83 protein-coding genes, 2 tRNA genes and 1 riboswitch (1 of these 86 only partly in view) are annotated in these 87,294 nt (G+C 69.9%); of the genes, 35 read left to right on the forward strand and 50 right to left on the reverse strand.

Going from position 1 to position 87,294, the window contains the following annotated elements; translation table 11 throughout:
- Window positions 1-200 carry the final stretch of an SbcC/MukB-like Walker B domain-containing protein gene (locus VGO20_RS07920; RefSeq protein WP_327501771.1) on the forward strand. The gene continues 3,310 nt to the left of window position 1, outside the view, so the window shows 200 of its 3,510 coding nt (coding positions 3,311-3,510); its start codon lies off the left edge, out of view; it ends in the stop codon at window positions 198-200.
- Between the two features lie 13 nt (window positions 201-213).
- On the opposite strand, the gene VGO20_RS07925 is transcribed toward VGO20_RS07920, so the two are convergent.
- The 3 genes from VGO20_RS07925 to VGO20_RS07935 all read right to left on the reverse strand — a co-directional run bounded on the left by VGO20_RS07925 (window position 214) and on the right by VGO20_RS07935 (window position 713).
- Window positions 214-290 (reverse strand) — tRNA-Arg (locus tag VGO20_RS07925).
- Window positions 291-311: 21 nt separating this feature from the next.
- A complete protein-coding gene (locus tag VGO20_RS07930; RefSeq protein ID WP_327501772.1) occupies window positions 312-605 on the reverse strand; it encodes an ETC complex I subunit in 294 nt (97 codons plus the stop codon).
- A gap of 31 nt (window positions 606-636) precedes the next feature.
- Window positions 637-713, reverse strand: a tRNA-Pro gene (locus tag VGO20_RS07935).
- Between the two features lie 198 nt (window positions 714-911).
- Here VGO20_RS07935 and VGO20_RS07940 point away from each other — a divergent pair.
- Window positions 912-1,040 (forward strand): hypothetical protein, encoded by a 129-nt coding sequence (locus VGO20_RS07940; RefSeq protein WP_327501773.1) that lies wholly within the window; start codon window positions 912-914, stop codon window positions 1,038-1,040.
- A 93-nt stretch (window positions 1,041-1,133) separates the two neighbouring features.
- On the opposite strand, the gene VGO20_RS07945 is transcribed toward VGO20_RS07940, so the two are convergent.
- A complete protein-coding gene (locus tag VGO20_RS07945; protein ID WP_327501774.1) occupies window positions 1,134-1,322 on the reverse strand; it encodes a hypothetical protein in 189 nt (62 codons plus the stop codon).
- Between the two features lie 185 nt (window positions 1,323-1,507).
- On the opposite strand from VGO20_RS07945, the gene VGO20_RS07950 reads away from it, so the two are divergent.
- Both VGO20_RS07950 and VGO20_RS07955 read left to right on the forward strand, forming a co-directional pair.
- Window positions 1,508-1,804, forward strand: coding sequence for a tyrosine-type recombinase/integrase (locus VGO20_RS07950; RefSeq protein ID WP_327501775.1), 297 nt, complete (start codon window positions 1,508-1,510; stop codon window positions 1,802-1,804).
- A gap of 258 nt (window positions 1,805-2,062) precedes the next feature.
- Window positions 2,063-2,731 carry a class I SAM-dependent methyltransferase gene (locus VGO20_RS07955; protein ID WP_327501776.1) on the forward strand — a complete coding sequence of 223 codons (669 nt, stop codon included), beginning with the start codon at window positions 2,063-2,065 and terminating at the stop codon, window positions 2,729-2,731.
- Here the strand turns inward: VGO20_RS07955 and VGO20_RS07960 are convergent.
- Entirely contained in the window at window positions 2,728-3,195 is a 468-nt protein-coding gene (locus VGO20_RS07960; protein ID WP_327501777.1) for a DUF192 domain-containing protein, read from the reverse strand. The two genes, VGO20_RS07955 and VGO20_RS07960, sit on opposite strands and share 4 nt — an antisense overlap.
- 42 nt (window positions 3,196-3,237) lie before the next feature.
- The gene (locus tag VGO20_RS07965; RefSeq protein WP_327501778.1) at window positions 3,238-4,359 is read right to left on the reverse strand and encodes an acetoin utilization protein AcuC; all 1,122 of its coding nucleotides are present in this window, start codon (window positions 4,357-4,359) and stop codon (window positions 3,238-3,240) included.
- A gap of 93 nt (window positions 4,360-4,452) precedes the next feature.
- A riboswitch (TPP riboswitch) is annotated at window positions 4,453-4,560 on the forward strand.
- Between VGO20_RS07965 and VGO20_RS07970 the strand changes: the two genes are divergently transcribed.
- The 3 genes from VGO20_RS07970 (at window position 4,553) to VGO20_RS07980 (ending at window position 7,036) form a co-directional block, all read left to right on the forward strand.
- Window positions 4,553-5,314 (forward strand): ABC transporter ATP-binding protein, encoded by a 762-nt coding sequence (locus VGO20_RS07970; RefSeq protein WP_327501779.1) that lies wholly within the window; start codon window positions 4,553-4,555, stop codon window positions 5,312-5,314. (Overlaps the previous riboswitch by 8 nt.)
- Window positions 5,311-6,072, forward strand: coding sequence for an ABC transporter permease (locus tag VGO20_RS07975; protein WP_327501780.1), 762 nt, complete (start codon window positions 5,311-5,313; stop codon window positions 6,070-6,072). The genes VGO20_RS07970 and VGO20_RS07975 overlap by 4 nt, the downstream gene beginning before the upstream one ends.
- 10 nt (window positions 6,073-6,082) lie before the next feature.
- Window positions 6,083-7,036 carry an ABC transporter substrate-binding protein gene (locus VGO20_RS07980; protein ID WP_327501857.1) on the forward strand — a complete coding sequence of 318 codons (954 nt, stop codon included), beginning with the start codon at window positions 6,083-6,085 and terminating at the stop codon, window positions 7,034-7,036.
- 29 nt (window positions 7,037-7,065) lie between these two features.
- Here the strand turns inward: VGO20_RS07980 and VGO20_RS07985 are convergent, their stop codons facing one another.
- The 3 genes from VGO20_RS07985 to VGO20_RS07995 all read right to left on the reverse strand — a co-directional run bounded on the left by VGO20_RS07985 (window position 7,066) and on the right by VGO20_RS07995 (window position 10,569).
- Window positions 7,066-7,443, reverse strand: a complete 378-nt coding sequence (locus VGO20_RS07985; RefSeq protein ID WP_327501781.1) for a DUF1850 domain-containing protein — start codon at window positions 7,441-7,443, stop codon at window positions 7,066-7,068.
- On the reverse strand, window positions 7,444-9,543 hold the full coding sequence (locus tag VGO20_RS07990; RefSeq protein ID WP_327501782.1) for a TRAP transporter permease: 2,100 nt from the start codon (window positions 9,541-9,543) through the stop codon (window positions 7,444-7,446).
- An 84-nt stretch (window positions 9,544-9,627) separates the two neighbouring features.
- Window positions 9,628-10,569 carry a TAXI family TRAP transporter solute-binding subunit gene (locus tag VGO20_RS07995; protein WP_327501783.1) on the reverse strand — a complete coding sequence of 314 codons (942 nt, stop codon included), beginning with the start codon at window positions 10,567-10,569 and terminating at the stop codon, window positions 9,628-9,630.
- A 147-nt stretch (window positions 10,570-10,716) separates the two neighbouring features.
- Here VGO20_RS07995 and VGO20_RS08000 point away from each other — a divergent pair, with 147 nt between their 5' ends.
- From VGO20_RS08000 to VGO20_RS08040, 9 genes are all read left to right on the forward strand, one after another.
- Window positions 10,717-11,487 carry an SRPBCC family protein gene (locus VGO20_RS08000; protein WP_327501784.1) on the forward strand — a complete coding sequence of 257 codons (771 nt, stop codon included), beginning with the start codon at window positions 10,717-10,719 and terminating at the stop codon, window positions 11,485-11,487.
- Window positions 11,488-11,633: 146 nt separating this feature from the next.
- Complete coding sequence (locus tag VGO20_RS08005) at window positions 11,634-12,122, forward strand: (2Fe-2S)-binding protein (RefSeq protein WP_327501785.1); 489 nt, start codon at window positions 11,634-11,636, stop codon at window positions 12,120-12,122.
- Window positions 12,123-12,150: 28 nt separating this feature from the next.
- Window positions 12,151-14,541: a xanthine dehydrogenase family protein molybdopterin-binding subunit gene (locus tag VGO20_RS08010; RefSeq protein ID WP_327501786.1), complete on the forward strand. Its 2,391-nt coding sequence runs from the start codon at window positions 12,151-12,153 to the stop codon at window positions 14,539-14,541.
- A 14-nt stretch (window positions 14,542-14,555) separates the two neighbouring features.
- Window positions 14,556-15,350, forward strand: coding sequence for an FAD binding domain-containing protein (locus VGO20_RS08015; RefSeq protein ID WP_327501787.1), 795 nt, complete (start codon window positions 14,556-14,558; stop codon window positions 15,348-15,350).
- A 143-nt stretch (window positions 15,351-15,493) separates the two neighbouring features.
- Window positions 15,494-16,429: an AAA family ATPase gene (locus VGO20_RS08020; RefSeq protein WP_327501788.1), complete on the forward strand. Its 936-nt coding sequence runs from the start codon at window positions 15,494-15,496 to the stop codon at window positions 16,427-16,429.
- A gap of 8 nt (window positions 16,430-16,437) precedes the next feature.
- Window positions 16,438-17,685, forward strand: a complete 1,248-nt coding sequence (locus VGO20_RS08025; protein WP_327501789.1) for a vWA domain-containing protein — start codon at window positions 16,438-16,440, stop codon at window positions 17,683-17,685.
- Entirely contained in the window at window positions 17,682-18,002 is a 321-nt protein-coding gene (locus VGO20_RS08030; RefSeq protein WP_327501790.1) for an XdhC family protein, read from the forward strand. Before VGO20_RS08025 ends, VGO20_RS08030 begins: the two co-directional genes overlap by 4 nt.
- A complete protein-coding gene (locus VGO20_RS08035) occupies window positions 17,999-18,715 on the forward strand; it encodes an XdhC family protein (protein WP_327501791.1) in 717 nt (238 codons plus the stop codon). Before VGO20_RS08030 ends, VGO20_RS08035 begins: the two co-directional genes overlap by 4 nt.
- A gap of 1 nt (window position 18,716) precedes the next feature.
- On the forward strand, window positions 18,717-20,342 hold the full coding sequence (locus tag VGO20_RS08040) for a molybdopterin-binding/glycosyltransferase family 2 protein (RefSeq protein WP_327501792.1): 1,626 nt from the start codon (window positions 18,717-18,719) through the stop codon (window positions 20,340-20,342).
- A 5-nt stretch (window positions 20,343-20,347) separates the two neighbouring features.
- Here VGO20_RS08040 and VGO20_RS08045 read toward each other — a convergent pair whose 3' ends face one another.
- The 5 genes from VGO20_RS08045 to VGO20_RS08065 all read right to left on the reverse strand — a co-directional run bounded on the left by VGO20_RS08045 (window position 20,348) and on the right by VGO20_RS08065 (window position 25,598).
- Entirely contained in the window at window positions 20,348-21,133 is a 786-nt protein-coding gene (locus tag VGO20_RS08045) for an alpha/beta hydrolase (RefSeq protein ID WP_327501793.1), read from the reverse strand.
- 64 nt (window positions 21,134-21,197) lie between these two features.
- Window positions 21,198-22,463: an SLC13 family permease gene (locus VGO20_RS08050; RefSeq protein WP_327501794.1), complete on the reverse strand. Its 1,266-nt coding sequence runs from the start codon at window positions 22,461-22,463 to the stop codon at window positions 21,198-21,200.
- 5 nt (window positions 22,464-22,468) lie between these two features.
- Window positions 22,469-23,197 (reverse strand): type 1 glutamine amidotransferase, encoded by a 729-nt coding sequence (locus VGO20_RS08055; RefSeq protein ID WP_327501795.1) that lies wholly within the window; start codon window positions 23,195-23,197, stop codon window positions 22,469-22,471.
- A 79-nt stretch (window positions 23,198-23,276) separates the two neighbouring features.
- Complete coding sequence (locus tag VGO20_RS08060; RefSeq protein ID WP_327501796.1) at window positions 23,277-24,752, reverse strand: M81 family metallopeptidase; 1,476 nt, start codon at window positions 24,750-24,752, stop codon at window positions 23,277-23,279.
- 18 nt (window positions 24,753-24,770) lie between these two features.
- A complete protein-coding gene (locus VGO20_RS08065; protein ID WP_327501797.1) occupies window positions 24,771-25,598 on the reverse strand; it encodes an NAD(P)-dependent oxidoreductase in 828 nt (275 codons plus the stop codon).
- A gap of 207 nt (window positions 25,599-25,805) precedes the next feature.
- Here VGO20_RS08065 and VGO20_RS08070 point away from each other — a divergent pair, with 207 nt between their 5' ends.
- Window positions 25,806-27,326, forward strand: coding sequence for a bifunctional metallophosphatase/5'-nucleotidase (locus tag VGO20_RS08070; RefSeq protein WP_327501798.1), 1,521 nt, complete (start codon window positions 25,806-25,808; stop codon window positions 27,324-27,326).
- 28 nt (window positions 27,327-27,354) lie between these two features.
- Here the strand turns inward: VGO20_RS08070 and VGO20_RS08075 are convergent, their stop codons facing one another.
- Entirely contained in the window at window positions 27,355-29,169 is a 1,815-nt protein-coding gene (locus VGO20_RS08075; RefSeq protein WP_327501799.1) for an ABC transporter ATP-binding protein, read from the reverse strand.
- A 184-nt stretch (window positions 29,170-29,353) separates the two neighbouring features.
- Between VGO20_RS08075 and VGO20_RS08080 the strand changes: the two genes are divergently transcribed.
- Together VGO20_RS08080 and VGO20_RS08085 are read left to right on the forward strand one after the other, a co-directional pair.
- The gene (locus VGO20_RS08080; RefSeq protein ID WP_327501800.1) at window positions 29,354-30,319 is read left to right on the forward strand and encodes a patatin-like phospholipase family protein; all 966 of its coding nucleotides are present in this window, start codon (window positions 29,354-29,356) and stop codon (window positions 30,317-30,319) included.
- An 80-nt stretch (window positions 30,320-30,399) separates the two neighbouring features.
- Window positions 30,400-30,870 (forward strand): RT0821/Lpp0805 family surface protein, encoded by a 471-nt coding sequence (locus VGO20_RS08085; RefSeq protein WP_327501801.1) that lies wholly within the window; start codon window positions 30,400-30,402, stop codon window positions 30,868-30,870.
- Window positions 30,871-31,098: 228 nt separating this feature from the next.
- Here the strand turns inward: VGO20_RS08085 and VGO20_RS08090 are convergent, their stop codons facing one another.
- The 5 genes from VGO20_RS08090 to VGO20_RS08110 all read right to left on the reverse strand — a co-directional run bounded on the left by VGO20_RS08090 (window position 31,099) and on the right by VGO20_RS08110 (window position 36,028).
- Window positions 31,099-32,385 (reverse strand): TRAP transporter large permease, encoded by a 1,287-nt coding sequence (locus VGO20_RS08090; protein WP_327501802.1) that lies wholly within the window; start codon window positions 32,383-32,385, stop codon window positions 31,099-31,101.
- Entirely contained in the window at window positions 32,382-32,879 is a 498-nt protein-coding gene (locus VGO20_RS08095; RefSeq protein ID WP_327501803.1) for a TRAP transporter small permease, read from the reverse strand. Before VGO20_RS08095 ends, VGO20_RS08090 begins: the two co-directional genes overlap by 4 nt.
- Before the next feature lie 58 nt (window positions 32,880-32,937).
- A complete protein-coding gene (locus tag VGO20_RS08100) occupies window positions 32,938-33,954 on the reverse strand; it encodes a DctP family TRAP transporter solute-binding subunit (RefSeq protein ID WP_327501804.1) in 1,017 nt (338 codons plus the stop codon).
- A gap of 101 nt (window positions 33,955-34,055) precedes the next feature.
- On the reverse strand, window positions 34,056-35,039 hold the full coding sequence (locus VGO20_RS08105) for an alpha-ketoacid dehydrogenase subunit beta (protein ID WP_327501805.1): 984 nt from the start codon (window positions 35,037-35,039) through the stop codon (window positions 34,056-34,058).
- Entirely contained in the window at window positions 35,027-36,028 is a 1,002-nt protein-coding gene (locus VGO20_RS08110) for a thiamine pyrophosphate-dependent dehydrogenase E1 component subunit alpha (RefSeq protein WP_327501806.1), read from the reverse strand. The genes VGO20_RS08105 and VGO20_RS08110 overlap by 13 nt, the downstream gene beginning before the upstream one ends.
- A gap of 161 nt (window positions 36,029-36,189) precedes the next feature.
- Between VGO20_RS08110 and VGO20_RS08115 the strand changes: the two genes are divergently transcribed.
- From VGO20_RS08115 to VGO20_RS08130, 4 genes are read left to right on the forward strand one after another with little or no spacing between them, the layout of a single operon-like run.
- Entirely contained in the window at window positions 36,190-37,011 is an 822-nt protein-coding gene (locus VGO20_RS08115) for a hypothetical protein (protein ID WP_327501807.1), read from the forward strand.
- Window positions 37,008-38,759 carry a thiamine pyrophosphate-binding protein gene (locus tag VGO20_RS08120; RefSeq protein WP_327501808.1) on the forward strand — a complete coding sequence of 584 codons (1,752 nt, stop codon included), beginning with the start codon at window positions 37,008-37,010 and terminating at the stop codon, window positions 38,757-38,759. The genes VGO20_RS08115 and VGO20_RS08120 overlap by 4 nt, the downstream gene beginning before the upstream one ends.
- Entirely contained in the window at window positions 38,759-39,574 is an 816-nt protein-coding gene (locus VGO20_RS08125) for an IclR family transcriptional regulator (protein ID WP_327501809.1), read from the forward strand. Before VGO20_RS08120 ends, VGO20_RS08125 begins: the two co-directional genes overlap by 1 nt.
- A gap of 28 nt (window positions 39,575-39,602) precedes the next feature.
- Window positions 39,603-41,039, forward strand: coding sequence for an amidase (locus VGO20_RS08130; protein ID WP_327501810.1), 1,437 nt, complete (start codon window positions 39,603-39,605; stop codon window positions 41,037-41,039).
- On the opposite strand, the gene VGO20_RS08135 is transcribed toward VGO20_RS08130, so the two are convergent.
- Entirely contained in the window at window positions 41,014-41,301 is a 288-nt protein-coding gene (locus VGO20_RS08135; protein ID WP_327501811.1) for a DUF1488 family protein, read from the reverse strand. The two genes, VGO20_RS08130 and VGO20_RS08135, sit on opposite strands and share 26 nt — an antisense overlap.
- 391 nt (window positions 41,302-41,692) lie before the next feature.
- Window positions 41,693-42,157, reverse strand: a complete 465-nt coding sequence (locus VGO20_RS08140; RefSeq protein ID WP_327501812.1) for an Lrp/AsnC family transcriptional regulator — start codon at window positions 42,155-42,157, stop codon at window positions 41,693-41,695.
- 128 nt (window positions 42,158-42,285) lie between these two features.
- On the opposite strand from VGO20_RS08140, the gene VGO20_RS08145 reads away from it, so the two are divergent.
- A complete protein-coding gene (locus VGO20_RS08145; protein ID WP_327501813.1) occupies window positions 42,286-42,528 on the forward strand; it encodes a DUF6356 family protein in 243 nt (80 codons plus the stop codon).
- 12 nt (window positions 42,529-42,540) lie between these two features.
- Here the strand turns inward: VGO20_RS08145 and eno are convergent, their stop codons facing one another.
- The 6 genes from eno to tpiA all read right to left on the reverse strand — a co-directional run bounded on the left by eno (window position 42,541) and on the right by tpiA (window position 48,213).
- Window positions 42,541-43,818 (reverse strand): phosphopyruvate hydratase, encoded by a 1,278-nt coding sequence (gene eno / locus VGO20_RS08150; protein ID WP_327501814.1) that lies wholly within the window; start codon window positions 43,816-43,818, stop codon window positions 42,541-42,543.
- 96 nt (window positions 43,819-43,914) lie between these two features.
- Window positions 43,915-44,451: a DinB family protein gene (locus VGO20_RS08155; RefSeq protein WP_327501815.1), complete on the reverse strand. Its 537-nt coding sequence runs from the start codon at window positions 44,449-44,451 to the stop codon at window positions 43,915-43,917.
- Window positions 44,448-45,290 carry a 3-deoxy-8-phosphooctulonate synthase gene (gene kdsA, locus VGO20_RS08160; protein ID WP_327501816.1) on the reverse strand — a complete coding sequence of 281 codons (843 nt, stop codon included), beginning with the start codon at window positions 45,288-45,290 and terminating at the stop codon, window positions 44,448-44,450. The genes VGO20_RS08155 and kdsA overlap by 4 nt, the downstream gene beginning before the upstream one ends.
- A 13-nt stretch (window positions 45,291-45,303) precedes the next feature.
- Window positions 45,304-46,932 carry a CTP synthase gene (locus tag VGO20_RS08165; protein WP_327501817.1) on the reverse strand — a complete coding sequence of 543 codons (1,629 nt, stop codon included), beginning with the start codon at window positions 46,930-46,932 and terminating at the stop codon, window positions 45,304-45,306.
- Between the two features lie 117 nt (window positions 46,933-47,049).
- Window positions 47,050-47,367, reverse strand: a complete 318-nt coding sequence (gene secG, locus VGO20_RS08170) for a preprotein translocase subunit SecG (RefSeq protein WP_327501818.1) — start codon at window positions 47,365-47,367, stop codon at window positions 47,050-47,052.
- A gap of 93 nt (window positions 47,368-47,460) precedes the next feature.
- Window positions 47,461-48,213 carry a triose-phosphate isomerase gene (gene tpiA / locus VGO20_RS08175; protein WP_327501819.1) on the reverse strand — a complete coding sequence of 251 codons (753 nt, stop codon included), beginning with the start codon at window positions 48,211-48,213 and terminating at the stop codon, window positions 47,461-47,463.
- A gap of 170 nt (window positions 48,214-48,383) precedes the next feature.
- On the opposite strand from tpiA, the gene VGO20_RS08180 reads away from it, so the two are divergent.
- A complete protein-coding gene (locus VGO20_RS08180) occupies window positions 48,384-50,261 on the forward strand; it encodes a SurA N-terminal domain-containing protein (protein WP_327501820.1) in 1,878 nt (625 codons plus the stop codon).
- Window positions 50,262-50,267: 6 nt separating this feature from the next.
- Window positions 50,268-51,779 carry an anthranilate synthase component I gene (trpE, locus tag VGO20_RS08185; protein WP_327501821.1) on the forward strand — a complete coding sequence of 504 codons (1,512 nt, stop codon included), beginning with the start codon at window positions 50,268-50,270 and terminating at the stop codon, window positions 51,777-51,779.
- 22 nt (window positions 51,780-51,801) lie between these two features.
- Here the strand turns inward: trpE and VGO20_RS08190 are convergent, their stop codons facing one another.
- Window positions 51,802-52,950 carry a divergent polysaccharide deacetylase family protein gene (locus tag VGO20_RS08190; RefSeq protein WP_327501822.1) on the reverse strand — a complete coding sequence of 383 codons (1,149 nt, stop codon included), beginning with the start codon at window positions 52,948-52,950 and terminating at the stop codon, window positions 51,802-51,804.
- Window positions 52,951-53,169: 219 nt separating this feature from the next.
- Between VGO20_RS08190 and VGO20_RS08195 the strand changes: the two genes are divergently transcribed.
- The 6 genes from VGO20_RS08195 to lexA all read left to right on the forward strand — a co-directional run bounded on the left by VGO20_RS08195 (window position 53,170) and on the right by lexA (window position 58,129).
- On the forward strand, window positions 53,170-53,760 hold the full coding sequence (locus VGO20_RS08195; protein ID WP_327501823.1) for an anthranilate synthase component II: 591 nt from the start codon (window positions 53,170-53,172) through the stop codon (window positions 53,758-53,760).
- Window positions 53,757-54,794 (forward strand): anthranilate phosphoribosyltransferase, encoded by a 1,038-nt coding sequence (gene trpD / locus VGO20_RS08200; RefSeq protein ID WP_327501824.1) that lies wholly within the window; start codon window positions 53,757-53,759, stop codon window positions 54,792-54,794. The genes VGO20_RS08195 and trpD overlap by 4 nt, the downstream gene beginning before the upstream one ends.
- Window positions 54,791-55,591 (forward strand): indole-3-glycerol phosphate synthase TrpC, encoded by an 801-nt coding sequence (gene trpC, locus VGO20_RS08205; protein ID WP_327501825.1) that lies wholly within the window; start codon window positions 54,791-54,793, stop codon window positions 55,589-55,591. The genes trpD and trpC overlap by 4 nt, the downstream gene beginning before the upstream one ends.
- Before the next feature lie 4 nt (window positions 55,592-55,595).
- The gene (moaC, locus tag VGO20_RS08210; protein WP_327501826.1) at window positions 55,596-56,078 is read left to right on the forward strand and encodes a cyclic pyranopterin monophosphate synthase MoaC; all 483 of its coding nucleotides are present in this window, start codon (window positions 55,596-55,598) and stop codon (window positions 56,076-56,078) included.
- Entirely contained in the window at window positions 56,075-57,289 is a 1,215-nt protein-coding gene (locus tag VGO20_RS08215) for a molybdopterin molybdotransferase MoeA (RefSeq protein WP_327501827.1), read from the forward strand. The genes moaC and VGO20_RS08215 overlap by 4 nt, the downstream gene beginning before the upstream one ends.
- Before the next feature lie 132 nt (window positions 57,290-57,421).
- Window positions 57,422-58,129 carry a transcriptional repressor LexA gene (gene lexA / locus VGO20_RS08220; RefSeq protein WP_327501828.1) on the forward strand — a complete coding sequence of 236 codons (708 nt, stop codon included), beginning with the start codon at window positions 57,422-57,424 and terminating at the stop codon, window positions 58,127-58,129.
- 71 nt (window positions 58,130-58,200) lie between these two features.
- On the opposite strand, the gene VGO20_RS08225 is transcribed toward lexA, so the two are convergent.
- Window positions 58,201-60,294, reverse strand: a complete 2,094-nt coding sequence (locus VGO20_RS08225) for a ComEC/Rec2 family competence protein (RefSeq protein WP_327501829.1) — start codon at window positions 60,292-60,294, stop codon at window positions 58,201-58,203.
- Window positions 60,295-60,396: 102 nt separating this feature from the next.
- Here VGO20_RS08225 and gltX point away from each other — a divergent pair, with 102 nt between their 5' ends.
- Complete coding sequence (gene gltX, locus VGO20_RS08230) at window positions 60,397-61,803, forward strand: glutamate--tRNA ligase (protein WP_327501830.1); 1,407 nt, start codon at window positions 60,397-60,399, stop codon at window positions 61,801-61,803.
- A 101-nt stretch (window positions 61,804-61,904) separates the two neighbouring features.
- The gene (gltA, locus tag VGO20_RS08235) at window positions 61,905-63,203 is read left to right on the forward strand and encodes a citrate synthase (RefSeq protein WP_327501831.1); all 1,299 of its coding nucleotides are present in this window, start codon (window positions 61,905-61,907) and stop codon (window positions 63,201-63,203) included.
- Between the two features lie 248 nt (window positions 63,204-63,451).
- Here the strand turns inward: gltA and gloA are convergent, their stop codons facing one another.
- The 20 genes from gloA to dnaE form a co-directional block, all read right to left on the reverse strand.
- Window positions 63,452-63,865: a lactoylglutathione lyase gene (gene gloA, locus VGO20_RS08240; protein WP_327501832.1), complete on the reverse strand. Its 414-nt coding sequence runs from the start codon at window positions 63,863-63,865 to the stop codon at window positions 63,452-63,454.
- Entirely contained in the window at window positions 63,862-65,061 is a 1,200-nt protein-coding gene (gene lpxB, locus VGO20_RS08245) for a lipid-A-disaccharide synthase (RefSeq protein ID WP_327501833.1), read from the reverse strand. Before lpxB ends, gloA begins: the two co-directional genes overlap by 4 nt.
- Before the next feature lies 1 nt (window position 65,062).
- Window positions 65,063-65,881 carry an LpxI family protein gene (locus VGO20_RS08250; protein ID WP_327501834.1) on the reverse strand — a complete coding sequence of 273 codons (819 nt, stop codon included), beginning with the start codon at window positions 65,879-65,881 and terminating at the stop codon, window positions 65,063-65,065.
- Window positions 65,871-66,674, reverse strand: coding sequence for an acyl-ACP--UDP-N-acetylglucosamine O-acyltransferase (gene lpxA / locus VGO20_RS08255; protein WP_327501835.1), 804 nt, complete (start codon window positions 66,672-66,674; stop codon window positions 65,871-65,873). Before lpxA ends, VGO20_RS08250 begins: the two co-directional genes overlap by 11 nt.
- 6 nt (window positions 66,675-66,680) lie before the next feature.
- A complete protein-coding gene (fabZ, locus tag VGO20_RS08260) occupies window positions 66,681-67,148 on the reverse strand; it encodes a 3-hydroxyacyl-ACP dehydratase FabZ (RefSeq protein WP_327501836.1) in 468 nt (155 codons plus the stop codon).
- A gap of 2 nt (window positions 67,149-67,150) precedes the next feature.
- A complete protein-coding gene (lpxD, locus tag VGO20_RS08265; protein ID WP_327501837.1) occupies window positions 67,151-68,191 on the reverse strand; it encodes a UDP-3-O-(3-hydroxymyristoyl)glucosamine N-acyltransferase in 1,041 nt (346 codons plus the stop codon).
- Between the two features lie 16 nt (window positions 68,192-68,207).
- Window positions 68,208-68,771: an OmpH/Skp family outer membrane protein gene (locus VGO20_RS08270; RefSeq protein ID WP_327501838.1), complete on the reverse strand. Its 564-nt coding sequence runs from the start codon at window positions 68,769-68,771 to the stop codon at window positions 68,208-68,210.
- Between the two features lie 11 nt (window positions 68,772-68,782).
- Window positions 68,783-71,035 (reverse strand): outer membrane protein assembly factor BamA, encoded by a 2,253-nt coding sequence (gene bamA / locus VGO20_RS08275; protein ID WP_414639785.1) that lies wholly within the window; start codon window positions 71,033-71,035, stop codon window positions 68,783-68,785.
- 96 nt (window positions 71,036-71,131) lie between these two features.
- Entirely contained in the window at window positions 71,132-72,256 is a 1,125-nt protein-coding gene (gene rseP, locus VGO20_RS08280; protein ID WP_327501840.1) for an RIP metalloprotease RseP, read from the reverse strand.
- A gap of 30 nt (window positions 72,257-72,286) precedes the next feature.
- Window positions 72,287-73,471, reverse strand: coding sequence for a 1-deoxy-D-xylulose-5-phosphate reductoisomerase (locus VGO20_RS08285; RefSeq protein ID WP_327501841.1), 1,185 nt, complete (start codon window positions 73,469-73,471; stop codon window positions 72,287-72,289).
- Window positions 73,462-74,322: a phosphatidate cytidylyltransferase gene (locus VGO20_RS08290; RefSeq protein WP_327501842.1), complete on the reverse strand. Its 861-nt coding sequence runs from the start codon at window positions 74,320-74,322 to the stop codon at window positions 73,462-73,464. The genes VGO20_RS08285 and VGO20_RS08290 overlap by 10 nt, the downstream gene beginning before the upstream one ends.
- Window positions 74,264-74,998, reverse strand: a complete 735-nt coding sequence (locus tag VGO20_RS08295; protein ID WP_327501843.1) for an isoprenyl transferase — start codon at window positions 74,996-74,998, stop codon at window positions 74,264-74,266. Before VGO20_RS08295 ends, VGO20_RS08290 begins: the two co-directional genes overlap by 59 nt.
- Window positions 74,999-75,005: 7 nt before the next feature.
- Window positions 75,006-75,527, reverse strand: coding sequence for a ribosome recycling factor (gene frr / locus VGO20_RS08300; protein ID WP_414639786.1), 522 nt, complete (start codon window positions 75,525-75,527; stop codon window positions 75,006-75,008).
- A 38-nt stretch (window positions 75,528-75,565) separates the two neighbouring features.
- The gene (gene pyrH, locus VGO20_RS08305; protein ID WP_327501845.1) at window positions 75,566-76,291 is read right to left on the reverse strand and encodes a UMP kinase; all 726 of its coding nucleotides are present in this window, start codon (window positions 76,289-76,291) and stop codon (window positions 75,566-75,568) included.
- Window positions 76,292-76,357: 66 nt separating this feature from the next.
- Window positions 76,358-77,284, reverse strand: a complete 927-nt coding sequence (gene tsf, locus VGO20_RS08310; protein ID WP_327501846.1) for a translation elongation factor Ts — start codon at window positions 77,282-77,284, stop codon at window positions 76,358-76,360.
- A 93-nt stretch (window positions 77,285-77,377) separates the two neighbouring features.
- Window positions 77,378-78,172, reverse strand: a complete 795-nt coding sequence (rpsB, locus tag VGO20_RS08315) for a 30S ribosomal protein S2 (RefSeq protein WP_327501847.1) — start codon at window positions 78,170-78,172, stop codon at window positions 77,378-77,380.
- Between the two features lie 225 nt (window positions 78,173-78,397).
- Window positions 78,398-79,966 carry a methyl-accepting chemotaxis protein gene (locus VGO20_RS08320; protein ID WP_327501848.1) on the reverse strand — a complete coding sequence of 523 codons (1,569 nt, stop codon included), beginning with the start codon at window positions 79,964-79,966 and terminating at the stop codon, window positions 78,398-78,400.
- Between the two features lie 315 nt (window positions 79,967-80,281).
- Window positions 80,282-80,962 (reverse strand): HAD family hydrolase, encoded by a 681-nt coding sequence (locus tag VGO20_RS08325; protein WP_327501849.1) that lies wholly within the window; start codon window positions 80,960-80,962, stop codon window positions 80,282-80,284.
- Between the two features lie 117 nt (window positions 80,963-81,079).
- A complete protein-coding gene (locus VGO20_RS08330) occupies window positions 81,080-81,850 on the reverse strand; it encodes an AfsA-related hotdog domain-containing protein (protein ID WP_327501850.1) in 771 nt (256 codons plus the stop codon).
- A 633-nt stretch (window positions 81,851-82,483) separates the two neighbouring features.
- Window positions 82,484-85,957, reverse strand: a complete 3,474-nt coding sequence (gene dnaE / locus VGO20_RS08335) for a DNA polymerase III subunit alpha (RefSeq protein WP_327501851.1) — start codon at window positions 85,955-85,957, stop codon at window positions 82,484-82,486.
- 158 nt (window positions 85,958-86,115) lie between these two features.
- Between dnaE and VGO20_RS08340 the strand changes: the two genes are divergently transcribed.
- Window positions 86,116-87,294, forward strand: a 1,179-nt coding sequence (locus tag VGO20_RS08340) for a hypothetical protein (protein WP_327501852.1), incomplete at its 3' end; no start/stop codon positions are given.

Consider the following 87,294-nt stretch of genomic DNA (forward strand, 5'->3'; position numbering starts at 1 on the left):
GGTTCATGCAGCGCAACATGGACAGCATCGTGAAGGTGTCCCGCCCCTCGCATTACGACATGCGGATCGGCGTCACCTATCCCGGCCCGGCGCTGCGCGCCGCCCTGGACGCGGGCGACCCGGAGGAATGGCCGCGCGAGACCATCGAGCGGTTGATGCGGCAGATGCAGGAGCGCCCGGTCACCGAGGCGGCCGAGTGAGATGGGGGTGAGATGGCGACCCCAGCAGGGCTCGAACCTGCAACCTAGCGCTTAGAAGGCGCTTGCTCTGTCCAGTTGAGCTATGGGGCCACGCCGCCCGGCGGCGCCGGGTCAGCCAACGCGGTCGGGACGGAAATTATCGGCGTAGTTGCGCGGACGGACCCGGCGTTCGCGCGGCTGCGAGATGGAATGGGACCAGCCGTTGCGCTCCGCGAAGGCGATCGCCTCTTCCTTGGTGTCGAACTGGAGGCGGATCTGGTTGAGCGTGTCGCCCGAGCTGATCCAGCCCATCAGCGGCTCCGGTCGGCGCGGCGTCTCGATCTCGCCTTCGAGGATCCAACGGCCGGCCTTCGCCCGCCCGGACTGCATCGCCGTCTTGCTCGGCTGGTAGATCCGGACTTCCATGGTTCTCTTCTCCACGCCTCACTTGGTCGTCTGGTCGGGGCGCCCGGATTCGAACCGGGGGCCTCCAGTACCCAAAACTGGCGCGCTACCAGACTGCGCTACGCCCCGAACTGTACGAGAGGCCAGGGAATACAACGCTATTGCCGGCCTGGTCAACGTCTATCGGCGGGTCGGGGTATAGGATGGAATGGGACAGATCGGGATCGTTGTGGCACAGATCTGACACACTGATCCACGGCTTCCCCTTTCATCCGTTCCGGCTCCGTTCATGGCTCATGAAAGGGGTTGGACACGGAAATACCAGCGATGATCGAGGCGCTCCGGAAGGAGGGCTTCGTGGTGCAGAGTCGCATCCCGGAGGGGCGGCTGCAGGCGGTCGGAAAGCTGCCGGCCGGGGGTACAGCGACAAGGACATCGGGCGTCGCCTCGATCTGAGCGAGCCGTCGGTGAAGCTCGTCGTCAAGACGCTGCTCCGGCAGGCCGGTGTCCACAACCGGACCCAAGAGGTCCTGGACCGCTTCCCCGAACTCAAAGCGGCGAAGCGGCCGGCGGCGTCTCGGGGCTGGTCGGCGTCGGGCTCGAACTGCTGCTCGAAGGCGGTGGCGAGGTCGGGAACCGCGGCACCGAGTGCGTCGGGCCCAGGACCATCCCCGGCGGCAGCGGACGGCCGCTGATCGCCAGGAGCAGTTCGTAGTTCGAGAGGGTCCGGTCCCGCATAGCCGCCTCGTTGGATCGTCCTGAAGATTGACTTTGCGGTACGGAACCCGTTTCCCGCAAGCATGTCTCTCACCGCCTTGAAGAACCGCTGCATGATCTGGAACCCGCGCGCGACGAGGCCTTTCGCTCCGTACTTTCCGTGTGCCTGCTCGCGGTGCCAGTACTCTCGCTACCGCGGTGAGCCCATGAAGGAGATCAAACGGGCGTTCGCCACCGGCCGGAAGCGGATCGGAATGCCGGAGCTGCGCTTCCACGATCTCCGGCACACGGTGGCGAGCTGGCTCCTGAACGAGGGCTACACGCTCAAGATGGTTCAGACGATCCTGGGCGGTACGCAGATCACCACCACTGCGCGCTACGCGCACCTGGAGAAGGGCGCTACGGCCGAGGCGATGAGCCGCTCGCTCGGCAAGCTCGCCCGGCGGCGCCCGGACGCGGCGGAAAAGGAAGAAGTTCGCCAGAAGGTAAAAGGGATCGCCTGACAAAGTTCCGGCACAAACCGCGCCATGTGGTGCGGCGGACCGGAGCAAAGGTTTTGAATTCGCTAGGGATTTTGAAGTTTAGCAGGGGTGCGGGAGATTATGCCCAAAACCAACACTACCAGACTGCGCTACGCCCCGAACTGTACGAGAGGCCAGGGAATACAACGCTTTCGCCTGCCCGGTCAACGTCTATCGGCAGGTCGGAACAAGGGGTGGAATGGGGTATTAAGGAAGCGACAGACACCAGGAGATCCCCTCATGTCGCGGCGTACCATAACGATGACCGACCGCTTGCACGACTACCTGGTCGCCCAGTCGGTCCGCGAGCATCCCGTGCAGGCCAGGCTGCGCGAGGCGACCGCGGCGCTCGGCGGGCCGGCGGGCATGCAGATCTCGCCCGAGCAGGGCGCCCTTATGCGCCTTCTGGTCGAGCTGACGGGGGCCCGCAGGGTCCTGGAGGTCGGCACCTTCACCGGGTACTCCGCCCTCTCCTGCGCCCTCTCGCTGCCAGAGGACGGCCGGGTCGTCGCCTGCGACCTGAGCGAGGAATGGACCGCGATCGCGCTCGCCCACTGGGCAGAGGCAGGGGTCGCCGACAAGGTGGAGCTGCGCCTCGGCCCGGCGCTCGACACCCTGGACCGGCTGCTGGCGGAAGGGGCGGCGGACAGCTTCGACATGATGTTCATCGATGCCGACAAGCCGAACTACGAGGGCTACTACGAAGCCGGGCTGAAGCTCGTCCGGCCGGGCGGGCTGATCCTGGCCGACAATACCCTGTGGGGCGGCTCCGTCGCCGATCCCGAGGACACCCGCGAGAGCACCCTGGCCCTGCGCGCCTTCAACGCCAGGCTTCGCGACGACGACCGGATCTCGCTGAGCCTGGTCCCGATCGGCGACGGCCTGACCTTCGCGCTTCGCCGGCGCTAATCCGCCGGAAACGCCGGATGGACGACGCGGTCGCCGACCCGGATGCCGAGCCGCGACGCGATGCCGCCGTTCAGCTCCAGCACGGCCCGCACCGGCTCCGGGGCGGCGATCGTCCGCAGCGAGCGGGGTTCCGCGTTCTCGTGGATGCCGGCGATGCGGCCGGTCCGGTCGATGAAGAGCATGTCGAGCGGGATGTAGGTGTTCTTCATCCACATCGTCGCGACCCGGTCCTCCTCGTGGACGAACAGCATCCCGGCGTCGGGCGCCATCTCGGTCCGGTACATCAGCCCCTGCGCCATCTGCTTCGGGGTTTCGGCCATCTCCACGGTGAAGCGGTACTCGCCCCCCGCCGCCGTGCGGATCGTGAGCGGCTCGGTACGGAAGGTCTCGGTGGCCGATGCCGGAACCGCGAACAGCCCCAGCAGCGCCAGGGCGGCCAGCGCCCCCTTGATGCGCGCGATCATGGGAACGTGGCTAACCGAACCGGCCGCCGCTTGTAAAGCCCCTCACGCCGGCGCCGGCCAGCCCCGGCGGACGGCGGCGACCACGGAGCGGATCTCGGGGCGCACTGGGCCGTAGTTGGGCGGGTCCGCCATGGCGGTAAACCAGCGCTCGGGCAGGGGATGGCCGCGCCGCCGCGTCCAGCTGAACCCCCTCAGGATCTCGGCCGCCTCGGGCGTCGGCGCCTGGTCGGGATCGATCCCGTTGACGACGGCCCAGACACCGGCCCAGCAGCGCCCGACCGACCAGGGATTGTAGCCCCCTCCCCCGAGCACCAGGCGCCGCGGCGCCAGCGGCAGCAGGGCGGCCACCGCGTCCCACAGCGCGCGGTTCGACAGGTCGAGCAGGCTCAGCGGGTCGTCGGCCAGCGCGTCGGCGCCGCACTGGATCACGATGGCGCCGGGTTCGAACGCCTCGCCGAGCGGGACCAGCGCATGCTCGACGACATAGGCGAGCTCGCAGTCGTTGAAGCCCGCCGGCACCGGGAGGTTGCGGGCCATGCCCCCGGCCCTGTCCTCCACCAGCCCGGTGCGCGGCCAGCGCCCCGCCTCGTGCACGGACACGGTGAGGACACGGTCGTCGTCGTGGAAGGCGTCCTGGACGCCGTCGCCGTGATGGGCGTCGAGATCGACGTACAGCACCCGCTCCATGCCCAGGTCGAGCAGCCGCAGGATCGCCAGGACCGGATCGTTGAAGTAGCAGAACCCGCTCGCCCGGTCCGGCCGGCCGTGATGGGTGCCACCGGCGGGGCTGTACACCGTCCGCCCCTCCGCCACCAGGGCCGCCCCCAGCAGGGAGGCGCCGGCGGCGGTCGCCGGCCTGCGGAACACTTCCGGGAAGATCGGATTGCCCATGCGGCCGATGGCGTAGCGCTCGCACAGCTCCGCCGGCAGGCGCTGCTCCACCTCGGCACGCCGGACCGCGTCGACGTAGTCGGGCGCATGGAAGCGGCACAGCTCCGCCGGCGTCGCGACCGGGCTGTCGATATAGACCTCCGGCGTCAGCCAGCCCATGGCGCGCGCGAGGTCGATCGCCGCCGATACCCGCGGGATCGCCAGCGGGTGCTTGCTGCCGTAGCTGGACGACCGGTAGATCTCGCTGCCGATGAAAAGGGGGGAGCCGGACATCACGGCACATCAGCTAGTTCTCTCCGGGCTCCGCGTCAACGACCGCCGCCCAAGGTGCTTGCCAGGGGGCGGAAAGGATGCGATATGCGGGGTCGCATCACTGGGGGGAGCCGGCTGTCGGCTGAGAGGTCCCGAAACGGGGACGACCCCTGGAACCTGATCCGGATCATACCGGCGAAGGGATCAGTGACCCATGCTCGACGGCCCGGGGGCCAGGCCCCCTTCCCTTCCGCTTTCCGTGACGCTGTCCGGCGCCAGGCTGACCTATGCCGGCCGGCCGGTCTTCGACGGTCTCGACTTCACGATCGAGGGCGGGCTGACGACCTGCCTGCTCGGCCCCAGCGGCGTCGGCAAGAGCACGCTCCTCCGCCTCGTCGCCGGGCTTGCCGCTCCCGAGCCGCCGACCGCGATCGCGGCCGGTGACGGCCGCCCGCTGGCGGGCCGGGTCGCGTGGATGGCGCAGCAGGACCTGCTGATGCCCTGGCTGCGGGTCGAGGACAACCTCCTGCTCGGCGCCCGCCTGCGCGGCCTGCCCGTGACGCCGGCCCTGCGCGCGCGGGCCGCGGAGCTGCTCACGCTGGTCGGGCTGGCGCACCGGGCATCCGACCTGCCGGCGACGCTGTCGGGCGGGATGCGCCAGCGCGTCGCCCTGGCGCGGACCTTGATGGAGGACCGGCCGGTCGTGCTGATGGACGAGCCGTTCTCGGCCCTCGACGCGCTGACGCGGCTGCGGCTCCAGGACCTCGCCGCCCCGCTGCTCGCCGGGCGCACCGTCCTGCTCGTGACCCATGACCCGCTCGAGGCACTGCGGCTCGGCCACCGCGTCCACGTCATGACCGGCCAGCCGGCGACGATCGGGCCGGCGCTGCTTCCGGCCGGCGCGCCGCCGCGCCGTGCGGACGACCCGGCGCTGCTGGCGCTCCAGGCCGAACTCCTGGGGCGGCTCGCGATATGAGGTTCGTCCGCGCCACCGTCACGCTCGCGGCGATCCTCGTCGCCTGGCACGCCGTCGTCCTCGTCTCGGGGCTGCCCCACTTCATCCTGCCCTCGCCGTTGCGCGTCGGCGCGATGCTGGCCGACCGCGCCTCCCTGATCGCGACGCATGCCGCCTACACCCTGGCCGAGATCCTGCTCGGCCTGGCGCTCGGCACGCTGCTCGGCTGCACGACCGCGCTGACCTTGGCGGCGTTCCGCCCGGCGCGGCGCTGGCTGCTGCCGCTGCTCGTCGTCAGCCAGGCCGTGCCGGTCTTCGCGCTGGCGCCGATCCTGGTGCTCTGGTTCGGCTACGGGATGGCGTCCAAGATCGTGATGGCGACGCTGGTGATCTATTTCCCGGTCACCTCCGCCTTCTACGACGGGCTGCGGCGGACCGACCCGGGCTGGCTGGACCTCGCCCGGACCATGGACGGCCCGCGCTGGCGCGTGCTGTGGCACGTCCGCCTGCCGGCGGCCCTGCCCGCCTTCGCCTCGGGCCTGCGCGTGGCGGCGGCCGTGGCGCCGATCGGCGCGGTGGTCGGCGAATGGGTCGGCTCGTCCGTCGGCCTCGGCTTCCTGATGCTCCACGCCAACGCCCGCATGCAGACGGACCTGATGTTCGCCGCCCTGGCCGTGCTCGCCGCCATGGCGGTCACCCTCTACGTCGCGGTCGACTTCGTCCTGCGGCGCCTGCTGCCCTGGCAGCCCGAAACCCTTCTTACCGACGAGGGAGAATGACACCGTGAGAATGCTGAAGCTCGCCGCCGCCGTCCTCGGCATCGGCCTCCTGGGCGCCGCCCCCGGCCCCGCCCTCGCGCAGGACGGGACCGAGAAGCTGACGGTCCTGCTGGACTGGTTCGTGAACCCCGACCATGCGCCGCTCTACGTCGCCCTGGAGAAGGGCTATTTCCGGGACGCCGGACTGGAGGTCGAGTTCATACAGCCCGCCGATCCGGCCGACCCGCCGAAGCTGGTCGCCGCCGGTCGCGGCGACGTCGCGATCTCCTACCAGCCCGAGCTGCACCTCCAGGCCGACGCCGGGCTGCCGCTGACGCGGATCGGCACCCTGGTGGCGACCCCGCTCAACTCCGTGATCGTGCGCGGCGACGGGCCCATCCGGACGCTGGCCGACCTGAAGGGCCGGAAGGTCGGCTACTCGGTGACAGGGTTCGAGGACGCGCTCCTGACCGCGATGCTGGAGACGGCCGGCCTCGGCCGCGACGACGTCGAGCTGGTCAACGTCAACTTCGCGCTCTCCGCCTCGCTGATGAGCGGCCAGGTCGACGCCGTGATCGGCGGCTACCGGAACTTCGAGCTGAACCAGATGGAGCTGGAAGGCCATCCCGGCCGCGCCTTCTACCCCGAGGAGCACGGCGTCCCGCCCTATGACGAGCTGGTGATCCTCGCCAATTCCGAGCGCCTCGACGATCCGCGCCTGGTGCGCTTCCTGGACGCGGTCGAGCGCGGCGTCCTCTACCTCGTCAACAATCCCGAGGACAGCTGGGAGCTGTTCCGCAAGGGCCGCCCGGACGTCGACAACGAGCTGAACCGCAAGGCTTGGGACGACACCCTGCCCCGCTTCGCGCACAGCCCCTCGGCGCTGGACGAGAAGCGCTACGAGCGCTTCGCGCGCTTCCTGCAGGAACGCGGCCTGATCAAGGAGGTCCCGCCGCTGGAGAGCTACGCGGTCCAGCTCCGCTGAACAGCCCGTCCCCGACCCGCTGACCCGATCTAGGGACAAGGGAACAGCGCGACCGGTCGGTCGGGCGTTCCCGTCAGCGCCGCGAGCGGCGTGCAGGCGCCGGCCGCGCACAGCTCATAGTCGGACGTGAAGGTGGAGTTGGCCAGGACCACGCGCTCCAGCGGGGCGAGGTCGGGGCGGTAGCGCCACCAGCCCCCCTCCAGAACCGCGCCGTCCGGGACCTCCATCCCGGCGCCGTGGCCGCGGATGGCCGCCTCCTCCAGCACCAGGCCGCCATCCGCGACGGCCCAGGCCTCGCGCCAAGCGATCTTCTCGACGGAGTGGGTCCAGGACAGCTCGAAGCGGTCGGCCGGCACGCTGGCAAGCAGCGTGCCGGCGACCGCCGCGATGCACAGCGCCGCCGGCACTCAGGCGGTCCCGGCCACCGTCCGGCGCACCCTCCAGACGTGGAACACCAGGAACGAGCCGCACAGCAGGAAGCCGATCTCGTCCGTGATCGGCAGCGCCACGACCATCATGAAGGCGCCGGCCGTGGCCCACAGACGCTCGTACCAGCTCAGCGGCGCGAACAGGAAGCCGATCGATCCCGCCCCCCACAGCCCCACCGACAGCAGGGCCTTGATGACGATGTAGCCGATCGCGACCGGGTCGTCGGACTGCAGCATCAGGGCCGGCGAGTAGACGGCCATGAACGGGACGACGAAGCCGGCGATGGCGATGCGAAGGCACTGGATGCCGATGCGCAGGCCGGGGGCGCGGGCGATCGGCGCCGCGGCGAACGCCGCCAGCGCCACCGGCGGGGTCAGGTCGGCCATGATCCCGAAATAGAACACGAACATGTGGCTGACGATCAGCGGCACGCCCAGTTCCAGCAGCGCCGGGCCGACCAGGGACGAGGTGATGATGTAGTTGGGGATGGTCGGGATGCCCATGCCCAGGATCAGGCACGTCACCATGGTCAGCACGAGGCTGAGGAACAGGCTCCCCTCGCCGACCGACACGATCACGCGCACGAAGTTGCTGCCGAGCCCGGTCAGGGTCATCGTGCCGATGATGACGCCGACCAGCGCGCAGGCCACGCCGACGGCGAGCGCGTTCTTCGCCCCCTCGGCGAGGCTGTCGACCGCGAGCACGAGCGTCTCGCGGCCGCCGCGGTGCAGCAGGTTCAAGGCGACCAGCCCCGCCACAATCGTGAACACGACCTGGATGCCGTAGTCGAGGAACAGCGAGGTCAGCGCGCCGAGCGCGATCCAGAACAGGATGCGGGCCGCCATGGGGCCGATGCGGGCAGTCAGCGCGCTGGCCAGGATCAGCACGACCGTCAGCGCGAGGCCGACCGTCCCGGCGAAGAGCGGCGTGTACCCCGTGAACAGCAGGTAGACCAGGATCGCGAGCGGGATGATCAGGTGCCACTTCGCCTTCAGCGCCGCGAACGCGTTCGGCAGTTCCGAGCGCGGCAGCCCCAGCAGGTTCAGGCGGCCGGCCTCGAGATGCACCATCCAGAGGACCGTCGCGAAATAGAGCAGCGCCGGGATCAGTGCCGCGCGCACCACCTCGACATAGGGGACGTTGATCGTCTCGGCCATGATGAAGGCGACGGCACCCATCACCGGCGGCATGATCTGGCCGCCCATGCTCGCCGTCGCCTCGACCGCGCCCGCGAAGGCCGGGCGGTAGCCGAACTGCTTCATCAGCGGGATCGTGAACTGGCCGGTCGTGACGACGTTCGCGACGCCGGACCCGTTGATCGTGCCCATCATCGCCGACGAGACGACGGCCACCTTGCCCGGCCCGCCGCGGGTATGGCCGACGCTCCCGAGCGCGATGTCGTTGAACAGGCCGATCATGCCGGCGCGCTCGAGGAAGCTGCCGAACAGGATGAACAGGAAGATGTAGGTCGACGAGACGTAGATCGGGGTGCCGAAGATCCCCTCGGTGCCGAGGAACATGTGGTCGGCGACCTGGTCGAAGCCGAAACCCCGGTGGTCGAGCGGCGACGGCAGGTACTCGCCGAACAGCGCATAGCCCAGGAACAGCCCGCAGATCGCCGGCAGGGCGAAGCCCATGATCCGCCGGGCCGCCTCGAAGACGAGCACGACCATGATGCTGCCGACGACGAGGTCGGTCAGGTTGGGCCAGCCCGCGCGCAGGAGGATGTCGACCTCGAAGATCCAGTGGTAGGTGGCGAGCGCGAAGGCGAGGGCCCCGAGCAGCCAGTCCCGCGCCGCGGCCGCGCGGCCGGGCTGGCGGGCGGCCGACAGCGCAAAGGTCAGCAGCAGCAGGAAGCCGACATGGATCGAGCGGACGACGAGGCTCGACAGCGGCGTGAACGCGGCGGTCCAGATCTGGAACACCGAGAAGGCCACCGCGATCGCGAAGAGGATCTTGCCGACCGGGAGTGCCCGGTCCGGCAGCGATCCGTGCAGCGGCCCATGTTCGCCGGCGATCTCTGGCTGGGCGGCCGGCTGGGAGGCCGGCTGTGAAGGTGGAACGGGGCTTGCCGCCATGCGGCTGGTCTCCAGAAAGGCAGACGGCGGCCGGGCGCGCGTGGCCCGGCCGCCGGTCGGGGTCGTCCGGTCAGGACCGTCCGGTCAGTTCAGGACGCCCTTCTCGCGGTAGTACCGCTCGGCGCCGGGGTGCAGCGGGATCGGCATGCCCTCGGTCGCCTTCGACAGGTCGATGGCCTGCGCCGCGGCGTGGGCCGCGGTCATGTCGTCGAGGTTCTCGAAGATCTGCTTGGTCAGCTGGTAGCCCAGCTCCTCGTCGACGCCCTCATGCGTCGCGAGGAAGTTGACGACGGCCGCGGTCGGCACGTCCTTGTCCTGGCCGTCATAGGTGCCGGCCGGGATGACGGTGGGGACGTAGACCGGGTCGCCGATCTGCGAGACCACGTCCTCGGGGATCGCCACCACGACGATGTCGTTGGTCGCGGCGAGGTCGCGGATCGAGGCCACGCCGAGGCCCGCGGACTGCAGCGTCGCGTCGATCTGCCGGTTCTTCACCAGCTCGACCGATTCGGCGAAGGGCAGGTACTCTACCTTCTCGAGGTCGTCGTAGCTGAGGCCGGCCGCGGCGAGCACCGCGCGCGCGTTCAGCTCCGTCCCCGACCGGGGCGCGCCGACCGACACGCGCTTGCCCTTGAGGTCGGCCAGCGTCTCGATGCCGCTGTCGGCACGGGCGACGACCTGGATGTAGTTGGGATAGACCGCGGCGATGCCGCGCAGCTTGTCCAGCTTCTCGCGGAAGCCGACCTCCGTGTTGCCCTCCCACGCATGGCTCAGCGAGTCGCCCAGCGTGAACGCAACTTCGCCGCGTCCCGCCTGCAGGAGGTTGAGGTTCTCCACCGACGCCTTGGTCGACTGGACCGAGGTGCGGACCTCGGGGATGTTCTCAGCATAGATCTTCGACAGCGCGACGCCGAGGGGGTAGTAGACGCCGCTCGTGCCGCCGGTCAGAATATTCACGAACTGCTCCGCCTTGGCGGGCGCGGTCATGGCAAGCGCCACGGCTGCGGCGGCGAGCAACTTCTTCATGGGGTTTCCTCCCGTTTGTTCTTGACCTTCTCGGGCCGAGCCCGAGAGGTTAATGCGCATTCGCGGGATTTGCCATAGGGTTGGACGACACGGCGTCGCGCGGGCGGCGGTCGGGGATCGGCAACCGGAATTCGGAGGAGCGACGCCATGGACATGACTGGCGAGTATCGGATCGGGGCGCCACGCGAGACGGTATGGGCGGCACTCAACGATCCCGAGGTGCTGCGCCAGTGCATCCCCGGCTGCGAGGAGCTGGAGAAGCTGTCCGACACCGAGTACGCGGCGAAGGTCGTGGCCAAGGTGGGGCCGGTCAAGGCGAAGTTCGCGGGCAAGGTGGCGCTGTCCGACCTGGACCCGCCCAACGGCTACACGATCTCCGGCGAAGGCAGCGGCGGCGCGGCCGGCTTCGGCAAGGGCGGGGCTCGCGTCCGGCTGGCCGAGGACGGGCCCGCCACCACGGTCCTCGCCTACGAGGCGCATGCCACGGTCGGCGGCAAGCTCGCCCAGATCGGCTCGCGACTGGTCGATGCGACCGCGCGCAAGATGGCCGACGATTTCTTCGCCCGGTTCACCGAGGTGGTCGGCCGGCCGGCGGCGGTGGTTGCCGACGTCCCGCCGCCCGACCCCGTGCCCGAGCCGGTGCCGGGCGCCGAGCCCGTGCCCGCCGCGATGCCCCCTCACCGGGACGAGGACGCGGCCGTCGCCGCCGCCGAGCCGGTGCCCGCGGCGGCCGCGCCGATGACGGCGCCGGGCCCCACCACCCAGACCGGCGGGGGACCTGCCCCCCAGACCAGCGGGGGCCCCGCCCCCCAGACCAGCGGCGGACCCGCCACCCGGCCCGGCCAGGGCCTGCGGCCGGCGGTATGGATCGGCGCCCTCATCGTGCTGGTCGTTGTTCTGCTGCTGTTCTTCAACTGAAGCGATCGGATATCCCCCGGAGCCGCTTGACCTGCCTCCTTCCCTTTCTTAGCCTCATGCTAAAGAAAACGCCGGGCGCAGCGCGCGGTTGAGCGCCATAGCCCCCGGCGACGCAGTCATCCAGCCTGCATGAGGGAGGTCACGCGATGCCAACCGTTTCCATGACGGTGAACGGCAAGTCCGTCACCGGGGAGGTCGAGGGCCGTACGCTCCTCGTCCAGTTCCTCCGAGAGAACTTGCATCTCACCGGCACCCATGTCGGCTGCGACACGAGCCAGTGCGGGGCCTGCGTCGTCCATGTCGACGGCGCCTCGGTGAAGAGCTGCACGATCTTCGCCCTCCAGGCCGACGGGGCCTCCGTCACGACCATCGAGGGGCTGGCAGCACCCGACGGCACGCTGCACCCGATGCAGGCCGCCTTCCGCGAGCACCACGGCCTCCAGTGCGGCTTCTGCACGCCGGGCATGGTGATGTCCGCGGTCGACCTCGCGCGGCGCGACCCGGACCTCACCGAGCGCTCCGTGCGCGAAGGGCTCGAGGGGAACATCTGCCGCTGCACGGGCTACCACAACATCGTGAAGGCCGTGCTCGCAGGTGCGGAAGCGATGAAGGTCACGGCCGAGGCCGCCGAATAACGGGCCCGTTCCTGGGGAGAGAGACGTCATGGCTAATCCCAACGGCATCGGCGCCGCCGTCAGGCGCCGCGAGGACTTCAGGTTCCTTACCGGCCAGGGCACCTATACCGACGACATCGACCGGCCGGGCCAGACCTACGCCTACATCCTGCGCTCGCCGCACGCCCATGCCCGCATCCGCGGCATCGACCTGTCCGGGGTTTCGGACGCCCCGGGCGTCGTGGCCATCTATACCGGCCAGGACATGGCCGCCGACGGCGTCAAGAGCCTGCCGTGCGGCTGGCTGATCCACTCCCGGGACGGCAGCCCGATGAAGGAGCCGGCGCACATGCCGCTGGCGGTCGACAAGGTCCGCCACGTCGGCGATTCCGTCGCCGTCGTGATCGCCCGCACCCGCGGGCAGGCGCAGGACGCCGCCGAGCGGATCGTGGTCGACTACGAGGAACTGCCCGCCGTCATCGACATGAACGCGACCCTGGCGCCCGGCGCCACCAGCGTCCATGACGACGTCCCCGGCAACCTCTGCTACGACTGGCACCTCGGCGACGAGGCCGCCGTCGACGCCGCCTTCGCGAAGGCGGCGCACGTGACCAAGCTGGACCTCGTGAACCAGCGGCTCGTCCCGAACGCGATGGAGCCGCGCGTCGCGATCGGCGAGTACGACCGGGCGACCGGGGAGCACACGCTCTACACGACCAGCCAGAACCCCCACGTGATCCGGCTGCTGATGGGCGCCTTCGTGCTGGGCATCCCCGAGCACAAGCTGCGCGTCGTCGCCCCCGACGTGGGCGGCGGCTTCGGCTCGAAGATCTTCCACTACGCCGAGGAGGCGATCGTCACCTGGGCGTCGCGCAGGGCGGGCGTCCCGGTGAAATGGACCTCCGACCGCTCGGAAGCCTTCCTCACCGACGCGCACGGCCGCGACCACCTGACCCATGCCGAGCTGGCGCTCGACGCCGACGGCACCTTCCTGGGCCTGCGCGTGCGCACCACCGCGAACATGGGCGCCTATCTCTCCACCTTCTCGACGTCAATCCCGACATATCTCTACGCGACGCTGCTGGCGGGCCAGTACCGGACGCCGGCGATCTATGCCGAGGTCAAGGCGGTGTTCACGACCACCACGCCGGTCGACGCCTATCGCGGCGCGGGGCGGCCCGAGGCCTGCTACGTGATCGAACGGCTGGTCGACAACGCGGCGCGCGAGCTCGGCATCGACAAGGCCGAGATCCGCCGGCGCAACTTCATCCCGGCCGATGCCTTCCCCTACGCGACCCCCGTCGCCCTCACCTACGACACCGGACGCTTCGACATCTGCCTCGACGAGGCGCTGAAGATGATCGACTACGACGGTTTCCCGGCGCGGCGCGCCGAGGCGAAGGCCAGGGGCAAGCTGCGGGGCATCGGCCTGTCGAGCTACATCGAGGCATGCGGCATCGCGCCGTCCAACGTCGCAGGCGCGCTGGGTGCGCGCGCCGGCCTCTACGAGTCCGCCGAGGTCCGCTTCCATCCCACCGGCTCGGTGACGGTGTTCACCGGCAGCCACAGCCACGGCCAGAGCCACGAGACCACCTTCGCCCAGATCGTCGCCGACAAGTTCGGCATCCCGATCGAGACCGTGGAGATCGTGCACGGCGACACCGCGAAGGTGCCGTTCGGCATGGGCTCCTACGGCTCGCGCTCGCTCGCGGTCGGCGGCTCGGCGATCGTCAAGGCGATCGACAAGGTCGTCAACAAGGCGAAGAAGATCGCCGCCCACATGCTGGAGGCGGCCGAGACCGACATCGAGTTCAGCGACGGCCGCTTCACGGTCGCCGGCACGGACAAGAGCCTCGGCATCGGGGACATCGCGCTCTCCGCCTACGTCCCGCACAACTTCCCGCTCGACGAGCTGGAGCCCGGGCTCGACGAGCAGGCCTTCTACGACCCGAAGAACTTCACCTACCCCAACGGGACGCAGGTCTGCGAGGTGGAGATCGACCCCGATACCGGCACGACGCGGATCGTCAACTTCGTCGCGGCCGACGACTTCGGGCGCGTCATCAACCCGATGGTCGTCGAGGGGCAGGTCCATGGCGGCATCGTCCAGGGCATCGGCCAGGCGCTGTTCGAGCACGCGGTCTACGACCCCGAGAGCGGGCAGCTCCTGACCGGCTCCTACATGGACTACTGCATGCCGCGGGCCGACGACCTGCCGAGCCTGCAGGTCACCTACCACGAGGAGGCGCCCTGCACCCACAACCCGCTCGGCGTCAAGGGATGCGGCGAGGCCGGGACGATCGGCGGCGCGGCCGCGGTGATGAACGCGGTCGTCGACGCGCTGGCGGAGTTCGGCGTCGGCCACATCGACATGCCCGCGACGCCGGAGAAGGTCTGGCGGGTGATCCAGGCGGGCAAGATGCCCATGGCCGCCGAATAGGAGAGGACCTCACGATGTACGGTTTCGACTACCATCGTCCGGGCTCCGTCGCCGACGCGGCGGCGCTGCTGGCCAAGACCGAGGACGCGAAGCTCCTCGCCGGCGGCCAGACCCTGATCCCGACCCTGAAACAGCGGCTGGCGCAGCCCTCGGACCTCGTCGACCTCGGCCGCATCCCGGAGCTGAAGGGCATCCGCGAGGAGGCCGGCGGCCTCACCATCGGGGCCATGACGACCCATGCCGAGGTCGCGTCCAGCCCAGTGGTCGCCGGAGTGATCCCGGCGCTCGCCCAGCTCGCGGGGCTGATCGGCGACCGCCAGGTGCGCAGCCGCGGCACGCTCGGCGGGTCGATCTGCAACAACGACCCGGCCGCCGACTATCCGGCCGGCCTGGTCGGCCTCGGCGCCACCGTCCGGACCAGCCGGCGCGAGATCGCGGCGGAGGACTTCTTCACCGGCATGTTCGAGACGGCGCTGGAGCCGGACGAGATCGTCGTCGCGGTGCATTTCCCGAAGCCGGACCGGGCGGGATACGCCAAGTTCCGCAACCCCGCCAGCCGCTACGCCATGGTCGGCGTCTTCGTCGCCCAGCGTGGCGCCGAGGTCCGCGTCGCGGTGACCGGCGCCGGGCCGAGCGTGTTCCGGGCCGGCGCGATGGAGGACGCGCTCGCCAAGGGCTTCGACCCGGCGGCGCTCGACGGCGCCACGGTCGATGCGGACGGGCTCAACGGCGACATCCACGCCAGCGCCGAGTACCGCGCCCATCTCGTCGGCGTGATGGCGAAGCGCGCGGTCGCGGCCTGCGGCTGACCGCCGCCGATGGACCGAGGGGGCGGAGGCGCAGGTCTCCGCCCCTTTTCCATGCCCGCTTCCGCACCGGTCCGAATGCGCTATTGTCCCTGGAGGTGGTCTTCTGATGCGATGGACCGTTCCCGGCCGAGAATGAGCTCTCGATGACAGACGACAAGCACGCCCTGCCCGTTCCCGACAGCGTCGATGCCGTCCTGGACCTGCTGCGCCACGGCGACTACCTCGCCGAACGCTCGCTCGCCACCGCGCTCTTCCTGGCGCTCAGGCTGCGGCGGCCGCTGTTCCTGGAAGGCGAGGCCGGCGTCGGCAAGACCGAGATCGCGAAGGTCCTCGGCCGCACGCTCGGCCGCCGCCTGGTGCGGCTCCAGTGCTACGAAGGCCTGGACGTCGGGTCGGCGGTCTACGAATGGAACTACGCGCGCCAGATGATCGAGATCCGCCTCGCCGAGGCGAGCGGGCAGCGCGACCGCGACACGCTGGGCCAGGACGTGTTCTCCGAGCGGTTCCTGATCCGCCGGCCGCTGCTCCAGGCCCTGGAGAGCCACCCCGAAGGGCCGCCGGTGCTGCTGATCGACGAGCTGGACCGCACCGACGAGCCGTTCGAGGCGTATCTCCTGGAGGTGCTGTCGGATTTCCAGGTCACGATCCCGGAGATCGGGACGATCGCCGCCGCCGAGCCGCCGCTCGTGATCATCACCTCCAACCGCACCCGCGAGATCCACGACGCGCTGAAGCGGCGCTGCTTCTACCACTGGGTCGACTATCCCGACGCGGCGCGGGAGATGGAGATCCTGCGGGTGAAGGTTCCGGGTGCCGACGAACGCCTGACGGCGCAGGTCGTCGGCTTCATCCAGCAGCTCCGGGGCATGGACCTGTTCAAGGTCCCGGGCGTGGCCGAGACCCTGGACTGGGCGCAGGCGCTGGTGGAGCTCGACCGCCTGGAGCTCGACCCCGAGACGATCAACGACACGCTCGGCACGATCCTGAAATACCAGGACGACATCGCCCGCATCCAGGGCAGCGAAGCCGGCCGGATCCTCGCCCAGGTGAAGTCCGAGCTGGCGACGACCGGGATCTGAGGCCGGCCATGGTCCGGGACGCGCGCGACCTCGCCGTCGAGCCGGGAGGGCGCCTCACCCTCAACATCATGCATTTCGCCCGCGCGCTCCGGGCCGCGGGCCTGCCGGTCGGTCCCGGCAAGGTGCTCCAGGCGGTCGAGGCGGTCGAGACGGTCGGCCTCGCCAGCCGCAGGGACTTCTACTGGGCGCTGCATTCGGTCTTCGTCAACCGGCGCGACCAGCACGAGCTCTTCAACCAGGCATTCCACGTGTTCTGGCGCAATCCGGAACTCCTCAAGCGCATGATGGCGCTGCTCCTGCCGGCCTTGCGCGCGGAGCTGAAGCGGTCGGGGCCGGAGCTGTCCCCCCGCCTGGCCGAGGCGCTGCAGCCGCGCCGGGCGGATGCCGATCACGGCCGCGGCCGCGAGGAGGAGAAGCGGGAGATCGAGATCGACGCCACCATGACATGGTCGCAGCGCGAGCTGCTCCAGGTCATGGACTTCGAGAAGATGGGCACGGCCGAGACGGCCGCGGCCAAGGCCGCGATGAAGCGGATGCGGCTGCCGCTGATGACGGTGGCAACGCGGCGCTACGCGCCCAGCCCGGCGGGGCGCAGCGCCGACATGCGCGCGACGCTGCGGCGCACCCTGCGCTCCGGCGGCGCCTCGATCGACCTCGCGCGCCGCCGCCGCCGCGTGCGCCATCCGCCGCTGGTCGTGCTCTGCGACATCAGCGGCTCGATGAGCCGGTATTCCCGGATGCTGCTGCACTTCCTGCACGCGCTGACCAACGACCGGGACCGCGTCCACACCTTCCTGTTCGGAACGCGCCTCACCAACGTGACGCGCCATCTGCGCCACAAGGACGTCGACGTGGCGCTCGAGAAGGTGGCCGGCGCCGTCGAGGACTGGTCGGGCGGCACCCGGATCGGCCAGACGATCGAGCGCTTCAACCGCGACTGGTCGCGCCGCGTGCTCGGCCAGGGCGCGGTGGTCCTGCTGATCACCGACGGCCTGGACCGGGACGCGGGGCTCGGGCTCGATGCCCAGATGGAACGCCTGCACAAGAGCTGCCGGCGCCTGATCTGGCTCAACCCCCTCTTGCGCTACGAGGGCTTCCAGCCGAAATCCTCCGGCATCCGGGCGATCATGCCCCATGTCGACGAGTTCCGGCCGGTGCACAACCTCCAGAGCCTGGAGGATCTGGCCCGCGCCCTGACCCATGTCGGGCCGCGCCGCCAGGACGGCATGAGACGATGGACCGAGGAGATGTCATGAACGGCGAAGCCGACATTCTCGCCCGCGCGGCGGAACTGCGCGGTTCGGGCCGCAGGGTGGCGCTCGCCACCGTGGTCCGGACCTGGGGGTCCTCGCCGCGCCCGGTCGGCAGCCAGCTTCTCGTCGACGAGGAGGGCGCCATGCTCGGGTCCGTCTCCGGCGGCTGCATCGAAGGTGCCGTCGTCCACGAGGCGATGAAGGTGATGGAGGACGGGGAGCCCCGCATGCTGTCCTTCGGCGTCAGCGACGAGCAGGCCTGGGAGGTCGGGCTCGCCTGCGGCGGCCAGGTGCAGGTCTATGTGGAGACGGTCGAATGAAGGCCGACATCCTCCGCCGGCTCGTCGACGCGCGGGCCGCCAAGCGTCCCGCCGCGCTGGTGACCGATCTCGGCACCGGCATGCAGTCGATCGTGCTGGACGACGGCGTCCACGGCGCGTTCGGCATGACCGACGAGGAGCTTGCCCTGGTCCGGCGCCACCTCGCCCTCGACCGCAGCGCCATCGTGGAGCAGGACGAGCGCTCCTGGTTCGTCCATGCGTTCAACCCGCCGCTGCGCCTCGCCATCGTCGGCGCGGTCCACATCGCCCAGGCCTTGGCCCCCGTCGCCGCACTTTCCGGCTACGACGTCGTGATCGTCGACCCGCGGCGCGCGTTCGCGACCGAGACCCGGTTTCCCGGCGTCGCCCTCAGCGACGACTGGCCGGACGACGGGCTGCGCGCGATCGGCATCGACCGCCGGACGGCAGTCGTGACCTTGACCCACGACCCCAAGCTCGACGACCCCGCACTCCAGGTGGCGTTGCGCTCGCCGGCATTCTACGTCGGTTCGCTCGGCAGCCGGCGGACGCATGCCAAGCGCGTCGCAAGGCTGCGCGAGGCCGGGTTCTCCGAGGCGGAGATCGCCCGGATACGCGCGCCGGTCGGGCTCGACATCGGCGCCGTGTCCCCGGCGGAGATCGCGGTCGCGATCATGGCCGAGATCACGGCCACCTTGCGGGCGTCGACCGGGGACGGCGCGGAGGACGGTTGAGATGCGGTTCGGCCCGATCCCACTGGAGCACGCGCAAGGCGCTATCCTCGCGCATTCCTTGCGGACGGGCGCCCTGACGTTCAGGAAAGGCCGGAAGCTGGCGGCCGCGGACGTCGCGGCACTGGCCGCCGAAGGGATCGCGGAGGTCACGGCGGCCCTCCTCGATCCCGACGACGTCGGCGAGGACGAGGCGGCCACGAGGCTCGCGGCCGACCTGCTCGGCCCGGGGCTGCGGGCCAGCGCCGCCTTCACGGGCCGCGTCAACCTGTTCGCCGAACGGCCCGGCGTCCTCGTCCTCGACCGCGAGCGGCTGGACCGGTTCAACCGGATCGACGAGGCGATCACGGTCGCGACGCTCCCGCCCTTCGCGGCCGTCGAGCCCCGCCAGATGGTCGCCACGGTGAAAATCATCCCCTTCGCCGTCCCGAACGGGGCCGTGGAGCGGGCCGCCGCCCTGGCGCGGGGCGGCGAACCGGCGCTTCGGATCGCCGGCTACCGCCCGGTTCGGGCGGCCCTGGTCCAGACCCGGCTCGCCGGGACGAAGGAGAGCGTGCTCGACCGCACGGTCGCGGTCACCCGCGACCGGCTGCAGGCGCTCGGCGGCACGCTGGAGGCCGAGCGGCGCTGCCGCCACGACGAGGCGGCGCTCGCGGCCGAGATCGGGTCCCTGCGGGGGACGGGCGTGGAGATCCTGCTGATCGCCGGCGCGTCGGCCATCACCGACCGGCAGGACGTGCTCCCCGCCGCGATAGAGCGGGCGGGTGGGCGGGTCGACCATTTCGGCATGCCCGTCGACCCCGGCAACCTCCTCCTCCTCGCCCATCTCGGCGAGGTGCCGGTCCTGGGGCTGCCGGGCTGCGCCCGGTCGCCGAAGCTGAACGGCTTCGACTGGGTGCTCCAGCGCCTCGCCGCCGGGGTCCCGGTCGGCCGCGACGAAGTCATGGCGATGGGGGTCGGCGGCCTGCTGGCGGAGATCCCGAGCCGGCCTTTGCCCCGCGCCTCCGGCGGGCTCGGCCTCGTGGAGGCGCCGCGGGCGCCGCGGATCGCGGCGATCGTGCTCGCCGCGGGCCAGTCGCGGCGGATGGGCACCAACAAGCTGGTCGAGGAGGTCGGCGGCATGCCGATGGTCGCCCGCGTCGTCGACGCGGTGCTGGCCTCGGCCGCGGCCCCCGTCGTCGTCGTGACCGGCCACCAGCAGCAGGCGGTGGCGGCGGCACTCGCGGGACGGCCGGTCACCCTCGTGCACAACCCCGCCCATGGCGAAGGGCTCAGCACGTCGCTCAAGGCCGGGATCGTCGCCCTGCCCGACGACGTCGACGGCGCGCTCGTGTGCCTCGGCGACATGCCCGGCGTCGCGCCGTCGGCCCTGGACCGGCTGATCGCCGCCTATGCGCCGGCCGAGGGCCGCGCGATCTGCGTGCCGACCTTCGGCGGCAAGCGGGGCAACCCCGTCCTGTGGGACCGCCGCTTCTTCGCGGAGATGATGGAGATCGCCGGCGACGTCGGCGCGCGCCACCTGGTCGGGGCGCATGCCGACCAGGTTGCCGAGGTCGAGATCGGCGACGACGGGGTGCTGGTCGACGTCGACACCCCCGAGGCGCTGGCGGCGCTTCGGGCCGGGAACTGAGCGGCCTAAGCCAGTTCCTCCAGGAAGCGTCTCACGATCTCGAAGGCGCCGTGGTCGTACACGTCGTTGTGCCCGGCGGCCGGCAGCCAGGCCGCCCGCTTCGGCTCGGCCGCGGCCTCGAACAGCCGGCGGCCGAAGCGGATCGGAATGATCCGGTCCCGCTCGCCGTGGACGATCAGCAGCGGCGCCCGGATGCGCCCGATCTTCGCCAGGCTGTCGAAGCGGTCGTGCATCAGCAGCCGCACCGGCGCCCAGGGAAAGCGCATCGCGCCGACATCGGGTACGGACGTGTACGGCGCTTCCAGGACGACGCCGGCCACCCGCCGCTCGACCGCCATCTGCACCGCGACCCCCGTGCCGAGCGATTCGCCGTAGACCACGACCGGCGCTTCTCCCAGCCGGTCCAGGAAGGCCCGCGCGTCGGCATAGAGCCCGTCCTCGCTCGGCCGCCCGGGGTTGCCGCCATAGCCGCGATATCCCGCCAGCAGGACGCCGAAGCCCGCATCGATGAGATGGCGCGCCTTGAACCCACGCAGGCCGAGATGCCCGGCATTGCCGTGAAACAGGACGACCGTCGGCAGGCCGGCGCCCGACGGGGGACGATGCCAGCCCGTCAGGTCGAGCCCGTCCACGGTGCGCACGACGATCGGCGCCATGTCGGGGACGTTCCAGGCCTCCGGCCGGGCCTGCGCGCGGTCGGGGAAGAACAGCAGCTTGCGTTGCGCCGCATAGAGCAGGCCGAGCAGGCCGCCATATCCCACCGCCGTCCCGGCCGCCAGCAATGCCACCACGCCTTCCTCCGCCGATCTTCCGTCATGCCGCATACGAAACACGCGAGCGCCCGTCGCCGCCGCATCACCGCCAGGCGAGCGGACCGAGCAGCGAGAACCATGCCAGGCTGGCCCCGAGGGAGGCCAGCGCCATCGGGATGCCGCAGCGGGCATGCGTCCGGAAGTCCAGCACTACGCCGGACCGCCGGGCGCGCTCCGAGACGATCAGGTTCGCGAGGCTGCCGATCAGCAGCAGGTTGCCGGCATGGGTGGAGAGCACGGCCAGCGCCTGCAGCGCCGCCTCCCCCGGCGCCGGCCAGACCGAAAGCAGCAGCATCACCGCAGGCACGTTGCCGACGGTGTTGCTCGCCAGCAGCGAGAAGCCGGCGAGCGGGCCGAGCGCCGCGAGGTCCACGCGGCCCAGCGCGATCCAGGCCGCGGCCCCGGCGCCGTAGGCGCTTGCCGACATGGCGCCAGTCACGACGAACAGGCTCGCGAACAGGACGATGAGGCTCCAGTCGACGCCGGCCATCAGGCTCCGGGTCTCGTGCCGCCGGCTCACGAACAGCAGCGCCGCCACGCCGGCCACCGCGACCTCGTGCGGGAGCGGGCTCGCGAAGAGCGCGACCAGCAGCATGGTGGCGGCCAGCGCCTTCGCGAGCGCCGGCCGGTCGACGGCCGGTGGATGGACCGTCGGCGGATCGGCCACGGAGTTGGTGGCCGCCGCCTGCCGGCGGAACGCGCCGTGCCAGACGAAGGCGACCGTCGCGAAGACGCAAGCCATGCCCATCAACGCGGGCGGCCCGCAGACGAGAAGGAAGCGCCAGAAATCGAGCGCACCGGCCTGCGCGATCAGGATGTTCTGTGGATTGCCGATGATCGTCGCCGCCGAGCCGGCGTTGCTGGCCCCGGCGAGCGCGATCAGGTACGGCCGGGGATCGAGCCCCCGCGCGGTCAGGCCGGCGCACAGCAGCGGCGTCATCGCGAAGGCGACGACGTCGTTGGCGACCACCGCCGACAGCCCGCCCGCGACCGCGACGACGAGCGCCAGCAGCACCAGCGGCGAGCCCCGGTACCCGGCGATGCGGGCGGCGCACCACCCGTAGGCGCCCGCGATCTCGAACTGGGTGGAAAGGACCATCAGCCCGAACAGCATGACCAGCGTCGGCAGGTCGATGAAGCCGGCCGCCTGCCGGCTCGTGACGGCCCCGCATGCCAGCAGGACGACGGCGCCGATGAAGGCCATGCCCGTGCGGTCGATCCGGAACCGGGGCACCCGGCCGGCCGCCATGGCGAGATACGTCGCGACGAAGACGACGGGGAGCAGCCAGCCCGCCGCGGCATCGGGCATGGAGGTCAGTCTCCGTTCCGTCGTTCCCGCTCGACCGCGCACAGCCGCAACCAGCGGCCGGCGATCGTCGCGGCGAGTTCGGCGGCCGCCGGCTCGCGACCGGTGAATTCCTCGCCGAGACGCCCGGCCAGCCGAACGCCGCCGGGAGGAAGCACGCCGGCGGCGGCATCGATCCAGCCGCGCACGATGCCCTCGGTCACCTCGGGATGGAACTGCACGCCGTAAAGGACGTCCTCCGCCACGAAGGCCTGGTTCCGGCACGCCTCTCCGGTCGCCAGCAGCAAGGCGCCCGCCGGCAGGTCGAAGGTGTCGTAGTGCCATTGGAAGACGCGCGGCGGCGCGCCGATGCCGCCGAAGACCGGATCGGCGGCCGCGGTGCCGGTGGGCGCCACCGTCTCGAAGCCGAACTCGGGGACGCGGAGCGGATAAACGCGATTGCCGAGCGCGCGGGCGATGAGCTGCGCCCCCAGGCACACGCCAAGCACCGGTCGCCGCTGGTCCCGGCACTGGCGGATCAGGTCCAGCAGATGCGGCAGCCAGGGACTGCTCGCATCGTCGGTGGCGCTCTGCGCCCCGCCGAGCACGACGGCGCCGGCATAGCCCGACATCGTGGCCGGCAGGTCGGCGGCCGCGGCCGGGGTCACCGTGACCAAGTCGGCTCCTGCCGCGGCCAAGGCCTCTCCGATGAGGCCCGCCGGCGCCCTGAAGCTGTTCTCGACGACCAGAATGCGCATGCCCGCCCCCGCACGGATCTTCCGATCGCGGATGTTCACGATCCGGCGGGACTGCGCCAGCGGGGAGTGTGCAACCCGGCTATGCGGTCGTCCGGGGGTCGAGCGGGAAGATCGGCCGGCGCAGCTTCTTGAAGTCGAGGGCGCCGTAGTCGGAGGTCGTGACCCCTTCGCCCGCGCATTCGACGACGTGACGGGCGATCGGCCAGAAGCCGGCCCGCCAATGCACGCGCGACTTCAGCATCACGTACTGGCACATCGTCGGGTCGATGCCGAGGCTCAGCAGGCATCCGACGTCCCAGGGCTCGTGATGCCGCTCGATCACGACGATCTCGATCCCGCCGGTGTCGAGCACGACGGTCCGGCCCATCCCGACCCGGACGCCGGTGTACATGGGGCCGCGGATCGTGTACTCGCCGTCGGAGACCACCCGCACGGTGCCGCTCACGCGCAAGGGCTTCGGTTCCAGGCCCAGCTTGGGCATGGCGAGCTTGCCGCCGAGATCGATGGTCACCCGGCTGCCGACGCCCGCGTCGATCATCGTCGCAACCGCGGCGGGATCGTGGATCGCGAACGCGACGGCGTTCCGCAGGCCCTGGCGCAGCATCTCCCCGAGGACGAGCGTGACGTCCTGGGTTCCTCCCGATCCGCAGTTGTCGGAGTGGTCGAGCATCAGGACGGGACCGTCGGCCAGCCGCTTGGCCCTGGCCACGGCCTTGGCCGCCGGCTCGGGATGGTAGACGAACTCGGCCCGCCGGGCCCAGGCCTGGTCGAGAAGGCCCTCGCAGCCGTCCCGCGCCAGCGCCTCGTCGCCGTCGGAGACCGTGACCACGCTCAGGCCGGCATCGCGGATGTCGGCGTGCGGGAAGCCGCCGAACACGCTGGCGGCCAGAAGGCCGCCGCGCTCCAGCCGCCGGGCCTCGGCGACGAGGTCGCGCATCGGCGCATCGTCCGTGCCTTGGCGCATCACATGCGGCAGCATCGGGCGGTTGCCCCAGGTCATCACCGGGGCACGTTGCCCCTCCAGCATGGAGAAGATGATGCCGCCGACCCGCTCACCGGTCTCGAACATGTCGACATGGGGATAGGTCTTGAAGCCCGCGATCGCCGTGGAGTTGCGGACCATCGCGTCCGTCACGTTGGCGTGAAGGTCGAGCGCCACGCCCACCGGGACGTCCGGGGCGATCCGCCGCAGCGCGGCGAGAAGCTCGCCCTCCCCGTCCTGGTGCGTTTCGGTGACCATCGCGCCATGCAGGTCGAGCAGCACGGCGTCGCAGCCGCCGGCGACCGCCTCCAGGATCGGCTCGGTCAGGCGGCGGTAGGCGTCGTCCTCGACCGGTCCGCTCGGCCAGGCTTCCGCCGCCACCGGCGTCACGATCTCCGCGCCCGCCCGGTGCGCCATGTCGATGAAGGCGCCCATGGGGGTCGCCGTGCCGCGATAGGCCTCGTAGGCGGCCGCCCCGAACGCCGGCCCGCCGTTGCCGAAGCGGGACAGGGGCGTCGGGACCGGTGAGAAGGTATTCGTTTCGTGCTTCAGAAGTGCGATGACGACGCGCATTGTTCCTCCTGGACGGCGTCAGGCCGGCTGACGCGCATCCAGGGTCGCCTGTACTTTCGCCGCGATCAAGGCACCGATTCGGATTTCGGGCAGGAGGGCGAGCCCGTCGACCCTTTCGGCGTCGAGGTCGAGCACCGCTCCCCCCAGCCGGCCGCTGCGCAGGGCGGCATTGACCGCCGCGGCATCGACGATCGCCGAATGCGAGGCGTTGACGAGGACCGCGCCGCCCCGCATCTGCGTGATCGTCTCCCAGTCGATCAGTTCGTGCGTCTCCTCCGTCAGGGGGAGATGGACGCTGATCGCGTCCGCCTCGTCGAGCAGGCGGTAGAGCGGCATCGGCTCGACCTGCGTGTCGCGCCACGCCGGTGCTTCCCTGTCGAGCAACGGGTCGTAGGCCGCCACCCTCATGCAGAGCATCTGGGCGCGTCTCGCGACCTCGCGCGCGATGGGGCCGAAGCCGACCAGGCCCAGCAGCCTGCCGTCCGCCGTGCCGTGCACGCGGGCGAGGAGGTCGGATACGGTGCCAGCGGCCTGCCCGGCACGGTCGCTGTCCCGGACATGGGGGGCGGTATGGACCTCGATCCCACGGGCGCGGCACGCATCGGAGTCGACGCGCCCGAGATCGGTTCCGAGGCAACCGATCACCTGAAGCCGCGGAGCCGCGGCGAGCAGTTCGGCATCGATGATCGTACGATCCCCGACGATGAGGGCACGCGCCTCCGCCAGCGCGAATCCCAGCGCATCCAGGTCGAACGCGAGCCGGCGATCGTAACGGATTTCATAACGCAGTCCGAGTTCCCGGACGACGCAGTCCTCCATGGGTTCGGCAATGATGATGTCTGTCACGGCAACCACCGCGGTTGTTCGTATCGAAGTTTAACGGGAAACGTCCCGTTTTGGTTCTTTTCCCGACCATGTCCATTCAGACTAACCCGGCCGGGACCGGTGACAAGCTCCCATTCGCGAAGCGCCCCCTCCGGTCCGACCTGTGCCAGAATTAATACACTCAGGATGCCGGGTACGGCCGGCATCGCGGATCGAAGGGACGCCGACATGCCGTCACGATTGCCGAACGCCCGCATGGCAGCCGCCGCCACGCTCCTCGCCTTCTCCGTCGCCGCCGCCGCGCCGGCAACGGCCGAGCCGGTCACGCTGACCTTCCTCCACGTCAACGATCTCGACCGCATGGAGGAGGACGAGGGCCGAGGCGGCCTCGCGCGGCTCGTATCGGCGATACGCCGGGAAGCGGCCGACGCGCCCGGCGCGATCTTCACCCATGCCGGAGACGCGATCTCCCCCTCCCTGCTGTCCGGCTTCGATCAGGGCGCGCACATGATCGACCTGCTCGACGAAGCCGGCCTCGACGTCATGACCCTGGGCAACCACGAGTTCGACTTCGGCCCGGAGGTCGCGGTCGAGCGGATCGCACAGGCGCCGTTCCCGATCGTCGCGTCCAACGTCGCCCGCGGCGGAGCCCCGCTGCCGGGCACGGTGCCGCATCTCGTCCTCGAACGGGCCGGCTTCAAGGTCGGCTTCTACGGGCTGACGACGCCGACGACGACCCAGCTCTCCAGCCCCGGCGACGTCGAGTTCCGCCCGCTGGTGGAGACCGGCCTCGCAGCCGCCGCGGAGTTGCGCTCCCAGGGCGCCGACCTGGTCGTGGCGCTCGCCCATACCGGGTTCGACGAGGATCTGGCGCTCGTTCGGGCCGGAGCCGCGGACGTGGTCTTGAGCGGGCACGACCACATCCTGGCAAGCTATTACGACGGCAGGAGCATCCTCGTGGAGTCCGCGTCCCAGGCCGACTTCCTCACGGTCCTGGAGGTCGCGATCGAACGGGTCGAGGCAAGCGACGGCACGCGGCGCGTCGCCTGGACCCCGACGGTCCGCACGGTTTCCACGGCCGAGGTCGAACCCGACCCGCAGATGGAGGCCAGCATCGCCGCCTACCAGGAAAGGCTGAGCGAAGAACTCGACGTGCCGGTCGGGACCCTCGCCTCCGCGATGGACAGCCGCCGGGCGGCCGTGAGGGGCGGCGAGGCTGCGATCGGCAACCTGATCGCGGACGCGATGCGCGAGGGCGTCGGCGCCGACGTCGCGATCACTAATGGCGGCGGCATCCGCGCCGACAGGCTCTACGACGCCGGCACGACGCTGACCCGGCGCGACGTCCTGATGGAACTCCCGTTCGGCAACCGGACCGTCAAGCTCGAGGTGACCGGCGCCCAGATCCTGGCCGCCCTGGAGAACGGCGTCAGCCAGGTCGCCGAGGGCGGCGGGCGCTTCCCCCAGGTCTCCGGTCTCACCGTCACCTACGATCCCGCGGCCCAGCCCGGCGCGCGCGTCCGCAACGTGACGGTGGGCGGCGCGGAACTCGTCCCGGGGCAGACCTACACCCTGGCCACGAACGACTTCATGGCGAACGGCGGAGACGGCTACGTGATGTTCCGCGATGCCCGCCGGCTGATCGACGCGGCCGCGGGTTCGCTGATGGCGAGCCAGGTCATGGACCACGTCCAGGCCATGGGCAGCGTGGCGCCGCGAGTGGAAGGCCGGATCACCGCCGCGCAATAGCGCGCGGCCGCAGCGGGGCCGACACGGGTCAGCCCAGGGTCCCGCTGCCCAGCGCCCGGCTGTGCGTCCCGTCGTCGGTCCCGTCCTGGAGGCTGTACAGCCGGGCGTAGACGCCGCGCCGCCGGAGCAGATCGGCATGCGTCCCGGACTCGACCACCCGTCCCCCCTCGACCACGCAGATCCGGTCCGCATCGATGATCGTCGACAGCCGGTGGGCGATCACGAGCGTGGTCCGGCCCTCCTGCAGGCGGGCGAGCGCGGACTGCACGAGGCGTTCCGATTCGGTGTCCAGCGCGGAGGTCGCCTCGTCGAGGAGCAGGATCGGCGCGTTGCGGAGCATCGCGCGCGCGATCGCGATGCGCTGGCGCTGGCCGCCGGAGAGCTTCACGCCGAACTCGCCGACCACGGTGTCGTAGCCGTCGGGCAGATCGGTGATGAACTCGTGCGCCGCAGCGGCCCTCGCCGCGGCGAGGACTTCCTCCTCGGTGGCGCCGATCCGGCCATAGGCGATGTTGGCCCTGATCGTGTCGTCGAACAACGCGACCTCCTGGCTGACCAGCGCGATGCGCGAACGCAGGCTGGCAAGCGTCACGTCGCGCACGTCGATCCCGCCGATCGACACCGAACCGCCGTCCACGTCGTAGAAGCGGGGGATCAGGTTCAGGATCGTCGACTTGCCCGCGCCCGAAGATCCGACGAGCGCGACCTTCGCGCCGGCCGGCACCAGCAGGTCCACCCCGAGCAGCGCGCTCTTGCCGCCGGCATAGGAGAAGCTGACACCCTCGAAGCGGATGTCGTGACGCTCCGGCGCCAGGACGCGCGCCCCGGGCGAATCGACGATGGCGGGACGGGTGTCGAGCACGCCCAGCACGCGCTCGGCGGCGGCGAGACCGGCCTGGAGCTGCCCGTTCAGCTTGCCCAGGCGCTTCATCGGCTCGTAGGCGAGCAGGAACGCCGTAATGAACGAGAACAGGGCGCCCGCGGTCCGCTCGCCGGCGATGACCTGGTAGCCGCCGTACAAGATCACCGTGACGATGGCCACGCCGCTCAGGATCTCGGTCACCGGGGTGGAGACCGCCTGGACGCGGAAGCCTTTGTGGGTCAGTTGGAAGAGCCGGTCGATGATTCCCGCCGCGCGGGTCTTCTCGTACTCCTCCATGCCGTAGGCCTTGACGTGCCGGATGCCCTGGAACGTCTGGTTCAGCACCGATGAGAAATGACCCAGCTCCGCCTGGGTGCTGAACGACACCCGGCGCAGCCGCCGGCCGATGCGGGCGACGAACAAGGCCGCCACGGGGAATACCACGAAGGCGGCGGCCGCCAGCATCCAGTCCTGGTAGAACATGACCGCGACCAGGACCAGGAGGGTGAGGATGCTCTTGAACATCCCCGTCATCACCTCCGCCACCGCGTAGCGCATCACGTTGACGTCGTTGATCAGCTTCGAGACGAGCTGGCCGGCGGCATTGGCGTGGAAGAAGGAGAGGTCGGCATGCAGCAGGTGGGAGTAGAGCCGCCTCTGCACGTCGGCCACGATCGCCTGCCCGGCATGGTTCATCTGGACGCTGTGGCCGTAGGTCGCGATTCCGCGCAGGGTGAAGGTGACGAGAACGGCCGCCGCCACGGGCAGCAGCATCGACTGGTCGCGCCGCTGGAACACGTCGTCGATCACGGGCTCCATCAGCTTGGCCAGCGCCCCCGTGGTCCCCGCCGCCACCACCATCCAGAACAGCGCCGCCGCGAGGCGCCAGCGCTGCGGTTTCATGAACGTCCCGGCCAGCCGCCTGACGAGCGGCCAAGTCGGCGTGTGTCGGCGCGCAAGGGGCTCGTTGGAGGCAGGCACGTCTTCTCGTTTCGATAGGATCGGGTCGGGCGGATCGCGGCCGGAGCTCAGCGCGCCAACATTGCACGCATTCGCGCCCATGCGCCAGTGACCAGCCGGATCGTCGCGGCGATACAGGATCTCCGGTGCCGAAGCACCGGAACCGTCGTAAGATGGGGTATGGTTCCCGTTTGGTCCAGGCGCGATGCACGAACTGGCTACTCCCCTCGGCTCCCATGTCCGTCCTCGCATCGGCCTGGCGCTCGGTGCCGGCGTCGCGCGCGGCTGGGCCCATATCGGCGTGCTGCGAAGCCTGGCCGAGCACGGCATCGTCCCCGACGTCGTCACCGGCTGCTCGATCGGCGCGCTGGTCGGCGGGGTCTATCTCGCCGGGCATCTCGACACGCTGGACGCATGGGCGCGCAGCCTCAACAAGCTGCGGATGATGGGCTATCTCGACCTCAAGGTCCGCTCGGGCGGCCTCATCGGCGGCCAGAGGCTGGTCGCGGAGCTCCGGCGCCACCTCGGCGACGTCCGGGTGGAGGACCTGAAGGCCCCCTTCGTCGCGATCGCGACCGACTTGATCACCGGCCACGAGGTGTGGCTGCGCGAGGGAAGCCTCGTCGATGCCTTGAAGACGTCGATAGCCTTGCCGGGGATCTTCCCTCCCGTGCGCGCCGGCCATCGCTGGCTGGTCGACGGCGCGCTCGTCAACCCGGTGCCGGTGTCGGCATGCCGCGCGCTCGGCGCCGACATCGTGATCGCGGTCAACCTCAACGGCGACGTCATCGGGAAGGTCCGCAAGCCCGGTGCGGGCCCGCCAACCGCCGACGGCGTCGATCTGGAGGCGATCTTGAACGCAGCCGGCCCGGCCAGTCCCCCCTCCCGGCTGGACTTCCTGACCCGGCGCCTGTTTCAACAGGAATACGACGGGCCGAGCCTGGTCGGCGTCATGGTCTCTTCGCTGGGCATCATCCAGGACCGGATCAGCCGGTCCCGCCTCGCGGGTGAGCCGCCGGACGTGCATGTCGTGCCCCGGATCGGGCACATCGGGCTGCTGGATTTCGACCGCTCGCAGGAAGCCATCGCCGAAGGGGCTGCCGCGATACACAGGGCCCTGCCCGAACTCAACGACGTGATCGCCGTCTACGCGCAACAGCATGCGCGCTGACGGCTCCCGCGGAACTCGAAGCGACATGGCTGGTTGAGGTTACCGACCGAATTCGCGTCGACCACCTCAGGGAGTAAGCCATGCCCATCCGTAAGATCGCCATCTGTTCCGCCCTCGCCCTCTCGCTCGGAGCCTGCGCCCAGGACGGCACCGGCGGCATCGACAGCGGCACCATCGGCACCATCGGCGGCGCCGCCGGCGGCGCGCTGCTCGGCTCCCAGATCGGCAGCGGGACCGGGCAGCTCGCGGCCACGGCGGCAGGCACGCTGATCGGCGCCCTCGCCGGCCGCGAGATCGCGGGACGGCTGGCGCCCGCCGAACAGCGCCAGGCAGTGGCGGCGGAACGCACGGCCCTGACCCGCAACGAGGAGATCGCCTGGTCCAACCCGGAGAGCGGGCGCCGCGGCGTCATCGAACCGGTCCGGACCTACGAGCAGAACGGCCGGCTCTGCCGCGAATACGTCCACACCGTCTATATCGGCGGGCAGGCGGAGATGGCCCGCGGCACCGCTTGCCAGCAGCCCGACGGTACCTGGCAGATCGTCGCCTGACCACGACGCGGCATAGCGGATGAAAAAGGGGGCAGCGGTAAACCGCTGCCCCTTGCCGTTTGGCCCCGGCAACTCGAAACGCCGTCCCGGCCGCGCCGATGCCCCCACCGGGCGACCGTCATCCCGTTCACGTAAACAGGCATTCGCCCCGGACGGAAGACAAAAGCCGAGCCGGCGTCCAGCTTTGCGGGCCCTGTGCTCGCGGCGTCACATCCTGCCGACCGGCATTCACAGGTATCCGAGGCGCCTCGGCAGCCACAGCGCCAGTTCGGGAAAGATCACGACGAGCGCCAGCGCGCCGACCATCGACAGCACCAGCCAGGCGATCCAGCCCGTCATGTGCTCCATCGGCACGCCCGCGATCCGGCTCGTGACCATCAGGTTGACCGCCATCGGAGGAGTGAACTGGCCGATGGCGAGGTTCATCGTCAGCACGACGCCGAACCAGACCGGGTCCCAGCCGAACGCCGCCACGAGCGGCTCGAGCAGAGGCAGCAGGATCAGGAAGACCGAGATCGCGTCCAGGAGCATGCCGACCCCGAGGAGCGCGACGTTCAGCAGCAGCAGGACGACGATCTCGTTTCCCGTAAAGGAGAGGATGCCGTCGGCCACGGCGTCGAAGGCGCCGAGCGTGCTGCCCGCCCAGGCGAAGACGCCGGCGAGCGCGATCACGATCAGGATCACCGCCGACATCTCGGCGGATTCCGCAAGCACGTCGCCGATCTTGCGGAAGGTCAGCGTGCGCAGCACCACGGTTCCGATCAGCAGGCCGTAGAATACCGCGACCACCGCGGCTTCCGTCGGCGTGAAGACGCCGAGGCGCAGGCCGCCCAGGATGATCACCGGAGCCAGCAAGCCCCAGATGGCGTCGCGCAGGCTCCTCCAGAACGGCGGACGCGGGCCCGCGCCGGCGAGGCCGAAGCCGTGGCGGCGCGACAGGATGACGACCGGGATCAGGATGGACAGGCCGGCGAGCAGGCCCGGGATCAGGCCCGCGGCGAACAGCGCCGGCACCGAAGCCTGCGGAACCAGCACGCTGTAGATGATGAACGCGACCGAGGGCGGGATCAGGATGGCGGTCGCGGCGGCGGCCGCGATGACGCTGGCCGAGAACGCGGCCGGGTACCCGGCCTTGCGCATGCTCGGGATCATCACGGTCGCGACGGCCGCGGCATCGGCCGGACCCGAGCCGGAAATGCCGCCCATCACCATGCAGACCAGGACCGCGACGACCGCCAGGCCGCCGTTGCGGTCGCCGACGATGGACGAGGCGAAGGTGACGATCTGGCGCGCCACCCCGGCCCGCTCGAAGATCAGGCCGGCGAGGATGAAGACCGGGATCGCCAGCAGCGGGTACTTCGCGACGCCGGCATAGATGTTCGTCGGAACGGCCATGATGCCGAGATCCGCGGCGAGGATCGCGAGCGTGCCGGAAAGACCGAGCGCGACGGCGATCGGCGTGCCCACCAGCAACAGGAGGAGGAAGCCACCGAAAAGCAGCGCGATCGGGCTCATGGCGCGTTCCCCCGGGCCGCGGCGATGGTCCGCATCAGCGCGCGGATCGTGATGACGATCGAAAGGATCGGCAGCCACACCGTGTAGAGCCACACCGGGACGCCGAGGCCGGGCGACGTTTCCTCGAACCGCCAGTTGTCGTAGGCGAACTGCCCGCCGTACCAGCTCAGGAGACCGAACATCACGGCCGCGACGCCCCAGCAGAGCACGCCCGCGACGCGCCGGCGACCGGGGGCGAGTTTATCGACCAGGACAGTGATCCGGATGTGGCGGTCGGTTGCGATCGCCGCCGACGTCCCCAGGAAGGTCATCACCACCAGCAGGAAGACCGAATACTCCTCGGTGAAGGCGAAGGAGTATGCCGTCAGGTAGCGTGCGACGACGTTCGCAAAAGTGATGGCGCACAGTACCGCCATGGCTGCGGCGGCGAGCGCGCGCTCCGGGACGACGCCGCCCCGTTCCACGGGCGCGTCCTCCTCGCGGTCGACAGTCATTTTCGTGACCCGGACTTTGGAGCGCGGGGAGGGCGGCCGCCCTCCCCGCCAGGCGCACTCAGCGTGCGGCGATGCTGTCTTCGGCCTGCTTGACCAGCTCGGGCCCGATACGCTCCGCCCACGCGTCGTAGACCGCACGGGTGGCGTTGCGGAACGCCTCCTTCTCCTCGTCCGACAGGCGGGTGACCGTCACGCCGTTGGCCTCGATGTCCTTCAGGAGGTTCTCATCGCCGTCGGCCAGACCCTTGCGCGCGAGGGCCACCTGCTCCTCCGCCGCCTGCAGCGCAGCCTCGCGGACCGCCTGCTGGTCCTCGGGCGTCCAGGACTCCCAGACCTCCTGGTTGACCACGAAGATCAGCGGGTCGGCCACGTAGCCCCAGAGCGTGACGTGATCCTGCCCAACGGTATGCAGCTTGGCGACCGTGAAGATCGACAGCGGATTCTCCTGCCCGTCGACCGCGCCGGTCGACAGGGCCGGCTGGGCGTCGGCCCAGCTCATCTGGGTCGGGTTGGCGCCCAGCGCCGTGAAGGTGTCGTTGAACAGCGGCGAGCCGACCACGCGCATCTTCAGGCCGCGCATGTCCTCCGGCGTCCGGATCGCCCTGCTGGAGTTGGAAACCTCGCGGAAGCCGTTCTCGCCCCAGGCGAGCGGCACCACGTCCTTTTCCGCCAGCAGCTCGAACAGGCTCTCGCCCACCGGCCCCTTCGTCAGCGCGTCGATCGCCGCATAGTCCGGCATCAGGAAGGGCAGCGAGAACAGGTTCAGTTCCTTGACCTGCGGCGACCAGTTGATGGTCGATCCGACCGCGAGGTCGATGACGCCCTGGCGCAGGGCCGTGAACTCCCGCGTCTGGTCGCCGTTCACCAGCGATACGCCGGGATACATCTTCACGTTGATGCGCCCGTCCGTCTTCTCGCGGATCAGCTCGGCCCAGCGCTCGCCGCCCTCGCCCCACGGGAAGGGCTTCCCGACGACCGTCGACAGCCGGTACTCGTCCTTGTACTCCGCGGCGACGGCGGGCAGTGCCAGCGCGGCCATGGCCAGACCGGCCAGCAGGCTCTTGACTCTCAACATCGGTCTTTCCTCCCTTTGTGTTTGGTTTGGCGCCGGACCACCTTCAGGTGCAGTCCGACGGTCGAGTCATTCTTTGCATGCTCGCGTTGCACCGCATCCTATCAGGCGGCTGCGGCGCGAGCCAACTCGAAGCAGGCCTGCGCGATCCGCGCGGGTTCGATCCGGTAGACGTCCTCCAGCGGCTTGGAATAGGCGACGGGAATGCGGGGCCCGCCGAGCCGGCGGACCGGCGCGCGCAGGCGGCCGTGGAGTTCCTCCGCCACGGTGGCCGCGATCTCCCCGCCGAAGCCGGCGGCCTTGACCGCCTCGTGCACGACGAGCAGCCGGCCCGTCCTGGCGACCGAGTCGAGCACGCGCCCGCGGTCCCACGGCCAGATCGTCCGCAGGTCGATCACCTCGACCTCGACGCCCTGGCGCGCCACTTCCTCCGCCGCCACGAGCGAGTCGTGAACGGTCGCGGACCATGTCACGAGGGTGACGTCGCGCCCCGGGCGGATGACGGAGGCGACGCCGAGCGGGACGACGTGGTCGCCGTCGGGCACCGCCCCGCGCAGCCCCCAGAGGTTCTTGTTCTCCATGTGCACGACCGGGTCGTCGCAGCGGATCGCCGCCGTCAGGAGGCCGAGATTGTCGGCCGGTGTCGCCGGCGCCGTAACCACCAGGCCGGGGATGTGGGCGTACCACGCCTCGAGCGACTGGCTGTGCTGGGCGGCCGACGACCGCCAGAGGCCGATCGGCTCGCGCACGACGAGCGGCACGCGGCCCTGGCCGCCGAACATGTACCGGTTCTTCGCGGCCTGGTTGACCAGCTCGTCGATCGCGCACAGCGCGAAATCCGAGAAACGCATCTCGACGACCGGGCGGGTGCCGACGAGGGCCGCACCGACCGCGGCCCCCATGATGCATGCCTCCGAGATCGGCGTGTCCACGATCCGCTCGGGGCCGAACTCCTCCTGCAGGCCGCGGTACTGGCCGAAGACGCCACCGCGTCCGATGTCCTCGCCGACCGCCCATACCAGCGGGTCCCGGCGCATTTCGTCGCGGAGCGCGCGTATGGCGGCTTCCAGATAGCTCAGTTCGCCCATGCGGCGCCTCCGTTGTCCTGCACGTCGTCGAAAGCGGCGGCCGGCAACGGCCAGGGCGCCGCCTCCGCCGAGGCGGAAGCCGCCGCGATCAGCGCCTCCTCCTCCGCCTCCAGGCGTTCGATCTCCGCGGCGCCGACGCCCAGCGCGAGCAGCCGGTCCCGCGCGCGGCGCAGGGGATCGCGCGTCCAGCGCTCCTCGACCTCCCGGGGATCGCGGTAGGGGGCCGCGTCATGCACGGTGTGGCCCTTGAGCCGATAGGTCTCGCACAGCAGGAAGCGTGGCCCGCCCCCTCCCCGCACTTCGGCGATCAGCGACGCCGCCGCCTCGTCGACCGCCTCCACGTCGTTGCCGTCGACCACGGTCGTCGGCACGCCGAGGGCCTCCGCGCGGGCGGCTATGCCCGGGCCGCCGCTCATGCTGGTGGTGCGCGTCGTCGCCGCCCACCCGTTGTCCTCGCACACGAAAAGGACCGGCAGGCCGAAGGCGGCGGCCCAGTTCAGCCCCTCGTAGAAAGGGCCCCGGTTGGTCGCGCCGTCGCCGAAGAAGCCGACCGCGATCGCGTCCGAGCCCCGCAGCCGCAGCCCCTGCGCGGCGCCCACGATGATCGGTATCCCGGCCCCTACCACCCCGTTGGCGCCCAGCATGCCCACGGAGAAGTCGGCGATGTGCATGGAACCGCCCTTTCCCCCGCAGCAGCCGGTCGCGCGGCCGTACAGTTCGGCCATCATGGTCTCGGCCGCCGCTCCCTTCGCCAGGGTGTGGCCGTGCCCGCGATGCGTGCTGGCGATCACGTCGTCCCGGCGCAGGTTGGAGCAGACGCCCGTCGGCGCCGCCTCCTGCCCGATCGACAGATGGACGGCGCCGGTCACCTTTCCTTCCTTGTGCGCTGCTTCGCACGCCAACTCGAACGCCCTGATCCGGACCATCGTCCGATAGAGGTCCAGAAGACGTGGCGCGGAGTTCTCCCGGTTCGTTTGCGAGGCAACCATGATCCCTCCAGGTCCACATGGCGGACTATCAATGCTGGCGAAGGAGCGTACAAAGTGCAACTTGCCTTGTCAAATGCCTGCGTCTCTGCCTAATCTCGGAATGGATGAAAAATGCGTTCCACATTATGGACCCGAATAAAGGGATACTCATCGAAGACTCCGTGACCCGTCTCGGCGACGGGCACCGGGGCCGCGTCCTGATCGCCGGCTCGCATGGCGGCGTGTACGCCGCCTATCTCGCGGCGTGCGCGGGCGTGCGCGGCGTCGTCCTCAACGACGCGGGGGTCGGGCTGGACGGTGCCGGCATCGCGGGACTGGACTATCTCCAGGCGCTCGGGATACCCGCCGCCACGGTGTCGACCCATACGGCACGGATCGGCGACGGTGCGGACGCCGCGGCCCGGGGGATCGTGAGCCACGTCAACCCGCAGGCCCTCGCGCTGGGCTGCCGTCCGGGGCAGCCGGCCCTGTCCTGCGCCGAGGCCATGAGCCGGGCGGCGCCCGGCCCGGCGCCCCGCCCGCCGGCCATCGACGAGGGACGGTACAGGATCGGATCGGTCGCGGGGGGCGTGGAAGTCTGGGCGCTCGATTCCGCCAGCCTGGTCCTGCCGGAGGACGCCGGGCGCGTGCTCGTGATCGGCTCCCACGGCGGCGCGCCGGGCGGGCGGGCCGAGACGGCGCTGAAGACCGACGCGCTGGCCGCCGTGTTCCACGACGCCGGGGTCGGCGCCGACCGGGCAGGATTGAGCCGCCTGCCCTTCCTGGACCGCCGCGGCATCCCCGCGGCCACCGTGTCGGCCGCCAGCGCCCGGATCGGCGACGGCCGGTCGCTGTGGCGGACCGGGATACTGTCACACGTGAACGAGACGGCCGCCGCGCTGGGTGCTCGGCCGGGAACCACCGCAACGACATTCGCGGACGCCGTCGCTTCGGCGCGGACCGCGACCGGGCCGCGCGCCCGAAACGAGGAGGAGACATCATGACCGAGGAACGGCCGAACGACCCCGTTACCGGAATGAGCGGCGGCCAGGCCCTGGCCAGGATGCTGCAGGCGCACGACTGCGGGCCCATCTTCGGCATGGGCGGCTTCCAGCTCCTGCCCTTCTACGAGGCGGCGCGGGCGCTGGGGCTGCGCCATCATCTCATCAACGACGAGCGTTGCGGCACCTTCGCCGCCGATGCCTATGCGCGCGTGTCCGGACGCCCCGGCGTCGTCGACGCGACGCTCGGCCCGGGGGCGACGAACCTCGTCACCGGCATGGTCGAATCGCTGAACGCGGGCGTCCCGCTGGTGGTCCTGGCCGGCGACACGCACCGCGACCATTCCTGGAAGAACATGACCCAGGAATGCCGCCAGACCGAGATCCTGCGGCCGGCGGCCAAGGAACTGATCCGGATCGAGACGCCGAAGCGGATTCCCGAACTCGTGCGCAGGGCCTTCGCGGTCGCCACCTCCGGCCGGCCCGGACCGGTGGTGCTGGACATACCCGAGGACGTCGCCCATGCCGAGGTGGCGTTCGCGCCCTCCGACTTCAGGGTCGATCCGGCGACGACACGCTACCCCGCGCGCCGCGCGCGTCCGGACCGGACCGACGTCGCGCGCGCGGCGGCACTGATCGCGCATGCCAAGCGGCCGCTCCTGCTGGTCGGCGGCGGCATCCATCTGTCCGGCGCCTACGAATCGGTGCTCGCCTTCGCCGAGGCGCTCTCGGTCCCGGTTGCGCACACCATGAGCGGCAAGGGCGCGATCCCCTGCACCCATCCGCTGAGTGCCGGCCTGTTCGGCCGCTACAGCCGGATCGCGAACGACCTGGTCGCGACCAGCGACTGCCTCCTCGTCGTCGGCTGCAAGCTCGGCGAGATCGCGACCAAGCGCTTCCAGCTGCTGCCCGCGGGAGTGCCGCTGATCCATCTCGAACTCGTCGCCGAGGAGATCGGCCGCACGGCGGAGCCGGACGTCGCGCTCTGGGGCGACGCGCGCGCCGGCCTGGACGACCTGCTGGCCGAACTCTCGGACAGCGCGCAGCGCCTCGCCGCCGAGCGCCGCGGCTACGCCGCGGAGGTCGTGGAGCGGATGGCGAAGTGGCGCGTCGAAGCCGAGCCCCGCCTCACGTCGGGCGAGCGGCCGATCAACATGGGGCGCCTGATCGGCGAGTTGAACGGCCTGATGCCGGCCGAATCGATCCTCGTCGCCGACGGGGGCTTCGCCGCGCACTGGGGCGGCCTGCTTTACGACACCAAGGCCGCCGGACGCGGCTTCGTCGCCGACCGCGGCTTCGCGTCCATCGGCTACGGGCTGCCGGGAAGCCTGGGTTGCCAGCTCGCAGCACCCGAGCGCGCCGTGGTCGGCATCACGGGCGACGGCGGGCTGAACATGATGATCGGGGAGCTGGAGACGGCTCGCCGGATCGGCACGCCCTTCACGCTGGTCGTCGTCAACAACGCCGCGTCGGGCTACGTGAAGGCGCTGCAGCACGCGATGTACGGGCCGGGGAACTACCAGTCGAGCGACCTCGTCGAGATGGACTATGCGGCGATCGCCCGCTCCATGGGCTGTCACGGCATCCGGGTCGAAGACCCCGACCGGCTCGGGGCCGCCCTCGGCGAAGCCTTGGCCGAACGGACCCTGCCGAGCATCGTCGACGTCGTCGTGACGCGCGACCCCGGAAAGATGCTGCCGGCGGTCGACAGCCGCGTGCTGACGGTCAAGGCCGGCGACCGGCCGGTGTGATGGCCGGTCTGATGGCCGCCGATCCGACCGCCAGGACCGGTACCCAGAGCGTCGAGCGCGCGATCTCGGTGCTCCGGGCGCTGGCCGCGCGCAATACCTCCGGCGCACGGCTCGTCGACCTCGTCGCCGACGTGGGATTGACGAAGGCGACGGTCCGCCGCCTGCTGTCGGTGCTCCAGCGCGAAGGGCTCGTCTCCCAGGACCCCGAAACCCGGCGGTACTTCCTGGGCATCGAGACCTTCAGCCTCGGCGCGGCCGCGGGCGCCAGGTTCGAGATCCGGCGGCTGGCCGCGGCGACCCTGTCGCGGCTGGCGGACGCGTCCGAAGACACGGTGTTCCTCTCGGTACGCAGTACCTTCGACGCGATCTGTGTCGACCGGCGGGAAGGCAACTTCCCGATCCGGACCTTGACGCTCACCATCGGCGACCGCCGGCCGCTCGGCGTGGGTGCCGGCAGCCTGGCGCTGCTGGCCTCCCTGGGCGAGGAGGAAACCGCCAGCGTCATCGAGGAGAACGCGCCGCGCGCACTGCGCCATTCTCCTCTGCTCGACGCCGGCCGGCTCGCCGAGCTGGTGCACCGCACCCGGGCCGACGGCTATTCCTTCAACGGCGGGCTGATCGTCGCGGGCATGAGCGCGATCGGCGTCGCCGTGCTGGGGCCGAGGGGCGAACCGGAAGCGTCGTTGAGCATCGCGGCGATTGACGCCAGAATGCAGCCGGAACGGCGTGCCTGGCTCGTCTCCCTGCTTCAGAAGGAACGGCTCCAACTCGAGAAGGAGATCGCGAAGCGGGTCCGGGCACCGCACGCCTCGTGAGCGGCCACACCGTCCAGGGAGCTTCGCCATGACCGACCCGGCAGATCTTTCGGCGACCGAGGCGCGACGCCTGATCGGGCGCAAGGCGCTGTCGCCGGTCGAACTCGTCTCCTCCTGCATCGCGCGCATCGAAGCGGCGAACGGCCCGCTGAACGCGGTCGTGGCGCTGGATCGCGACCGCGCCCTGGAGGCTGCCCGCGCGGCGGAGCAGGCGGTCGCCTCCGGCGAACCGCTCGGCGCGTTGCACGGGTTGCCGGTCGGGATCAAGGACCTGACGGAGACCGCGGGCCTGCGCACGACCTTCGGTTCCCTCCTCCACGAGAACCACGTCCCGGCGCGCGACGACCGGATCGTCGCGGCCCTGCGGCGCGCCGGGGCCATCGTCCTCGCCAAGACCAACACGCCGGAGTTCGGAGCCGGAGCCGTCACGACGAACAAGGTCTACGGCATGACCGGCAATCCGTTCGATCCCGACCGGACCTGCGGAGGCTCGTCGGGCGGTTCGGCCGTGGCGCTCGCGGCCGGCATGGTCCCGCTCGCGACAGGGTCGGATTTCGGCGGCAGCCTGCGCATTCCCGCCGCCTGGTGCGGGGTCGTCGGTTTCCGGCCGTCTCCCGGCCTGGTGCCGGACGAGAAGCGGCTGCGCGGCTGGTCGCCGCTGTCCGTCGAGGGACCGATGGCGCGCAATGTCGGCGACCTCGCGCTGCTCCTCTCGGCGATGGCCGGGGACGACCCGCGCGACCCCTTGAGCCGGCCCGTGGATGCGCACGCCCTCGCCTGCCCGCCCGAGGTCGATCTCTCTTCTTTGCGGATCGGCATCTCCGAGGATCTGGGCTTCGCTCCCGTCGACGGCGGGGTGCGCGCCACCTTCCGCGAACGGATGCGACTGATCTCCGGTGCCCTCGGGGCTCTCGTCCCGGTCGAGCCCGGGATGCGGGACGCCGACGAGACCTTCTCGGTCCTGCGCGGGGCCGCGTTCCTGGCAGCGCACGGCGCCCGGGCCGAACGCTCCGCGGATCGGCTCGGCCCGCAGGTCCTGGCCAATGTGGAATATGCCCGCGGCCTGACCCTCCGCCAGGTCGTCGATGCCGAAGCCAGGCAGACCCGGATCGCCCGGGACTTTCAGACGCTGTTCGAGCGCGTGGACGTCGTCGTCTGCCCGGCCGTCGCGGTTCCCCCCTTCCCCAAGACGGAACCGCACTGCGCCGAAATCGACGGGCGCCCCATGAGCAGCTATTTCCAATGGCTGGCGATCACCTACGGCCTCACGCTTACCGGCTGCCCGGTGGCCTGCCTGCCCTGCGGCCTGGATCCGACCGGCATGCCTTTCGGCCTGCAGATATGCGGCCCGAAGGGTGCTGACCGGAAGGTACTCGGCGTTGCCGCAGCCCTGGAGCGGGTGATGGAGGGGATTGCGGAGACGGCCCGCCCCGTGCCGCTCAGCGCAGGTCGGAAGGAAGGATGACGACCTGCCAGGGCGCGATCCCCTCGGGCTCGCGCTCGACCTGACGCTGGTCGATCTTCGGCCGTACCCTGTCCTCGATCGTGCCGCGGTTCTCGACGAAGGCGCGCAGGCGCTCGGAGGCCGTGGCTTCGGTGCCGTAGGCCTCGTCCAGCGCCTCGCCCCTCACCAGGATCTTGTAGCGGACGCCGTCGCCGTCGGTCGCCCAGGTGACGACGGCCAGATGGGCGTCGCTCCACTCGCAGCTCGAATCGAAATTGATCATGCCCAGCTCCCTCGCGTCCGTTCCTCAACAAGGTCCCTGCGAGGGTGTTCCGCGCCGGATGAGGGTCCCATCCGGTCGGGGGCCGGCCTGACGACCCATTTCATATGCGTTCGAACGCCTTAGGCCACCCCCGTGAGGCGACGCGGACGTAAGCCATCAACATAAGCGGAATGCGCCACGCCGCTCCCTTCGCACCATGGGAATGGAGCGGCGCGAGGTCTATGTAAGGCGTGTTGCATCTGCCCTGCCGATTCAGGGATACCGCAAGCCTCGATAAGCCCTCCGTTCCCCCCGGAGGGCTTCTTTTTATCACAGGGGTTTTCCCGACGGACAAGCGCCTCACTCGGACTATATCGGCATGCCGAACCGGGCCGCCGTCCTCTGCCTTTCGTCAGGTCAGATACGTGGTCGGGACCGTAGTGGTGGACTTCAGCTCCTCCATGGAGATGCTGGCGCTGACGTCGACGAAATCGACGCGTGAGATCAGCGACTTGTAAACCCCGTCGTAGACTTCGACGCTGGGCACCACGAGGCGCAGGATGTAGTCCATGTCGCCGGCGAGGCGGTAGGCCTCGACGACCTCGGGGATGTCGGTTATCGCGCGCCGGAACGCGTCGAGCCAGTCGATGGAATGTCGCGAAGCCCGGATGGTGACGAACACCGTCATCGGCACGTTCGCCTTCCGGCGGTCGAGCAGCGCGACGCGGCGTGCGATCAGGCCCGATTCCTCCATCCGCTTTATGCGCCGCCAGCAAGGCGTGGTCGACAGTCCGACCTCCTCCGCGATGGTGCCGACCGGCGTGTCGGCGTTCTCCTGGAGGATCGCGAGAATACGCCGATCCTTATCATCGAACATTTCGTGAACTCCGGCTTTCAGTAGAATCAATTTCTACGATTGAGCCGAAAGTCGCGGAACTTTGCAAGCCGTTCCCACAGGATCGCATCTACCATGGCGAGAATGAACTAAACGAAGGACGGCATCACATGCGAGCGCACAATCCCTTCACCGAGCATCCCGGTACGGTGGGCGAGACCTACGTGGAGCATATGGGCGTCGCGTTCTCGTTCGCGGCGCGCATGATGCTCGGCGCGCTCGCCTGTTTCGTGCACGGCATCTTCCCGTTCCTGTGCGTGCGCACCGGCAGCCGCACCGTCACCCAGCTGCACGAGCGCATGGTCACCCATCGGGAGCGGCACCGGCGTCCGGCCCCGCTCCCGGCGGAATGAACGGCTGCCGGCTCAGCCGCGCAGGATCGAGCGGCCGGCGTAGCGCGCGGCGCTGCCGAGCTGCTCCTCGATCCGGATGAGCTGGTTGTATTTCGCGAGGCGGTCGGACCGCGACAGGGAGCCGGTCTTGATCTGCCCGCAATTCGTGGCGACCGCGAGATCGGCTATCGTCGCATCCTCCGTCTCGCCGGACCGATGGGACATTACGGCCGTGTAGCCGGCCTTGTGGGCCATCTCGACGGCCTGCAGCGTCTCGGTCAGGGTGCCGATCTGGTTGACCTTCACGAGGATCGAGTTGCCGACCCCGCGACGGATGCCGTCGGCAAGCCGGCCCGGGTTGGTCACGAACAGGTCGTCACCGACGAGCTGCACCCGCGATCCGATCGCGTCGGTCAGGGCTTTCCAGCCCTCCCAATCATCCTCTGACATGCCGTCCTCGATCGAGACGATCGGATAGCGGCCGACGAGATCGCTCCAGTACGCGACCATGCCGCCGGCATCCAGCGTCTTGCCCTCGCCTGCGAGATGGTAGCGGCCATTGTCGTGGAACTCGGTCGAGGCGGCGTCGAGCGCCAGCATCACGTCCTCGCCGGGCCGGTAGCCCGCCGCTTCGATCGCCTTCATGACGAAGCCGAGCGCCTCGTCCGTCGAGGCGAGGTTCGGCGCGAAGCCGCCCTCGTCGCCGACATTGGTGTTGTGGCCGGCGTCCTTGAGCTGCCGCTTGAGCGCGTGGAAGATCTCGGCCCCCATGCGGATCGCCTCGGCGCCGCTCTCGGCGGCGACCGGCATGACCATGAACTCCTGGATGTCGATGGGGTTGTCGGCATGAGCGCCGCCGTTGATGATGTTCATCATCGGCACCGGAAGGACGCTGGCCAGCGCGCCGCCGAGATAGCGGTAGAGCGGCAGGTTCGCCTCTTCCGCGGCGGCCTTGGCGACGGCGAGGCTCACGCCCAGGATCGCGTTGGCGCCGAGCCGGGCCTTGTTGGTCGTCCCGTCCAGATCGATCATCAGCAGGTCGAGGGAGACCTGGTCGGAAGCCTCGAGCCCGGAAAGCGCGTCGAAGATCTCGCCGTTCACCGACTCGACCGCGCGCAGCACGCCCTTGCCGCCGTAACGCCCCTTGTCGCCGTCGCGCAGCTCCACCGCCTCATGCGCGCCGGTGGAGGCGCCGGAGGGGACCGCCGCGCGGCCGAAAGCGCCGGATTCCAGCGTGACGTCGACCTCGACGGTCGGATTGCCACGGCTGTCGAGGATCTCGCGGGCCTGGATGTCGGTGATTGCGGACATTCTGTGTTCCCCGGTTTTGCGTCGTTCCGGGTGTCATAGCGAGGCGGCACTGGCAAGGCAAGGCGCGAAGCCGGCGCCGCCGCCCCCCTTTGCGGGCTAGCCGTCCGGATGATCCCAGCCGAGCGCCGCGAGGTCGGCTGCCCGCCGGGCCGCGTCCTCGCGCAGGAGGAACTCGTCGAGCTGGGGCGGCGGCACCGGGGTGCCCGAAAGCATCGCGTGGACTTGGCCGCGGTGATGGATCTGGTGGACGAACAGGTGCATGAGCACCGCGCCGGCCCGTTCGACGCTGCGCCGGCCGTCGGCCCGCGCGAGCGTCACCTCGGCCTCGATCCCCGCCTCGTCGAGCGCGTCGCAGAAGGCGATCAGCCGCCGGTCGCTCACACGCTGCGCTTCGGCGAGGGCCGTGAAGTCCGGGAGCTCCGCCGCCGCGGTCCGGCGCCCTTCCAGGGCATCGAGGTAGAACCGGTCCACGCCCAGGATGTGGTCCAGGGTCAGCCTGATCGACGGGAAGAAGCCCGTCCGGGGGGCGGCCAGCGCGTCGGCCGACAGGCGCCCGCACGCCTCCAGCAGCCGATGGTTCGACCAGGCATTGTTGCGGGCGAACGCCCGCATCATCGCCGCCGATGCCGTCATGCGCCGACGGGCCGCGCCTTGGCGATGCGGTCGAACGCGACCAGCGTCTCCAGGATCGACGGCAGGTCGCGCAGCGGCACCATGTTCGGCCCGTCCGACGGAGCCCGGTCGGGGTCCTGGTGGGTCTCCATGAACACGGCCGCCACGCCGATCGCCACGGCGGCGCGCGCCAGCACCGGGACGAACTCGCGCTGCCCGCCGCTGCTGCCGCCGAGCCCGCCGGGCTGCTGCACGGAGTGCGTGGCGTCGAAGACGACGGGATGACCGGTCTGCGCCATGATCGGCAGCGACCGCATGTCCGAGACGAGCGTGTTGTAGCCGAAGCTGGCGCCCCGCTCGCACAGCAGGACCTTGCCGTTGCCGGTGGAGGTCAGCTTGGCGGCGACGTTCTTCATGTCCCAGGGTGCCAGGAACTGGCCCTTCTTGACGTTCACGGCCCGGCCGGTCCGGCCGGCCGCAAGCAGCAGGTCGGTCTGGCGGCACAGGAAGGCCGGGATCTGCAGCACGTCGACCGCCTCGGCGACCGGGCCGCACTGCTCGGCCTCGTGCACGTCGGTCAGGACGGGGACGCCGTGCGTCTCGCGTACCTCGGCGAGGATGGCGAGCCCCTTCTCCATGCCGATGCCGCGCGCGGCATCACCCGAGGTCCGGTTCGCCTTGTCGAAGGACGACTTGTAGATCAATCCGATGCCGAGCGGCCGGGTGATCTCGACCAGCGCCCGGCACGTCTCCAGGGCGTGCTGCCGGCTCTCGATCGCGCAGGGCCCCGCGATCAGCGTGAGCGGACGGTCGTTGGCGAGCGTGAGAGGACCGATCTCGACGGGTATGGGCGTGGTCATGGGTGCCTCTGCGTCACACCAGCCGCGACTGCTCGATCGCGGCGCGGATGAAGTCGGTGAAGAGTGGATGCGGCGAGAACGGCTTGCTCTTCAGCTCCGGATGGAACTGGACGCCGATGAACCACGGATGGTCCGGCAGCTCGACGATCTCGGGCAGCTCGCCGTCGGGCGACAGGCCGGAGAAGCGCAGGCCCGCGGCCTCGAGCTGGCCCTTGAAGTTGATGTTCACCTCGTAGCGGTGGCGGTGCCGCTCGCTGATGGCCTCCGATCCGTAGATCCGGCGCACGCGGCTGCCCGCCATGAGTTGGCAGGCATAGGCGCCGAGCCGCATGGTGCCGCCCAGGTCGCCTTCCACCGACCGCTGCTCGAGCGTGTTGCCGCGGACCCACTCCGTCATCAGGCCGACGACCGGCTCCTGGTTCCGGCCGAACTCCGACGAGCCGGCGTTCGGGATGTCGGCCATGTTCCGCGCGGCCTCGATCACCGCCATCTGCATGCCGAAGCAGATGCCGAAATAGGGCACCTTGTGCTCGCGGGCGAACTGCACCGCCCGGATCTTGCCTTCCGAGCCGCGCTCGCCGAACCCGCCGGGCACCAGGATGCCGTGGACGCCGTCCAGATGATGGACCGCGTCCTCCGATTCGAAGATCTCGGCGTCGATCCAGTCGAGATTAACCTTCACGTTGTTGGCGACGCCGCCGTGGACCAGCGCCTCGCCGAGGGATTTGTAGCTGTCGAGCAGGCTCGTGTACTTGCCGACGACGGCGATCGTCACCTCGCCTTCCGGCTGGCGGACGCGATGCACGATCTCGCGCCACATCGACAGGTCGGGCGCGCCGTCCGTCGGGAAACCGAAATACTTCAGCACCTGAACGTCGAAGCCCTGCTCATGGTAGCTGATCGGCACCTGATAGATGGTGTCGACGTCGAGCGCCGCGATCACGCGCTCCTGCGCGACGTTGCAGAACAGGGCGATCTTGCGCCGCTCGTTGTCCGGGATCGGACGGTCGCTGCGGCACAGCAGGATCGCGGGCTGGATGCCGACGGACAGCAACTCCTTGACCGAGTGCTGCGTCGGCTTCGTCTTCAGCTCGCCCGCCGACGGGATGTAGGGCAGCAGGGTCAGGTGGATGAACAGCGCGCGTTCCTGTCCGACCTCGTTGCCGAACTGCCGGATCGCCTCGAGGAAGGGCAGGCTCTCGATGTCGCCGACGGTCCCCCCGATCTCGCACAGGATGAAGTCCTCGTCCGTGACGTCGGCGCGGATGAACTCCTTGATCGCATCGGTCACGTGCGGAATGACCTGGACGGTCGCCCCGAGATAGTCGCCGCGGCGTTCCTTGGCGATGACGTTCGAGTAGATCCGCCCGGTCGTGACGTTGTCGCTCTTGCGTGCGGAGACGCCCGTGAACCGCTCGTAGTGGCCGAGGTCGAGATCGGTCTCGGCGCCGTCGTCGGTGACGTAGACCTCGCCGTGCTGGTACGGGCTCATCGTGCCGGGATCGACGTTCAGGTAGGGGTCGAGCTTGCGGAGCCGGACCTTGTACCCGCGCGCCTGCAGCGTAGCACCCAGGGCGGCGGCGGCCAGGCCCTTGCCCAAGGATGAGACCACGCCGCCGGTGATGAAAATATAGCGCGTCATTTCGCGAATCCGTTCCTGGAGCCGAATACCGAACCCTACAAAAAGAGAAGAGGCGGCTTTACTGCCGCCTCGAAACCTTGTCCGCCGCTGGCGAGGGCTCCCGCACCGGGAGTCCCGTCACTCCCCGAGGGGTGCGGCGGGTGCCGCGGGTGCCGCCGGCACCGTCTGCTCCATGGTGGGCAGCTGGTCGACGATCGAGCGCGGCCGGCTCTGCCCGCTGGCGAGGATCGCGAGCCCGATGCTCGTCAGCATGAAGCAGCCGGCGAGAACCGCGGTCGCCCGGGTGAGCAGGTTCGCAGTGCCGCGCGTCGTCATCATGCCGCCCATGGAGCCGCCGCCGATGCCGAGCCCACCGCCCTCCGACTTCTGGACGAGGACGACGCCGATCAGGCCGATCGCCAGCAGGAGGTGAATGACGAGAATCACCGCTACCATGATGCCACTTCCCAAAAACCGATGGGCGCGCCGCAGTCGTCATGATCGGCGGCGCGCCCTGCCCCGTTATGTACTCAGTACGGCCGTGCGATGCTAGCGGCAAGTTTCCGCGATTGCCCAGAAATCGTCCGCCACGAGGCTGGCGCCGCCGACCAGCGCGCCGTCGACGTCGCCGATCGCCATCAGTTCGCCGGCGTTCGACGGCTTCACCGAACCGCCGTACAGGATGCGCATCTCCCCGGGCGAGGCGACCTTTCCCTCGAGCTCCCGCCGGATATGGGCATGCATGCCCGCCACGTCGGCGGCCGTCGCGGTGAGGCCGGTGCCGATGGCCCAGACCGGCTCGTAGGCGATCACGGTGTTGGCGCCGTCGGCCCCCTCGGGAAGGGACCCGCCGACCTGCCGGGCCACGATCTCCTCCGCGCGCCCGGCGTCGCGTTCCTCCCGCGTCTCGCCGACGCAGACGATCGCAACCAGCCCGGCGCGGTGCGCGGCCTCGGCCTTGGCGCGCACGACCGCGTCCGACTCGCGGTGGTCCTGCCGGCGCTCCGAATGCCCCACGATCACGTGGCCGGCGCCGGCGTCCGCCAGCATCTCGGCCGAGACGTCGCCGGTATGGGCTCCCTTCTCCTTCGCATGGCAGTCCTGGCCGCCGACCAGCAGCGGGCTGCCGGCCGCGAGCCCGGCGACCGTCCGAACCAGCGTCGCGGGCGGGCAGATCAGCATGTCGAAGCCGACCGGGCCGGCCGACGCGAGACGGTCCGCCAGCGTCTTCGCGAGCGTCGTCCCTTCGCCGAAGAGGCCGTTCATCTTCCAGTTCCCCGCAATCAGCTTCCGCCGGGCCATGTTCGTCTCTCTCCATCGTCATCGGGGTCGGTCCCGACGTGTTTAGCAACTCGGCGGCGAAGGGGAAATGCATTGTTGCCGCCGATCCAGGGTACCCATATCATGCCGCGCCCTTCCCGGTCGGCCTCCTGCCTCCGGGTCTCCTGTCGTTTCGGAAAAGTACGCGTCACATGCTCCAAGCGTTGCGCAGCAAGGTCGGCTCCTGGGTCGTCAAGATCCTCTTCGTTCTCTTGATTCTCAGCTTCGCTGTCTGGGGCGTCGGCGACATCTTCCGGGAACAGGTCTCGACCGAGGTGGCGAGCGTCGGCGACCGGACCGTCACCACGACCGAACTCGACAGGGCCTTCCGGACGGAAATCGACCGGATGCGCCAGATGTTCCAGACCGACATCGACACGGAGGGCGCACGGCAGCTCGGCCTGCTGGACGCGGCGCTCGACCAGCTGATCTCGCGCCATCTCTATGCGCTGGAAGCCGACTCCCTGGGCCTCGCCCCCGGCGACGAGCTGCTGCTCCGGCAGATCAGGGAGGAGCCGGCGTTCCGCAACGCGCAGGGACAGTTCGACCCCGTTCTGTTCCGCCGCGTCCTGTCGTCGAACGCGCTGAGCGAGCAGGCCTATCTCCAGGCCGTCCGCTCGGACGTTCTGAACTCCCTGCTGCTCGAGGCGGTCGCCTCGGGCGCCACGGCTCCGCAGCCGCTGGTCGCCGACGTCTACCGCCACCAGGCGCAGCGCAGGACCGCCGACGTCCTGTTCCTGGCCAACGACGCGATGCCGGCGCCGCCGGAACCCGACGAGGAGACGATCGCCAAGTTCCACCAGGAGCGGGCCGTCCGCTTCACCGCGCCGGAGTATCGCGCCCTGACCATCGCCCGGATCGCGCCGGAAGACCTGATGGACGAGATCCCGGTCGCGGAGGAGGAGATCCAGGCCGCCTACGAGGAGCGCAGCGCCGCCTTCCGCACGCCCGAGCGCCGCGACGTCGAGCAGGTGCTGGTCCAGGACGAGGACACCGCCCGGCGCATCGCCGAGGCCGCGCGCGGCGGCGCGCCCATGGGCGATGCCGCGCAGGCCGAAGGCGCCGCCGTCCAGCCCCTGCCCGATCTCACGCGCGACGGCCTGCTGCCGGAAATGGCCGAGCCGATCTTCGCGGCCGGCGTCGGCGAAGTGTCCGATCCGGTGCAGAGCCCGCTGGGCTGGCATGTCTTCCGCGTCACCTCCGTCACTCCGGAGGTCGTACGCGGCCTGGACGAGGTTCGCGACGAGATCGCCGCCGACCTGAAGCGCGACCGCGCGGCCGACCGGGTGTTCGAAGTCGCCAACGAGCTCGACGACGTGCTTGCCGGCGGGGTGACGGTGCCGGAAGCGGCCGAGCAACTCGGCCTGCACGTGACGACGCTGCCCGCGGTCGATGCGGAGGGGCGCAACCCGCAGGGCGAGATGGTGGAGCAGCTTCCCGGACTCGATGTCGTCCTCGACCGCGCGTTCCGGCTCGGCGAGGGGGAGCAGAGCACGCTGATCGAGACCCGGGAGGGTTCCTATTTCGTCGCCCAGGTCGACGACGTGGTCCCGGCGGCCCTGCGGCCGCTGGAGCAGGTGCGCGACGAGGTGGTGGCGGCATGGCAGGCCGAGCAGCGGACCGCGGCAGCGGCAGCCCGCGCCGAGGAGCTTGCCGAAGCCCTGCGCGCCGGCGGCACCATCGAGGAGGTCGCGGCGTCCGCCGGGGCGGAATCGGCGACCGTCGGCCCGATCGACCGGAGCGGGAACGGCCGCGGGCGCATCCCCGAGGGCCTGGTCGACCGCCTGTTCGAGATGGCGCCGGGCGAGGTGGCGACGGCGGCGGGCCAGGGCGGCCAGGTGATCGTCCGCCTGGCCGAGGTCGAGGTACCCGACCCGGAGGCCGACGGGACGCGGGTGGCGGCGCTGGCGGAGCAGCTGGAACGCGCGGTCGCGTCCGACCTGCTGGCGCAGTACTCCGCGGCGCTCCGGTCCAGCCACGACGTCGAGGTGAACCGCGGCGTCATCGACCAGATGTACCGCCAGGACTGATCCGCGATGAGGCATCTGCCGGACCGCGCGGCCTTCGCGGCCACCTATCGCGACGGCCGCCCGCAGGTCGTCTGGACCTCGCTGGTCAGCGACCTGGACACGCCCGTCTCGGCGATGATCAAGCTGGCGGACGGACAGCCGAACAGCTTCCTGTTCGAATCCGTGACCGGCGGCGAGATCCGGGGCCGGTATTCCTTCATCGGCCTGAAGCCGGACCTGATCTGGCGGTGCCGGCGCGGCGAGGCCGAGATCAACCGCTCCGCGCGGCTCGACCCTCATGCCTTCGAACCCTGCCCCGAAGCCGCCCTCCAGTCCCTGCGGTCGCTGATCTCGGAGAGCCGCATCGACCTGCCGCCGGAACTGCCGCCCATGGCGGCCGGACTGTTCGGCTATCTCGGCTACGACATGGTGCGCCTGATCGAGCGCATTCCGGATACCCGGCCGGACACGCTCGGCGTGCCCGACGGCATCCTGATCAGGCCGACGATCGTCGCCGTCTTCGACGGGATCACCAGCCTGATCACGCTGGTGACGCCGGTCTGGCCGCGTGACGGCGTCGATGCCGACGCCGCCTACGGGCACGCCGTCGAGCGGCTGGCCGACGCGGTCGCGGATCTCGGCCGCAGCGCGCCCCGCCAGAGCATCGCGGCCCAGGCCGACGCCGCTCCGCTGCCGGCGCCCGTCTCGAATACGGCGCGGGCCGACTATCTGGCCATGGTCGAGCGGGCGAAGGAATACATCCGGGCGGGCGACGCGTTCCAGATCGTGCCGTCGCAGCGCTTCAGCGTGCCCTTCCGGCTGCCGCCCTTCTCCTTGTACCGGGCGCTGCGCCGGCTCAACCCGTCGCCGTTCCTCTTCTTCCTCGACCTCGGCGACCTGTCCCTGGTCGGCTCCAGCCCGGAGATCCTGGTCAGGCTCCGGGACGGCCGGGTCACCGTCAGGCCGATCGCCGGCACCCGGCCCAGGGGACGCGACGCCGAGGAGGACCGCGCGCTCGCGGCCGATCTGCTGGCCGATCCGAAGGAGCTGGCCGAGCACCTGATGCTGCTCGACCTCGGGCGCAACGACGTCGGGCGCGTGTCGCGCGTCGGCACCGTCCGCGTCACCGAACAGATGGCGGTGGAACTCTACAGCCACGTGATGCACATCGTCTCGAACGTCGAGGGCGAGATCGCGCCGGGGCTCGACGCGCTCGACGCGCTGTTCGCGGGCTTTCCCGCGGGCACCGTCTCCGGCGCCCCCAAGGTCCGGGCGATGGAGATCATCGACGAGCTGGAGCGGGCGCGACGGGGCGTCTATGCTGGATGCGTCGGCTATTTCGGCGCGAGCGGCGCCATGGACACCTGCATCGCGCTGCGGACGGCGGTGCTCAAGGACGGCATGATGCACGTCCAGGCGGGGGGCGGCGTCGTCGCCGATAGCGACCCGGAGGCGGAGTACCAGGAGACGGTGAACAAAGCCACCGCCCTGATCCGCGCCGCCGAGGAGGCCGTCCGCTTCGCCCAGGCTCCGGCCTGACCGGCCGGCGGGAACTCCTCTCCTAGCTGGGCCCGGCCCCGACCCGCGTCGCGCCGACCGCTCCGTCGCGGGACCGGACGATCGTGCTGACCGGCACGAGGACGAACCCGCGGGCCTCCAGGCTGGGCAGCCATTCCCTCAGGGCGTCGATCGTGACGTCGTAGGGGTGGCCGATGCCGATCGCATGCCCCTGCCGGGTCGCGACGGTCTCCAGCTGCTTCAGGCTTGCCAGGACCGCCCCGGACGACGGGTCGTGGTCGATGAAGACGTCGCGGGCGGCGGCGGGCATCTTCATCTCGCGCGCCAGCGCATAGCCGATGCTGCGGCCGCTGGTCCGGCTGTCGAGGAACATCAGGCCGCGGCGGTCGATTTCGCCGAGCACGACCGACATCCCGGCCCGGTCCTCGGTGAAGCGGCTGCCCATGTGGTTGTTCACCCCGACATAGCCGTCGAAGGCCGCGAGCCCGGCCTCTATCCGCCGCTTCAGCTCCTCGGCCGGAAGCTGGGTCAGCATCGCGCCCGGCCCGGGGTCCGCGGCGCCCGAGGGCTCCATCGGCAGATGCACCATCAGCTCGTGCCCGGCGGACCGGGCCGAGGCCGTCTGCTTCGGCAGGTCGCGCGCATAGGGCAGCCAAGCGAGCGTGAGCGGGCCCGGCAGGCCGGCGACCAGGCCGCTGCGCCGCCGGTCGACCCCGAGGTCGTCGATCACCACCGCGATCATGGGCCGCCCGCGGGGCGGCTGGCCGACGGCGGCATGGCGCAGCCACCGGGGCTGCTCCGGCGCCGGGGCGGGCTGCGGAACGGCAGCCGGTTCCGGGGCAGCCGTTTCGGGGAGGGCCGGCCGGGAGACGGCCGGCCGGGAAACGGCGGCGTCCGGGGCCGGCTCCCGGGGTTGCCGCGCAGCGGCGGGACCCGGCGGAGGAGCGGGATCCGGCGGGCGCGTCGGCCGGGCGGCCTGGACGGCGGGGGATGGACGCGCCGTCGCGACGCGCTCGGGCGGGCGGTCGTCGGGGAAGATCGAAGCGACGTCCCACCCGGAGCCGTACAGCAGCCCCGCGCCGGCGACGGCGAGGACGGCAAGCCAGGTGGCCAGCCGGAACGGACGGACGGCTGCGCGCCCTTTCCCGCGCCGACGCCGGGCGGCCCGCGCGGGCTTTCGTCGTGCGGACAAGCTCAGTCTCCCCGTTGGGCGGACGGGGATGCCGTCGTCGTATCGTTCATGCGGCGGGTTCCGTCTGGGCGGCATCGAGCGGCCGGTGGACCAAGTACTGGCGCAAAACCGGCCCCTCCGCAACGCCGGCCTCGTGGCCGGGCGTCACGCTGGAAATCCCATCGTCTGCACTGTAGGGTACGGTTTCCTAGGTTTCGAAGGGCTCGGGCCGGTTTCGCTATGCTGCTCCTGATCGATAATTACGACAGCTTCACCTACAACCTCGTGCATTTTCTGGGTGAACTCGGCGCCGACGTGACGGTTTGGCGCAACGACGCGCTCTCGGTCGGGCAGGCGCTCGCGGCACGGCCGAGCGCCGTGGTCCTGTCTCCCGGGCCGTGCGACCCCGACCGCGCCGGGATCTGCCTTCCCCTGATCGCAGCCGCCGCCGAGATCGGCCTGCCCCTTCTCGGCGTCTGCCTCGGGCACCAGTCCATCGGGCAGGCGTTCGGCGGCCGGGTCCTGCGGGCCCCGGTGCCGATGCACGGCAAGGTCGACGAGATCCGTCATTCCGGCCAGGGCCTGATGCACGGGCTGCCCTCGCCGTTCCGCGCCACCCGCTACCATTCGCTCATCGTCGAGCGCGACAGCCTGCCGGACTGCCTCGCGGTGACGGCGGAAACGGCGGACGGCCTGATCATGGGCATGCAGCACCGCGAACTGCCGATCCACGGGGTGCAGTTCCACCCCGAAAGCATCGCGTCCGAGCACGGGCACGAGCTGCTGCGTAATTTCCTCGCCCTCGCGAAGCCCATGGAGCGCGCGGCATGACCAGGGACATGTCCGACCTGAAGGCCCTGCTCGGCAAGGTGGCGGGCGGCGGCTCGCTCACGGAGGACGAGGCCGAGACGGCCTTCGACGTCATCATGTCGGGCAACGCCACGCCCGCGCAGATGGGCGGCTTCCTGATGGCGCTGCGCGTGCGCGGCGAGACGGTGGACGAGATCGCCGGCGCCGCGCGCGTGATGCGCGCGAAGGTCCATCCGATCGAGGCTCCGCCCGGCGCGATCGATACCTGCGGTACCGGCGGCGACGCGGCGGGAACCTGGAACATCTCGACCGCCTCGGCGATCGTCGTCGCCGCCTGCGGCGTACCGGTGGCCAAGCACGGCAACCGCGCGGCGTCCAGCAAGTCGGGTGCGGCCGACGTCCTCCAGGCGCTGGGCGTCAACATCGAATGCGACATGGCGCTGGTGCAGCGCTCGCTGGACGAGCTCGGGCTCTGCTTCCTGATGGCGCCCCGCCACCACACGGCGATGCGCAATGTCGGTCCGACGCGGGTCGAGCTGGGGACGCGCACGATCTTCAATCTCCTGGGACCGCTCTCGAACCCAGCCGGCGCCCGTCGCCAGCTCCTGGGCGTGTTCTCGCGGAGCTGGGTCGAGCCGCTCGCACGCGTGCTGGGCCGCCTCGGTTCGGAACGGGCCTGGGTCGTCCATGGCTCCGACGGGCTGGACGAGATCACGACGACGGCCGTCACCCACGTCGCCGAACTGAGGGACGGCACCGTCCGCACCTTCGAAGTCGCGCCCGAAGACGCCGGATTGGCCCGTTCGGACCTGGCGGCCCTCAAGGGAGGCGACGCGGCGACCAATGCGCAGGCCATCCGCGCACTGCTCGCCGGCGAGCCGGGAGCCTACCGCGACATCGTCCTGCTGAACGCCGGCGCCGCCCTCGTCGTCGCCGGGCGGGCGGAGGACATCCAGGCTGGCGCCGCCCTGGCCCGCGGCGCGATCGACGGCGGCGCGGCCGGCCGGGTGCTCGAGCGGCTGGTGGAGATCACCAACGGCGGACCTCGGGCATGAGCGACGTCCTCGCCCGCATCTGCGCGGACAAGCGCCGCCACGTCGCCGCGTGCCGGGCCGCACGGCCACCGGCCGAGGTGGAAGCCGCCGCCCGCGCCGCCGACAGGCCGCGCGGCTTCGCGACGGCCCTTCGCGGCGCCAGTGCCCAAGGCTACGGCTTGATCGCAGAGATCAAGCGAGCATCGCCGTCTAAGGGCTTGATAAGGAAAGATTTCGATCCAGCAAGCTTGGCGCGGGCCTATCAGGCGGGCGGGGCTTCCTGCCTGTCCGTGCTGACGGACGTTCCCTACTTCCAGGGCGAGGACTCCTTCCTCGTCGCCGCGCGGGCCGCATGCCGGCTGCCGGTCCTGCGCAAGGACTTCATGCTCGATCCCTATCAGGTCGCCGAAGCCAGGGCGCTGGGCGCCGACTGCATCCTTCTGATCATGGCCGCCCTCGACGACGGTGCTGCACGCGAGCTTGCCGCCGCCGCCACTGACTGGGGCATGGACGTCCTGGTCGAGGTGCACGACCGCGCCGAACTCGATCGCGCGCTGCGCTTGGACTGCGGGATGATCGGAGTAAACAACAGAAATCTCAAGACGTTGTCGATCGATCTGAAGACGACGGAAGAGCTGGTGCCGCACATTCCCCCGGACCGTCTCGCGGTCAGCGAAAGCGGACTGTACGGGCCGGCGGACCTGACCCGGATGGCGCGGGCGGGTGCGCGCTGCTTCCTGGTCGGGGAGTCCCTGATGCGCCAGGAGGACGTCACGGCGGCCGTACGGGCGCTGCTGGCGCCGGCCGGGACGGCGTGAGCCCATGGGGGGGGATTTCACTCATTTCGACGACCAGGGCCGCGCCGTCATGGTCGATGTCTCGGCCAAGGACGAGACCGAACGGACGGCCACGGCCCGCGCCGCGGTCCGCATGCAGCCTGAAACGCTGGCCCTGATCATGTCCGGCGGCGTCAAGAAGGGGGACGTGCTCTCGGTCGCCCGCCTCGCCGGCATCATGGCGGCGAAGCGGACGCCCGACCTGATCCCGCTCTGCCATCCCCTGCCGTTGGCCTCCGTCGCCGTCGATCTCGTCTGCGTGCCGGAACGCAGCGAGGTCGAGGTGACGGCGACCTGCAAGCTCAAGGGCCGGACCGGCGTCGAGATGGAGGCGCTGACCGCCGCCGCGGTCGCCGCGCTGACGGTCTACGACATGTGCAAGGCGGTCGACCGCGGCATGGCCGTAGCCGAGGTGCGCCTCGTCCACAAGGCCGGCGGCAGGAGCGGCCACTGGAGCGCTCCGGAATGATCCCGGTCGCGGACGCCCTCGAACGGATGCTGTCCGCGGTCGCCCCGCTCCCCGCCGAGACGGTCGCGCTTCCCGACGGGCTCGGCCGCGTACTGGCTGCGGACGTCGCCGCCCGGGTGACCCAGCCGCCGGTGGCGGTATCGGCGATGGACGGCTACGCCGTCCGCGGCGCCGACGTGGCGACCGCGCCGGCGCGTCTGCGCAGGATCGGCGAGGTCGCCGCCGGCGCCCGCTTCGAGGGCACGGTCGGGCCCGGCGAGGCGGTGCGGATCTTCACCGGCGCGCCGGTCCCCGCCGGGGCCGACACCGTCGTCATCCAGGAGGACACCACCGCCGAGGGCGAGGCCGTCGTCGTCGCCGAGCCCTACCCGGCCGGACGCTACGTCCGGCGTGCCGGCCTGGACTTCACGACCGGCACCGTCGGGCTGACGGCGGGCCGCCGTCTCGGTGCCCGCGACATCGGGCTGGCGGCGGCGATGAACGTCCCCTGGCTCTCCGTCCACCGCCGGCCCCGGGTGGCCATCCTGGCGACCGGCGACGAGATCGTCATGCCCGGCGAGCCGATCGGGCCGAGCCAGATCGTCAGCTCCAACGCCCTGGCGCTGGCGGCCCTCGTCGCGACGGCGGGCGGGGACGCGACCAATCTCGGCATCGCGCGCGACGACGCCCGCTCGCTCACCGCGCATGCCGAGGCCGCCCGCGGCTTCGACCTCCTGGTCACGACCGGCGGCGCCTCGGTCGGCGAGCACGACCTGGTGCGCTCCGTGCTCGGCGAGAGGGGCATGCGGCTCGACTTCTACAAGATCGCAATGCGTCCCGGTAAGCCGTTGATGTTCGGCCGGTTCGGCGACGTCCCGCTGCTCGGCCTGCCGGGGAACCCGGTCTCCAGCATGGTCTGCGGCCTCTTGTTCCTGCGCCCGCTGCTCCGGCGCCTCCAAGGGCTCGCCGACACGTCGGAACCCGTCGCGCGCGCGACGCTCGGGATCGCGCTGGCGGAGAACGACGGCCGGCAGGACTACCTGCGCGCCCGCCTGGAACGCGGTCCGTCGGGGGAACTGGTCGCGCACCCCTTCCCGCTCCAGGACAGTTCCGTGATGTCGCTGCTCGCGGCGGCGGACTGCCTGGTGGTCCGTCCGCCCCGGGCTCCCGCCGCCCGGCCGGGCGATCCCGTGGACATCCTGCCGCTCTCGACCGGGATCCTGCCGGCATGATTCGACGATTGCGGGACGTTTTTTTCCTTTTATGAAGCGAATGCTTGACGCCGCCTCGGAACCAAACTAGAACACCTTCAAGCTGTTTTGGTTTTGTTCCGGACCTGCAACGTCGTGCGGAAGGGGGCGTAGATGCTGACGCGCAAACAGTACGAACTGCTCCTGTTCATTCAGGACAGGCAAGGCGAAGGAGGCGTGTCCCCCTCCTTCGACGAGATGAAGGAGGCGCTCGGCCTCAAGTCGAAGTCGGGCATCCATCGGCTGATCTCGGCCCTGGAGGAGCGCGGCTTCATCCGGCGGCTGCCGCATCGCGCCCGCGCGATCGAGGTGATCCGCCTGCCCGAGAACTTCGAGGCCGCCCGCGCGCCGCGCGGCCGCGCCCGGTTCCAGCCCAATGTGATCCGGGGCGACTTCTCGGCGGCGCTGGCCGGCCGCGAGGTCACCGTGGCCGCCGATGCCGTCGACCTTCCGATGCTCGGCCGCATCGCGGCCGGCACGCCCATCGAGGCGCTCAAGATGGACGGGGCGGCGAAGGTCCCGGTGCCGGCCGGCATGCTCGGCGCGGGGGAGCACTACGCCCTCGAGGTCGCTGGCGACTCCATGGTCGATGCCGGCATCCTGGATGGCGATACCGTCGTGATCCAGCGTTGCGAGACGGCCGACAGCGGCACCATCGTGGTGGCGCTGGTCGACGAGAACGAGGTGACGCTGAAGCGGCTGCGCCGCAAAGGCAATGCCATCGCCCTCGAACCGGCCAACGCGAAGTACGAGACCCGGATCTTCGGGCCGGACAAGGTTCGCGTCCAGGGCAAGCTGATCGGCCTTCTCCGCCAGTACTGACCGCGGGACGGGCGCGGCACGGGTCCGGAACGGCGCGCCCGCTTTCGCATGCGGATCCTGTTCGCAGGCTACTACCGGGGAGCCGGCGCCCAAGGCCGGCTCCCCCTCGCGTCGGCGACGGTCTCGATCCGCACGCCGTCCGTGCCCAGACGAAGGGCATGGGCTCCCTTGCGCAGGAGATCGCCGCGGGTGATCGCGACCGGCGCCGCGCAGCGTCCGTACAGTTCGGGCGCGACGACGATGTCGGCGGCCAGGCAATCCTCCAGGAATGCCTCGTAGCGCCACGCGATGGCGACCCGCTTTCCCCCGGCGTTCCAGATGCAGCCTTGCGGGTCGCACGCGAGGGCGCCGCCGGCTCCCGGTCCCTGCGCCGGCCAGGCCTCCGCGTCCGCCCGGCCGTCGTGGCGAAGCCAGGTCTGCGCATCGAACCGGCCTGCTCTTTTCGTCGACAGGAGGAGATGCCCTCCTCCGTCGCGCAGCGCGACGACGCGGCCGTCGTCGGAGACGAGCAGGTCCGGCCGCGGCGCCAGGAGGATCGAGGCGAAACCCAGCGCGACCGGGATCAGGCCGAGCAGGCGCCAGCGTCGCGTCCACAGTACGAGCCAGAGCCCGCCGAGGGCGAGCGCCGTCAATCCCCAGACCGGCATCGCCGGAACCAGTCCGGATGCACCCGGCAGGCCCGCAACGACGCTGGCCGTTCCCAGGATCACGTCGATGCCGAGCGCCATCGCCTCCAGCGGCCAGCTTTCCAGGCCGAACGGCATCGCCGCGACGGACACCAGTCCCAGAGGCATGACCCAGAACGAGGTCACCGGCACCGCGATCATGTTGGCCGCCACTCCGTAGAACTGGATCTGCTGGAAGTGGTGGAGCCCGAACGGCAGGGTCGCGAGACTCGCCACCAGGGACGTGAGCACGAGGCCGAAAAGGTAGAGTGCGGCGCGCAGCGGCATGCCTGCACCGGCGCGCCACGCGGCGAACCGGCTTCCCAACGATTCGTAGGCCGCGATGAGGGCGATCACGGCGCCGAACGACATCTGGAAACTCGGCCCCAGCATGCTCTCGGGCTGGAGCAGCAGGACGACCGCCGCTGCGAAGGCGACCAGCCGCATGCTGAAGGGGTTGCGCTCCAGCAGCATCGCGCCGAGCACGATGCCCGTCATCAGCGCCGCGCGTTGCGTGGGCACGGGAGCCCCGACGAGCAGCGTGTAGCCGACCGCTGCGGTCAGAGCCGGGACCGCCGCCCATTTCTTGATCGGGAACCTCAGGGCGACGGTTTCAACCATCGCCAGCAGGGCGCGGACCGCGAAGAAGACGAGGCCGGCCACCAACCCGACATGCAGGCCCGAGATGGAGAGGAGATGGGCCAGGCCGGAGATGCGGATCTCTTCCATGGCCTCGGCCGGAATGGCGCGTTGCTCGCCGGCGACCAGGGCCGCCGCCACCCCTGCCCGCGCGCCGTCGAGACTATCCAGGATCCGGTCGGCCAGCACCCGGCGCGCCCGCTCGGCTGCGGCCGAGGACAGCATCGATCCCGCGCCGTCCACCGGCTCGACCGGCCCGATCGAACGGCCGACGGCGCCGATCCGGGCGAAGAAGAGCTGGCGCCCGAAATCGAAGGAGCCGGGCATCACCGGGCCGGGCGGCGGCTGCAGGAAGGCGCGGACGCGCAGGGTCATGCCGGGCATGACCTCGCCGTGGCGCTCGGAAACGTGAAGGCGGACGCGTTCGGGGGTCGCAGCCGGCTCCATGCCGGCGATGGCGACCTCGTCCAGCGTCACTCGTGCGGCCCCTTCGCCGCGCTCCATCACCACGACGCGTCCGGTCACCACCACCGGTCCGCTGCCGCGCGTGAGGACCGGCGCCGACACCGCTGCGGTCCGGACCTGGGCGGCGGCGAAGCCGAAGGCGACGGCGGCGAGCGCGGCGAATGCGACGAGCGTGGGCATGGATCGGCGTGCCGCTGCGAGCGCCACCGACAGCGCCGCCGCGACGACCGGCCCGATCCAGACGGGCGGCTCGGCCGGCAGGGCGAAGTAGATGCCGATCCCGGCCCCGGCGAGCACGGGAAGCCACAGCAGCCAGCGCTCCGCCTCGGCGGCCCAGATGGACGCGACGGCGGCCCATGCCCGGTCCGGGCCCGGCCGTCCTCCGCTCGCGGACATGGGCTCCGCGGCAACGATGCTTCGCATTGGATGCACCCGCCGTCACGTTGTGCTATGTCAGCCCGTCCCTCGAACCGATGCGATCATGGAATAGCCCGACCGATGACCGTCGTCACCCGTTTTGCTCCATCGCCCACCGGCTTCCTCCACATCGGCGGCGCGCGTACGGCCCTGTTCAACTGGCTGTTCGCCCGCCATCACGGCGGCAGGTTCCTCCTGCGCATCGAGGACACCGACCGGGCACGCTCGACCCAGGAGGCGGTGGACGCGATCCTGGACGGCATGTCCTGGCTCGGGCTCGACTGGGACGACGAAGCGGCGTCGCAGTTCGCCCGCCGCGACCGGCACGCGGAAGTGGCGCACCGGATGCTCGCCGACGGAACGGCATACCGCTGCTACACGACGCCGGCCGAACTCGAAGAGATGCGCGAGGCCCAGCGCGCCGCCGGCCTGCCCGTCCGCTACGACGGGCGGTGGCGCGACCGCGACCCGTCCGAAGCGCCCGCGGGGGTCGATCCCGTGATCAGGCTGAAGGCGCCGCAGTCCGGCGAGACGGTGCTGCGCGACCACGTCCAGGGCGAGGTCCGGGTCCAGAACGCGCAGCTCGACGACCTCGTACTGCTGCGCGCGGACGGCACGCCGACATACCTGCTGGCCGTCGTCGTCGATGACCACGACATGGGCGTCACCCACGTGGTCCGTGGGGACGACCATCTGACCAACACCTTCCGTCAGATCCAGATCTACAACGCGATGGGCTGGAACCTGCCGGAGTTCGCCCACATCCCGCTGATCCACGGCCCGGACGGCGCCAAGCTGTCCAAGCGCCACGGCGCTCTCGGCATCGATGCCTATCGGGACATGGGCTACCTGCCGGAAGCGGTCCGCAACTACCTGCTGCGCCTCGGCTGGGGCCACGGCGACGACGAGATCATCTCGACCGAGCAGGCGGTGGAATGGTTCGACCTGGACGGTATCGGCCGGTCGCCGTCGCGCATCGACTTCGCCAAGCTCGACAACCTGAACGCCCACTACCTGCGCGAGGCCGACGACGCCCGCCTCGTCGCGCTGATCGTCCCCAGGATCGAGGCCATCCTCGGCCACCCGATCGGGGACGAAGGCCGCACTCTGCTGCAACGCGCCATGCCCGGCCTCAAGCCGCGCTCGAAGACACTTGTCGAACTTGCTGAATCCGCTGCATTTTTCGTAGCCAAGCGACCGCTGACACCGACCGACAAGGCGCGCGAGCAGCTCGACGGCGCGGGGCTCGGCATCCTGCGCGACCTCGTGACGGCGCTGTCCGGCGCGCCGGACTGGACCGCACCGGCGCTGGAGGCCGCGACCCGGACCTTCGCCGAGGAGCGCGGCCTCAAGCTGGGCAAGGTCGCCCAGCCGCTGCGCGCCGCCCTGACGGGGTCGACCGTCAGCCCGCCCGTATTCGACGTGGCCGAGATTCTCGGCCGCGAGGAGGCCCTCGCCCGCATTAACGACCTTACGCAACCGCGGTAGACCCGCGGGCCCGCGTTGCCAACTCGGCGGCGCAGCATTATCCTCGACCCATACGAGGGGCGCGGGGATTCCGATCACGAAGACGTCAAAGGAAAGCCGAGATGACCCAAGAAACGGTGACGCTTGTCGACAACCGCACCGGAACGTCCTACGAACTTCCCGTACTCGAGGGCAGCCTTGGCCCTTCGGTGATCGACATCCGCAAGCTCTACAACGAAACCGGTCATTTCACCTTCGATCCCGGCTACACGTCGACGGGGAGCTGCGAGTCCAAGATCACCTTCATCGACGGTGACGAGGGCGTCCTCCTCCACCGCGGCTACGCGATCGAAGACCTGGCCGAGCACAGCAACTTCCTCGAGGTGTGCTACCTGCTGCTGTACGGCGACCTGCCCACGCCCGATCAGCGCCAGCAGTTCGAGGACACGATCACGCATCACACGATGGTGCATGAGCAGCTCACCGCCTTCTACCGCGGTTTCCGGCGCGACGCCCACCCGATGGCGATCTTGTGCGGGGTGACCGGCGCCCTGTCCGCCTTCTACCACGACAGCACCGACATCGAGGACCCGTACCACCGGATGGTCGCGTCCCATCGGCTGGTCGCGAAGATCCCGACCATCGCCGCCATGGCCTTCAAGTACTCGATCGGGCAGCCTTTCGTTTACCCGCGCAACGACCTGAGCTATGCGGAAAACTTCCTGCAGATGCTCTTCGCGGTCCCCTGCGAGCCCTACAAGGTGAACCCGGTCGTCGCCAAGGCGATGGACCGCCTGCTGATCCTCCACGCGGATCACGAGCAGAACGCGTCGACCTCGACCGTCCGCCTCGCCGGGTCCTCGGGCGCCAACCCCTTCGCCTGCATCGCCGCCGGCATCGCCTCGCTCTGGGGTCCGGCCCATGGCGGCGCCAACGAGGCGGTGCTCAAGATGCTCCAGGAGATCGGCAGCAAGGACCGCATCCCCGAGTTCATCGCCCGCGCCAAGGACAAGAACGACAGCTTCCGCCTGATGGGTTTCGGCCACCGCGTCTACAAGAACTTCGACCCGCGTGCGCAGGTGATGCGGCGGGCCTGCCACGAGGTGCTGGGCGAACTCGGGATCAAGAACGAGCCGCTGCTCGACATTGCGATGGAACTGGAGCGCATCGCGCTGCAGGACGACTACTTCATCGAGAAGAAGCTGTACCCCAACGTCGACTTCTACTCGGGAATCATCCTGAAGGCGATCGGCCTGCCGACCTCGATGTTCACGGTGCTGTTCGCGGTGGCGCGCACCGTCGGCTGGGTGGCCCAGTGGAAGGAGATGATCGAGGACCCGTCCCAGAAGATCGGACGGCCGCGTCAGCTCTATACCGGTGCGGCGAAGCGGCCGTTCAGGCCGCTCAACGAGCGTGCGTAACCGCCGGACGTCTCAGATCCGCTCGGGCGGGCCCGGTGGGCCCGCCCGCAGGGTCCCGGCCGTGCTCCTGTCCGCCCGCGACGTCCGCGGGCGGCTTTTTCCCCCCGCCAACGACAACCGCATGCCCATGCGTCTCAGGCTGCGCCGCGCGGCCTTGCTCGCACTGACCGGCGCCGCGGCAGTGACGTTGTTCGTCCAGATGTTCGGTTGAGAACCGGCTGCGGCACGAATGCCGCGGCCGGCCGGTCTCATTTCCGCTCGATCAGCTCGACCTTGTAGCCGTCGGGGTCTTCGATGAAGGCGATCACGGTGCTCCCATGCTTCATCGGCCCGGGCGGCCGGGGGATCCTGACGCCTTCCGCGGCCAGCCGGTCGCAGGTCGCATGGATGTCGGGCACGCCGATCGCGATGTGGCCATATCCGCTCCCGATCGTATAGGGCTCGGCCTGGTCCCAGTTATGGGTGAGTTCGATGACCGCGGTGTCGCTCTCGCTGCCGTAGCCGACGAAGGCGAGCGTGAACCGCCCACCCTCGTAGTCCGTGCGGCGCAGGAGCTTCATTCCCAGCAGCCGGGTGTAGAAGTCCAGGGACTTCTCGAGGTCGAGGACCCGCAGCATCGTGTGGAGGATGCGGTACGAGCTCCCTGAAGCCGTGTCGCTCATGGTCTTCGTTCTCCCTTCATTTCTGCCGTGGTGCCGGCAACGACGCCGAGCACGACCTCGGCCGCCCGTTCGCTCGGGCCCGGACCTCCGTGGCCCAGCCAGCGCGCAACCTCCGAAACCCCCTCGATCTGGACCCGGCGCGCCGCCGGATCATCGAGCAGCGTCGAGAGCGCCGCCGCCAGACGGTCTGGCGTGCACTCCTCCTGGAGGAGTTCGGGCACCAGCATCCGATCCAGCATGATATTGACCAGATTGGCGTATTTCACCCTGATCAGGCGGCGGTAGAGTGCCACCGTGACGGGGTGCAGGCGATAGGCGATCACCGCCGGAAGCCGGGACAGCGCGAGTTCCAGCGCCACGGTGCCGGATGCGGCCAGGGCAACCGTGCTCGCCGCCATCGCGTCGTACTTCCCCTCGTCCCCCTCGACGACCACCGTCGGAACGCTCCAGGAGGCCGCGGCCGCGCGGACGCGGCCGCTCATCTGCGGAACCGTCGGCACGACCGCCCTCAAGCCCGGATGCCGCTCGGCCAGCAGCGCCAGCGTCGTTCCGAAAACGGGCAACAGCCGGGACACTTCGCTGTTGCGGCTGCCGGGCAGAACGCACACCAGCGGGGCGTCGGGCGCGATGCCGTATCGTGCGCGCAGCCGCGCGCCGTCGCCCTGCCCCGCCCCCGTCTCCACCACGGGATGGCCGACGAAGGTGCAAGCCAGGCCCTCCCGATGGAAATAGGGCGGCTCGAAAGGCAGCAGCGCGAGCAGATGGTCCACCAGCCCGGCGAGCTTGCGCGCCCGCCCGGGTCGCCAGGCCCACACGGTAGGCGCGACGTAGTGGACGACCGGTATCCCCTCGGCCCGGATGCGCTTGGCGACGCGGAAGCAGAAGTCCGGCGCGTCTATGGTCACCACCACGTCGGGCCGGGCCTGCCGGATCGCATCCGCCGTCTGGCCCAGCCGCCGGATCAGCGAAGGGAGCTTCGGCAGCAGTTCCGCGAGGCCGAACAGCGCCAGCTCGTCCAGAGGGAACAGAGGATCGAGCCCCTGCTCCATCATGCGCTCGCCGCCGATCCCCGCGAACCGCACCGTTCCTCCGGTCCGGCGCGACAGGGCCGCCATCAGCCGCGCCCCCAGCACGTCGCCGGAAGGCTCGCCCGCGATGAGGAATACGAGCGGCCCGGACTCGTTCTTGCCGGTCACGTCAGGCGATCTCCAATCCTACGACGAACACGCCGAGCCGGTCGGCAACGGCAGCGACCGCCTCGCGGTCGAGCATGAGGGTCGCGCCGGCCTCCACGGCGACACCGGCGAGACCGGCCCGCGCCACGGCTTCCACCGTCGCGGGACCGACCGTCGGCAGGTCGAAGCGCAGGTCCTGCGTCGGCTTGCGTATCTTGACCAGCACTCCCCCGGCCCCGCCGCGCCGCAGCGGCCCGCAGCGCTCGATCAGCGCGTCGGTCCCTTCGACCGCCTCCACTCCCAGGACGATGCCTTGCTGCACCACCACGGCCTGGCCGACGTCCAGGGCGCCCAGCATGCGCGCGACCTCGACGCCGCGCGCGATGTCCCGCTCCGCCTCGGCGTCGGGTGTCAGACCGCCGACCGGCCCCGGGGGCGTCAGCAATGCGGCGAAGACGTCCTGGGCGCCCACGATGCGAAAGCCTTCGCGCTCCAGTTCGGCGGTCACCGCGCGGAGCAGGCCGTCGTCGCCCAAGGCGCGCATCCCCAGCTTGGCGAACAGGCGCGTCGCGCGCCAGTCCGGCCTGAGCTCCGCCAGGCTCGGGCGGCGGACCCTGCCCGCCAGCACGATCTCCGTCACGCCGGCATCGCGCAGCGCGTCCAGCGCCTGCCCGGCGGCGCCGAGCCGCACGCGCGCGTGGGGCACGCCGGCACAGACGCCGTCGTCGGCGTGTCCGTCGAGCGCGAGGACGAAGAAGGGGCGGCCGGCGGCCCGGCACGCCTCGATCAGGCGGAACGGGAGATCGCCGCCGCCGGCGACGATCCCGAGCTTAGCCGCCATTCTCCTGCCTGGGCAGGCAGAGGGCACGGTTGTTGCGGGACCGGATGAAGTCCATCATTGCCGAAACCAGGGACGAGTCCGTGAACTCGACCTCCACCCGCCCGACCCGTTCGGCGAGGGTGCCATCACCCTGGAACAGCGCGCGGAACGCCGTCCGAAGTGCCCGTATCTCGTCCTTGTCGAAGCCGCGCCGGTCGAGACCGACCAGGTTCAGGCCGGCCAGACGCGCCCTCTCGCCCATGACCAGGCCGAACGGGATCACGTCGTTCTCCACGCCCGACATGCCGCCGATCATCGCGTGGGCGCCGATGCGCACGAACTGGTGCACGGCGGACAGGCCACCGAGGATCGCGTAGTCGCCGATCTCGACATGGCCGGCGAGCGTCGCGTTGTTGGCGAGGATCACGTGGTTGCCGACGATGCAGTCATGCGCGACATGCGCCGACATCATGAACAGGCAATCGTCGCCAACGCGGGTCAGCATCCCCCCGCCGGACGTGCCGGGGTTCATCGTGACGTGCTCGCGGATGCGGTTCCGGGCCCCGATGATCAGCTCGGACGGCTCGCCCGAATACTTCAGGTCCTGCGGCGCGTGCCCGATCGAGGCGAAGGGATAGATCACCGTGTCGGCGCCGACCGTGGTCCTGCCGTCGACCGCGACATGCGAAACGAGGCGGACGCGGTCTCCGAGACGGACATCGGGCCCGACCACGCAGAACGGGCCGACCTGCACGTCGGCCCCCAGGCGGGCCGCCGGATCCACGACCGCGCTGGGATGGATTGAAACAGACATGAAGCCTTACTTGTCCAGGATCATCGCGGAATAGGTCGCCTCGGCGCAGAGCGTGCCGTTGACCCTGGCTTCGCCCCGGAACTTCCAGACGGTACCCCGGTTTCGAATCTTGGTGACATGCACATGCACGGTATCGCCCGGCACCAGCGGCTTGCGGAACCGCGCGTCGTCGACGGTCATGAAGTAGACGAGCTTGCCTTCGGCCTCCGCCCCCAGGGTCCGCACCACCAGCACGGCGGCGGTCTGGGCCATGGACTCTATGATCAGGACGCCCGGCATCACCGGCCGGGTCGGGAAGTGGCCCTGGAAGAACTGCTCGTTGATCGAGAGGTTCTTGATGCCGACGGCGCTGACGTCGGGGATGATCTCCTTCACGCGATCGATCATCAGCATCGGATACCGATGGGGGATCATCTCCATGATCCGCACGACGTCGATCTCGCCGACCTCCTGCTCTTCCGCCGTTCCTTCCATCCCTACTCTTCCTTGTCACGAGCGCCGCGGTCCGCACGGCTGACCCTGCTCAACGTCGCCACCTGCCGGAAGAACTGCCGGATCGGAACGGCGGGCGAACCGCAGACCTCCTCGCCGGCGGCGACGTCCTTCATGACGCCGCTCTGGGCGGCGATGCGCGCGCCGGGACCGACCGTCAAGTGCCCCGCGATCCCCGCCTGGGCGGCGAGCACGGCGTGATGCCCCAGTCTCGAACTGCCGGAGATGCCCGCCTGTGCGACGACGACGCAACCGGCGCCCAGGGTCACGTTGTGCCCGATCTGCACGAGATTATCAATCATGCTTCCGCGGCCGATGACCGTGTCAGGCCCCGCGCCGCGGTCGATGGTGGTATTGGCGCCGATCTCGACATCGTCCTCCACGATGACGCGGCCGAGTTGTGGAACCCGCACATGCCCAGCCGCGTCCATCGCGAAGCCGAACCCGTCCTGGCCGATCCGGACACCTGGATAGACGAGGACGCGCTCGCCGATCAGGCAGTGGCTCAGCGAGGCGCAGGCGCCGATCCGGGTGCCGGCACCGATCCGGACGTTCTCGCCGATCACCGCGTTCGGTTCCACCCGGCAGCCGGGGCCGAGGCTCGCACCGGCCCCTATGACGGCCCCGGCCCCGATCTCGCACCCCTCGCCGATCTCGGCCGAGGCATCCACGACCGCCGACGGATGAATGCCGGCCGACGGAGGCGGCACCGGGTAGAACGCCTGGGCGGCGAGCGCGTAGGCCTTGTAGGGCGTGCGGGTCACGAGGACGGCCGTTCCCGATGGTGCGCGCGCCGCGAAATCCGGATGCACGAAGCATGCGCCGGCCCGGCTCACGGCGAACGCGTCAACGTATTTGCGGTTGTCCAGGAAGCTGAGGTGCTCCGGTCCGGCGGCACTCAGCGGCGCCACGTCGTGGATGAGGCGCTCGGGGTCCGTCCCCTCCGCCGGCACCGCACCGGCGATCCGGGCGAGGTCGGCCACGGTGAACGGTCCGGCCACCTTGAAAAAACGGGAATCGGGCATGGCCGTGCGCTCCGGCTCAGTTCTCGGCGTTCGGAATCGATACCTTCACGGAAGGAAGTTCCGCGTTCAACCTCTCCATCACCGTTTGGGTGAGATCGAGGGACTTCTCCACCAGCAGCACCTGCTGCTTGGCGAGGACGATGTTGGCATCCTTCTCGCCGGCCACTTCCGCCACGATCTTGAGCAGTGCGGCCCGGACCTGGTTCACCGCCTCGTCATGCGCCAGTTCCAGCGACCGCCTGCGGTCCTGCACCGCGCGCTGGATCTCGGCCACCTGGGTCTCGAACTCCTGCCGCTTCTGCGCGAACGCCTCCGGCGAGAGGACGGTTCGCTGGCGGGAAAGCTCCTGTTCCGCCGAACGGAGCTTCTCCTCCTGCGCCGCAATCTCCTTCTGGTAGACCCCGCGCTGCGTATCGAGTTGCTGCTGGATGTTCTTGTAGGCCGCAGCCTCCTGTTGGATCTCCTGCAGGTCGACCACGACGACGATCGGTGAAGGCACGCTCGCCGCGTCCGCCCGAAACGGTGTCGAGACGAGCAACGCCCCCAGCGCCAGCGTCGTGATGGGCAGACGAATTCTCATGTTGCCTTTGCTCAGAAGCGGGTGCCGAAGCTGAAGCGGAACTCTTCGGGATCGTCGTACTCTTCCTTGAGGAGCGGGTAGGCGAAGTCGATGCGGATCGGCCCCAGCGGCGACCGCCACGAGACGCCGACGCCGAGCGAAAGCCGCACCGCATCCTCGTCCACCAGCCGCTCTCCGGGCCGGGGGCTGACATCGACCCCGGCCAGGCTGCCGAAATCGCTGAACGTGTGCCCGGTGATGCCGAACTCCTCCGGCAGTCCGATCGGGAAGGCGAGTTCGACGCTGCCGCGGGCGAACCGGTTGCCGCCGAGCGCATCGTCGCTGGCAAGGTCGCGCGGCCCGACACCGGCCGGCGCGAAACCGCGCAGACTGTCGCCGCCGAGGAAGAAGCGGTCGGAGATCGTGACGTCCTCGCCGAGGCCGAGGATGTAGCCGACCTCGCCCAGGACGCTGAGGATGGTCTGGTCGAACACGGGGAAATAGACGCCCGCCCCGAGGCGGTTGCTGAGGAAGTAGGCGTCGCCGCCGAGACCGGCGGCCTCGCTGGTCAGGCGGACGTAATACCCCTCGGTGGGTGCGATGCGGCTGTCCCGCGCGTCGTACATCAGCTCCTGGCCGATCGACGACTTGATCCGCCCGCCTTCCTGGTCGCGGATGAAGCGCGACGCGGTCGCAGGAACGTCTTCGATGACGGTTTCGGCGATCGTGTAGTTGAGGCGCTGCCTCAACCGCTCCGTCAGCGGATAGCCGACGCGCAAGCTGATGCCGGTGTTCTTCTCGTCGTAGGAGCTTTCGTCCTGATTGTCCCGGGTGATCCGGAACAGGTCGACACCCGCCGAGAGGTCGCGATCCAGGAAATAGGGCTCGGTGAAGCTGATGTCGAACTCCTGCGTCCGGCCGGAGACGAGCGCCAGGAACCGGAGGTCCTGTCCACGTCCGAGGAGGTTGCGTTCCCGGATGCCGAAGCTGGCGAGCGGACCGTCGACGCTGGAGTAGCCCGCGCCGACCTCGATCTCGCCGGTGGACTGTTCCGCGACGTTGACCTCCACCACCGACCGGTCGGGCGTCGAGCCCTCCTGCGTGGCCACCGTGACGGTCTCGAAGAAACCGAGGTCCCGGATCCGCTGCTCCGAGCGCCGAAGCTGCGAGGTGTTGAAGGGATCGCCCTCCACGAGCTGCATCTCCCGGCGGATCACCTTGTCGGTGGTTCGCACGTTGCCGGTGATGTCGATCCGCTCGACGAAGACGCGCGGCCCCTCGTTGATCTGGTAGGTGATGTCGATCGTCCGCTCTTCGCGGTTGCGCGAGATCTGCGGCAGGATGTCGACGAACGCGTATTGCAGGTCGCCGACGGCACTCGTCAGGTTCGCGATCGTATCCTCGACCGCCTCGGCATCGTACCAGTCGCCCTCGGACGTGGTGAGGACGCTGCGGAGCTGCTCCGGATCAAGCGCCGTCAGTTCGGTGGCGATGTCGATGTTGCCGAACTTGTAGCGCTCACCCTCCTCGATCGTGAAGGTGATGAAGAAGTCCTCGCGGTCGGGCGTCAGCTCCGCGACGGCCGAAACCACCCGGAAGTCCGCATAGCCGCGCGAGAGATAGAACCGGCGCAGCAACTCCCTGTCGAAGGTCAGGCGGTCCGGGTCGTAGGAGTCCTCGGAGGTCAGGAACCGGTACCAGCGCGATTCCCGCGTCTGGATCTCCTCCCGCAGGCGGCCGTCGCTGAACACCTGGTTGCCGATGAAGCTGATCCGCCGGACCCCGGTCTGCGGGCCTTCGTCGATTTCGAAGACGAGATCGACGCGGTTCTGGTCCAGCGGAATCACCTTGGGCTCGACGGTCGCCGCGAAGCGGCCGGAGCGCCGGTAGATCTCGATGATGCGCTGGACGTCGTTCTGGACGCGGGTCCGGGTATAGACGACCCGCGGGCGGAGCTGGACTTCCCGCTCCAGATCCTCGTCTTCGGTGCGCTGGTTCCCCTCGAAGGCGATGCGGTTGATGATCGGGTTCTCGACCACCGACACCACCAGGGAATCGCCTTCGCGCCTGAGGGCGACGTCGGCGAACAGGCCGGTCGCGAACAGGCTCTTGAGCGACTGGTCGATTCGCTCTTCGCTGAAGGGGTCGCCGGGCACCACCGACAGGTAGGAGCGAACCGTGCTCGGCTCGATCCGCTGCGTGCCCTCGACGACGATTTCCGAGATGATGCCCCCGGTGAACTGCGCCTGCTGTGCCCCGGTCTGCAGTCCCTGGGCCAATGCGATGGACGAAGTCGCCGTCGCGCATGCCGCGGCGAGGCATAGCGCCACAAACCTGTTCAGACCCAAGTGATCCCCCAAACCCGTTCCGGCGTAACGAAGTCAGCCGCGGAAGAGGTCGAACACCCTGAGGTGAACGAGGTCGTTCCAGGTCGCGAAGATCATCAGGGTGAGCACTAGCGCCAACCCGATCCGGAACCCGTACTCCTGCGCCCTCTCCCCGAGCGGCTTACCTCTCACGGCCTCAACGGCATAGAACATAAGATGCCCGCCGTCCAGCATCGGGATCGGGAACAGGTTGATCAAGCCGAGATTGATCGACAGGATCGCCATGAACCAGACGAGCGCCACGATGCCGGACTGGGCCACCTCACCCGACATCTGCGCGATGCGCAAGGGTCCGCCGAGCTCCTCCGTTCCGCGCGAACCGGAGATCATCTGCCCGACGGCGCCGAGCGTGCCCACCGTCAGCTTGACGGTTTCGCTGCCCGCGGTCCAAAGCGCGCTCAGCGGGTCGAGGCGCCGGAACTCCATGCCGCTGCGGCTGATGCCGAGCAGCCCGATGCGGTGCGTGTTGCCGAACCGGTCCGTGATCTCCGTCGCCTCGGGAACGGCCGTCGTCGCGACCTGTCGCCCGTCGCGCTCCACCACGATCTCCATCGGGCTGCCGGCGCCCGTGCGCACGGCCTCCTGGACGTCCTCGAAGCGCTCGACCTCCCGGCCCGCGACCGCGACGAAGCGGTCGCCCGGCTGCAATCCGGCTGCCGCAGCGGCGCTGTCCGCCTGCACCTCGCCGATCACCGGGGGCGTGAAAGGCTGCCCCTGGAGCGCGAAGAGACCGGCCAGCACCACGATCGCGAACAGGAAGTTCGCCGCCGGGCCGGCGACGACGACCGCGGCCCGCTGCCCCACTCGCTTGTGGTGGAACGATACCTCCCGCTCCTCCGGCGTCATCTCGCGCAGCCCGCCACCCGGCGTGCTCGCGGCGTCGGCGTCCCCGAACATCTTGACGTACCCGCCCAGCGGGATGGCGCTGAACTTCCAGCGGGTCCCGGCGCGATCGTTGAAGCCGAACAGTTCCGGCCCGAAGCCGATCGAGAACACGTCGACGCGCACCCCGTTGCGGCGCGCCACGAGGTAGTGGCCGAGTTCATGCACGAAGACGAGGACCGTCAGCACGACCAGAAAGGTGCCGACATAGGTCCAGATGCCACTGAGCAGGTCCATGGGGAGTGTCCGTCGTGCGCGCGGCTGGGTTCAGCCGCTCTTCGTTACCAGGTCGGCCGCGAACCGGCGTGCCCGCGCGTCGAAGCGCCGCACGTCGTCCAGATCGAGCATCGCATCTCCGGCCAGCGTGGTCAGCGAGCGCTCGACGATCCGCTCGATGTCGAGAAAGCCGATGCGACCCTCCAGAAAGCCCTGGACGGCGACCTCGTTCGCGGCATTGAGGATAGTTGGTGCTCCCCCTCCGCATTGCAAGGCATGCCTCGCGAGGCGCAGCGCCGGGAACCGGTCCGGATCGGGCGCCTCGAAGGTGAGCGTGCCGGCCCGTGCCAGGTCGAGACGGGCCGCGGGGGTCGGTATCCGGTGCGGCCACGCCAGCGCGTGCGCGATGGGGATGCGCATGTCCGGCGTGCCGAGCTGGGCGAGAACCGAGCCGTCGACGTACTCGACGAGGCTGTGGACGACCGACTGCGGATGGACGAGCACGTCGATCCGGTCCTCGGGCATTCCGAACAGGAAGCGCGCCTCGATGATCTCCAGCCCCTTGTTCATCATGGTGGCGCTGTCGACCGAGATCTTGGCCCCCATGTCCCAGATCGGATGCGCGATCGCCTGCGCCGGGGTGACGCGCGCCATCTCGTCCCGCGAGGCGTTGCGGAACGGGCCGCCCGACGCAGTCAGGATCAGCCGGTCGATCGCCTCGGGTCGCGCGAAGTCGAAGACCTGGAAGATGGCGTTGTGCTCGCTGTCGACCGGCAGGAGCGTCGCGCCGCATTGCCGGACCACCTCCATCATCACCGGGCCCGCGCAGACCAGTACCTCCTTGTTCGCGAAGGCGACGATCGCGCCCCGGCGCGCGGCCGCCAGGGTCGGTTCCAGCCCGGCGGCGCCGACGATCGCGGCCATGACCCAGTCGGCCGGGCGGCCGGCGGCATCGACGACCGCCTGCGGGCCGGCCGCGACCTCGATGCCGGAACCCGCCAGTGCCGAGGCGAGCGCCTCGTAGCGGTCCGGATCGGCGACGACGGCCAGCGCAGGCCGCAGCGCCAGGGCCTGACGGGCGAGGAGTTCGACGTTCCGGCCCGCCGTCAGCGCCTCGACCCGGTAGCGGCCGGGGTTGCGGGCGAGCAGGTCCACCGTGCTGGCGCCGACGGAGCCCGTCGACCCGAGCACGGTCACCGTGCGGGGCGCATTCTCGCCTGCGTCGTCTACCACCATGATGCGGAGGCTCCCCAGGCCGCGTGGAAAAGGGCGAAGACCGGCGCGGCGGCGATCAGCCCGTCGATGCGGTCGAGCAGACCGCCGTGGCCGGGGATGAGCCGGCCGCTGTCCTTGACGTCGAACCGCCGCTTGATCGCGGACTCGAACAGGTCGCCGGCCTGGGCGACGACCGCGAGCGCCGCCCCCAGCAGGGCGGCCGTGCCGGGGCCCGCGGCGCCGAAGGCCGCGGCGACGGCGTAGCCGGTGGCCGCGGCCGCCGCCATGCCCCCGAGCAGCCCCGCCCAGGTCTTCTTCGGGCTGATGCGCGGGGCCAGCTTCGGCCCCCCGATCGTGCGGCCGGCGGCATAGGCGCCGATGTCGGTCGCCCAGACCACCAGCAGGATGTAGGTAAGCAGGCCCAGCCCCTGCTCCGGCCGGTCGCGCAGCCACGCCAGCGCGAGCGCGCCGAAGCCGACATAGGGTACGGCGAAGGCGACGAGCCAGGCATGCCCGGCGCCGCCGTGGCGGGCGACCGGATACAGCGCCAGCATCGCCGCGACCGCCACGGCCAGCCCCGTTCCGGCACCGGAGAGGATCCCGGCCAGGATGGCCCCCGACGTGCCAGCCAACGCGACGGCCAGGGCCGCGCGATGGCGGCCCGGCGCCACGAGCCGGACCCATTCCACGACCGCCCCGGCCGCAAGCAGCAGCAGGAGCGCGAGAAAGAACCAGCCGCCGAGATAGGCGAGCAGCAGGACCGCTGGACCGAGGACAAGCGCCGAGACGGTGCGTACCAGCAGATCGGGGTTCCTACCGCGAGCTGACGGCCCCGAAGCGGCGGTCCCGTCGGTGGAACTCTTCGATCGCATTTTCCAGCTCGCGCCTCGTGAAGTCAGGCCAGAGTATATCGGTGAAGACGAACTCGGTGTAGGCGCACTGCCAGAGCATGAAATTGCTGATGCGCTTCTCGCCGCTGGTCCTGATCAGGAGATCGGGATCGGGAATGTCGCCCGTCAGCAGGTTGCGGGCGAACAGCGCCTCGTCGATCGCCTCGGGCGCCAGCCGGCCCGCGGCCACCTCTTCGGCGAGCCGGCGGGCGGCGATGACGATCTCCTGCCGGCCGCCGTAGCTCAGGGCGATCGTCAGTTTCAGTTCCGCGTTCGCGCGCGTCATCTCCTCGGCGTTGCCGATCATGGCCTGGATGTCCGCCGCGAGGCGGGTCCTGTCGCCGACGACGCGCAGGCGTATCCCGGCGCGATGGAGTTCGGCGATCTCGCTGCGCAGGTAGAACCGCAGGAGATGCATCAGGTCGAAGATCTCGGTCTCGGGCCGGCGCCAGTTCTCCGCCGAGAAGCCGAACAGCGTCAGGTAGGGAAGGCCCAGTTCCCGCGCGGCCTTGACCACGTCCCGCACGGCCTCGACGCCCTTGCGATGGCCGGCCGTGCGCGGCAGGCTCCGGGACTTCGCCCAGCGGCCGTTGCCGTCCATGATGATGGCCACGTGGCGCGGCATCGTGCGCCCGGGGCGAGCGATCGCCTCCGCCATTTGCGGATCAGACCTGCGTTATCTCTTTGTCTTTGGCGGCCAACGCTTCGTCGATCTTCTTGATGTGAGCGTCGGTCATGGCCTGGACCTTGTCCGCCAGGCCTTTATGCTCGTCCTGGCTGATCTCCCCGGCCTTCTCCTTCTTCTTCAGCATGTCCATGCCGTCCCGGCGCACGTTGCGCACCGCGACCCGCGCCTGCTCGGAGTACTTCGCCGCGACCTTTGCCAGTTCCTGGCGCCGCTCCTGGTTCAGTTCCGGGATCGGCACGCGGATGGTCTGTCCCTCGGTCATGGGGTTGAGACCGAGCCCGGACTCCCGGATGGCCTTCTCCACCGCCTTCACCATGGTCCGGTCCCAGACCTGGACCGTGATCAGGCGCGGTTCGGGCACGTTGATCGTACCGACCTGCGTGATCGGCATGCGCGCGCCATAGGCTTCGACGGTGATCGGCTCCAGCAGCGAGGCTGACGCGCGGCCCGTGCGCAGGCCGGCGAATTCCTTGTGCAGCGCATCGAGCGCGCCGTCCATCCGACGGCTCAGATCGGCGATTTCCGTGTCGGCCACAGTCAGTCCTCGTCGGTGATGATCGTGAACCTGCCGCGCCCTGCCATCACCTCAGCGAAGGCGCCGGCTTCGTGGATGGAAAATACGAGTATCGGTATTTTATTCTCGCGCGCCAGCGAAATAGCGGACGCATCCATCACCTGAAGGTCCCGCGCCAGCACCTCCAGATGCGTGAGCCGGTCGAAGCGCACCGCTTTGGCGTCCTTCTTCGGGTCCGCCGAATAGACGCCGTCGACCTTCGTGCCCTTGAGGAGCGCGTCGCACGCCATCTCCGAAGCGCGCAGCGCCGCCGCGGTATCGGTTGTGAAGAACGGGTTGCCGGTGCCGGCGGCGAAGATCACCACCCGCCCCTTCTCCATGTGCCGGACCGCGCGGCGGCGGATATAGGGCTCGCAGACGCTCGCCATCGGGATCGCCGACTGCACCCGCGTCTGCACGCCCTTGCGCTCCAGCGCGCTCTGCATCGCCAGGGCGTTTATCACCGTGGCGAGCATGCCCATGTAGTCCGCGGTCGCGCGTTCCATGCCGCTTGCGGCACCGGAGACGCCTCGGAAGATGTTCCCGCCGCCGATAACCAGGCAGACCTGGACGCCGAGCGCGGCGACCGCCTTCACCTCGCCGGCGACGCGGTCGACCGTAACCGGGTCGAGGCCGTACTCGCGCCCTCCCATGAGCGCCTCGCCCGAGATCTTGAGCAGGACGCGCTTGTACCGGGCGCTTTCGGGCATCTTCCTCTCCCCTTCATCGCGAAACCAGGCCCGAGACGGGCCCGACGGGCGGCGGGACCCGCCGGATCAGGAACCCCGGACGGCGGCCACTTCGGCGGCGAAGTCGCCTTCGTCCTTCTCGATCCCCTCGCCCAGCGTGAAGCGGACGAACCCCTTCACGGCGACCGGGGCGCCGATTTCCTTCGCCACGGTCTCGACGACCTTGCGCACCTTGTTCTCGCCGTCGATGACGAAGGTCTGCTCGAGCAGGACGACCTCCTCGTAGTACTTGCGCAGGCGGCCCTCGACCATCTTGGAGATGATCTCCTCGGGCTTGCCGCTCGCGCGGGCCTGCTCCGCCAGGACGTTGCGCTCGCGATCGAGCGCACTCGAATCGACGTCGGCGATGTCCAGCGCATCGGGGCGGGCGGCGGCGATGTGCATCGCGATCTGCCGTCCGAGCTGCTCCAGCCGCTCCTTGTCGCCCGTCGACTCCAGGGCGACGAGGACGCCGATCTTGCCGAGGCTGGGGGCCAGCGCGCTGTGGACGTAGCTCGCCACGACACCGTCCGCGACGGACAGCCTGGCGGCGCGGCGCAGGTTCATGTTCTCGCCGATGGTCGCGACGAGGTTGGTCAGCTCGTCGCCGACGGTACGGCCGGTCCCGGGGAACTGCGCCTGCTTCAGCGCCTCGACGTCGCCGCCGGTCGTCAGCGCCAGCTCGGCGGCATGGGTGGCGAAGGCCTGGAAGCGGTCGTTGCGGGCGACGAAGTCGGTCTCCGAGTTGACCTCGACGACGCTGCCCGCGGTCGCGGCGGTCGCGACCGCGACGAGCCCCTCGGCGGCGACGCGGCCGGCCTTCTTCGCGGCGGCGGCGAGGCCTTTCTTGCGCAGCCAGTCGACCGCCTCTTCGAGGTTGCCCTCGGTCTCGCCGAGCGCCCTCTTGCAATCCATCATCCCGGCGCCGGTCTTTTCACGCAGCTCCTTGACGAGCGAAGCAGTAATTTCGGCCATGGTCGGACCTCTTCGGACTTTCGGGTCGTGGTTCGTTCAACAAAAAGGGCAACCGGGAGGCACGCGGCCGCCCGGCTGCCCCTCGATGCGGCGTCAGGCGCGTGCCGGCTCGGTCTCTGCGGTCTCTTCCGCGCCCGCCTCGGCCGGAACGGTCTCCGCCGGCGCGTCGGACTCGCCGACATCGACGCCGGAAGCCGCCATCTCGGCCTGCAGGCCGTCCAGGACGGCGCCCGACACGAGTTCGCAGTACAGGTCGATCGCCCGCAGCGCGTCGTCGTTGCCCGGGATCGCGAAGGTCACGCCGTCCGGATCGCTGTTGCTGTCGATGATGGCCACGACCGGAATGCCGAGCTTGTTGGCTTCCTGGACCGCGATCGCTTCCTTGTTGGTGTCGATCACGAACAGCAGGTCCGGCAGCCCGCCCATCTCCTTGATGCCGCCGAGTGCGCGCTCGAGCTTGTCGCGGTCGCGGGTGCGCTGGAGGACTTCCTTCTTCGTGAGGCCGAGCTCGGGCTGCGACAGCAGCTCTTCCATTTCGCGCAGGCGCTTGATCGACTGGGAGATCGTCTTCCAGTTCGTCAGCATGCCGCCGAGCCAGCGGTGGTTCACGTAGTACTGGCCGCAGCGCGAGGCGGAGTCGGCGACCCGCTCCTGCGCCTGCCGCTTCGTGCCGACGAACAGGACGCGGCCCCCGCCGGCGACGACGTCGCGCACGGCGACCATCGCGCGGTGAAGCATCGGCACCGTCTGCTCGAGGTCGATGACGTGGACGCCGTTGCGCACACCGAAGATGTAGGGACCCATCTTCGGGTTCCAGCGACGGGTGTGGTGGCCGAAATGAACGCCCGCCTCGAGGAGCTGGCGCATGGTGAAGGTTGGCATCGCCATGGAAACTGTCCTTTTCCGGTTGGATCCGCCGCGGGCGTGACCCCCGCCCTCGATCGAGGGCGGAGACACCGGAGCGGCCCCCGCGTCATGCCGGGGCCGCAAGCCCGCGTGTGGTTTTGCGACGGCGCTTAGATAGCCCGCCCGCACTCATTTGGCAACTGCAACGGAAGGTGGGGACCGCACTGGCAGTCCCCACCGTTCGGAAGGGTGGTGTGCCTCCGCGCCTCAGGCCGCCTGGAGCCGTTCCATGAAGATGTCCACCTGACCCTTCAGGCCGTCGAAGCTGGCCCCGAGCTGGTCGATGGCGGCCAGCAGGCGATCGGCGGCGCTGCCGCTGTCGCGGGCGGACCCGGCGACGTCGTCGATCGTGCCCTGGAGCGCCTGGGACGCGTCGGAGGCGATGAGCACGGAGCGGTTGATCTCCTCCGTGGCGGCATTCTGCTCCTCCACCGCCGAAGCGATGGACGCGCTGATCTCGCTGATGGTGTTGATCACCTCGACGATCTTGGAGATCTCCGAAGCGGCTCCCGCCGTGCTCTGCTGTATGGCCGCGATCTGGGCCGAGATCTCTTCCGTGGCCTTCCCGGTCTGGGTCGCGAGGTTCTTCACCTCGTTGGCGACGACCGCGAAGCCTTTCCCCGCTTCGCCCGCGCGCGCGGCCTCGATCGTCGCGTTCAGGGCCAGCAGATTCGTCTGGCTCGCGATGCTGGTGATCAGGGTCACGACGTCGCCGATGCGGTTGGCCGCCTGGACCAGGCCGGAGACCATCGCCACCGTCTGGCGGGCCCGCTCCGCGGCTCCGTCGGCGACCTTGTGGGAGTTGGCGGCCTGCCCGCTGATCTCGCGCACGGATGCCGCCAGCTCGGTCACCGCGGCGGCGACCGTCTGCACGTTGGTGCTGACCCGGGAAGCGGAGTCGGCGGCGTCGCGGCTCATCGACGCGTTGTCGCCGGCGGTCCGCGCCATGACGTCGGCGCTGCTGCCCATGTCACGGACGACGCCGGTGATCTTCTGCATCACGGACAGGACTTCCGTCTCGAAGTTCGCCGCCACCCTGTTCAGCGCCTCCCGGCGCTCCTGCTCGGCGCGGTCCTTGAGGTGCCTGTGCTCGAGCTCCAGGCGCTCCTTCTCGATCGCGTTGTCCTTGAAGGTCTGGACCGCTGCGGCCATTCGGCCGACCTCGTCCCGCCGGCCGAGCGCCGGCACGTCGACTTGCGTGTCTCCCTGCGCGAGGGCGGACATCGTGTTGGTCATGCCGGCGATGGGACGGGTTATGCCCCGGATGATCAGCGCCAGGATCGCGCAGGCCGCCAGGATGCCGAGGCCGCTCGCCAGCGCCGTGATGGCCAGCATCCGGGACAACTGGTCCTCGAAGCGCTTCTTGGACAGCCACAGCTCGATCGCGCCGAGCTTCTGCACCTGGCCGCGGTTGTCCGTCCGCAGCACCGGCGTCGACCGCGCCACCACCTCCCCGCCGGAGGCCTCGATGTCGCCCAGCTTCGCGAATACCTGCCCGTCCACGCCCCTGATCGCCGCGCCGAGGAAGTCGGGATCGCCCTTCAGCGCGCCGAGCAGGGTCTCCCCACCCGCCTGGTCGACGTTCCACAGCATCTCCGCCGCGCCACCGACCAGCACGGACGCCGCCAGTTCCGCGCGCTGGTCCAGACCCTCCTCGGCCGAGCGGGACAAGGTGGTCGCGAACCCGACCACCGCAACCACCCCGAACAGCACGAAGAGCGCCCCGATGGGCATCAACGCGCGCATCAGCAGGCTTCGAGACAAAAAAGCGATCACGGCCACCTCCGAACTCGGCGCCCGTCCGGCCGGCTCCCGCCCCGGACGCCTTGCTGAATTGATTATCTCATTATCGAAACATTCTGCTCTCCCTCGACCCGACCCGTTTCCTTGAGCATGGGGCGATGGAGATTATCTTTCTCCGTCCAATTCGTTAAACTTCTACGAAGGTCGATGCTCCGAACGCCGCCGGGCAGCTCCGATGACCGATCGCGGGATCGGAAACGACTGCGGGGCGACCCGGCCGACGCCGGGCCGCCCCGTTCGGGACCGCCTCCGTCCTTTCCGGCCCGACTCGAACCGGCTTCGTCGACCTTACCTGGGATCGAGCACGGCCCAGCCGCGCTGCCTGGCCTGGGCGATCAACGACGGATCGCCCAGGACCGGATGCGGATGGCCGACGCATTCCAGCATGGGCAGGTCCGAGATGTCGTCGCCGTAGGCGTGGCATCGCTCCGCGGCCGCCCCGGCATCGGCCAGGAACGCGAGGACCGCTTCCGCCTTGCCCTGCCCTATCGTCTGGGGCGGCAGGATCATGCCGGTGCACCATCCGCCTTCGGTCGCGAGGCGCGTCGCCAGGATGTGGGCGACACCGAGCGTCTCGGCGAGGGGAGCCAGGATCTCGACGAAGGAGCCGGACACGAACACGGGCACGATCCCCTCGCGACGGTGGTCCTCGAGGCATTCCACGGCGCGGGGCAGCAGCAGGCTGCCCTCGTGGCGGCGTATCCGCTCGAACCAGGCGCGGCCCGCCCGCCGCAGTTCCTCCAGTTCGACGCCCCGGAAATGCTCGTAGTAGCGGAGATTGACGGCCTCGCGGGTGCAGCCCCGGAGCGCCATCGATTTCATTTCATTTCTGAAACTTTCGTAGTCGTGACGGGAGGACGCACTGCAGCGCCACTCGAGATGGAAGAACTCCATGAAGCTGAACATGCTCTTCACGGAGATCAGCGTACCGTCGACATCGAAGAAGGCGTAACCGATCCGGCTCCGCATGCTGCACCGCCATGGTAGTCCGCAAGGCGAGCGCCGTGCGGGGTGTCCGAAGGGGATACCGATGTGCCGGGGCTCCGGCGGCAGGTGGGCGTGCCGCCGGAGCCCCTCGCGGGCGCGTCACGCGCTGAGGGGCTCCTCCCGGACGATGCGCTCGCTGTACCAGCTGAGGGCCCGCCGGGCGCGCTGGGCTTCCTTCTTCTTGATCAGGTCGGCGTCGAAGGCGGTGAAGCGGGCGTCGACCACGGTGCAGTCCTGTCCGGATTGGCTGAAGGTGATACGGGCATGGAAGGACAGCTTCGCCGGATCGGCGATGTCCTTCTCGACGATCTCATAGGAGATCAGCGTCTCGACGGGGAATATAAAATTGAGATACTTCACGTCCATGCCGTTGATGACGAAGTAGTGGCGGTGCAAGGCATTCTCGCCTATGTAGAAATACTCGGTGACGGCCAGAAACGCCTGCCTTGCGGCTTCGATGAGCACCATGCCCTGTATGTGCTGGCCGGTCAGGTGGTCGAGCATCAGCTCGTTGTCGTCATCCACCATCAGCGCCATTTCGAACAGGTCCTCGCCAAGCCGGCGCGGAACGGAGATGACGCTGTTCTCGACCTTGTGCTTGTGGGTGTAGCGCCGGTCCGCCCGCTGGTGGCCCTGGTCGAGCCGGAAATCGAAGTGGCGCGTCAGGCCGAGCCGGAGCGCTTCGGCCCGCAGCCGTCCGATCTCGTCCTCCTTCAGACCCTGCCCGGGAACGAAGATCGTCTTCGTCGGCAGTTTCTCTCCCGCCTCGCCGTTCATCAGGCCGAGCAGCCTGGACAGGGTGATGGCTCCCTCGTTCTCGGCGAAGGCTTCGAAGCGGTCGCCGACCACGAACAGTACTCTGGATGTCATTATTTCTCTCCCCAATTCGTATTGTTTGAGCAAGAACTCCGCTCGGAGTTCCATCGGTTGCATGTTTCCAGTGCGGAAACGTCAGAGATTATTCTTATGTACCGAAGCAAAACTGGACGAATTAAGCTACATAGTTTCTTTTTGTACAGCCCCGCAGATTATCCATGGATCTGCATCTGGACTGCGCCGGAGTCCGGCAATTCACTGTTCGAACACCGCTCCGTTACTGTCCGAGGTCGTCGCGACGTCCGTGTCAAAATCTATATGGATAGATTGCATTTTTGTCAAATGTGGGCTGGACAGATTTCATTTTCGACATATTGCGTGAAGCGCATGTGCCGGTTAACCATCGCTGGTGCCGTTCTCGGGGCCGAGAAAGGGCGCCACGGCGTCGGGGCCGGGCAATTCCTGGGAGCAGGAAGGCGCCCCACGATGGCAGGACGCGGAAATGGTTAACGCCCGATTCCGTCTTCGACCGGAACCGCATACCTGAGAATTCGAGATCGAACTCCATAGTATGGGAAAAATTTTTGTGTAATTGCGTTCAATTGTTCGCCCGGGCGTGCGGCTGCATGCGCACCGGCATCATTGCCGCACGGGAATCGGGCGAATCACCATTTCGGCCGGGGAGAATCAGAGATCCAGGACGTCCGCTACGCCCGCCAGCGACTTGATGGCGGCGCGGCTGCGCGCCGACACGGCATAGGCGCCGGGGAGCTGGACCTCGACCTCCTTCATGGGGTCGGTCTCGACGATGATGCTGATCCGCCCCCTGCCCCGGCCGATCTGGTCGAGGATGCCGCGCAGGGGCGGCACGGCGTCGGCGTCGCGCAGGACCACCTGGAGCCCCTCCGCCGCCCGCGCGACCTCGTCCTCGAGCGGCCGTACCTCCTGGCAGGTCAGGCGGACGTCCTCGCCGTTGAGCTGGATGTCGACCGTAAGGACGACCGCCTTGCCTGGCTCCAGCAGTTCCCGGCTCATGGCGAGCGTCTCGGAAAAGAAGGTGACCTCGTAGACGCCGGTCGAGTCGGAAACGGAAACGAAGGCGAAGCGGTTTCCGCTCTTGGCGACCCGCTCCTGCTTGTTGATGACGATGCCCGCCATCTGGCACCGGGTCGATCCGCCGCCGGTGGCCCGGCGCTGGAGATCGGAGGACTGGACCACCTTCAGCCGCTGCAGGGGCTTTGCGAAGCCGTCCAGCGGGTGGGCGGACAGGTAGAAGCCGATGGCCCCGAACTCGTGGCCGAGACGCTCGAGCGGATCCCAGTCCGGCACTTTCGGCAGGTCGGGCGTCCGCAACGCGTCCGGCGCGGCGCCGAACAGGCTGACCTGGCCGCTCTCGCGTTCGGCCGCGGCGGCTTGGGCGTAGCGGATCAGCAGTTCCGTCGCGGCATGGACCTGCCGCCGGTTCGGATTGATGCCGTCGAACGCACCGGCGCAGGTCAGGTTCTCGAGCTGGCGCTTGTTGATCGTCTTCGTGTCGAGCCGGCGGGCGAAGTCGAAGAGATCGCGGTAGGGACCGCCGGAGTTGCGCTCCGCGACCACCGCCTCCATCGCCGGCATGCCCACCCCCTTGACGGCGGCCAGCGCGTAACGGATCGCACGCTCGCCGTCGGGCAGCACCTCGACGTGGAAGACCGCATTGGAGCGGTTGATGTCCGGGGTCAGCAGCTTGATCCTGAGGCGCACCAGCTCCTGGCGGAAGGTATTCAGCTTGTCGGTGTTGCCGAGATCCAGGGTCATCGAGGCCGCCAGGAACTCGACCGGGAAGTTCGCTTTCAGATAGGCGGTCTGATAGGCGACGAGCGCGTAGGCGGCCGCGTGGGACTTGTTGAAGCCGTAGCCCGCGAACTTGTCGACCTGGTCGAAGATGTAGGCCGCCTGGTCGGCGTCGACGCCGTTGCGGACCGCTCCCTCGACGAAGGCGGCGCGCTGCTGCTCCATCTCCGCCTTGATCTTCTTGCCCATCGCGCGGCGGAGCAGGTCGGCGCCGCCGAGCGAATAGCCCGCCAGCACCTGGGCGGTCTGCATCACCTGCTCCTGGTAGATCATGATCCCGAAGGTCTCCTTCAGGATCGGCTCCAGCAACGGGTGCATGTAGTCGGGCGCCAGCTCCCCGTTCTTGACCTTGATGTAGGTCGGGATGTTGTCCATCGGGCCGGGCCGGTAGAGCGAGACCAGCGCGATGATGTCCTCGAACGCGGTCGGCTTCAGCTTGCGCAGGACGTCGCGCATGCCCGAACTTTCGAGCTGGAACACCCCGGTCGCCTCGCCCCGCGACAGCAGCTCGTAGGTCTTGGCGTCGTCCAGGGGCAAGGTCGACAGGTCGATCGGGACTCCCCGCTCCTGGATCAGCTCCACCGCGCGCTGGAGCACGGTCAGCGTCTTCAGGCCGAGGAAGTCGAACTTCACGAGGCCGGCCTGCTCGACGTACTTCATGTTGAACTGGGTGACCGGCATCTCCGAGCGCGGGTCGCGGTAGAGAGGGACCAGCCGGTCCAGCGGCCGGTCGCCGATCACGACGCCGGCGGCATGGGTCGACGCGTGCCGGAACAGCCCTTCCAGCCTCAGGGCAACGTCGACGAGGCGCTTCACCGTCTCGTCGCCGTCGCGGGCCTGCTGGAGCAGCGGCTCACCGGCTATCGCCTGCTCCAGCGTCACGGGGTTGGCGGGGTTGTTGGGCACCAGCTTGCAGATCTTGTCGACCTGGCCGTAGGGCATCTGGAGCACGCGCCCGACGTCGCGCAGCACCGCGCGGGCCTGCAGCTTTCCGAAGGTGATGATCTGCGCGACCCGGTCGTGCCCGTACTTCTCCTGGACGTAGCGGATCACCTCGTCCCGGCGGTCCTGGCAGAAGTCGATGTCGAAGTCGGGCATCGACACGCGTTCGGGGTTCAGGAACCGCTCGAACAGCAGCCCGAAGCGCAGCGGGTCGAGATCGGTGATCGTGAGCGCCCAGGCGACGACCGAGCCGGCGCCCGAACCGCGGCCGGGCCCGACCGGGATCGCATGCGCCTTCGCCCATTTAATGAAGTCCGAGACGATCAGGAAGTAGCCGGGGAACTTCATCGATTCGATGACGTCGAGCTCGAACTCCAGCCGCTCCCGGTACGGCCGCGCCGCTTCCTCGCGCGCAGCCTCGTCCATGCCGTCGGTGAAGACGTGCTTGTCCAGCCGCGCCTCCAGCCCGTCGCGCGCCTGGAGCTTCAGTTCCTCCGCCTCGGGCCTGTCCTCGGTGAAGCGCGGCAGGATCGGCTTGATCGCGCGCAGCAGGTAACTGCATCGCCGTGCGATCACGAGCGTGTTGTCGACCGCCTCCGGCAGGTCGGCGAACAGCTCGCGCATCTCCGCAGCCGACTTGAAGCGGTGATGCGGCGTCATCCGGCGCCGGTTCGCCTCCCCGACATAGGCGCCGTCGGCGATGCACAGCAGCGCATCATGTGCCTCGAACATCGATTCGTCGGCGAAGTAGCAGTCGTTGGTGGCGACCAGGGGCAGGTCGTGGGCATAGGCGAGGTCGACGAGGGCGGGCTCGATCCGGTCCTCGACCTCCAGACCGTGGCGCATCAGCTCGACGTAGAGGCGTCCGGGGAACAGGCCGGCGAGCCTCGTCAGCGCCTCCTCGGCATGGCCGCGCTGGTTCTCGGCCAGCAGGCGTCCGACCGGCCCGCCGGGGCCGCCGGTCAGCGCGATCAGCCCGTCCGTACGGCCCTCCAGGTCCTCCAGCGACACCATGGGCTGACCGCCCGGCTCGCTCTCCATGTACGCCTTGCTGACCAGCTTCATGGCGTTGGCGTAGCCGGCCTCGTTCTGCACCAGCAGGACGAGCTGGTCCGGCTGGGAGGCGAGCCGCGCGTTCGGCCGCCCCGAGGGCGCCGGCCCGAGGCGGCGCAGCCCGAGCACCGTCCCCAGGATCGGCTGCACCCCGGCATCCGAGGCGGCCATCGAGAACTCCAGCGCCCCGAACAGGTTGCCGGTGTCGGTGACGGCGACCGCCGGCATCTTCTGCTTGGCGCAGAGCTTGACCAGCTCCTTGGTCCTGATCGCGCCTTCCGACAGCGAATAGGCGGAATGGACGCGCAGATGGATGAAGTCGGCGTGGGGCATGATCGTCCGGTCGGTGGGTGGCCCACAGGATGCCAATCCGGGGCCGCCGCGTCAGTCCTAAAATGGCCCGACCGGCCTCTGCGGGATGCATGGAAGTTACGAAAAATTAGCGGCATCGGCGCCATCCTGGCGGACGCGCATCTCCTGGGGAGTTCGGGGTGGAGGTTCGGTTCCGTTACGACGTGATGGTGTCGACCGCCAGGATCTGGAGCGTCGACCGCACCTTCGCGGAGCGCGACGACGCCGTCGCCCACGCCCGCGCCGCGTCCGGCCGGCCGCGGGTCGACGGGATCAAGGTGCTGCGCTACCGGATCGCGCCCTCCGGCGAGACCTTCGAGACCGTGATCCTGCAGGAGGAGGAGGCGAACCGGCGCCGGCCGGGGCGCATCGGCCTCGTCGACGACGCTCCGGTCTGTACGACCGGCGCCGACCTGATGACGCTGAACGGTCGCGCGGCGATCGGCCGGGTCCTGGCCGGCTTCCTCGAATCGGAGGCCATCACCCCGTCGGAGCTGCTGCACCACCCCGGCCATGCGTCCCGGCTGAAGGCGAGGGGCGGACTGCTGGAGGACGCCGTGCACCGCGTCGCCCAGGTGCAGGCGCGCCGGACGCGCCGCCCAGCCGGCGCCTGCGCCGCCCGGCTGTTCAACCTTCTCCACACGATGGAGGCGGACCTCGCCGCGCTGGACCCGGAGAAGCGGCGCCTGCCCCCCTTCTCGGCCGCCGACCTGGCCGCGTTCAGCCAAGCGGTCGAACGGGCCGTCGGCCCCGAGCGCCACGCCCCGGCGCTGATGGCGGCGCTGAGCGACCATCTGGCGCCCTGCGTCGGCCTCGGCCAGAAGCTGGATCGGGCCCTCATGCTGATGGCACAGAAGCTCGATCCCGTCGCAGAGGCGCTGGTGGAGGGGCTGCTGGCCGACCTCCTCGCCTTCCCGCCGGTGCTGCGGGAGCTGTTCGGTCCGCTGCCCTGCCTGGGCGAACAGCTCGCCCGCTTGGCCGACCTGCTGCACGCGCGGCCGCCGCCCGACGATCCGCCCCCGACGCCGCGGCTGGAGGCGGTGACGCTGCTGATCCAGTCCGGCCGCGCGCCGGCCTGCGCCTCGGTGCTGCTGGAACGCCTGCTCGGTGACCTCGAAGGCGGCAAGCCGCTCGACCCGCGGGACGCTGAGGCGGAGAAGCCGCTGCTCGAGGACCTTGTCTCGCGGCTGCGCGACACGGACGGCGAGCTTCTGGGCGGCATGAGGGCGGAGGCCGCGGTCGCGCGGCGCGAACTGGCGAATCGCCAGTCCATGCTCCGCCGCATGGGCCTGCACGACGTCGCCGACGCGTTGCCGAGA

It is taken from the genome of Arenibaculum sp., assembly GCF_035998295.1.
Taxonomy (GTDB): domain Bacteria; phylum Pseudomonadota; class Alphaproteobacteria; order Azospirillales; family Azospirillaceae; genus DASYHS01.

Excerpts from the sequence above, each read along its gene's own strand:
- VGO20_RS08125 (WP_327501809.1), top strand. The coding sequence starts at position 38,759 with ATGGCCGGTCTGATGGCCGCCGATCCGACCGCCAGGACCGGTACCCAG.
- VGO20_RS08290 (WP_327501842.1), bottom strand. The coding sequence starts at position 74,322 with ATGCGATCGAAGAGTTCCACCGACGGGACCGCCGCTTCGGGGCCGTCA.
- VGO20_RS08270 (WP_327501838.1), bottom strand. The coding sequence starts at position 68,771 with ATGAGAATTCGTCTGCCCATCACGACGCTGGCGCTGGGGGCGTTGCTC.
- VGO20_RS08295 (WP_327501843.1), bottom strand. The coding sequence starts at position 74,998 with ATGGCGGAGGCGATCGCTCGCCCCGGGCGCACGATGCCGCGCCACGTG.
- VGO20_RS08040 (WP_327501792.1), top strand. The coding sequence starts at position 18,717 with ATGCGGTTCGGCCCGATCCCACTGGAGCACGCGCAAGGCGCTATCCTC.
- VGO20_RS08180 (WP_327501820.1), top strand. The coding sequence starts at position 48,384 with ATGCTCCAAGCGTTGCGCAGCAAGGTCGGCTCCTGGGTCGTCAAGATC.
- VGO20_RS08070 (WP_327501798.1), top strand. The coding sequence starts at position 25,806 with ATGCCGTCACGATTGCCGAACGCCCGCATGGCAGCCGCCGCCACGCTC.
- lpxD (WP_327501837.1), bottom strand. The coding sequence starts at position 68,191 with ATGCCCGATTCCCGTTTTTTCAAGGTGGCCGGACCGTTCACCGTGGCC.
- VGO20_RS08080 (WP_327501800.1), top strand. The coding sequence starts at position 29,354 with ATGCACGAACTGGCTACTCCCCTCGGCTCCCATGTCCGTCCTCGCATC.
- VGO20_RS08000 (WP_327501784.1), top strand. The coding sequence starts at position 10,717 with ATGGACATGACTGGCGAGTATCGGATCGGGGCGCCACGCGAGACGGTA.
- VGO20_RS08025 (WP_327501789.1), top strand. The coding sequence starts at position 16,438 with ATGGTCCGGGACGCGCGCGACCTCGCCGTCGAGCCGGGAGGGCGCCTC.
- VGO20_RS08140 (WP_327501812.1), bottom strand. The coding sequence starts at position 42,157 with ATGTTCGATGATAAGGATCGGCGTATTCTCGCGATCCTCCAGGAGAAC.
- VGO20_RS08165 (WP_327501817.1), bottom strand. The coding sequence starts at position 46,932 with ATGACGCGCTATATTTTCATCACCGGCGGCGTGGTCTCATCCTTGGGC.
- VGO20_RS08155 (WP_327501815.1), bottom strand. The coding sequence starts at position 44,451 with ATGACGGCATCGGCGGCGATGATGCGGGCGTTCGCCCGCAACAATGCC.
- VGO20_RS07970 (WP_327501779.1), top strand. The coding sequence starts at position 4,553 with ATGCTCGACGGCCCGGGGGCCAGGCCCCCTTCCCTTCCGCTTTCCGTG.
- VGO20_RS08105 (WP_327501805.1), bottom strand. The coding sequence starts at position 35,039 with ATGGGCGAACTGAGCTATCTGGAAGCCGCCATACGCGCGCTCCGCGAC.
- VGO20_RS08015 (WP_327501787.1), top strand. The coding sequence starts at position 14,556 with ATGTACGGTTTCGACTACCATCGTCCGGGCTCCGTCGCCGACGCGGCG.
- frr (WP_414639786.1), bottom strand. The coding sequence starts at position 75,527 with ATGGACGGCGCGCTCGATGCGCTGCACAAGGAATTCGCCGGCCTGCGC.
- fabZ (WP_327501836.1), bottom strand. The coding sequence starts at position 67,148 with ATGGAAGGAACGGCGGAAGAGCAGGAGGTCGGCGAGATCGACGTCGTG.
- VGO20_RS07950 (WP_327501775.1), top strand. The coding sequence starts at position 1,508 with ATGAAGGAGATCAAACGGGCGTTCGCCACCGGCCGGAAGCGGATCGGA.
- trpE (WP_327501821.1), top strand. The coding sequence starts at position 50,268 with ATGAGGCATCTGCCGGACCGCGCGGCCTTCGCGGCCACCTATCGCGAC.
- VGO20_RS07975 (WP_327501780.1), top strand. The coding sequence starts at position 5,311 with ATGAGGTTCGTCCGCGCCACCGTCACGCTCGCGGCGATCCTCGTCGCC.
- pyrH (WP_327501845.1), bottom strand. The coding sequence starts at position 76,291 with ATGCCCGAAAGCGCCCGGTACAAGCGCGTCCTGCTCAAGATCTCGGGC.
- VGO20_RS07980 (WP_327501857.1), top strand. The coding sequence starts at position 6,083 with ATGCTGAAGCTCGCCGCCGCCGTCCTCGGCATCGGCCTCCTGGGCGCC.
- VGO20_RS07990 (WP_327501782.1), bottom strand. The coding sequence starts at position 9,543 with ATGGCGGCAAGCCCCGTTCCACCTTCACAGCCGGCCTCCCAGCCGGCC.
- VGO20_RS08110 (WP_327501806.1), bottom strand. The coding sequence starts at position 36,028 with ATGGTTGCCTCGCAAACGAACCGGGAGAACTCCGCGCCACGTCTTCTG.
- VGO20_RS07940 (WP_327501773.1), top strand. The coding sequence starts at position 912 with ATGATCGAGGCGCTCCGGAAGGAGGGCTTCGTGGTGCAGAGTCGCATC.
- gltX (WP_327501830.1), top strand. The coding sequence starts at position 60,397 with ATGACCGTCGTCACCCGTTTTGCTCCATCGCCCACCGGCTTCCTCCAC.
- kdsA (WP_327501816.1), bottom strand. The coding sequence starts at position 45,290 with ATGACCACGCCCATACCCGTCGAGATCGGTCCTCTCACGCTCGCCAAC.
- VGO20_RS08100 (WP_327501804.1), bottom strand. The coding sequence starts at position 33,954 with ATGTTGAGAGTCAAGAGCCTGCTGGCCGGTCTGGCCATGGCCGCGCTG.
- eno (WP_327501814.1), bottom strand. The coding sequence starts at position 43,818 with ATGTCCGCAATCACCGACATCCAGGCCCGCGAGATCCTCGACAGCCGT.
- tsf (WP_327501846.1), bottom strand. The coding sequence starts at position 77,284 with ATGGCCGAAATTACTGCTTCGCTCGTCAAGGAGCTGCGTGAAAAGACC.
- VGO20_RS08285 (WP_327501841.1), bottom strand. The coding sequence starts at position 73,471 with ATGGTGGTAGACGACGCAGGCGAGAATGCGCCCCGCACGGTGACCGTG.
- VGO20_RS08225 (WP_327501829.1), bottom strand. The coding sequence starts at position 60,294 with ATGTCCGCGAGCGGAGGACGGCCGGGCCCGGACCGGGCATGGGCCGCC.
- VGO20_RS07995 (WP_327501783.1), bottom strand. The coding sequence starts at position 10,569 with ATGAAGAAGTTGCTCGCCGCCGCAGCCGTGGCGCTTGCCATGACCGCG.
- rpsB (WP_327501847.1), bottom strand. The coding sequence starts at position 78,172 with ATGGCGATGCCAACCTTCACCATGCGCCAGCTCCTCGAGGCGGGCGTT.
- VGO20_RS08090 (WP_327501802.1), bottom strand. The coding sequence starts at position 32,385 with ATGAGCCCGATCGCGCTGCTTTTCGGTGGCTTCCTCCTCCTGTTGCTG.
- VGO20_RS08325 (WP_327501849.1), bottom strand. The coding sequence starts at position 80,962 with ATGCGGAGCCGGATCGGTTACGCCTTCTTCGATGTCGACGGTACGCTG.
- VGO20_RS08195 (WP_327501823.1), top strand. The coding sequence starts at position 53,170 with ATGCTGCTCCTGATCGATAATTACGACAGCTTCACCTACAACCTCGTG.
- VGO20_RS08020 (WP_327501788.1), top strand. The coding sequence starts at position 15,494 with ATGACAGACGACAAGCACGCCCTGCCCGTTCCCGACAGCGTCGATGCC.
- VGO20_RS08120 (WP_327501808.1), top strand. The coding sequence starts at position 37,008 with ATGACCGAGGAACGGCCGAACGACCCCGTTACCGGAATGAGCGGCGGC.
- VGO20_RS08010 (WP_327501786.1), top strand. The coding sequence starts at position 12,151 with ATGGCTAATCCCAACGGCATCGGCGCCGCCGTCAGGCGCCGCGAGGAC.
- trpC (WP_327501825.1), top strand. The coding sequence starts at position 54,791 with ATGAGCGACGTCCTCGCCCGCATCTGCGCGGACAAGCGCCGCCACGTC.
- VGO20_RS07945 (WP_327501774.1), bottom strand. The coding sequence starts at position 1,322 with ATGCGGGACCGGACCCTCTCGAACTACGAACTGCTCCTGGCGATCAGC.
- VGO20_RS07955 (WP_327501776.1), top strand. The coding sequence starts at position 2,063 with ATGTCGCGGCGTACCATAACGATGACCGACCGCTTGCACGACTACCTG.
- VGO20_RS08060 (WP_327501796.1), bottom strand. The coding sequence starts at position 24,752 with ATGCGCGTCGTCATCGCACTTCTGAAGCACGAAACGAATACCTTCTCA.
- trpD (WP_327501824.1), top strand. The coding sequence starts at position 53,757 with ATGACCAGGGACATGTCCGACCTGAAGGCCCTGCTCGGCAAGGTGGCG.
- VGO20_RS08095 (WP_327501803.1), bottom strand. The coding sequence starts at position 32,879 with ATGACTGTCGACCGCGAGGAGGACGCGCCCGTGGAACGGGGCGGCGTC.
- VGO20_RS08250 (WP_327501834.1), bottom strand. The coding sequence starts at position 65,881 with ATGGCGGCTAAGCTCGGGATCGTCGCCGGCGGCGGCGATCTCCCGTTC.
- VGO20_RS08030 (WP_327501790.1), top strand. The coding sequence starts at position 17,682 with ATGAACGGCGAAGCCGACATTCTCGCCCGCGCGGCGGAACTGCGCGGT.
- VGO20_RS07965 (WP_327501778.1), bottom strand. The coding sequence starts at position 4,359 with ATGTCCGGCTCCCCCCTTTTCATCGGCAGCGAGATCTACCGGTCGTCC.
- VGO20_RS08055 (WP_327501795.1), bottom strand. The coding sequence starts at position 23,197 with ATGCGCATTCTGGTCGTCGAGAACAGCTTCAGGGCGCCGGCGGGCCTC.
- VGO20_RS08035 (WP_327501791.1), top strand. The coding sequence starts at position 17,999 with ATGAAGGCCGACATCCTCCGCCGGCTCGTCGACGCGCGGGCCGCCAAG.
- VGO20_RS08330 (WP_327501850.1), bottom strand. The coding sequence starts at position 81,850 with ATGACATCCAGAGTACTGTTCGTGGTCGGCGACCGCTTCGAAGCCTTC.
- gltA (WP_327501831.1), top strand. The coding sequence starts at position 61,905 with ATGACCCAAGAAACGGTGACGCTTGTCGACAACCGCACCGGAACGTCC.
- lpxA (WP_327501835.1), bottom strand. The coding sequence starts at position 66,674 with ATGTCTGTTTCAATCCATCCCAGCGCGGTCGTGGATCCGGCGGCCCGC.
- VGO20_RS08085 (WP_327501801.1), top strand. The coding sequence starts at position 30,400 with ATGCCCATCCGTAAGATCGCCATCTGTTCCGCCCTCGCCCTCTCGCTC.
- VGO20_RS08135 (WP_327501811.1), bottom strand. The coding sequence starts at position 41,301 with ATGATCAATTTCGATTCGAGCTGCGAGTGGAGCGACGCCCATCTGGCC.
- lexA (WP_327501828.1), top strand. The coding sequence starts at position 57,422 with ATGCTGACGCGCAAACAGTACGAACTGCTCCTGTTCATTCAGGACAGG.
- rseP (WP_327501840.1), bottom strand. The coding sequence starts at position 72,256 with ATGGACCTGCTCAGTGGCATCTGGACCTATGTCGGCACCTTTCTGGTC.
- VGO20_RS08050 (WP_327501794.1), bottom strand. The coding sequence starts at position 22,463 with ATGCCCGATGCCGCGGCGGGCTGGCTGCTCCCCGTCGTCTTCGTCGCG.
- tpiA (WP_327501819.1), bottom strand. The coding sequence starts at position 48,213 with ATGGCCCGGCGGAAGCTGATTGCGGGGAACTGGAAGATGAACGGCCTC.
- gloA (WP_327501832.1), bottom strand. The coding sequence starts at position 63,865 with ATGAGCGACACGGCTTCAGGGAGCTCGTACCGCATCCTCCACACGATG.
- VGO20_RS07930 (WP_327501772.1), bottom strand. The coding sequence starts at position 605 with ATGGAAGTCCGGATCTACCAGCCGAGCAAGACGGCGATGCAGTCCGGG.
- VGO20_RS07960 (WP_327501777.1), bottom strand. The coding sequence starts at position 3,195 with ATGATCGCGCGCATCAAGGGGGCGCTGGCCGCCCTGGCGCTGCTGGGG.
- VGO20_RS08145 (WP_327501813.1), top strand. The coding sequence starts at position 42,286 with ATGCGAGCGCACAATCCCTTCACCGAGCATCCCGGTACGGTGGGCGAG.
- secG (WP_327501818.1), bottom strand. The coding sequence starts at position 47,367 with ATGGTAGCGGTGATTCTCGTCATTCACCTCCTGCTGGCGATCGGCCTG.
- VGO20_RS08005 (WP_327501785.1), top strand. The coding sequence starts at position 11,634 with ATGCCAACCGTTTCCATGACGGTGAACGGCAAGTCCGTCACCGGGGAG.
- VGO20_RS08215 (WP_327501827.1), top strand. The coding sequence starts at position 56,075 with ATGATCCCGGTCGCGGACGCCCTCGAACGGATGCTGTCCGCGGTCGCC.
- VGO20_RS08130 (WP_327501810.1), top strand. The coding sequence starts at position 39,603 with ATGACCGACCCGGCAGATCTTTCGGCGACCGAGGCGCGACGCCTGATC.
- moaC (WP_327501826.1), top strand. The coding sequence starts at position 55,596 with ATGGGGGGGGATTTCACTCATTTCGACGACCAGGGCCGCGCCGTCATG.
- dnaE (WP_327501851.1), bottom strand. The coding sequence starts at position 85,957 with ATGCCCCACGCCGACTTCATCCATCTGCGCGTCCATTCCGCCTATTCG.